105 protein-coding genes and 1 pseudogene (1 of these 106 running past the window's edge) are annotated in these 115,343 nt (G+C 58.5%); 63 read left to right on the top strand and 43 right to left on the bottom strand.

Features of this window, described 5'->3' with window-relative positions:
- Together tag and ABLV76_RS11360 are read left to right on the top strand one after the other, a co-directional pair.
- Positions 1-209, top strand: the 3' portion of a protein-coding gene (gene tag, locus ABLV76_RS11365; RefSeq protein ID WP_135715993.1) for a DNA-3-methyladenine glycosylase I. Its footprint begins 373 nt before the window's first position; 209 of the gene's 582 nt are visible here — the last part of the coding sequence; its start codon lies off the left edge, out of view; its stop codon occupies positions 207-209.
- Positions 187-627 carry an N-acetyltransferase gene (locus ABLV76_RS11360; protein WP_135715992.1) on the top strand — a complete coding sequence of 147 codons (441 nt, stop codon included), beginning with the start codon at positions 187-189 and terminating at the stop codon, positions 625-627. Before tag ends, ABLV76_RS11360 begins: the two co-directional genes overlap by 23 nt.
- On the opposite strand, the gene ABLV76_RS11355 is transcribed toward ABLV76_RS11360, so the two are convergent.
- On the bottom strand, positions 596-2,926 hold the full coding sequence (locus ABLV76_RS11355; protein ID WP_348878317.1) for a molybdopterin guanine dinucleotide-containing S/N-oxide reductase: 2,331 nt from the start codon (positions 2,924-2,926) through the stop codon (positions 596-598). The genes ABLV76_RS11360 and ABLV76_RS11355 overlap by 32 nt on opposite strands.
- Before the next feature lie 166 nt (positions 2,927-3,092).
- On the opposite strand from ABLV76_RS11355, the gene ABLV76_RS11350 reads away from it, so the two are divergent.
- The 6 genes from ABLV76_RS11350 to ghrB all read left to right on the top strand — a co-directional run bounded on the left by ABLV76_RS11350 (position 3,093) and on the right by ghrB (position 9,056).
- Complete coding sequence (locus ABLV76_RS11350; protein ID WP_002921917.1) at positions 3,093-3,755, top strand: OmpA family lipoprotein; 663 nt, start codon at positions 3,093-3,095, stop codon at positions 3,753-3,755.
- 103 nt (positions 3,756-3,858) lie between these two features.
- Positions 3,859-4,875, top strand: coding sequence for a LacI family DNA-binding transcriptional regulator (locus tag ABLV76_RS11345; protein ID WP_004205002.1), 1,017 nt, complete (start codon positions 3,859-3,861; stop codon positions 4,873-4,875).
- A gap of 111 nt (positions 4,876-4,986) precedes the next feature.
- Positions 4,987-5,736: a hypothetical protein gene (locus ABLV76_RS11340; protein ID WP_017900019.1), complete on the top strand. Its 750-nt coding sequence runs from the start codon at positions 4,987-4,989 to the stop codon at positions 5,734-5,736.
- A 3-nt stretch (positions 5,737-5,739) separates the two neighbouring features.
- Positions 5,740-6,675 carry a sugar kinase gene (locus tag ABLV76_RS11335; RefSeq protein ID WP_049004413.1) on the top strand — a complete coding sequence of 312 codons (936 nt, stop codon included), beginning with the start codon at positions 5,740-5,742 and terminating at the stop codon, positions 6,673-6,675.
- Between the two features lie 104 nt (positions 6,676-6,779).
- Positions 6,780-8,060: an MFS transporter gene (locus tag ABLV76_RS11330; protein WP_004205006.1), complete on the top strand. Its 1,281-nt coding sequence runs from the start codon at positions 6,780-6,782 to the stop codon at positions 8,058-8,060.
- Positions 8,061-8,084: 24 nt separating this feature from the next.
- On the top strand, positions 8,085-9,056 hold the full coding sequence (gene ghrB / locus ABLV76_RS11325; RefSeq protein ID WP_130939570.1) for a glyoxylate/hydroxypyruvate reductase GhrB: 972 nt from the start codon (positions 8,085-8,087) through the stop codon (positions 9,054-9,056).
- A 109-nt stretch (positions 9,057-9,165) separates the two neighbouring features.
- Here ghrB and ABLV76_RS11320 read toward each other — a convergent pair whose 3' ends face one another.
- On the bottom strand, positions 9,166-9,876 hold the full coding sequence (locus ABLV76_RS11320; protein ID WP_002921929.1) for a DUF3053 domain-containing protein: 711 nt from the start codon (positions 9,874-9,876) through the stop codon (positions 9,166-9,168).
- A gap of 440 nt (positions 9,877-10,316) precedes the next feature.
- Here ABLV76_RS11320 and ABLV76_RS11315 point away from each other — a divergent pair, with 440 nt between their 5' ends.
- From ABLV76_RS11315 to cspA, 3 genes are all read left to right on the top strand, one after another.
- Positions 10,317-11,672, top strand: a complete 1,356-nt coding sequence (locus ABLV76_RS11315) for an MFS transporter (RefSeq protein ID WP_017900021.1) — start codon at positions 10,317-10,319, stop codon at positions 11,670-11,672.
- Positions 11,673-11,916: 244 nt separating this feature from the next.
- Positions 11,917-12,207: an HTH-type transcriptional regulator gene (locus tag ABLV76_RS11310; protein ID WP_004205010.1), complete on the top strand. Its 291-nt coding sequence runs from the start codon at positions 11,917-11,919 to the stop codon at positions 12,205-12,207.
- Between the two features lie 251 nt (positions 12,208-12,458).
- A complete protein-coding gene (gene cspA / locus ABLV76_RS11305; RefSeq protein ID WP_000014594.1) occupies positions 12,459-12,671 on the top strand; it encodes an RNA chaperone/antiterminator CspA in 213 nt (70 codons plus the stop codon).
- Positions 12,672-12,768: 97 nt separating this feature from the next.
- Here the strand turns inward: cspA and ABLV76_RS11300 are convergent, their stop codons facing one another.
- The 5 genes from ABLV76_RS11300 to ABLV76_RS11280 all read right to left on the bottom strand — a co-directional run bounded on the left by ABLV76_RS11300 (position 12,769) and on the right by ABLV76_RS11280 (position 18,585).
- On the bottom strand, positions 12,769-14,388 hold the full coding sequence (locus ABLV76_RS11300; RefSeq protein WP_130939568.1) for an ATP-binding cassette domain-containing protein: 1,620 nt from the start codon (positions 14,386-14,388) through the stop codon (positions 12,769-12,771).
- Between the two features lie 301 nt (positions 14,389-14,689).
- Positions 14,690-14,842 (bottom strand): type I toxin-antitoxin system toxin HokA, encoded by a 153-nt coding sequence (gene hokA / locus ABLV76_RS11295; protein ID WP_004205012.1) that lies wholly within the window; start codon positions 14,840-14,842, stop codon positions 14,690-14,692.
- Between the two features lie 325 nt (positions 14,843-15,167).
- Positions 15,168-17,237, bottom strand: a complete 2,070-nt coding sequence (gene glyS / locus ABLV76_RS11290) for a glycine--tRNA ligase subunit beta (protein WP_004205013.1) — start codon at positions 17,235-17,237, stop codon at positions 15,168-15,170.
- Positions 17,238-17,246: 9 nt separating this feature from the next.
- Positions 17,247-18,158, bottom strand: coding sequence for a glycine--tRNA ligase subunit alpha (gene glyQ, locus ABLV76_RS11285; RefSeq protein WP_004205014.1), 912 nt, complete (start codon positions 18,156-18,158; stop codon positions 17,247-17,249).
- Between the two features lie 127 nt (positions 18,159-18,285).
- Positions 18,286-18,585, bottom strand: coding sequence for a YsaB family lipoprotein (locus tag ABLV76_RS11280; protein WP_025999219.1), 300 nt, complete (start codon positions 18,583-18,585; stop codon positions 18,286-18,288).
- A 179-nt stretch (positions 18,586-18,764) separates the two neighbouring features.
- On the opposite strand from ABLV76_RS11280, the gene ABLV76_RS11275 reads away from it, so the two are divergent.
- Positions 18,765-19,760, top strand: coding sequence for an acyltransferase (locus ABLV76_RS11275; protein WP_004205016.1), 996 nt, complete (start codon positions 18,765-18,767; stop codon positions 19,758-19,760).
- 28 nt (positions 19,761-19,788) lie between these two features.
- Here the strand turns inward: ABLV76_RS11275 and yiaB are convergent, their stop codons facing one another.
- The 3 genes from yiaB to xylA all read right to left on the bottom strand — a co-directional run bounded on the left by yiaB (position 19,789) and on the right by xylA (position 23,196).
- Positions 19,789-20,160: an inner membrane protein YiaB gene (gene yiaB, locus ABLV76_RS11270; RefSeq protein ID WP_017900025.1), complete on the bottom strand. Its 372-nt coding sequence runs from the start codon at positions 20,158-20,160 to the stop codon at positions 19,789-19,791.
- A gap of 166 nt (positions 20,161-20,326) precedes the next feature.
- Positions 20,327-21,781 carry a xylulokinase gene (gene xylB / locus ABLV76_RS11265; protein WP_004205018.1) on the bottom strand — a complete coding sequence of 485 codons (1,455 nt, stop codon included), beginning with the start codon at positions 21,779-21,781 and terminating at the stop codon, positions 20,327-20,329.
- 92 nt (positions 21,782-21,873) lie between these two features.
- Positions 21,874-23,196, bottom strand: coding sequence for a xylose isomerase (xylA, locus tag ABLV76_RS11260; RefSeq protein ID WP_004205019.1), 1,323 nt, complete (start codon positions 23,194-23,196; stop codon positions 21,874-21,876).
- A 495-nt stretch (positions 23,197-23,691) separates the two neighbouring features.
- Here xylA and xylF point away from each other — a divergent pair, with 495 nt between their 5' ends.
- From xylF to xylR, 4 genes are all read left to right on the top strand, one after another.
- Complete coding sequence (gene xylF / locus ABLV76_RS11255; RefSeq protein WP_017900027.1) at positions 23,692-24,687, top strand: D-xylose ABC transporter substrate-binding protein; 996 nt, start codon at positions 23,692-23,694, stop codon at positions 24,685-24,687.
- 63 nt (positions 24,688-24,750) lie between these two features.
- Complete coding sequence (locus ABLV76_RS11250) at positions 24,751-26,292, top strand: xylose ABC transporter ATP-binding protein (protein ID WP_017900028.1); 1,542 nt, start codon at positions 24,751-24,753, stop codon at positions 26,290-26,292.
- The gene (gene xylH / locus ABLV76_RS11245) at positions 26,270-27,451 is read left to right on the top strand and encodes a xylose ABC transporter permease XylH (RefSeq protein WP_053809875.1); all 1,182 of its coding nucleotides are present in this window, start codon (positions 26,270-26,272) and stop codon (positions 27,449-27,451) included. The genes ABLV76_RS11250 and xylH overlap by 23 nt, the downstream gene beginning before the upstream one ends.
- A 233-nt stretch (positions 27,452-27,684) precedes the next feature.
- The gene (xylR, locus tag ABLV76_RS11240; protein WP_049004410.1) at positions 27,685-28,863 is read left to right on the top strand and encodes a D-xylose utilization transcriptional activator XylR; all 1,179 of its coding nucleotides are present in this window, start codon (positions 27,685-27,687) and stop codon (positions 28,861-28,863) included.
- 61 nt (positions 28,864-28,924) lie between these two features.
- Here xylR and ABLV76_RS11235 read toward each other — a convergent pair whose 3' ends face one another.
- Positions 28,925-29,743 carry a protein bax gene (locus ABLV76_RS11235; protein WP_017900030.1) on the bottom strand — a complete coding sequence of 273 codons (819 nt, stop codon included), beginning with the start codon at positions 29,741-29,743 and terminating at the stop codon, positions 28,925-28,927.
- A 313-nt stretch (positions 29,744-30,056) separates the two neighbouring features.
- Between ABLV76_RS11235 and ABLV76_RS11230 the strand changes: the two genes are divergently transcribed.
- Together ABLV76_RS11230 and avtA are read left to right on the top strand one after the other, a co-directional pair.
- Positions 30,057-32,090, top strand: a complete 2,034-nt coding sequence (locus tag ABLV76_RS11230) for an alpha-amylase (RefSeq protein ID WP_017900031.1) — start codon at positions 30,057-30,059, stop codon at positions 32,088-32,090.
- Positions 32,091-32,257: 167 nt separating this feature from the next.
- Positions 32,258-33,514, top strand: a complete 1,257-nt coding sequence (avtA, locus tag ABLV76_RS11225; RefSeq protein WP_064187396.1) for a valine--pyruvate transaminase — start codon at positions 32,258-32,260, stop codon at positions 33,512-33,514.
- A 42-nt stretch (positions 33,515-33,556) separates the two neighbouring features.
- Here the strand turns inward: avtA and ABLV76_RS11220 are convergent, their stop codons facing one another.
- Positions 33,557-34,042: a 4Fe-4S dicluster domain-containing protein gene (locus tag ABLV76_RS11220; protein WP_004205027.1), complete on the bottom strand. Its 486-nt coding sequence runs from the start codon at positions 34,040-34,042 to the stop codon at positions 33,557-33,559.
- A gap of 110 nt (positions 34,043-34,152) precedes the next feature.
- Entirely contained in the window at positions 34,153-34,968 is an 816-nt protein-coding gene (locus ABLV76_RS11215) for a helix-turn-helix domain-containing protein (protein WP_004205028.1), read from the bottom strand.
- 251 nt (positions 34,969-35,219) lie between these two features.
- On the opposite strand from ABLV76_RS11215, the gene ABLV76_RS11210 reads away from it, so the two are divergent.
- Positions 35,220-36,620, top strand: a complete 1,401-nt coding sequence (locus ABLV76_RS11210) for an MFS transporter (RefSeq protein WP_348878316.1) — start codon at positions 35,220-35,222, stop codon at positions 36,618-36,620.
- Positions 36,621-36,629: 9 nt separating this feature from the next.
- On the top strand, positions 36,630-38,579 hold the full coding sequence (locus ABLV76_RS11205; protein WP_049115155.1) for a glycoside hydrolase family 127 protein: 1,950 nt from the start codon (positions 36,630-36,632) through the stop codon (positions 38,577-38,579).
- A 74-nt stretch (positions 38,580-38,653) separates the two neighbouring features.
- On the opposite strand, the gene selB is transcribed toward ABLV76_RS11205, so the two are convergent.
- From selB to ABLV76_RS11180, 5 genes are all read right to left on the bottom strand, one after another.
- The gene (selB, locus tag ABLV76_RS11200) at positions 38,654-40,495 is read right to left on the bottom strand and encodes a selenocysteine-specific translation elongation factor (RefSeq protein ID WP_064150999.1); all 1,842 of its coding nucleotides are present in this window, start codon (positions 40,493-40,495) and stop codon (positions 38,654-38,656) included.
- Positions 40,492-41,880, bottom strand: coding sequence for an L-seryl-tRNA(Sec) selenium transferase (selA, locus tag ABLV76_RS11195; RefSeq protein ID WP_043522703.1), 1,389 nt, complete (start codon positions 41,878-41,880; stop codon positions 40,492-40,494). Before selA ends, selB begins: the two co-directional genes overlap by 4 nt.
- 105 nt (positions 41,881-41,985) lie before the next feature.
- A complete protein-coding gene (locus ABLV76_RS11190; protein ID WP_348878315.1) occupies positions 41,986-42,594 on the bottom strand; it encodes a glutathione S-transferase in 609 nt (202 codons plus the stop codon).
- 92 nt (positions 42,595-42,686) lie between these two features.
- On the bottom strand, positions 42,687-43,823 hold the full coding sequence (locus tag ABLV76_RS11185; protein ID WP_004205034.1) for an HlyD family secretion protein: 1,137 nt from the start codon (positions 43,821-43,823) through the stop codon (positions 42,687-42,689).
- A gap of 3 nt (positions 43,824-43,826) precedes the next feature.
- Positions 43,827-44,195, bottom strand: a complete 369-nt coding sequence (locus ABLV76_RS11180) for a DUF3302 domain-containing protein (RefSeq protein ID WP_004205035.1) — start codon at positions 44,193-44,195, stop codon at positions 43,827-43,829.
- Between the two features lie 538 nt (positions 44,196-44,733).
- Between ABLV76_RS11180 and mtlA the strand changes: the two genes are divergently transcribed.
- The 3 genes from mtlA to mtlR all read left to right on the top strand — a co-directional run bounded on the left by mtlA (position 44,734) and on the right by mtlR (position 48,488).
- Positions 44,734-46,641, top strand: a complete 1,908-nt coding sequence (gene mtlA, locus ABLV76_RS11175; protein WP_348878314.1) for a PTS mannitol transporter subunit IICBA — start codon at positions 44,734-44,736, stop codon at positions 46,639-46,641.
- Positions 46,642-46,743: 102 nt separating this feature from the next.
- On the top strand, positions 46,744-47,892 hold the full coding sequence (gene mtlD / locus ABLV76_RS11170; RefSeq protein ID WP_004205038.1) for a mannitol-1-phosphate 5-dehydrogenase: 1,149 nt from the start codon (positions 46,744-46,746) through the stop codon (positions 47,890-47,892).
- On the top strand, positions 47,892-48,488 hold the full coding sequence (gene mtlR / locus ABLV76_RS11165; protein ID WP_025999221.1) for a mannitol operon repressor MtlR: 597 nt from the start codon (positions 47,892-47,894) through the stop codon (positions 48,486-48,488). Before mtlD ends, mtlR begins: the two co-directional genes overlap by 1 nt.
- Here mtlR and ABLV76_RS11160 read toward each other — a convergent pair.
- On the bottom strand, positions 48,477-48,701 hold the full coding sequence (locus ABLV76_RS11160; protein WP_002922402.1) for a hypothetical protein: 225 nt from the start codon (positions 48,699-48,701) through the stop codon (positions 48,477-48,479). The genes mtlR and ABLV76_RS11160 overlap by 12 nt on opposite strands.
- A 272-nt stretch (positions 48,702-48,973) precedes the next feature.
- Here ABLV76_RS11160 and ABLV76_RS11155 point away from each other — a divergent pair, with 272 nt between their 5' ends.
- The 5 genes from ABLV76_RS11155 (at position 48,974) to trmL (ending at position 53,951) form a co-directional block, all read left to right on the top strand.
- Positions 48,974-49,336 carry a YibL family ribosome-associated protein gene (locus ABLV76_RS11155; RefSeq protein ID WP_002922410.1) on the top strand — a complete coding sequence of 121 codons (363 nt, stop codon included), beginning with the start codon at positions 48,974-48,976 and terminating at the stop codon, positions 49,334-49,336.
- A 283-nt stretch (positions 49,337-49,619) separates the two neighbouring features.
- Positions 49,620-51,275: an L-lactate permease gene (gene lldP, locus ABLV76_RS11150; RefSeq protein ID WP_004205040.1), complete on the top strand. Its 1,656-nt coding sequence runs from the start codon at positions 49,620-49,622 to the stop codon at positions 51,273-51,275.
- Positions 51,272-52,045, top strand: a complete 774-nt coding sequence (gene lldR / locus ABLV76_RS11145; RefSeq protein WP_004205041.1) for a transcriptional regulator LldR — start codon at positions 51,272-51,274, stop codon at positions 52,043-52,045. Before lldP ends, lldR begins: the two co-directional genes overlap by 4 nt.
- The gene (gene lldD, locus ABLV76_RS11140) at positions 52,045-53,229 is read left to right on the top strand and encodes an FMN-dependent L-lactate dehydrogenase LldD (RefSeq protein WP_004205042.1); all 1,185 of its coding nucleotides are present in this window, start codon (positions 52,045-52,047) and stop codon (positions 53,227-53,229) included. The genes lldR and lldD overlap by 1 nt, the downstream gene beginning before the upstream one ends.
- 248 nt (positions 53,230-53,477) lie before the next feature.
- Positions 53,478-53,951 carry a tRNA (uridine(34)/cytosine(34)/5-carboxymethylaminomethyluridine(34)-2'-O)-methyltransferase TrmL gene (trmL, locus tag ABLV76_RS11135; protein WP_004205043.1) on the top strand — a complete coding sequence of 158 codons (474 nt, stop codon included), beginning with the start codon at positions 53,478-53,480 and terminating at the stop codon, positions 53,949-53,951.
- Between the two features lie 102 nt (positions 53,952-54,053).
- On the opposite strand, the gene cysE is transcribed toward trmL, so the two are convergent.
- From cysE to ABLV76_RS11110, 5 genes are all read right to left on the bottom strand, one after another.
- Positions 54,054-54,875, bottom strand: a complete 822-nt coding sequence (gene cysE, locus ABLV76_RS11130) for a serine O-acetyltransferase (protein WP_002922426.1) — start codon at positions 54,873-54,875, stop codon at positions 54,054-54,056.
- Positions 54,876-54,948: 73 nt separating this feature from the next.
- Positions 54,949-55,968, bottom strand: a complete 1,020-nt coding sequence (gene gpsA, locus ABLV76_RS11125) for an NAD(P)H-dependent glycerol-3-phosphate dehydrogenase (protein ID WP_004205045.1) — start codon at positions 55,966-55,968, stop codon at positions 54,949-54,951.
- Complete coding sequence (gene secB / locus ABLV76_RS11120) at positions 55,968-56,435, bottom strand: protein-export chaperone SecB (RefSeq protein WP_002922428.1); 468 nt, start codon at positions 56,433-56,435, stop codon at positions 55,968-55,970. The genes gpsA and secB overlap by 1 nt, the downstream gene beginning before the upstream one ends.
- A 60-nt stretch (positions 56,436-56,495) precedes the next feature.
- Entirely contained in the window at positions 56,496-56,747 is a 252-nt protein-coding gene (gene grxC, locus ABLV76_RS11115) for a glutaredoxin 3 (protein WP_002922429.1), read from the bottom strand.
- 104 nt (positions 56,748-56,851) lie between these two features.
- Complete coding sequence (locus tag ABLV76_RS11110; RefSeq protein ID WP_004205046.1) at positions 56,852-57,283, bottom strand: rhodanese-like domain-containing protein; 432 nt, start codon at positions 57,281-57,283, stop codon at positions 56,852-56,854.
- Between the two features lie 245 nt (positions 57,284-57,528).
- Between ABLV76_RS11110 and gpmM the strand changes: the two genes are divergently transcribed.
- Genes gpmM through ABLV76_RS11095 form a run of 3 tightly spaced genes read left to right on the top strand, consistent with a single transcriptional unit; the run spans position 57,529 to position 61,314 of the window.
- Positions 57,529-59,073, top strand: coding sequence for a 2,3-bisphosphoglycerate-independent phosphoglycerate mutase (gpmM, locus tag ABLV76_RS11105; protein ID WP_004205047.1), 1,545 nt, complete (start codon positions 57,529-57,531; stop codon positions 59,071-59,073).
- 9 nt (positions 59,074-59,082) lie between these two features.
- Positions 59,083-60,354 carry a murein hydrolase activator EnvC gene (gene envC, locus ABLV76_RS11100; RefSeq protein ID WP_004205048.1) on the top strand — a complete coding sequence of 424 codons (1,272 nt, stop codon included), beginning with the start codon at positions 59,083-59,085 and terminating at the stop codon, positions 60,352-60,354.
- Positions 60,355-60,357: 3 nt separating this feature from the next.
- Positions 60,358-61,314 (top strand): divergent polysaccharide deacetylase family protein, encoded by a 957-nt coding sequence (locus ABLV76_RS11095; RefSeq protein WP_048293893.1) that lies wholly within the window; start codon positions 60,358-60,360, stop codon positions 61,312-61,314.
- A 5-nt stretch (positions 61,315-61,319) separates the two neighbouring features.
- Here the strand turns inward: ABLV76_RS11095 and ABLV76_RS11090 are convergent, their stop codons facing one another.
- The 3 genes from ABLV76_RS11090 to kbl form a co-directional block, all read right to left on the bottom strand.
- Complete coding sequence (locus ABLV76_RS11090; protein ID WP_017900043.1) at positions 61,320-62,108, bottom strand: glycosyltransferase family 2 protein; 789 nt, start codon at positions 62,106-62,108, stop codon at positions 61,320-61,322.
- Positions 62,109-62,277: 169 nt separating this feature from the next.
- Complete coding sequence (tdh, locus tag ABLV76_RS11085) at positions 62,278-63,303, bottom strand: L-threonine 3-dehydrogenase (protein ID WP_004205051.1); 1,026 nt, start codon at positions 63,301-63,303, stop codon at positions 62,278-62,280.
- 12 nt (positions 63,304-63,315) lie between these two features.
- Complete coding sequence (kbl, locus tag ABLV76_RS11080; RefSeq protein ID WP_017900044.1) at positions 63,316-64,509, bottom strand: glycine C-acetyltransferase; 1,194 nt, start codon at positions 64,507-64,509, stop codon at positions 63,316-63,318.
- 213 nt (positions 64,510-64,722) lie between these two features.
- Here kbl and rfaD point away from each other — a divergent pair, with 213 nt between their 5' ends.
- From rfaD to ABLV76_RS11055, 5 genes are read left to right on the top strand one after another with little or no spacing between them, the layout of a single operon-like run.
- On the top strand, positions 64,723-65,655 hold the full coding sequence (gene rfaD, locus ABLV76_RS11075) for an ADP-glyceromanno-heptose 6-epimerase (RefSeq protein ID WP_004205054.1): 933 nt from the start codon (positions 64,723-64,725) through the stop codon (positions 65,653-65,655).
- A gap of 8 nt (positions 65,656-65,663) precedes the next feature.
- A complete protein-coding gene (gene rfaF / locus ABLV76_RS11070; protein ID WP_348878313.1) occupies positions 65,664-66,722 on the top strand; it encodes an ADP-heptose--LPS heptosyltransferase RfaF in 1,059 nt (352 codons plus the stop codon).
- 3 nt (positions 66,723-66,725) lie between these two features.
- Positions 66,726-67,697 carry a lipopolysaccharide heptosyltransferase RfaC gene (rfaC, locus tag ABLV76_RS11065; RefSeq protein ID WP_004205056.1) on the top strand — a complete coding sequence of 324 codons (972 nt, stop codon included), beginning with the start codon at positions 66,726-66,728 and terminating at the stop codon, positions 67,695-67,697.
- On the top strand, positions 67,697-68,605 hold the full coding sequence (locus ABLV76_RS11060; protein WP_017900045.1) for a sugar glycosyltransferase: 909 nt from the start codon (positions 67,697-67,699) through the stop codon (positions 68,603-68,605). Before rfaC ends, ABLV76_RS11060 begins: the two co-directional genes overlap by 1 nt.
- The gene (locus ABLV76_RS11055) at positions 68,583-69,752 is read left to right on the top strand and encodes an O-antigen ligase family protein (RefSeq protein WP_017900046.1); all 1,170 of its coding nucleotides are present in this window, start codon (positions 68,583-68,585) and stop codon (positions 69,750-69,752) included. Before ABLV76_RS11060 ends, ABLV76_RS11055 begins: the two co-directional genes overlap by 23 nt.
- Before the next feature lie 44 nt (positions 69,753-69,796).
- On the opposite strand, the gene ABLV76_RS11050 is transcribed toward ABLV76_RS11055, so the two are convergent.
- Entirely contained in the window at positions 69,797-70,876 is a 1,080-nt protein-coding gene (locus ABLV76_RS11050) for a glycosyltransferase family 9 protein (RefSeq protein ID WP_049092429.1), read from the bottom strand.
- 18 nt (positions 70,877-70,894) lie between these two features.
- Positions 70,895-71,857: a polysaccharide deacetylase family protein gene (locus ABLV76_RS11045; RefSeq protein WP_012540311.1), complete on the bottom strand. Its 963-nt coding sequence runs from the start codon at positions 71,855-71,857 to the stop codon at positions 70,895-70,897.
- A 111-nt stretch (positions 71,858-71,968) separates the two neighbouring features.
- Here ABLV76_RS11045 and rfaQ point away from each other — a divergent pair, with 111 nt between their 5' ends.
- From rfaQ to coaD, 7 genes are all read left to right on the top strand, one after another.
- Positions 71,969-73,045, top strand: coding sequence for a putative lipopolysaccharide heptosyltransferase III (gene rfaQ / locus ABLV76_RS11040; protein WP_017900048.1), 1,077 nt, complete (start codon positions 71,969-71,971; stop codon positions 73,043-73,045).
- The gene (locus ABLV76_RS11035) at positions 73,042-74,169 is read left to right on the top strand and encodes a glycosyltransferase family 4 protein (RefSeq protein WP_017900049.1); all 1,128 of its coding nucleotides are present in this window, start codon (positions 73,042-73,044) and stop codon (positions 74,167-74,169) included. Before rfaQ ends, ABLV76_RS11035 begins: the two co-directional genes overlap by 4 nt.
- Positions 74,170-74,171: 2 nt before the next feature.
- The gene (locus tag ABLV76_RS11030; protein ID WP_017900050.1) at positions 74,172-75,266 is read left to right on the top strand and encodes a glycosyltransferase; all 1,095 of its coding nucleotides are present in this window, start codon (positions 74,172-74,174) and stop codon (positions 75,264-75,266) included.
- A 29-nt stretch (positions 75,267-75,295) separates the two neighbouring features.
- Positions 75,296-76,285: a glycosyltransferase gene (locus tag ABLV76_RS11025; RefSeq protein ID WP_004205064.1), complete on the top strand. Its 990-nt coding sequence runs from the start codon at positions 75,296-75,298 to the stop codon at positions 76,283-76,285.
- A gap of 91 nt (positions 76,286-76,376) precedes the next feature.
- On the top strand, positions 76,377-77,651 hold the full coding sequence (gene waaA, locus ABLV76_RS11020) for a lipid IV(A) 3-deoxy-D-manno-octulosonic acid transferase (RefSeq protein WP_004205065.1): 1,275 nt from the start codon (positions 76,377-76,379) through the stop codon (positions 77,649-77,651).
- Positions 77,651-78,427: a glycosyltransferase family 2 protein gene (locus tag ABLV76_RS11015; protein ID WP_023319330.1), complete on the top strand. Its 777-nt coding sequence runs from the start codon at positions 77,651-77,653 to the stop codon at positions 78,425-78,427. Before waaA ends, ABLV76_RS11015 begins: the two co-directional genes overlap by 1 nt.
- Positions 78,424-78,903 (top strand): pantetheine-phosphate adenylyltransferase, encoded by a 480-nt coding sequence (gene coaD / locus ABLV76_RS11010; RefSeq protein WP_004205067.1) that lies wholly within the window; start codon positions 78,424-78,426, stop codon positions 78,901-78,903. Before ABLV76_RS11015 ends, coaD begins: the two co-directional genes overlap by 4 nt.
- 150 nt (positions 78,904-79,053) lie before the next feature.
- Here the strand turns inward: coaD and mutM are convergent, their stop codons facing one another.
- The 4 genes from mutM to radC form a co-directional block, all read right to left on the bottom strand.
- Complete coding sequence (gene mutM, locus ABLV76_RS11005) at positions 79,054-79,863, bottom strand: bifunctional DNA-formamidopyrimidine glycosylase/DNA-(apurinic or apyrimidinic site) lyase (RefSeq protein ID WP_032456731.1); 810 nt, start codon at positions 79,861-79,863, stop codon at positions 79,054-79,056.
- A gap of 135 nt (positions 79,864-79,998) precedes the next feature.
- Complete coding sequence (gene rpmG, locus ABLV76_RS11000; RefSeq protein WP_002922510.1) at positions 79,999-80,166, bottom strand: 50S ribosomal protein L33; 168 nt, start codon at positions 80,164-80,166, stop codon at positions 79,999-80,001.
- A 20-nt stretch (positions 80,167-80,186) separates the two neighbouring features.
- Entirely contained in the window at positions 80,187-80,423 is a 237-nt protein-coding gene (gene rpmB / locus ABLV76_RS10995) for a 50S ribosomal protein L28 (protein ID WP_000091955.1), read from the bottom strand.
- Positions 80,424-80,639: 216 nt separating this feature from the next.
- A complete protein-coding gene (radC, locus tag ABLV76_RS10990) occupies positions 80,640-81,305 on the bottom strand; it encodes a DNA repair protein RadC (protein WP_017900054.1) in 666 nt (221 codons plus the stop codon).
- A 172-nt stretch (positions 81,306-81,477) separates the two neighbouring features.
- Between radC and coaBC the strand changes: the two genes are divergently transcribed.
- The 3 genes from coaBC to slmA all read left to right on the top strand — a co-directional run bounded on the left by coaBC (position 81,478) and on the right by slmA (position 83,849).
- A complete protein-coding gene (coaBC, locus tag ABLV76_RS10985) occupies positions 81,478-82,692 on the top strand; it encodes a bifunctional phosphopantothenoylcysteine decarboxylase/phosphopantothenate--cysteine ligase CoaBC (protein WP_004205070.1) in 1,215 nt (404 codons plus the stop codon).
- The gene (gene dut / locus ABLV76_RS10980) at positions 82,670-83,128 is read left to right on the top strand and encodes a dUTP diphosphatase (protein WP_017900056.1); all 459 of its coding nucleotides are present in this window, start codon (positions 82,670-82,672) and stop codon (positions 83,126-83,128) included. The genes coaBC and dut overlap by 23 nt, the downstream gene beginning before the upstream one ends.
- Positions 83,129-83,252: 124 nt before the next feature.
- Positions 83,253-83,849 (top strand): nucleoid occlusion factor SlmA, encoded by a 597-nt coding sequence (gene slmA / locus ABLV76_RS10975; protein WP_004205072.1) that lies wholly within the window; start codon positions 83,253-83,255, stop codon positions 83,847-83,849.
- A 46-nt stretch (positions 83,850-83,895) separates the two neighbouring features.
- Here slmA and pyrE read toward each other — a convergent pair whose 3' ends face one another.
- Together pyrE and rph are read right to left on the bottom strand one after the other, a co-directional pair.
- Entirely contained in the window at positions 83,896-84,537 is a 642-nt protein-coding gene (gene pyrE / locus ABLV76_RS10970; protein ID WP_004205073.1) for an orotate phosphoribosyltransferase, read from the bottom strand.
- 65 nt (positions 84,538-84,602) lie between these two features.
- Positions 84,603-85,319: a ribonuclease PH gene (gene rph / locus ABLV76_RS10965; RefSeq protein ID WP_023319338.1), complete on the bottom strand. Its 717-nt coding sequence runs from the start codon at positions 85,317-85,319 to the stop codon at positions 84,603-84,605.
- A gap of 126 nt (positions 85,320-85,445) precedes the next feature.
- On the opposite strand from rph, the gene ABLV76_RS10960 reads away from it, so the two are divergent.
- The gene (locus tag ABLV76_RS10960) at positions 85,446-86,309 is read left to right on the top strand and encodes a YicC/YloC family endoribonuclease (RefSeq protein ID WP_002922636.1); all 864 of its coding nucleotides are present in this window, start codon (positions 85,446-85,448) and stop codon (positions 86,307-86,309) included.
- Positions 86,310-86,358: 49 nt separating this feature from the next.
- Here ABLV76_RS10960 and ABLV76_RS10955 read toward each other — a convergent pair whose 3' ends face one another.
- Positions 86,359-87,618: a chloride channel protein gene (locus tag ABLV76_RS10955; protein WP_049003202.1), complete on the bottom strand. Its 1,260-nt coding sequence runs from the start codon at positions 87,616-87,618 to the stop codon at positions 86,359-86,361.
- A gap of 275 nt (positions 87,619-87,893) precedes the next feature.
- Between ABLV76_RS10955 and ABLV76_RS10950 the strand changes: the two genes are divergently transcribed.
- A complete protein-coding gene (locus ABLV76_RS10950; RefSeq protein ID WP_002922654.1) occupies positions 87,894-88,511 on the top strand; it encodes a trimeric intracellular cation channel family protein in 618 nt (205 codons plus the stop codon).
- Between the two features lie 5 nt (positions 88,512-88,516).
- Here ABLV76_RS10950 and ligB read toward each other — a convergent pair whose 3' ends face one another.
- Positions 88,517-90,193 (bottom strand): NAD-dependent DNA ligase LigB, encoded by a 1,677-nt coding sequence (gene ligB, locus ABLV76_RS10945; protein ID WP_348878312.1) that lies wholly within the window; start codon positions 90,191-90,193, stop codon positions 88,517-88,519.
- Between the two features lie 258 nt (positions 90,194-90,451).
- On the opposite strand from ligB, the gene gmk reads away from it, so the two are divergent.
- From gmk to fpr, 7 genes are all read left to right on the top strand, one after another.
- Positions 90,452-91,075, top strand: coding sequence for a guanylate kinase (gmk, locus tag ABLV76_RS10940; RefSeq protein WP_002922664.1), 624 nt, complete (start codon positions 90,452-90,454; stop codon positions 91,073-91,075).
- A 54-nt stretch (positions 91,076-91,129) separates the two neighbouring features.
- Positions 91,130-91,405: a DNA-directed RNA polymerase subunit omega gene (gene rpoZ / locus ABLV76_RS10935; protein ID WP_000135058.1), complete on the top strand. Its 276-nt coding sequence runs from the start codon at positions 91,130-91,132 to the stop codon at positions 91,403-91,405.
- 18 nt (positions 91,406-91,423) lie between these two features.
- Positions 91,424-93,544, top strand: a complete 2,121-nt coding sequence (gene spoT, locus ABLV76_RS10930) for a bifunctional GTP diphosphokinase/guanosine-3',5'-bis pyrophosphate 3'-pyrophosphohydrolase (RefSeq protein ID WP_348878311.1) — start codon at positions 91,424-91,426, stop codon at positions 93,542-93,544.
- Positions 93,545-93,705: 161 nt separating this feature from the next.
- Positions 93,706-94,395, top strand: coding sequence for a tRNA (guanosine(18)-2'-O)-methyltransferase TrmH (trmH, locus tag ABLV76_RS10925; protein WP_004205081.1), 690 nt, complete (start codon positions 93,706-93,708; stop codon positions 94,393-94,395).
- A 5-nt stretch (positions 94,396-94,400) separates the two neighbouring features.
- Positions 94,401-96,482 carry an ATP-dependent DNA helicase RecG gene (gene recG / locus ABLV76_RS10920; RefSeq protein ID WP_023319342.1) on the top strand — a complete coding sequence of 694 codons (2,082 nt, stop codon included), beginning with the start codon at positions 94,401-94,403 and terminating at the stop codon, positions 96,480-96,482.
- 48 nt (positions 96,483-96,530) lie between these two features.
- Positions 96,531-97,541: a class II fructose-bisphosphatase gene (glpX, locus tag ABLV76_RS10915; RefSeq protein WP_004205085.1), complete on the top strand. Its 1,011-nt coding sequence runs from the start codon at positions 96,531-96,533 to the stop codon at positions 97,539-97,541.
- A gap of 150 nt (positions 97,542-97,691) precedes the next feature.
- Positions 97,692-98,438, top strand: coding sequence for a ferredoxin--NADP(+) reductase (fpr, locus tag ABLV76_RS10910; protein WP_048293911.1), 747 nt, complete (start codon positions 97,692-97,694; stop codon positions 98,436-98,438).
- Here fpr and ABLV76_RS10905 read toward each other — a convergent pair whose 3' ends face one another.
- Entirely contained in the window at positions 98,439-98,867 is a 429-nt protein-coding gene (locus ABLV76_RS10905; protein ID WP_004173894.1) for a DUF805 domain-containing protein, read from the bottom strand.
- Between the two features lie 112 nt (positions 98,868-98,979).
- Between ABLV76_RS10905 and ABLV76_RS10900 the strand changes: the two genes are divergently transcribed.
- Entirely contained in the window at positions 98,980-99,579 is a 600-nt protein-coding gene (locus tag ABLV76_RS10900) for a YiiQ family protein (protein ID WP_017900062.1), read from the top strand.
- A gap of 109 nt (positions 99,580-99,688) precedes the next feature.
- Positions 99,689-100,456, top strand: coding sequence for a triose-phosphate isomerase (gene tpiA, locus ABLV76_RS10895; RefSeq protein ID WP_002922909.1), 768 nt, complete (start codon positions 99,689-99,691; stop codon positions 100,454-100,456).
- Between the two features lie 92 nt (positions 100,457-100,548).
- Here the strand turns inward: tpiA and ABLV76_RS10890 are convergent, their stop codons facing one another.
- The 4 genes from ABLV76_RS10890 to zapB form a co-directional block, all read right to left on the bottom strand.
- Positions 100,549-101,853, bottom strand: a complete 1,305-nt coding sequence (locus ABLV76_RS10890) for an SLC13 family permease (protein ID WP_043522754.1) — start codon at positions 101,851-101,853, stop codon at positions 100,549-100,551.
- A 64-nt stretch (positions 101,854-101,917) separates the two neighbouring features.
- On the bottom strand, positions 101,918-102,688 hold the full coding sequence (locus tag ABLV76_RS10885; protein WP_074195322.1) for a CDP-diacylglycerol diphosphatase: 771 nt from the start codon (positions 102,686-102,688) through the stop codon (positions 101,918-101,920).
- Between the two features lie 242 nt (positions 102,689-102,930).
- On the bottom strand, positions 102,931-103,920 hold the full coding sequence (locus ABLV76_RS10880) for a sulfate ABC transporter substrate-binding protein (protein WP_004205090.1): 990 nt from the start codon (positions 103,918-103,920) through the stop codon (positions 102,931-102,933).
- 152 nt (positions 103,921-104,072) lie between these two features.
- Positions 104,073-104,318: a septal ring assembly protein ZapB gene (zapB, locus tag ABLV76_RS10875; RefSeq protein WP_004150222.1), complete on the bottom strand. Its 246-nt coding sequence runs from the start codon at positions 104,316-104,318 to the stop codon at positions 104,073-104,075.
- 442 nt (positions 104,319-104,760) lie between these two features.
- On the opposite strand from zapB, the gene ABLV76_RS10870 reads away from it, so the two are divergent.
- Both ABLV76_RS10870 and glpK read left to right on the top strand, forming a co-directional pair.
- Positions 104,761-105,612: an MIP/aquaporin family protein gene (locus ABLV76_RS10870; protein ID WP_004205091.1), complete on the top strand. Its 852-nt coding sequence runs from the start codon at positions 104,761-104,763 to the stop codon at positions 105,610-105,612.
- Between the two features lie 21 nt (positions 105,613-105,633).
- Complete coding sequence (gene glpK / locus ABLV76_RS10865; protein WP_004873089.1) at positions 105,634-107,145, top strand: glycerol kinase GlpK; 1,512 nt, start codon at positions 105,634-105,636, stop codon at positions 107,143-107,145.
- A gap of 114 nt (positions 107,146-107,259) precedes the next feature.
- Here the strand turns inward: glpK and gltS are convergent.
- Positions 107,260-108,461, bottom strand: a pseudogene (gltS, locus tag ABLV76_RS10860) (sodium/glutamate symporter).
- Between the two features lie 284 nt (positions 108,462-108,745).
- Here gltS and ABLV76_RS10855 point away from each other — a divergent pair.
- The 4 genes from ABLV76_RS10855 to ABLV76_RS10840 all read left to right on the top strand — a co-directional run bounded on the left by ABLV76_RS10855 (position 108,746) and on the right by ABLV76_RS10840 (position 115,206).
- Positions 108,746-110,137, top strand: coding sequence for a uracil-xanthine permease family protein (locus ABLV76_RS10855; RefSeq protein WP_004150226.1), 1,392 nt, complete (start codon positions 108,746-108,748; stop codon positions 110,135-110,137).
- Positions 110,138-110,287: 150 nt separating this feature from the next.
- Positions 110,288-112,003 carry an AsmA family protein gene (locus tag ABLV76_RS10850; protein WP_348878310.1) on the top strand — a complete coding sequence of 572 codons (1,716 nt, stop codon included), beginning with the start codon at positions 110,288-110,290 and terminating at the stop codon, positions 112,001-112,003.
- Positions 112,004-112,254: 251 nt separating this feature from the next.
- Positions 112,255-113,814 (top strand): PTS transporter subunit EIIC, encoded by a 1,560-nt coding sequence (locus ABLV76_RS10845; RefSeq protein WP_032456737.1) that lies wholly within the window; start codon positions 112,255-112,257, stop codon positions 113,812-113,814.
- Positions 113,815-113,826: 12 nt separating this feature from the next.
- On the top strand, positions 113,827-115,206 hold the full coding sequence (locus ABLV76_RS10840) for a maltose-6'-phosphate glucosidase (RefSeq protein ID WP_004205096.1): 1,380 nt from the start codon (positions 113,827-113,829) through the stop codon (positions 115,204-115,206).
- The last annotated feature ends 137 nt before the right edge of the window (positions 115,207-115,343 follow it).

Raw genomic sequence — 115,343 nt, 5'->3', positions numbered from 1 at the left:
AGGTCACCCGCGCGGCGACGCTGGCGGAGATCCCGACCACGACGCCGGCCTCAGATGCGCTGTCTAAAGCGTTGAAAAAACGTGGTTTTAAGTTTGTCGGTTCGACAATCTGTTACTCTTTTATGCAGGCCTGCGGGCTGGTCAACGACCATGTCACCGGCTGCTTCTGTCACCCTGGAGGTCAGGATGATCCGCAAGTGGGACACTGAAGATACCGCGCCGCTGCTGGACCTGTGGCTGGAAAGTACGATTCATGCCCATCCCTTTATCAGCGAAAGCTACTGGCGCGACAGCGTCGCGGTGGTACGGGATGTCTATCTTCCCGCCGCCAGCACCTGGGTCTGGGAGCAGGATGGCGAGTTAAAAGGCTTTGTCAGCGTGCTGGAGTCCCGTTTCGTCGGCGCGCTGTTCGTCGCGCCGGACGCTATTCGCCAGGGCATTGGCCGGGCGCTACTGGATGAAGTCAAGCAGCACTACGCCTGGCTTAGCCTTGAGGTTTATCAGAAAAACGAATCAGCGGTCAGTTTCTACCATGCGCAAGGCTTCCGCATTGAAGATTGCGCATGGCAGGACGATACTCAGCACCCCACCTGGATTATGCGCTGGCCGGCGGATCAAATGCCGTAAGCGGCAGCGCCGGGCCGGTATATTTCTCCAGCCACGCCAGGGCGGTGTTACCGGCACAGCCGTTGCCCAGGCGGGATGTTGGGATATCTTTAGTTAAGACGTTCACCGCCCCGTTTTTGCAGATGCCCGCCACCGGATCCAGGTCGGGCCACGCCCCTTCATGCAGGCATATCACCCCCGGGCGGATCCCCTCCGTCACCACCGCGCCGGCCAGCACCTGACCGCGGGCGTTCCACACCCGCACCAGATCGCCATCGGCAATCCCCCGCGCCCGGGCATCCTGCGGATGAATAGTCAACGGTTCGCGTCCGGCAACGGCATAGCGTTCGCGCAGCGCGGAGTAGTTCAGTTGACTGTGCAGCCGGTGGGCCGGATGCGCCGACAGCAGCTGCAGCTGCCCCGCCTCGGCGTTGCCATGCCACTCGTCGGGCTCCAGCCACATTGGGTGCGGCGGGCAGTCGGTGTAGCCAAAGGCGGCGATGGTCGGCGAGTGGATCTCAATTTTACCGCTCGCCGTTTTCAGCGGGTTGGCCTGGGGATCGTCGCGGAAGGCGGCAAAGCGGATGAAACGGGCATTCTCCGGCTCCTCCGGCATCTCAATCAGCTGGTTAGCCTGCCAGAATTCGGCAAACGGCGGCAGCGTCACCTGCTGCTGGGCGCCGCGCCGGGCGGCCATCTGATAGAAGGTCTCCAGCCACTGCAGATCGCTCTTCCCTTCGGTAAAGCGCTCGCGGCCGCCCGCCTCCCAGCGTTCGCTAAGGTCGGCAAAGACCGCGAAATCATCCCGCGCTTCACCCTGCGGAGCGACCACCTGCTTCATCGGCACCAGATGCTGATTGCTGTAGTCCCCGGTCATCGTCAGATCGTTGCGCTCAAACGAGGTGGTCGCCGGCAGGACGATATCGGCATGACGCGCGGCGGCGGTCCAGAAGCATTCGGAGATGACGATAAGCTCTGGTTTCTGCCAGGCCTGAATCAGGCGGTTGGTATCCTGATGATGGGTAAAGTTGGCGCCGCCGGCCCACCAGATAAAGCGAATATCGGGGAAGCGCCGCGCCATGCCGTTGTGCTGATACTCCGCCCCCGGGTTCTCCAGCGCCTCGACAATCCGCGCGACCGGGAACTTCTCCACGGCGTCCACGCCTCCGGCCACGCTCCCCTGCATCGAGCCCAGCACCGCCGCGCGGCGGGTCGGATTGCCGCCGTTGGCGAAATGGTAGGAAAGACCAAACCCGCCCCCCGGGGTGCCAATCTGCCCCAGCATCGCAGCCAGGGTGACCAGCATCCAGTGTTTCTGCTCGCCATACTGCTGGCGCTGCATGCCCCAGCCAGACATCAGCATAGTGGTGTTTTCGTGGAAAAGTTTCGCCAGTTCGCGGATCTTATCCGCTGCGACGCCGCAGATAGCCGCCGCCCAGTCGGCGGTTTTCGCCACGCCGTCGCTTTCGCCGGTCAGATAGCGGGCAAAAATCTCGTAGCCGCTGGCGCAGCGGGCAAGAAACTCGTCGTCCTGCCAGCCATTCTCCACCAGCGTATGGGCGATACCCAGCATCAGCGCGACATCGGTGCCCATATGCGGCGCGATCCACTCCATCGAATCGCCAAAGAAATCGACAGTTTCCGATCGCATCGGATCGATGCAGATCAGGCGTTTTCCGCTCTGGCGCAGCCGGTCGAACCACGGGATACCCTGCTCGTCGGAGGCGTTCCAGGCAATTTTCAACGTATTAAGCGGATTGGCGCTCCACAGCACCACTACCTCGCTGTATTCCAGCACCAGCGGCCAGCTGGTCTGCTGCTGATACACCTCATTGCCGCCCACGACGTAAGGCATGATCGCCTGCGCCGCGCCGGTGGAGTAATCCCCGAGATGGCCGGTGTAGCCGCCCGCCAGGCTCATATAGCGCTGCAGCAGGGTGGCCGCCTTATGCAGGACGCCGTTAGAACGCCAGCCGTAGGAGCCGGCAAAAATAGAGGCCGGTCCGTAGCTTTCGCGGATCCGACGATGCTGGGCATCGATCAGATCCAGCGCCTGCTCCCAGCTCACCCGCACAAATTCATCCTGACCTCGGACCCCCTGGGGCTTGTCCGGAGAGGCAAGGAAACCTTTGCGCACCATCGGGTAGCGCACGCGGGTTTTACTGTGCACCTGGTCGCGCACCGCCGTTTGCAGCGAGTTGGCAAACGGTGTCGCCAGCGCGCCGCGGGAGGAGAGGACGTTTTCCCCGTCCGTTTCCACCAGCATCGGTCCCCAATGGGCGGCGGTTAAAATGGTTTTGGTTGCAGATGAGGTTGGCAAGGGCAGCTCCTGGTCAGCGAAAGCAGGTGTGGTGACGGTGCGATCGGCGCCGTTCAATGTTATTTACAAAATGAGATGGTGTTTGGGGAATTTTCTACGTATTCGCGCGTCATAATCAACCGTCACGTTCGCTGTGACAAAGAATAAAAAGGATTAAGGACATTAAATGAAAAAACGCGTACTTATGATTGCGGCGCTGGTCAGCGGCACCCTGGCGATTTCTGGCTGCACCACCAACCCCTATACCGGTGAGCGTGAAGCAGGTAAATCCGGTATTGGCGCAGGTATTGGCTCATTAGTGGGCGCTGGCGTCGGCGCGCTCTCCTCTTCCAAACATGACCGCGGCAAAGGCGCGCTGATTGGCGCAGCGGCAGGCGCGGCGCTGGGCGGCGGCATAGGCTACTACATGGACGTGCAGGAAGCGAAGCTGCGCGACAAAATGCAGGGAACCGGGGTCAGCGTGACGCGAAATGGTGACAATATCGTGCTGAACATGCCGAATAACGTCACTTTCGACAGCAACAGCGCCAACCTGAAACCGGCCGGCGCCAACACCCTGACCGGCGTGGCCATGGTGCTGAAAGAGTATGAGAAAACCGCTGTTAACGTCGTCGGCTACACCGACAGCACCGGCAGCAAGGATCTGAATATGCGTCTGTCGCAACAGCGTGCGGACAGCGTCGCCAGCGCACTGATCACCCAGGGCGTTGCGGCCAACCGCATTCGCACCACCGGCATGGGGCCGGCGAACCCGATCGCCAGCAACAGCACGGCGGAAGGTAAGGCGCAGAACCGTCGCGTGGAAATCACCCTCAGCCCGCTGCAATAAGCGCATCCTCATGTTGCCCGGCCGCGCCTCTGCCGGGCAAAATGCTTGATATCGCTATTTTTCGCGCTAAGGTGTTGGCAGATTTTCAGCAAAGGAAGCCATCATGGCGAAAGCGGCGCGTGCAACCATTAGCGATGTGGCGAAAGCCGCAAAGACCGGCAAAACCAGCATTTCACGGTATCTTAACGGCGAGAAGCACCTGCTTTCCGACGATCTGTTATCACGTATTGAAAAAGCCATTGCCGAACTCGACTACCGCCCCAGCCTGATGGCCCGCGGCCTCAAGCACGGCCGCACCCGCCTCATCGGCCTGATCATCGCCGATATCACCAACCCCTATTCGGTCAATGTCATGAGCGGCATTGAAGCGGCCTGCCGGGAAAAGGGCTTTACCCTGCTGGTGTGTAACACCAATAACGAGCTTGACCAGGAGCTGCACTATCTCGACCTGCTGCGCAGCTATCAGGTGGAAGGCATCGTCGTCAACGCGGTCGGCATGCGGGAGGATGGCCTGAACCGCCTGCAGCAGTCGGCCCTGCCGATGGTGCTGATTGACCGTAAAATCCCCGATTTCGCCTGCGATGTGGTCGGGCTTGATAACGCTCAGGCCGCCACCACCGCCACCGAACACCTGGTGGAGAAAGGCTTTGAGGCCATCCTGTTTCTCAGCGAACCGCTGGGCTCGGTCAATACCCGCCGCGAGCGCCTGAGCGCCTTTCGCGCCACGCTCGCCCGCCACCACGGCGTGGTGGCCGAAAACGCCGAAGTACAGCTCAACGACGGCGCGATGATGGACAACGTCCTGCGCCAGTTCCACGCCCGCCACCGCGGGATGCGCAAAGCGGTGATCTCCGCCAACGGCGCGCTGACGCTGCAGGTGGCCCGCGCCCTGAAGCGCGTCGGCCTGATCTGGGGCAGCGATATCGGCCTGCTGGGCTTCGACGAACTGGAGTGGGCGGAGCTGGCCGGCGTCGGCATCACCACCCTCAAACAACCGACGTGGCAGATCGGCTACGCGGCGGTGGAACAGGTGATTCGACGCATTGCCGGCACTAACGACCCCATCTGCGAGCGGGTCTTTTCCGGCGAGCTTATCGTCCGCGGATCAACCTCCCGTTAACGATCCTTCGTGATGCCGATCATAAATTAAACATCTCGCCCTTTCTTATGGAACCGATACCATCTAGCGTAATAAGGAGATTAAGCAACAAACGCCGGGAGTAAGAGCGCGATGGCCAGAAAAATTATTGTCGTTACCGCTGCCTATGGTAATGACCATGTTAAATCCTTAGGCGGCCAGGCCGCCGTCCTGCCGTTTATCGCCGACGCCGGCGCGGACGGCGTCGAAATCCGCCGCGAGCTGTTCAGCGCCGAAGAGCTCAACGCCCTGCCGGCGCTGGCAGCCGCCATCGAGCGCCACGGCCTGCTGGCTTGCTACTCCGCGCCCCAGGCGCTGTTCGCCGACAACGGCGAGCTTAACCCGCATCTCCCGACGCTGCTCGCGGAAGCGCAGACCCTTAACGCCCTGTGGCTGAAGCTCTCCCTTGGCCATTTCCGCCACAACCAGCAGCTCGACGAGCTGCGCCATATCCTCAGCGACAGCGGCATGGCGCTGGTGGTGGAGAATGATCAGACCGACTGCGGCCAGCTGGCGCCGATGCAGCGCTTCAAAGCCGCCTGCCGGGTCCATCAGCTGCCGATCACCTTAACGTTTGATATGGGCAACTGGCTGTGGGTCGGCGATTCGCCGGAAGAGGCAGCCCGCCATCTTGCGCCGGCGGTCAGCTATATTCATGTGAAAGCGGCGGAGCCACATCAGGAGAAATTCCGCGCTGTGCCGCCGGATCAGGCCGCCGACCGCTGGCTGGCCCTGCTCGATAATCTTCCCGCCGACGCGCCGCGTGGAATCGAGTTTCCGCTGACTGGCCATGACCTGACGGCCGTGACCCGCCGCTACGTCAACCTGTTACGCGAGGAATAAGCCGTGGAAAATTTAGATGTCATCACCATCGGCGAAGCTATGGCCATGTTTGTCGCCACCGAAACCGGCGATCTGGCTGAGGTGGAGCATTTTATGAAACGTGTCGCCGGCGCCGAGCTGAACGTCGCCACCGGTCTGGCGCGCCTGGGTCTGAAGGTCGGCTGGGTCAGCCGCGTCGGTAACGATAGCTTTGGCCGCTTCGTACTGCAATCGCTGGCGAAAGAGGGGATCGATAGTCATGCTGTCGCCATTGATAACCGCTTCGCTACCGGTTTCCAGATGAAATCGAAAGTCGAAAATGGAACCGATCCCATTGTGGAGTATTTCCGCAAAGGTTCTGCCGCCAGCCATCTGTCGCCTGACGATTTTCGCGCCGACTACTTCACCAGCGCCCGTCATTTGCACCTGAGCGGCGTGGCCGCCGCGCTCTCTGAAAGCTCATATGCGCTGCTGGAGCATGCGGCGAAGGTCATGAAAGCCGAGGGCAAAACCCTCTCTTTCGATCCCAATCTGCGTCCGGTGCTGTGGAAAAGCGAAGCCGAGATGGTGGAGAAACTCAACCGTCTCGCCTTCCAGGCTGACTGGGTTTTGCCAGGCTTAAAAGAGGGCGTCATCCTCACCGGCCAGCAGACTCCGGAGGGGATCGCCGATTTCTATCTCTCGCGCGGCGTCAAGGCGGTGGTCATTAAAACTGGCTGCGACGGCGCCTGGTTCAAGAGCGCCAACGGCGAACAGGGAACGGTTGATGCCATTAAAGTCGAAAACGTCGTCGATACCGTCGGCGCCGGCGACGGCTTTGCCGTCGGGGTGATTAGCGCCCTGCTGGAAGGCAAAACCCTGCGTCAGGCGGTGAACCGCGGCAATAAAATCGGTTCGCTGGCGATTCAGGTCCAGGGCGACAGCGAGGGGCTGCCCACCCGCGAAGCGCTGGGCGAATAACATTTATACGCAACAATAACAGCCGCCCTGTACCCTACCTGCAGCGCGGCACAGCAGCGCCCGTTTCGACGGACGTATGTCACCTCATTGACAGAGGCAAGCCTATGAATAGCTCAACAAATGCAACGAAACGCTGGTGGTACATCATGCCTATCGTGTTTATCACGTATAGCCTGGCGTACCTCGACCGCGCCAACTTCAGCTTCGCCTCCGCGGCAGGCATTACCGAAGACCTGGGCATCACCAAAGGGATCTCTTCCCTGCTGGGGGCGCTGTTCTTCCTTGGCTACTTCTTCTTTCAGATCCCCGGCGCTATTTATGCAGAGCGCCGCAGCGTTCGCAAACTGATCTTTATCTGCCTGATCCTGTGGGGCGGCTGCGCCTCCCTGACCGGGATTGTGCATAATATCCCGGCGCTGGCGGCCATTCGCTTTATTCTCGGCGTCGTCGAAGCGGCGGTGATGCCGGCGATGCTGATCTATATCAGCAACTGGTTCACCAAATCCGAGCGCTCGCGGGCCAATACCTTCCTGATCCTCGGCAACCCGGTGACGGTCCTGTGGATGTCGGTGGTCTCCGGCTACCTGATTCAGGCCTTCGGCTGGCGGGAAATGTTTATCATCGAAGGGGTGCCGGCGGTGATCTGGGCCTTCTGTTGGTGGGTGCTGGTGAAAGATAAACCATCGCAGGTATCCTGGCTGGCGGAGAGTGAAAAAGCCGCGCTGCAGGAACAATTGGATCGTGAGCAGCAGGGCATCAAAGCGGTGCGTAACTATGGCGAGGCCTTCCGCTCCCGCAACGTGATCCTGCTCTGCGCCCAGTACTTTGCCTGGAGCATCGGCGTGTACGGCTTTGTACTGTGGCTGCCGTCGATTATCCGCAGCGGCGGCGAAAATATGGGGATGGTGGAAGTGGGCTGGCTCTCCTCGGTCCCATACCTGGCGGCGACTATCGCCATGATCGTGGTCTCCTGGGCCTCCGATAAAATGCAGAACCGTAAGCTGTTCGTCTGGCCGCTGCTGCTGATTGGCGGACTGGCCTTCATCGGCTCCTGGGCGGTCGGCGCCAACCACTTCTGGGTCTCTTACACCTTGCTGGTAGTGGCTGGTGCGGCAATGTATGCGCCTTACGGCCCCTTCTTCGCCATTATTCCGGAAATGCTGCCACGCAATGTCGCCGGTGGCGCCATGGCGCTGATCAACAGCATGGGCGCCCTGGGCTCCTTCTGCGGCTCGTGGTTTGTCGGCTACCTGAACGGTGCCACAGGCAGCCCAGCAGCTTCCTATATTTTTATGGGGGTGGCGCTTTTCGCCTCAGTATGGCTGACTTTGATTGTTAAGCCTGCTAATAATCAAAACCTTCCACTTGGCGCTCATCACGCCTGAACGACTCACACTACGGAGATTCGCATGAAGCCGTCTGTCATTCTCTATAAAACGCTTCCCGACGACCTGCAACAGCGTCTGGAGGAGCACTTTTCCGTCACTCAGGTGAAAAACCTGCGGCCGGAGACCGTTTCGCAGCACGCTGAGGCCTTTGCCCAGGCTGAAGGCCTGCTGGGCTCCAGCGAAAAGGTTGACGCCGCGCTGCTGGAGAAGATGCCGAAGCTGCGTGCGACCTCCACCGTGTCCGTTGGTTATGACAACTTCGACGTCGAGGCGCTGAACGCCCGCCGGGTGCTGCTGATGCATACCCCGACCGTGCTGACCGAAACCGTCGCCGACACGATCATGGCGCTGGTGCTGAGCACCGCCCGCCGGGTGGTGGAAGTGGCGGAGCGCGTTAAAGCGGGCGAATGGACGAAGAGCATTGGGCCAGACTGGTTCGGTACCGACGTACACCATAAAACCTTAGGTATCGTCGGCATGGGCCGCATCGGCATGGCGCTGGCGCAGCGCGCCCACTTCGGGTTCGGCATGCCGATCCTGTATAACGCGCGCCGCCAGCATCCGCAGGCGGAGGAACGTTTCAACGCACGCTATTGCGATCTTGATACCCTGCTGCAGGAAGCCGATTTTGTCTGCCTGATCCTGCCCCTGAGCGAAGAGACCCATCATCTGTTCGGCCAGGCGCAGTTCGCCAAAATGAAATCTTCCGCCATCTTTATTAACGCCGGGCGCGGCCCGGTGGTCGATGAACAGGCGCTGATCGCCGCCCTGCAGGCGGGTGACATTCACGCTGCCGGCCTTGATGTCTTCGAGCACGAGCCGCTGGCTAAAGATTCGCCGCTGCTGAGCCTGCCGAACGTCGTCGCGCTGCCGCATATTGGCTCCGCCACCCATGAGACGCGCTACAACATGGCGGCCTGCGCGGTGGATAACCTGATCGACGCCCTGAACGGCAAGGTCGAAAAAAACTGCGTCAATCCGCAGGTAAAATAAGCCATAAAAAAACCCGGGTAGCGGCGGCAATCGCCCTCCCCGGGTTCTTTTTTGCATTCTGTCCGTTATCCAGCCCGTTCGCCGCAGCTCACGTCAGCCAGACAGGGCATTAGCGGGTCGCGTTCACCGCCGCCGTCCATGCCTGATTAAACGCCTGATGCTGCGCCGCCAGCGGCCCAATCAGCGCATTGTACTGACTAGCCTGCTGGGAAGTCGGGAATTGAATGCCGTTGGCCACAAAGCTCACCTGGGTTCCCTGCTGGGCGACAAAATCCCCCACCTGAACCAGCTGCTGGGTAAAGATCTGCGCGGCCGGGATCAGCGGCTGCAGCGCGTCAGCTGGCGCCGTCACCACCTTGGCGTAAACCTGATCGAAGACCGGCTTGAGATCGTCCGCCTGCTTCAGCGCGCCATGCGCGGCATCGGCCTGCATTTTGGCATTCTGCAGCTGCTGGCTGAGCACGCCCAGCGCGCCGTTCGCCTGACGCAGCGGCTCGCGCTGGGTCATATAGTCCTGCGGAACGCGGATCGCATTGACGCTGTCCACTACCGGGCGCAGACCAGCGTCCATCGCCTGGCTCACCTGCTGCGAGTAGCCGTAGATCACCGCGTAGTCAGAGACAAACGGCCCAAACTGTTTTTTCTGATCGGCGGTCAGCGTCGGCAGTCGTTCACCGCTACGCATCGCCGTATTCTGCAGGAAGTCGATAAACGCTTTGCGCTGATCGCCTTCTTTATCAAAACACCCACTCAGGCTAACCACCATTAATAAGGCCGCCATAGCCGCAAACCAGCGAGAGCAGGACTTTCCTGTCGCCATTTTTTTACTCCTTTCAGCCAAAAAAAGCGCACAAAGACACACACGTGCCAGACGCTGACAAGGATAGTCCAGCTCGGCCTCGCAGGATACCCTTTACTGCTAATCTTACGCAGGAAAAACGCCATTCCGCACGCCGCTGCCGTCGCCTGGCGCGTCTGTTATGCGCATCACAAATATGCGCTTCAAATTAGACCGATGAATATCAATTAACTGATTGATATTTTTGCAATTTATAATCCACTGCCCAACACCGCGCCCTGAAGCGGACGATAATCGCACGCTTTGGCGCCCACGCGGATTGCCTGGTCAGCGCTTCAATGATTTGATGAATGAGCGATTAACGGCGATGCGTTCGATTATCGCACAAATCAATCTCAACGACGCGAAGGCGACGATAATAACAAACCTCTGTCCCTCGCTCAGTCTGCCAGGAAAGCCGTATGACTAAGACAACCATCGACATTCAGGCCTTTATCAACGAGCACCCCTTCACCCGCTACCAGTGGATGATCCTCGCGCTCTGCTTCATCACCGTCGCGATGGACGGGTTCGACACCGCGATCATCGGATTCATTGCCTCCGACCTGGTCCAGGAATGGGGCGTGGAAAAATCAGCCCTCGGCCCGGTGATGAGCGCCGCGCTGGTTGGCCTGGCGGTCGGCGCGTTAACCGCGGGACCACTGGCTGACCGTATCGGCCGCAAGAAAGTGCTGATTATGTCGATCGTGGTGTTCGGAGGATTCAGCCTGCTCACCGCCTTTGCCACCAGCCTTAACCAGCTGACGCTGCTGCGCTTCCTGACCGGCCTGGGCCTCGGCGCGGCGATGCCCAATGCCGCGACGCTAATGAGCGAATATGCGCCGGAGCGCCGTCGGGCGCTGCTGGTGAACCTGATGTTTGTCGGCTTTCCGATGGGCTCGTCGCTGGGCGGCTTTTTATCCGCCTGGATGATCCCGCACTATGGCTGGCAGAGCGTGCTGGTATTGGGCGGCGTGATGCCTCTCCTGCTGGCGGTAGCATTAATTTTCCTGCTGCCGGAGTCCGCCCGCTATCTGGTGGTGAAGCGTCAGCCGGCGCAGCGCATTGCCGCCATCCTGCGGCGTATCGCGCCGCTGCCGGAGACGGTGGAGTTTGAGCTGCACGAAGCAGGCCAGGTGAAAGAGAAGTCGGCCATAGGCGTCATTTTCTCCCCACGCTACGCGGTGGGCACCGTGATGCTGTGCCTGACCTACTTTATGGGCCTGCTGATTTTCTATCTCCTGACCAGCTGGCTGCCGCTGCTAATCCGCGAGACCGGCGCATCGATGAGTCAGGCCTCTATTATCACCGCCTTGTTCCCGCTCGGCGGTGGAATTGGCGTGCTGATCCTCGGCGCTCTGATGGACAAGATCAATCCCAATAAGGTGGTGGCCGTCGGCTGGCTGCTGACCGGCGTTTTCGTCTGTCTGGTGGGCTTCTCTACCAGCAGCCTGGCGCTGATGGGGGTGATGGTGTTTATCGCCGGCAGTATTATGAACGGCGCGCAGTCGTCGATGCCGGCGCTGGCGGCAGGCTTCTACCCGACACAAGGGCGCGCCACCGGCGTGGCCTGGATGCTGGGCATTGGCCGCTTCGGCGGGATCCTTGGCGCGTTCAGCGGCGCCTTCCTGATGCAAGCCCAGCTCTCGTTTGAGACCATTTTCACCCTGCTGGCTATCCCGGCATTCCTGTCAGCCATCGCGCTGCTGATTAAATATCGGGTCAGTAAATCAGCGCCGGCGGCGACAGAGGACGCGAGAGGTCTGCAGAAAGCCTGATCGACAAGCCGGCGTCCCGCGCCGGCTTTGCCGCTTTTTTCTTATCCGTTTACAAAAATTTTCGAAGCCACTCCATCGTATTAGTAATCATGCTCTTAGGCACCGCTGCCGTTCGGCTATTGGGGCTGATTCGATAACCTGCTGGCAAATAATCACGGGCGTTACCATCCTTGATGCTTTTTTCTGACTATTCTTAAAGAGCTTTAGAAAAATCTCTTCCGCTGTGTGATAAAAGGAGTTCTCAATGGAATATAAAGATCCCGTGTTTGAACTGCTGAGCAGCCTGGAACACATCGTTTTTAAGGACGATAATCAGACACTTACCTCAAACCGTAAGTCCACTGTGTTTAGTGAATTTGAACAGCTGCGTAAAGGCACTGGACTTAAGATTGACGACTTCGCCAACGCCATGGGCGTGAGCGTCGCTATGGTAAGAGAGTGGGAATCGAGACGGGTAAGACCGTCCCCCACTGAGCTAAAATTAATGCGCCTGATTCAGGCCAACCCGCAGCTTTCAAGGCAGTTACTCGATTAATCCCGAGCGCAGCGGTAAGGGCCAGCAAGGGAGCTTTTACCGCTGCACCGTAAAAAAAGTTTGCTATCAGGTGCTGAACGTGCGTTAATGCTCGCAGGTTTGATGTACAGACCACAGAGCAGTCGAATAGAGCAGTCCTTCTAAGGTTATCCAAAGATACCCCCGTAGTGAACTTTCCCTTTATCGCTTTAAATCTGTAGTCCAGACCGCTACGCCGCAAGGCTCACTTATTTTTTTAAAGGTAATTCACTATGTCCGGTAAAATGACTGGTATCGTAAAATGGTTCAACGCTGACAAAGGCTTCGGCTTCATCACTCCTGACGATGGCTCTAAAGACGTGTTCGTACACTTCTCTGCTATCCAGAACGATGGCTACAAATCCCTGGATGAAGGTCAGAAAGTCTCCTTCACCATCGAAAGCGGCGCTAAAGGCCCGGCAGCTGGCAACGTAACTTCTCTGTAAGTTCAAGCCGCTAAGAATCAAGAATCCCTGCCTGATGGCGGGGATTTTTTTATCTGTCGCCAACAGCCGCCAGCTTACGATGGCGGCTGTTGGGCATTCAGAGCCGGGTATAGCGCCAGCCCGTTTCCTCCCATGCCAGACTATGGGTCAGCCTCAGACCTTGTAAAAACGCCTCATCATGCGACACCACCAGCATCGCGCCGGGAAACGCCGCCAGCGCGCTTTCAATAGCCTGCGTCGATGCTAAATCGAGATGGTTGGTCGGCTCATCCAACAACAGCAGCTGGGCCGGATCGCGTCGCCAGAGTACGCAGGCCAGGGCCGCTTTCAGGCGTTCGCCGCCGCTGAGCGCCGACAGCGGCAGAGTGACCTTATCCGCGCCCAGCTGCAGCTGCGCCAGGCGGGTGCGCAGGAGGCCCTCATCCAGCGGGGTATCTTCCAGGCTCAGGTGCGCCATGACCGATAACGACAGATCCAGCTGCGTCAGATGTTGATCGAGGTAAGCGGCGCTCACCGACAGCCGGACATCGCCTGAGGCGGCCTGCTCCAGCCCCAGCAGCGTTTTCAGCAAAGTGGTTTTGCCACAGCCGTTCGGCCCCTTTAGCGCGATGCGCATCGGACCATCCACGCGCCAGTCCAGCGGCGCAGCCGGTGCATGGTCGAGCTGCAATGCTTCCACCACCAGCACCTGCTTGCCGGCGGCCACTTCGCTGCCTGGCAGGGTGAACATCACCGGCGTATCCTCTTCCACCCGCTCTCGCGCCTGCTGCACGGCGCCATTCAGACTGCTGTTCTGTTCACGATGCTGACGGCGCAGCGTTCCCGGACGCTCTTTTGCCGCGCCTTTGTACTTCACACGTTCAAAAGAGGCGATATTCAGGGTATCAATAGTACGCAATGTCTGCGCCGAGCGCCGCTGGGCGGCGTCATGCTCCTTTTGCATTCGCGCGCGGGTGCGTCGCCGCTCGGTCGTCGCATGGTCCAGCGCCGCGCGTGCGGCCTGCTGCTCCGCCTCACGCTGCCGCTGATATTCAGCATAGTTGCCGCCGTAGCTGCGCAGCGCCGTCGGCGTCAGCTCAATAATCCTCGGCATCCGCGTCAGCAGCTCGCGGTCGTGGCTGGCGATCAGAGCCCCGCCCTGCCAGCTTTCCAGCTGGTGATAGAGCCACTCCCGCCCCTGGCGGTCCAGATGGTTGGTAGGCTCATCCAGCAGCAGATAATCGGCGCCGGAGACAAAGGCGCCGCACAGCAGAGCCTTCATCCGCTCGCCGCCGCTGAGTGAAAAAGCGGGGCGATCGGCAGAGAACGGCGGGAGATCGGCTTCACGGAAAGCTAAACTCAGGCGATCGGTGAGATCCCAGTGGCCATCCAATAGCTCGAAATCGTCGGCCAGTCCATTACCCTGTTCCAGGCGGAACAAGGCGTCAAATACTGGCACATAGCCGAGAAGCGCGGCGAGGGTGGTCTCCGGCGTGAGCGTCGGCTGCTGCGCCACCCAGGCCACGGCGGCGGCGCGCTCGATATGGCCGCCGGCAGGAGAATCAAGGCCCGCCAGCAGGCGCAGCAGGCGCGTCTTACCGACGCCGTTCCGGCCGACCAGACCGCAAAGGGTCGGTTCCAGCGATAAATTTAGCGGACCAAACAGGGTCTGTCCCGTCGCAAACTGACAGGTGACCTGATGTAAAACAAAAGCGGGGATGTGGGCGCAATGAGCCATAAGCACTCCTGAATGAAATCAATACTCCCCTACCCGCAACATCTGCGAGGTAAGGCGTGAAATTCATCAGTCGTGTTTGTTCATTTGTGGGGCGCGCTCCAGTGAGACGAGGGATTCGTCGGGGCATAGGATAGCCACACTCCGCTATGAATTTCAAGCCCGTTTAATTCAACGGCCGTGTAAAAATAAAAAGGCCTCCTGATATCAGGAGGCAAAGGATTTATTTGGTGAACAATGAAAGGGTGCATTGAGAATACCTGACACCGCAAGCATGGTGGGGATAGATCCCCACCAGATGCTCTTACTGTTTAATATCACAGGCTAAGAATGCCACCAGCTCAATATTTCCCTGCCTGATCTGTAATTCACATAGCGAATCACGAACCATCCAGGTCAATAATAAAATAGTGAAGCAAATCACTACTAAGCCAAACAACAGATACTTTTGCGGCATTCCTCGCCTCCCGTGTTGATTTTCAACAAGTAAGAGGCTACTCTTATGGTGTTCATGCATAGGGGAGCCTCACTTTGATTACTATCAGGTGGGGCTTTTCTCTGTCTGCCTCCCGCTGAATACCTGAGACACACAGTCTCAAGCACCCGCCGCCATTCTAGCGTAAATACCTCGCGGAATTATGTTTATATATTCCTAAACATTTCTTATCGATGAATTAAAATAATGAAGATATCAATGACAGAATTATTAGCGGTTCACCTATTTATATTTCACGTATAAAAAAACCTGCCCTGAGGCAGGTCTTTTATTATTTCCGATACGCTTACTGCAGCAGAGAAATATCCGCTACCTGCAGGAACAGCTCGCGCAGTTTGGACAGCAGCGTCAGACGGTTGATGCGAACATCTTTGTCTTCAGCGTTAACCATCACGTTCTCGAAGAACTCATCCACCGGCTCGCGCAGGGCGGCCAGCTCAATCAGCGCATCCTGATAGCGGCCTGCGGCGAAGTACGGCTGCAGCTTGTCGCGCAGCACCACCAGATTGCCCGCCAGCTTAATTTCCGCCGCTTCTTTCAGCACCGAAGCGTGAACGATGTCGTTCAGCGTTTCGTCGGATTTCGCCAGGATGTTGGAGACACGCTTGTTCGCCGCCGCCAGCGCGGAGGACTCTTCCAGAGTACGGAAGTGCGATACCGCCTTCATACGCGCATCGAAATCCGCCGGGCGGGTTGGACGACGCGCCAGTACCGCCTGGATAGTGTCGACACCGTAGCCTTCGTCCTGATACCAGGCGCGGAAACGGCCCAGCATAAAGTCGATCACGTCATCGACCACGTTGGCGTTGGTCAGCTTCTCACCGTACAGACGCACCGCCTCTTCAGTCAGCGTTTGCAGATCGAGATTCAGGTTCTTCTCGACGATAATACGCAGGACGCCCAGCGCGGCGCGGCGCAGCGCAAACGGGTCTTTATCGCCTTTCGGGTGCTGGCCGATACCGAAGATACCCGCCAGGGTATCCATCTTATCGGCAATCGCCACCGCGCAGGCCACCGGGTTAGACGGCAGCGCGTCGCCGGCAAAGCGCGGCTGATACTGTTCGTTCAGCGCCACGGCCACATCTTCCGCTTCGCCATCATGGCGCGCGTAGTGCATCCCCATCACGCCCTGGGTGTCGGTGAACTCGAAGACCATGTTGGTCATCAGGTCGCACTTGGACAGCAGGCCCGCGCGGGTCGCGTGGTTCACGTCAGCGCCAATCTGCTCGGCAATCCAGCCCGCCAGCGCCTGAATGCGATCGGTCTTGTCGCGCAACGTCCCCAGCTGCTGCTGGAACAGCACGGTTTCCAGACGCGGCAGGTTGTCTTCCAGACGTTTTTTACGGTCGGTGTTGAAGAAGAACTCGGCATCGGCCAGACGCGGACGGACTACCTTCTCGTTACCGGAGATGATCTGCTGCGGATCTTTCGACTCGATGTTAGCGACGAAGATAAAGTTCGGCAGCAGCTTACCGGCGTTGTCGTAGACCGGGAAGTACTTCTGGTCGCCCTTCATGGTGTAAACCAGCGCTTCAGACGGCACCGCGAGGAATTTTTCTTCGAACTTCGCCGTCAGTACCACCGGCCATTCCACCAGCGAGGTGACTTCTTCCAACAGGCTTTCGCTCAGATCGGCTTTACCGCCAATCTTACGCGCCGCCTCTTCCGCATCGGCTTTGATTTTGGCTTTACGCTGTTCGTAATCGGCGATGACTTTACCGCGCTCCAGCAGGATCTGCGGATACTGGTCGGCATGGTCGATGGTGAATTCCGGCTCGCCCATAAAGCGATGGCCGCGGATCACGCGATCGGACGGAATACCGAGGATAGTAGCCGGGATCACTTTGTCACCCAGCAGCAGCGTGACGGTGTGAACCGGGCGCACGAAGTGGACGTCAGACGCGCCCCAGCGCATCAGTTTCGGGATCGGCAGCTTCGCCAGCGAGCTGGCAATCATGTTCGGCAGCAGGGCTTCAGTGCTTTCGCCCTTCACATGGGCGCGATACAGCAGCCACTCGCCTTTGTCCGTGGTCAGACGTTCGGCCTGATCGACGGTGATACCGCAGCCGCGCGCCCAGCCTTCGGCCGCTTTGCTTGGCTTGCCTTCGGCATCGAACGCCTGGGCAACGGCCGGGCCGCGTTTTTCCACTTCGCGATCGGCTTGCGCCGCCGCCAGGTTGGCCACCTTCAGCGCCAGACGACGCGGGGCGGCAAACCATTCCACTTTACCGTGCGCGAGGCCGGCGTTATCCAGCTCCGCGGTCACGTTCGCAGCAAAAGATTCCGCCAGGCTGCGCAGCGCTTTTGGTGGCAGCTCTTCAGTGCCGATTTCCACCAGAAAAGTATTCTCAGACATGGCCGCCTCTTATTTATTCTTGTTGCACATCGGGAAGCCGAGCGCTTCACGGGAAGCGTAGTACGCTTCCGCCACTGCTTTCGTCAGGGTGCGAATGCGCAGGATATAGCGCTGACGCTCGGTGACGGAGATGGCTTTACGCGCATCCAGCAGGTTGAAGCTGTGAGCCGCTTTCAGAATACGCTCGTAGGCCGGCAGCGGCAGCGGGGTCTCCAGCGCCAGCAGCTGCTGGGCCTCTTTCTCATACTGCTCGAAGCAGGAGAAGAGGAAATCGACGTCGGCGTATTCGAAGTTATAGGTGGACTGCTCCACTTCGTTCTGGTGGAACACGTCGCCGTAAGTGGTTTTCCCCAGCGGGCCGTCGCTCCAGACCAGGTCGTAGACGCTGTCGACGCCCTGGATGTACATCGCCAGACGCTCCAGACCGTAGGTGATCTCGCCGGTCACCGGCTTACACTCCAGGCCGCCCACCTGCTGGAAGTAGGTGAACTGCGTCACTTCCATGCCGTTGAGCCACACTTCCCAACCAAGACCCCAGGCTCCCAGCGTCGGGTTTTCCCAGTTGTCTTCGACGAAGCGAATGTCGTGAATGGTCGGGTCCATACCCAGCTCTTTCAGCGACCCGAGGTACAGCTCCTGGATGTTGTCCGGAGAAGGCTTAATCACCACCTGGAACTGATAGTAATGCTGTAAACGGTTCGGGTTTTCGCCATAGCGGCCATCGGTTGGACGACGGGAAGGCTGTACGTAGGCGGTCGCCATCGGCTCCGGCCCTAACGCGCGCAGGCAGGTCATCGGGTGAGAGGTGCCGGCGCCGACTTCCATGTCCAGTGGTTGAACAATGGTGCAGCCCTGACGAGCCCAGTAATCCTGTAAGGTCAGGATCAGGCCCTGGAAGGTCCTGGTATCAAACTTTTGCATATGATTTCGTGCTGGATACGTGTGGATTTAAAGGAAGGAGTCAGTATACCCGCTGGCTGCGAGATATACAGTACGAAACGGCGTAGTTTCAGGAAAACGGACGAAATTTACGCCAGGTGGGGTCGATTCAGCGCATCGAAAGATGCATAAACTGGCCGTCCGGGTCAAAGGAACAGATGAAACGTTCATTCTTGCCGGTACGGCCCGACAGCTCATAGCTTGCCTGGAATTGTTCAAAATGGTTCACGTCAACTAACTGCGTTTGCGTGTTATAGCGGATAGCGGCCTGGTCCTTGCAAAGCTGCGCCATATTGAGCGTGGTTTGCGGGGTAATACGCGCGCGCTGCGCTTTTTGCGCCGGCGGGGAAACGGTCTCGCTGCAGCCCGCAAGGAGCAGCACCAGCATTATGGAAACGACACCTTTCACCACGTTCTCCTCCACCGCCTTGTTAGCAAGTTGTTATCGTAAATATTCAGTATTACAGGTATTTTGCGAATATCATGAAACATCGACAAGCCTGTGACCAAAAACTCAGACTAATCTCGTGCGACACCGGGGCATAAGGCGGGTCAGACCTTATTTCGCCAGTAGACTTTGAGGGACGGATGCAAGAAAAGATTCACTGGATCACCAACCTGCGCGGCATTGCCTGCATGATGGTGGTGATGATCCACAGTACCAGCTGGTATATCACTCATCCGCATGCGATTACACTGCTGCAATGGGATATCGCCAATCTGCTCAATTCCGCCTCCCGCGTCAGCGTGCCGCTGTTTTTTATGATCTCGGGCTACCTCTTTTTTGGGGAACGCAGCGCCCAGCCGCGCCACTTCTGGCGGATTGGCCTGTGCATTGCGTTCTATAGCGCGCTTTCTCTGCTGTATATCGCGCTGTTTACCCATATCAACGTCGAGCTGTCGTTAAAGAATGTGCTGCAGAAGCCTGTCTTCTACCACCTGTGGTTTTTCTTTGCTATCACCGTTATCTATCTGCTCTCGCCGCTTATTCAGGTTAAGTCCGTCAGCGGCAAAATGCTGCTGACGCTGATGGCGATCCTCGGCATTCTGGCCAACCCCAATATGGTCGGCGTCAAAGCCGCCGGGATTGAGTGGTTGCCGGTCAACCTCTATATCAATGGCGACACCTTTTATTACGTGCTCTACGGCGTGCTGGGCAGGGCCATTGGCACCCTGAACACGGATAAAAAATGGCTGACCCCGCTCTGCGCCGCGCTGTTCCTCGCCGCCGTGTGGGTCATCTCCCGCGGCACGCTGCATGAGCTACGCTGGCGCGGGGACTTCGGCGACACCTGGTATCTCTACTGCGGACCGGCGGTGTTCGTTTGCGCGGTCACCCTGCTGACGCTCGCCAAAAACTGGCTTAACGCGCGTCCCCTGCCCGGTATCGAATGTATTGCGCGTCATTCTCTGGGGATTTACGGCTTCCATGCCCTGATTGTGCATGCGCTGCGCGCCAGCCATCTGGAACTGAGCCGCTGGCCGCTGCTGGATATTGTGTGGATTTTCAGCGCCGCCCTGCTCGGCAGTCTGCTGCTGTCCGGCCTGGTGCAGCGGGTTGATCGCCGCCGGCTGGTCAGCTAACGGCCCGGCGTACCGGACAACCGGGCGCCTATTCCGTTTTTTGCACCGCGCGGGCGACGCGGGCCCGTTCGGGGGTCGCAGATGCGCCGTATAAGCAGACAAACCACGCCGCGATATAGACGGCTTTTTCATGCCAGTCTGCCGGCACATGCCAGGCGCCTACCAGCAGCAGGCCCGCCGACAGCAGCAACACCAGCCGGCATAACGCGATAAATCCGTCGTCTTGCCCCTGCCACCGTCTGGCGCGCTGATGGGCGAGGACGGCAAACATCCCCATCACCAGCACGCCAAGAAAATAACCTTTACCGCTAAACAGCGGGCAGGTCCGCCAGATACCCAGCAGATAAACCAGCGACCCTGCTGCCATCATCCCTCTGGCAATACTGCGTTTTATATTCATCGCTCCTCCCTGTCGACACGCGCTGATTATGACCGAACCGCCCGGCGATGGCGCAGGCCAGGTGCAGCAAAGCTGACATTTCGGAATTAATAAATACGTGTTTTGGATGAATGCAGACTGGACATTCAGGGGAGTAATCCGCCCGGCGCTGCCGGACGGACTGAGGCTATGACATCAGCGGTTTCAGCTGCTGATAAATCTGGCGGAAGGTTTCCCGCTGCGGCGCATAGTGGGCCACTCGGCGATCGTCCGGGCGATGCGCTTGCTCAAGCGGCAGCGGCGTCAACAGCCCGGCGCGGTCGGCTTCGCCGTGCACCGCCAGCTGCGCCAGCCTGGCCGCCCCCAGCGCCGGGCCGACGTCGCCCCCGGTACGGTAATCGAGCTGCTGGCCGCTGATATCCGCCAGCATTTGTCGCCAGTAAGCGCTACGCGCCCCGCCGCCGATAAGGGTGATGCTCTGCGGCTTGATGCCGCAGGCGTGTACCACGTCCATACCGTCCGCCAGCGCATAGCCCACCCCCTCCAGTACTGCCCGCGCCAGCTCTGCCGGCCCATGCTGATGCGTCAGGCCGAAGAAGACGCCCTTGGCCTGCGGGTTGTTGTGCGGCGTGCGTTCGCCCGACAGATAGGGCAGGAACCACACCGGACCGGCGCTCTCGTCGGCTGACTGTGCCGCCGCAATCAGCGCCGGCACGCTGGCGAGACCGGTTAATTTCGCCGCCCAGTCCAGACAGGAGGCCGCGCTGAGCATCACCGACATCAAATGCCAGCGGCCCGGTAGCGCATGACAAAAGCTATGCACCGCGCTTTCAGGCTTGCTGAGGAATCCTTCGCTGACCGCGAAATACACACCTGAAGTGCCCAGCGACAGCATCGCCTGACCGGCATCGGCCATGCCAACCCCGACCGCGCCGGCGGCGTTGTCGCCGCCGCCCCCCACCACCAGCGCCTGTGGCATATTCCACGCCTGCGCCACCTCCGGGCGCAGCTGCCCGGTGACGTCGCTGCCTTCAAACAGGGCCGGCATCGCGTCCCGGCTGAGATCGCAGGCGGCGAGCATCTCATCGCTCCAGTCGCGTCGGGCGACGTCCATCCACAGGGTACCGGCGGCGTCAGACATATCGCTGGCAAGCTCGCCGGTCATCCGCAGACGCAGATAATCCTTCGGCAGCAGCACTTTATCGACCTGGCTGAACACCGCCGCCTCGTGGCGCTGCACCCACAAGAGCTTCGGCGCCGTAAAGCCCGGCATCATCAGGTTGCCGGTGATCTGCCGGGAAGCGCTGACTTTTTCCTCCAGCAGCTGGCACTCTTCGCCGCAGCGGCCGTCATTCCATAAAATGGCAGGACGCAGCACCTGTAACGATTTATCCAGCAGGGTGGCGCCGTGCATCTGCCCGGCGATCCCCAGCGCCTTCACGTCGCGCAGACTATGCTGCGCGCCCAGGGCTTTCATCGCCGTGTCCGTCGCCTGCCACCACTGCTCGGGATCTTGTTCCGACCACAGCGGATGCGGACGCGAGACGGTAAGCTTTTCGGTATGCGATGCCACCACATCACCCTGCTCATTGAGCAGAATGGCTTTGACGCCCGATGTCCCCAGATCGATGCCGATATACATACTCCCTCTCCTTAAACGCGCGCCACGGCTGAGCGTGGCGCGAACAGAGCATCCTGGTGGCGACCCCGGTCACGCCGGGCGCCGCCGCATGATTACTTGTCAAACAGATAATGGTTGACCAGGTTTTCCAGTTGTTCCTGCTGGCCGCTGCGATGCTGCGGCGCCAGCTGATGCTGAACGGCATACTGGGCAATGTCGCTGAGGGTCATCTGCCCGTTCAGGATCTGCTGCCCCAGCTCGCCGTTCCAGCCGGCGTAGCGTTTGGCCACGCGTTTATCCAGTTCACCGTCCTCGATCATCCGCGCCGCGACCTTCAGCGACAGCGCCATGGTATCCATCGCGCCGATATGGCCATAGAACAGATCGTATTTGTCGGTGCTCTGACGGCGCACTTTCGCATCAAAATTGAGGCCGCCGGTGGTGAAGCCGCCCGCTTTGAGAATTTCATACATCACCAGCGCGTTCTCTTCGACGCTGTTCGGGAACTGGTCGGTATCCCAGCCCAGCTGCGGATCGCCGCGGTTGGCGTCGACGGAACCGAACAGCCCCAGCGCGATGGCCGTCGCGATCTCATGATGGAACGAGTGGCCGGCGAGGGTCGCATGGTTGGCTTCAATGTTCAGTTTAATCTCTTTTTCCAGGCCAAACTGCTTGAGGAAGCCGTAAACGGTAGAGGCATCATAATCATACTGATGCTTGGTAGGCTCCTGCGGTTTGGGCTCGATCAGCAGCGTGCCTTTAAAGCCGATTTTGTGCTTATGCTCCACCACCAGCTGCATAAAGCGGCCAATCTGTTCACGCTCCTGGCGCAGGTCGGTATTCAGCAGGGTTTCATAGCCCTCGCGACCGCCCCACAGAACATAGTTTTCGCCGCCCAGCTGATGGGTGGCATTCATGGCGGTGACCACCTGGGTGGCCGCCCAGCTGAACACTTCCGGGTCCGGGTTGGTGGCCGCGCCAGCGCCGTAGCGCGGGTTGGTGAAGCAGTTTGCGGTCCCCCACAGAAGCTTGACGCCGCTCTGCTGCTGCTTCTCCGCCAGTACCTCGACCATCCGGGCGAAGTTATTGCTGTACTCCTTGAGCGAACTCCCTTCCGGCGAGACGTCAACGTCGTGGAAGCAGTAGTAAGGCACGTTGAGTTTATGGAAAAATTCGAACGCCACATCGGCTTTGCGTTTGGCCATCTCCAGGGCGTCGCCAGGCTGCTGCCATGGGCGATCGAAGGAGCCCACGCCAAACATATCGGCGCCATTCCAGCAGAAAGTGTGCCAGTAACAGGCCGCAAAACGCAGATGATCTTCCATCCGTTTGCCCAGCACCAGTTCATCCGGGTTGTAATGACGGAAAGCCAGCGGGTTAGTGGATTTCGGGCCTTCGTAACGAACGCGATCGAGTTGATCGAAATAGGTCTGCATAGAGAACTCCATATTCAGAGATGCGGCGAATAACCAATCAGGTACCCTAAATAATTCGAGTTGCAGGAAGGCGGCAGGAGCGCGAGTCCCCGATAACCAAGGGGCGAAGCAACGAATGTCACCAACACACCTACAACTTGAAGTATGACGGGTTTAAGCCAATATAGAATTTCGCTTTCATTTTCCTCAATTACGTTATTTCACACCGCCATTGAGAGAATCCACAAACGTGCGCTAGCTCGCAAAAAATAATATCTGCTCGTTCTTCTGCCGTCCTGTCAGAGAAGTCCAGTGCAATAATAAGAGTGTGCATGAATAAAATACGATCGCCGTCATAATTTACGCATTAAACGAAATTTCATAACCGCAAAATAAAAACCGGTAATTGCCAGCCCTGCTTTCCGCGTTAAGAATCTGTAACGTATCCGCAACCTCATGTATCAAACATTATTTTCCGTTCGTCTTACCTACCCTTACAAAAAAGGTATCGTTATTATGAAGATAAAGAACCTTTGCCTTACGCTTTGCGCCAGCTCCCTCCTGCTCGCCAGCATGGCGGGGATGGCGAAAGAAGTGAAGATTGGCATGGCCATCGACGATCTGCGTCTGGAGCGCTGGCAGAAAGACCGCGATATTTTCGTCAATAAAGCGGAATCCTTAGGCGCCAAAGTTTTTGTTCAGTCCGCCAATGGCAATGAAGAAACGCAAATGTCGCAAATTGAAAACATGATCAACCGCGGCGTCGATGTCTTAGTCATTATTCCTTATAACGGTCAGGTGCTCAGCAACGTTATTAAAGAGGCCAAACAGGAAGGTATTAAAGTCCTGGCCTATGATCGCATGATTAATAATGCTGATATTGATTTTTATATTTCTTTCGACAATGAAAAAGTCGGCGAAATGCAGGCGCAAAGCCTGGTCGACAAAGTGCCGCAGGGTAATTATTTCCTGATGGGCGGTTCGCCGGTGGATAATAATGCCAAACTGTTCCGCGCCGGGCAGATGAAGGTCCTCAAGCCGTATGTCGATGAGGGCAAAATTAAGATTGTCGGCGATCAGTGGGTTGACGGCTGGCTGCCGGAAAACGCGCTGAAAATAATGGAAAACGCGTTGACGGCGAATAATAACAAAATCGACGCCGTGGTTGCCTCCAATGACGCCACCGCCGGCGGCGCCATCCAGGCCTTAACCGCCCAGGGGCTGGCCGGCAAAGTGGCGATCTCCGGTCAGGATGCTGACCTGGCGGGCGTGAAGCGCATTATTTCCGGTACCCAGACGATGACCGTCTATAAACCGATTACCACCCTGGCCACCAACGCCGCCGAAATCGCCGTTGAGCTGGGCAACGATAAGCAGCCGAAGTCTGACACTACGCTGAATAACGGTTTAAAAGATGTCCCTTCGCGCCTGTTAACGCCAATTGAAGTGAATAAAGAGAATATCGACGCCACGGTGATTAAAGACGGTTTCCATAAAAAGAGTGAACTGTAATGGCTGACGCCCCGCTGCGGGGCGTCATTTTCATCCCGCCGGATATCACTTTTCGGAGTCTTTATGGCCTGGCTACTCGAAATGAAGAACATCACCAAAACCTTCGGCGCCGTTAAGGCCGTGGATAATGTCAGCCTGCGCCTGAACGCTGGCGAGGTGGTCTCGTTATGCGGTGAAAATGGTTCGGGAAAATCGACGCTGATGAAAGTGCTGTGCGGTATCTATCCGCACGGAAGCTATGAGGGGGAGATTATTTTTGCCGGCGAAACGCTGCAGGCAAACCATATTCGCGATACCGAACGCAAAGGCATCGCCATTATTCATCAGGAGCTGGCGCTGGTGAAACATCTCACCGTGCTGGAGAACATTTTCCTCGGCGCCGAGATCTCCCGCCACGGTCTGCTGGATTATGAAACCATGACGCTGCGCTGCCAGAAGCTGCTGGCGCAGGTCAATCTGCCCATTTCGCCCGACACCCGCGTCGGCGACCTCGGCCTCGGTCAGCAGCAGCTGGTGGAGATCGCCAAGGCGCTGAATAAACAGGTTCGCCTGCTGATCCTCGACGAACCGACCGCCTCCTTAACCGAACAAGAGACCGCGACGCTGCTGGCGATCGTTCGCGATCTGCAAAACCACGATATCGCCTGCATCTATATTTCGCACAAGCTCAATGAGGTCAAAGCGATCTCCGATACAATCTGCGTGATCCGCGATGGCCAGCACATCGGCACTCGCGACGCCAGCGGCATGAGCGAAGACGACATCATCACCATGATGGTTGGCCGGGAGCTCACCGCGCTCTATCCCAGCGAACCGCACGCCCACGGCGAGGAGATCCTGCGGGTCGAACACTTGACCGCCTGGCACCCGGTAAACCGTCATATTAAACGGGTCAACGACGTCTCGTTTTCCCTGCGTCGCGGGGAAATCCTTGGCATCGCCGGGCTGGTCGGCGCCGGACGGACCGAGGCGGTGCAGTGCCTGTTCGGCGTCTGGCCGGGGCGCTGGCAGGGGGAGATTTTTATTGATGGCCAGCCGGTCAGCATCACTAACTGTCAGCAGGCCATTGGCCACGGCATCGCCATGGTGCCGGAAGACCGCAAAAAAGACGGTATCGTGCCGGTAATGGCGGTAGGTAAGAACATTACCCTGGCAGCGCTCAGCCAGTTCACCGGCGCGATGAGCAGCCTGGACGACGCCGCCGAGCAGCACTGTATTGAGCAGTCCATTCAGCGATTGAAAATTAAAACCTCCTCGCCGGAGCTGGCGATTGGCCGCCTGAGCGGTGGCAACCAGCAAAAGGCGATTCTGGCCCGCTGTCTGCTGCTTAATCCGCGCATTCTGATCCTCGACGAACCCACCCGCGGCATCGATATCGGGGCGAAGTATGAAATTTATAAACTGATTAACCAGCTGGTGCAGCAGGGCATCGCGGTCATTGTCATTTCATCCGAACTGCCCGAGGTGCTTGGTCTTAGCGATCGGGTGCTGGTCATGCACGAAGGCAGGCTAAAAGCCAATTTGGTTAATCAACATCTGACCCAGGAACAGGTGATGGAAGCCGCGCTGAGGAGCGAACGCCATGTCGAAGAACACGTCGTCTGAAATCAAACTTACTCCAACCGCCCCTACCGCCCTGCCGGCGCTGAAGGGGCTTAACCTCCAGGTCTTCGTGATGATCGCCGCGATCGTCGTCATTATGCTGTTTTTCACCTGGGTTACCGATGGCGCCTACCTGAGCGCGCGCAATATCTCCAACCTGCTGCGCCAGACGGCCATCACCGGCATCCTCGCCGTCGGCATGGTGTTTGTGATTATTTCGGCAGAAATCGACCTGTCCGTCGGCTCGATGATGGGGCTTCTCGGCGGCGCGGCGGCGATCTTTGACGTCTGGCTCGGCTGGCCGCTGCCGCTCACCATTCTGGTGACGCTGGTGATGGGCCTGCTGCTCGGCGCGTGGAACGGATGGTGGGTGGCCTATCGTAAGGTTCCCTCGTTTATCGTCACCCTCGCCGGGATGCTGGCGTTTCGCGGCATTCTGATCGGCATCACCAACGGGACCACCGTCTCGCCCACCAGCCCGGCGATGGCGCAGATCGGCCAAAGTTACCTGCCAGATGGCATTGGCTTTGGCATCGGTGTTGTCGGCATGGCAGTGTTCATTATCTGGCAGTGGCGCGGACGGATGCGCCGGCAGGCGTTAGGTCTGGCGACCGCGTCCTCCACCGCCGCCGTTGGCCGCCAGGCCATTACCGCGGTGATTGTGCTGGGCGCAATCTGGCTGCTCAATGACTATCGCGGTGTGCCGACGCCGGTACTGATCCTCGCCGCCCTGCTGCTGGCAGGGCTGTTCATGGCCACTCGTACCGCCTTTGGCCGCCGCATCTACGCCATCGGCGGCAACCTGGAGGCGGCACGCCTGTCCGGGATTAACGTCGAGCGTACCAAGCTGGCGGTGTTTGCCATTAACGGCCTGATGGTCGCCATTGCCGGTCTGATCCTCAGCTCACGCCTCGGCGCGGGGTCGCCCTCGGCGGGCAACATCGCCGAACTGGATGCCATCGCCGCCTGCGTTATCGGCGGCACCAGCCTGGCGGGCGGGATCGGTAGCGTCGCCGGGGCGGTAATGGGGGCGTTTATTATGTCGGCCCTGGATAACGGCATGAGCATGATGGACGTCGCCACCTTCTGGCAATATATCGTCAAAGGCGCCATTTTGCTGCTGGCGGTGTGGATGGACTCCGCCACCAAGCGGCGCGCGTAAGGAAGCGCTCTCTGAAGAATGTCTGAATTCTTTGCGCTACCGCCAAACTTCGCCATAAGGCGCTTGAAATATCTCGGGCATTAGCCGGTAGTGTATACCCAACAGCATTCGGGTTGCAGACGGCGCATCCCGGCCGCGTATCGCGTACGTGGCCGTGGTGAATGAGAAAGCCAGGCCATCGGCAACATCATGAATGAAGGGGTATGACCGGGGTTAGAGCAGGAACATCATCTATGTTTGAAAAGCGTCACCGTATTACGCTGTTATTCAACGCCAACAAAGCTTATGACCGCCAGGTGGTTGAGGGTGTCGGCGAGTATCTGCAGGCCTCCCAACTGGAGTGGGATATCTTTATTGAAGAGGATTTTCGGGCACGAATCGAAAACATCAAAGAGTGGTTAGGCGATGGCGTTATCGCCGACTATGACGATCCCGAAATCGAAAAGCTACTGGCCGATGTCAACGTCCCCATCGTCGGCGTCGGCGGCTCTTATCATCAGCCAGAGCAGTACCCGCCGGTCCACTATATCGCCACGGACAACGCCGCGCTGGTGGAAAGCGCCTTTCTTCATCTGAAGGAAAAAGGGGTACACCGCTTCGCGTTTTACGGACTCCCCAACTCCAGCGGTAAACGCTGGGCAGTAGAGCGCGAGTATGCCTTCTGCCAGTTGGTGGCGAAGGAGAAGTATCGCGGCGTGGTCTACCAGGGGCTGGAGACGGCGCCGGAAAACTGGCAGCACGCGCAAAACCGGCTCGCCGACTGGCTGCAAACGCTGCCGCCGCAAACCGGCATCATCGCCGTCACCGACGCCCGCGCCCGCCACGTCCTGCAGGCCTGCGAGCTGCTGCATATCCCGGTGCCAGAGAAACTGTGCGTTATTGGCATCGATAACGAAGAGCTGACCCGCTATCTCTCTCGCGTCGCCCTCTCCTCCGTCGCCCAGGGCACCCGCCAGATGGGTTATCAGGCGGCAAAATTACTCCACCGGCTGCTGAATAACGAGGCGCTCCCGCTGCAGCGCCAGCTGATCCCGCCGATGCGCGTCGTTGAGCGACGCTCCACCGACTACCGGTCTTTAAACGACCCCTCCGTGATTCAGGCGATGCATTACATTCGCAACAACGCCTGCAAAGGCATCAAGGTGGAGCAGGTGCTCGACGCCGTCGGCATTTCACGCTCCAACCTGGAGAAACGCTTTAAAGAGGAAGTGGGGGAGACCATCCACACGGTGATCCACAGCGAGAAACTGGAAAAGGCGCGCAGCCTGCTGGTGTCCACCAGCCTGTCGATCAATGAGATTTCGCAGATGTGCGGCTACCCGTCGCTGCAATATTTCTATTCGGTGTTTAAGAAGGAGTACGACGTGACGCCGAAGGAGTACCGTGACCGGCACAGTGAAGTCATGATGTAGAGAGCAAAGAAAAATGCCCGGGCTTGCGCGCCGGGCATTAATAATGACGTAGATAAGCACATTACATGTGCGCGGCAATTAACCGCTGGTTATCCTGATACATCGCGAAGAGATAGTTGTTGTAGCTCGACCCTTTGGTCGAATACCCCTTCAGCTTATGAATCATGGTGCTGGCCGTTACTTCCTGATCCGCCTTACGCAGCTGCAGGCGCGATTTGCGGAAAGAGGAATAGGCCGGGTGGGTGTTCAGGTTGGTGACGTAAGCCTGTACCGACTGCTCCACCGACTCAAACTGCGAGTAGCCTTTCATCGCGCCGCGGCAGCGACCAGCGCCGCACTTCATGCCGAACAGATTGTTGTTCTCACGCGCCAGCTTAGAGGTACCCCAGCCACTTTCCGCCGCCGCCATGGTCGCAACCATGCTGTTCGGAATAATGTCGACACGCTCAAGCAGCGCGTTCCATGGCACATGACGCGTATTGCCTGACCACTTCACCTTGTAACGCGTCGCGATATCTTTCAGGCGCGCCTTTTCGCTCGGCGACCAGCGAGCATCGTACTGCTTGGAAACAAGCCAGTTACGATCCGCAGTAATCGCCTGATTCTGCTTGGTAATATAAGGCATGACCGTCCGGAGAAACGCTTTTTTCCTTGGTGTTCCGGAAGGGTATTTTCGCAAGTCAGGAAGTGAACTGCTCTTTACACTATTGCGAGAATACTCTTGTTTACTGCTTACCTTAGTACTACTGATCTTCTTAACCGTTGGGGCTTTATGACTCTTTGTTGCTGTGTGCGTTGTTGCCAACACACTACCTGAAAAGACGCAGGTTAGTAACATAAGTATGGCGGCCCCATATCGTCGTATGGGATTCGATATCATCAGGTCTCCTGGTCGGATATATGCATTCCAACACCTTGTTTTTCACAAAAAAACGATAGCTGAATCGCTAATAGTATCAAAAATACGCACTGAGGGCATCAACAGAAATAGTCCAATTCCGAATTGCTGTCATCTGAAATCGGTTTCTGCGCCGCATCGCCAGCGCGAAAATGCTAGCTTCGTCTCATTTTTAGCCTATTTTTTGAGCGGTGTCACTCACCCCTTTTCATCCTCCTGGCAAAACGTCCGCCGGGAGGAGTTCACCCTTGCGGCAACAAGGCACACTAGATAAAAACCGCTCAAGGATCCCGCAATGAAACTCGCTGCGCTTGCCACGTTATTCGTGCCTGGGATGGCCTTTGCCGCCTGGACCACCGCCGACTTCCCTGCTTTCACCGAAGAAGGGACGGGCCGCTTCATCAGCCAGAAAGTGGTTGAGAAGGGTACACGTCCCCTGCAGCTAAATTTTGACCAACAGTGCTGGCAGCCTTCCGGCGGCATTAAGCTCAACCAGATGCTCTCCATGGAACCCTGTCGCGGCACGCCGCCGCAATGGCGCATCTTCCGCCAGGGCCTGTATACCCTGGAGGTGGATACCCGCTCCGGCACGCCGACGATGATGATTTCGCTGGAGGAAAAAGAGGCCAGCGCCGCGGCGCCGCAGATCCGCCAGTGTCCGAAGTGGGATGGAAAACCTCTGACCATCGACGTTAGCAAAACCTTCGCCGAGGGCAGTAAGGTTCGCGATTTTTACAGCGGCAATGTCGCGACCGTCAGCGGCGGCAAAATCACTCTGCAGCCCGCCTTCGGCAGCAATGGCCTGCTGCTGCTTGAACGCGCCGAGACGGCCGCGCCGGCGCCGTTCGACTGGCACAACGCCACCGTCTACTTCGTCCTGACCGACCGCTTCGTGAACGGTAACCCGGCCAACGACAATAGCTATGGCCGACATAAAGACGGCATGCAGGAGATAGGTACCTTCCACGGCGGCGACCTGCAGGGATTAACCAGCAAGCTGGATTATCTGCAGCAGATGGGGGTCAATGCCCTGTGGATCAGCTCCCCGCTCGAGCAGATCCACGGCTGGGTAGGCGGCGGGACGAAAGGCGATTTCCCGCACTACGCCTACCACGGCTATTACACTCAGGACTGGTCGAAACTGGACGCCAACATGGGGACCGAAGCGGATCTCCGCCGGCTGGTGGATGAAGCGCATAAGCGCGGAATACGTATTCTGTTCGACGTGGTGATGAACCATACCGGCTACGCCACCCTGGCCGACATGCAGGAGTTCCAGTTCGGCTCCCTGTATCTGCAAGGGGATGAGCTGAAAAAAACCCTCGGCGAGCGCTGGACGGACTGGAAGCCCGGCGCGGGCCAGACCTGGCACAGCTTTAACGACTATATCAACTTCAGCGACAAGGCCGGTTGGGAGAAATGGTGGGGTAAGAAGTGGATCCGCACCGATATCGGCGATTACGACAACCCGGGCTATGACGACCTCACCATGTCGCTGGCCTTCCTGCCGGACCTGAAAACCGAATCGAAGGAGGCGTCGGGCCTGCCGAACTTCTATAGCCATAAACCGGACACTGCGGCGAAGGCGATCCCGGGCTATACGCCGCGCGACTACCTGACGCACTGGCTGAGCCAGTGGGTGCGCGACTACGGCATCGACGGCTTCCGCGTCGATACCGCTAAACATGTGGAGATGGATGCCTGGCAGCAGTTAAAAACCCAAGCCACCGCCGCGCTGGCGGAGTGGAAAAAAGCCAATCCGGATAAAGCGCTGGATGCGGCGCCGTTCTGGATGACCGGGGAAGCCTGGGGACACGGGGTGATGGAGAGCGATTACTATCGCCACGGTTTTGATGCGATGATCAATTTCGACTATCAGGACCAGGCGGCGAAAGCGGCGACCTGCATGGCCAACATTGACCTCACCTGGCAGCAAATGGCGGACAAGCTGCAGAGCTTCAACGTGCTGAGCTACCTCTCCTCTCACGATACGCGCCTGTTCCGCGAAGGTGGCACCACGGCGGCAGAGCTGCTGCTGCTGGCCCCTGGCGCCGTGCAGATCTTCTATGGTGACGAGTCGTCGCGCCCGCTCGGCCCCACCGGCTCGGACCCGCTGCAGGGCACCCGTTCAGAGATGAACTGGCAGGATGTTAACGGTAAAGCGGCCCGCAGCGTTACCCACTGGCAGAAGATTGGCCAGTTCCGCGCGCGCCATCCGGCGATCGGCATGGGCAAACAGACAACGCTGTCGATGCCGCGGGGTTACGGATTCGTGCGCGAGAGCGGTGAAGACAAAGTGATGGTCATCTGGGCCGGACAACAGCAGTAATACAGGAGTGGCTCCCTGCCCGGCGGGGAGCCATTCAGAACAATATGCTGATAAAATATCGATTCACAGGATAAAAACAAAAATACCCCTCTTCCCTTCGATTTGCACCACGCTGGCGCTGGCGTTATGGTTAGCCACTTTCCAGAACCACCGACAGACGATTCGCGATGACATTTTCCCTTTTCGGCGACAAATTCACCCGTCATTCAGGCATTACCCGCCTGATGGAAGACCTTAATGACGGTCTGCGCACGCCGGGCGCTATTATGCTGGGCGGCGGCAACCCCGCTCAGATCCCGGAGATGAATGACTACTTCCAGCAGCTGCTCTCCGACATGCTGGATAATGGCAAAGCCCTTGATGCGCTTTGTAATTATGATGGTCCGCAGGGCAAGAGCGAGCTGCTGAGCCTGCTGGCGAAGATGCTGCGCGACGAACTGGGCTGGGAGATAGAACCACAGAATATTGCGCTAACAAATGGCAGTCAGAGCGCATTTTTCTACTTATTTAATCTGTTCGCAGGGCGTCGGTCAGATGGCACCACCCGCAAGGTGCTGTTCCCGCTGACGCCGGAATATATCGGCTATGCCGATGCCGGCCTGGAAGAGGATCTGTTCGTTGCCACCCGGCCGAATATCGAACTGCTGCCGGAAGGCCAGTTCAAGTACCACGTTGATTTTGAGCATCTGCAGGTGACAGAGGAGACCGGGATGATCTGCGTCTCGCGTCCCACCAACCCGACCGGCAACGTCATCACTGATGAAGAGCTGATCAAACTGGATGCGCTGGCGAATCAGCACGGGGTCCCGCTGGTGATTGATAACGCCTACGGCGTGCCGTTCCCGGGCATAATCTTCAGCAACGCCCGACCGCTGTGGAACCCGAACATCGTGCTGTGTATGAGCCTGTCCAAGCTGGGCCTGCCGGGCAGCCGCTGCGGGATTATCATCGCCAACGAGAAAATCATTACCGCCATCAGCAACATGAACGGCATTATCAGCCTCGCGCCCGGCGGTATCGGGCCGGCAATGATGTGTGAAATGATTAAACGTCAGGATCTGCTGCGCCTGTCAGAGACAGTGATCAAACCCTTCTATTACCAGCGGGTGCAGGAGACCATCGCCATTATTCGCCGCTATCTGCCGGAGGAGCGCTGCCTTATTCACAAACCGGAGGGGGCGATCTTCCTCTGGCTGTGGTTTAAGGATCTGCCGATCTCCACCGAGCTGCTGTATCAGCGGCTGAAAAAGCGCGGCGTGCTGATGGTGCCGGGGGATTACTTCTTCCCGGGACTCGATAAACCGTGGCCGCATACCCACCAGTGCATGCGCATGAACTATGTGCCGGACCCGCAAAAAATCGAGGCCGGGGTGAAAATTCTCGCCGAAGAGGTTGAATTCGCCTGGCGCGAACAGGAAGCGTAATTCCTGACGCTGCTGACGGGTAACGTCCGTCGGCGGACCCGCTCACGCCAGCGCCAGCCGCTGGCGTTTTTGCGCGCATAGCGCCTCCAGCTCCGCGGGAGCCATCACCCGCAGCGCCTGCGTCGGGCAGGCGGCTACGCAGGCCGGCCCCTCGGCGCGGTGGTGGCATAAATCGCATTTCAGCGCCTGCGCCTGCTGGTTCACCACCGTGACGGTCATCGCGCCGTACGGGCAGGCCACCATGCAGCTTTTACAGCCGATGCAGCGGCGCTGATCGACCCACCAGACGTCCTCCTCCAGACGAATCGCCCCCTGCGGGCAGACGCTGGCGCAGGGCGCATCCTCGCACTGCCGACAGGCCGTCGCCGTTGATATCTCGCCGCTTTTCACCACCCGGATCCGCGGCGCGAAATGGCTTGTCGACAGCATGGACACATCCTGCGCCTGCTGGTGCGCCACCGCGCAGGCCACTTCACAGGTACGACAGCCAATACACTGTTGGGCATTAGCAATAAGAAACCGGTTCATCCTCTGCTCCCTGGGGATAAAACCGCAGGGTGCCAGAATAGTCCCTGCCCGCGCTTTGATCCTGAATGGAATCAGCGCTGTTTTTAGTCACTAGCACAACTGATTTTTCATTACGCTGAATTAATGTGCTCCTTACAGTAGCGGCGCTTCCAGGCGGCAGGCGTGAGGCTGGTGTGCTTACGAAAGATCTTGCGAAAATAACCGACGTCATTAAAGCCACACTGACCCGCGACTTCGGTCAACGACAGTGAATCGCTGATCAACAGCTTTTCCGCCGCTCTGACCCGCTGACGATGGATCGCTTCGGTCAACGTCACGCGGAAAACGTGACGATACACGCGTCCTAAATAGTCCGCATTACAGTGCAGCTCTTTCGCCAGCGTCGAGGCTGAAACAGGCAAGTGGTAACGGGTATGGATGATCTGCTGCGCTTTCCAGGCCAGCGCAGCGCCGGGACTGTCGTCCGGTTTTTCGCTTGCCGCCGCAGCAATCTGCTGCAGTATCAGCAATAACAGGAGCTCCAGCGCCAGGCTGCGGTGAATGTTCTCCTGTTCACGAAGAAACTGGCGAAACAGCGAAATAATGTATTGTGGATCGCTGACGCGGGTATGTTGCGGAACGTTAAGCAGCGCTGGCGGCAGAGACCGGACACTCTCCGTCAGTACTTCAAAATGCAGCCAATAAAATTTCAGGTCGGCGGGAAATTCCCCCACCCCAACATGAGAACGTTCTGGCCACAGCAATAAACTTTCCCCTGCATTAACGTTAAATATTTCATCCTCTTCGCAAATCGTTAACGTTCCCTTTTCGACAAAAATAATTTCCCAGGATTGCAGTTTACGCGCCGGATGGCTGCCGACGCCACGGGAAATAAATAAGCCGCCATTTTGTACGCGAATCGGAAGAGACATGGATAATTCAAGCATATATATTTAATTTTCCGCTAACGAAACGATAAAACATCTCTTTCCAACTGATTATTAATCATAAATTAACGCCTTTCCGGATCGGAATCACATTTTTATGACAAAGTCGGAATCGTTCTCTTTTTATACTTTTCCCTTCCCTTGTTGCCTCGTTTATTCGGTGCAAAATAATTAATGTATTTGCAAAAGACAAAAAATGTCCGCCGGCCAGACAGCGGAATAATTCTGAACATTCTCTTCGGGAGTTATTTATGACTACGGCTCCGATTACGACAAGCGACCTCACGAAGCACATGCAGGACGACAAATTATCTCTCCGTGAAAAAATAGGCTATGGTCTGGGCGACGCCGGTGGAACGGTCATCACCTGCCTGATCATGAACTTTCTCACTTTTTTCTATACTGACGTCTTTGGGCTCACCCCGGCGCTGGTCGGTACTCTGTTCCTTGCGCTGCGCGTGTTTGATGCTATTTCCGATCCGATCATGGGCGTCCTCGCCGATCGGACCCAAAGCCGATGGGGACGTTTTCGCCCCTGGCAGCTATGGATTGCGGTTCCGATTGCAGCGATCGGCGTGCTGACCTTTACCGTGCCGGATGCCGGCATGGGGGTAAAAATCGCCTGGGCCTTCGGCACTTACCTGCTGCTTTCAGTCAGCTATACCGCGATTAACGTCCCTTACTGCGCGCTCATTAATACGATGACCACTCGCCATAGCGAGGTGATCTCCTGCCAGGCATGGCGCTTTATACTATGCGGTATGGCAGGATTCCTGGTCTCCGTGGGCCTGCCGTGGTTGGTAAAAGCGCTCGGTCAGGGGAATACCGCCCAGGGTTATCAGTATGGTGTCGGCGTACTGTGCGCCATCGCGGCGGTGATGTTTCTGTGCTGCTTTTTCTGGGTACGAGAGCGTGTTTCCCTGGAGATGCTCGGCAAATTCACCCTGCGCGAACATATCGCCGGTCTGCGTAAAAACGATCAGCTGTTACTCATGCTGGCGATGTCATTCCTGTTGATCAACGTGTTTAACATTCGCGGTGGCGGCTACATGTACTTCATTACCTATGTACTCGGCGGCTCTACTGGCTATACATCGCTGTTTTTCACCATGGTCACCTTTTCCTCGATTCTGGGCGCCGCGATCGTCAATTGGCTGTCGCGCCACGTTGATACCGTCAAGCTCTATTACTACACCAATGTGGTACTGGCCTTACTGGCGGTCGGAATGTGGTTCCTGCCCACCGGTCCGTCCTGGCAAACGCTGTGGCTGGCGGTCATTCTCGGCAATGGCATCATCCTGGGCTTTACCCTACCGCTGCATTTTTCGTTGATGGCCTTCTCTGATGATTATGGCGAATGGAAGACGGGTGTCCGTTCGTCGGGGATGAACTTTGCTTTCAACCTGTTCTTTATCAAGCTGGCATGGGCCTCCAGTGCGGGCATTATCAGCCTGGTATTTATCTACGTCGCTTATCAACCCGGCGCCAGCAACCAGACTCCATCCTCACTATCGGGGATCACGGCGATGGAAACCCTGCTGCCCGCGCTGTTCCATCTGTTGCTGGCCTTCGCTATCCGCGCCTGCAAGCTCAACAATCCCATGATGTCGCGTATTGCAGCCGATCTGCGCGCACGTCACGTTCAGTCTTAAGGAGAAATCATGGAAGTCGATCTGCACAAACTGAAAGTTAACGATCCGTTTCTGGGTCAGTATCAGCAACTGGTGCGTGATGTCGTCATTCCCTACCAGTGGGAGGCCCTCAATGACCGGATCGCCGAGGCTGAGCCCAGCCATGCGATAGAAAACTTCCGTATCGCCGCAGGTCAGCAGGCAGGAGAATTCTACGGAATGGTGTTCCAGGATAGCGATGTGGCGAAATGGCTCGAGGCCGTCGCCTGGTCATTGTGCCAGAAGCCAGATGCGGAACTGGAAAAAACCGCCGACGAGGTGATTGAGCTGATTGCCGCCGCGCAATGTGAAGATGGTTATCTGAACACCTATTTTACGGTGAAAGCGCCCGGGGAACGCTGGACCAATCTCGCCGAATGCCATGAATTGTACTGTGCCGGTCACCTGATTGAAGCTGGGGTGGCATTCTTCCAGGCGACCAGTAAACGCCGCCTGCTGGAGGTGGCATGTCGCCTCGCCGATCATATCGACAGCGTGTTTGGTCCCGACGACAATCAGCTGCACGGCTACCCGGGACACCCTGAAATAGAGCTGGCGTTAATGCGTTTGTACGATGTGACTCAGGAACCACGCTATATGGCGCTGGCTAATTACTTCGTTGAACAGCGTGGGACACAGCCGCATTTCTATGACATCGAGTATGAAAAACGCGGCAAAACTTCCTTCTGGAATACCTATGGGCCGGCGTGGATGGTGATGGATAAACCCTACAGCCAGGCGCATTTGCCGCTTGCCGAACAGACCACCGCTGTGGGTCACGCGGTTCGCTTTGTTTATTTAATGGCCGGCGTAGCGCACCTTGCGCGCCTGAGCAAGAACGAAGGCAAACGCCAGGATTGCCTGCGGTTATGGAAAAACATGGTCCAGCGTCAGCTGTATATTACGGGCGGCATTGGCTCACAGAGCAGCGGGGAAGCCTTCAGCAGCGATTACGACCTGCCGAATGATACCGTTTATGCGGAAAGCTGCGCCTCTATCGGGCTGATGATGTTCGCGCGCCGCATGCTGGAACTGGAAGCCGACAGCCAATATGCTGATGTAATGGAGCGCGCGCTGTACAATACCGTTCTGGGCGGTATGGCGCTGGACGGTAAACATTTCTTTTACGTCAACCCCTTGGAAGTGCAGCCTAAGTCTTTAAAATTCAATCATATTTATGACCATGTTAAGCCTGTTCGTCAGCGTTGGTTCGGCTGTGCCTGCTGCCCACCGAATATCGCTCGTCTTCTGACCTCACTGGGGCATTATATCTACACGCCACGCGAGGAGGCGTTGTATATCAATCTCTATGTCGGCAATCAGGTCGAGATCCCGGTTGGGGAAAAGACGTTACGCCTGCGTATCAGCGGTGACTATCCCTGGCGGGAACAGGTCAAAATTGTCATCGAATCACCGTCAACAGTGAACCATACGCTGGCGCTGCGTCTACCTGACTGGTGCGAGGGTCCGCACATCACCCTGAACGGCGCGCCGGTCACGCAGGATATTCGCCAGGGCTATCTGCATATCCATCATCTCTGGCAGGAAGGTGACACCCTGATGCTTACCTTGCCGATGCCGGTTCGCCGGGTATATGGCAATCCGCTTGTTCGTCACCAGGCAGGCCAGGTCGCGCTGCAGCGCGGTCCACTGGTCTATTGTCTCGAACAAGCTGATAACGGCGAAGCGCTGCATAACCTGCTGCTGCCACGCGATGCCAGGTTCACGGTGTTTGAAGGAAAGGGGCTGTTTGCTCGCAACATGTTGATTCAGGCTCCAGGCTACAGAAAACATGCAGAAAACGCCGACGCGCAGAATCTCTGGAGCTACGATCACCCGCTGGCCACCCCCCATTCACAGACGCTGACCTTTATTCCCTGGTTTAGCTGGGCAAACCGCGGAGAAGGCGAAATGCGTATCTGGGTACGGGAAGCCGAATAAGGCCCGGCACAGCGCGACCTCCTCTTCCCCGGCAACACAGCGTTCGCTGTCCGCCGGGGAGCAGGCGTTAATGATTACAGAAACAACGCCTTATCGCGCAGGATATGATCGTTGCCGCGACGGCGGGTGAAGCCAATCCGATCGAAATACTCCAGGATCTGGATCGCCAGCTTCCGCCCTACGTTTAAGGTATCGCGAAAATCCGCCGCGCAGGTTGACCCGCGCAGTTGATCCAGCTCGCGCACCCGCTGGGCGAACTGCACAATGCGATCGTTGCGGTAGTAACGATCCTTGACGATCGCGGTAATTATCCCCTGCTGCGCCGCCTGGCGCAGCACCGCGCGCATCAGGGACTCTTCCACATGGACTTCGCGCGCGAGATCGCGCACCCACCAGGGATCATCGCCGAACAGGGTCTCCACCTTCTGCCAGACCGCCTGCTGCTCGTCGGTAAACCCGGCTTTATGCTCGGGCAGATGCAGCCAGCCGTGATGGCTGCGGACTAAGCCGCTCTCGCGCATCTGCTCAATCAGCAGCAGCACCAGCGCTTCATCTTCCATCGGCAGCGCGATGCGGCGCAGACGCTCCCGGCCAGGGCCGGGCTCGTCGCGATGCTGTTCATGGTAGCGCGCCAGGGCATCCAACAATTTTCGCTGCCAGCGGGCGGCAAGCGGCGCGCTAAGCAAGCGCTGTCCGGCCTGCAGATAGTCAGGCCGCTGGATCAAGGCCGCCATTCCGGTTTCACTCAGCTGCCGAGCCCAGGCGAAGCGCTCAAGCCGGACGGCGTCCCGCTGCAGATGCAGCTCCAGGGCCTGCGCATCGTCAGCGCCAACCGCCGCCAGGGCGTGCAACCACTGCAAATACTCCGGTTTACGCTTGCCGCGGCGCGGGGGATCCAGCGTCACCACTCGTGCGCCGGCCAACGTCAAGCGAGCGGAGATATCGCGGAGCACCAGCCGGTCGTTATCCGCCAGCCACAGCGGGGTATCCAGCACCAGCTCCGCCAGGTCGCCCTCAAGGAGCGACACCCGGCCGGTGATGTGGCTGGCAGCGTGGTGAATATGCAGCGGCTGCCACTGGCTGAGCGGCGTATGGCACTGCAGTTCGACAATCACCCGCTCTGCAGGCTCCGGCGGCGGGGAAGAGAGCAGCCAGTCGCCGCGGTGCAATGCCTCTTTCTGCGCATCGCCGACAATGTTCAGCGCAATACGCTGCCCGGCTTGCGCCTGCTCAACCGCTTGATTCTGGGCATGCAGACCGCGGACGCGCATCGGCGTGTTGACGCCGGTAAGCCACAGGGTATCCCCGACCCGTACTTCGCCGGAGAGCGCCGTCCCGGTGACCACCAGCCCCGCCCCTTTGACGGTGAAAGCGCGATCCAGCGCCAGGCGAAAACGCCGCTGCTGCGGATGGGGGCGCTCCGCAAGCTGCAGCAGATGGCTGCGCAGTTCGGCAATACCGAGGTTTTCCACCGCCGCAGTGGGGAAGAAAGCGGCGGCGTCAAAGCCAAGTTCGCGCAGGGCCTGCTCGACCTCCGCCTGAACCTCCGCCACCCGGGCGGCCGTCACGCGGTCCGTCTTGGTGAGCGCCACGGTCAGCGTCGGCTTTCCGGTCAGCTGCAGGATCGCCAGGTGTTCGCGGGTTTGCGCCATCACCCCGTCATCGCAGGCCACCACCAGCAGCGCATGGTCGATCCCACCCACCCCCGCCAGCATGTTGGACAAAAACTTTTCGTGCCCGGGCACGTCAATAAACCCCAGCACCCGCCCGTCCGGCTGCGGCCAGTAGGCATAGCCGAGATCGATCGTCATTCCCCGCGCTTTCTCTTCCGGCAGACGATCGGCATTCACGCCGGTTATCGCCTGCAGCAGCGTCGTTTTGCCGTGGTCAACATGTCCAGCGGTGGCAATAATCATCGTAACAACATCTCCATAAACCGGGTTTCATCTTCCAGACAGCGCAGATCCAGCCAGAGCCGGCCGTCATAAATGCGGCCAATCACCGGGCATGGCAGCCTGCGCCAGCGGGCCGCCAAAGCCTCCAGCCGGCTGCCGCGGCCGTCATGGGGGGTAAAGGTCAACGCCGCGCCAGGCAGACGGTCGACGGGTAACGAGCCGCTGCCAATCTGCGACTGGCAGGCTGCCACGTTGACGGCAAAATCAGCATAGTGTGCCGCCAGGGCAGGCTGCAGGCGTTCAGCCTGCCGGCGGATCTCGTCCGCCGGGCGGGTGAGCAGGCGCAGCGTCGGTAAGGTTTCCCGCAGCGCTTCCGGATGCTGATAGAGGCGCAGCGTGGCTTCCAGCGCCGCGAGAGTCATTTTATCCGCGCGCAGGGCCCGCTTCAGCGGATGGCTCTGCAGGCGGGCAATCAGCGCGCGTTTGCCAACGATAATTCCGGCCTGCGGGCCGCCGAGCAGCTTGTCGCCAGAGAAACTGACCAGGCTCACCCCGGCGGCGATCATCTCTTGCGGCATCGGCTCCTTCGGCAGGCCATACTGACTGAGATCCACCAGCGACCCGCTGCCCAGGTCGGCCACTACCGGGACGTCCAGCTCGCGGCCGATGACCGCCAGCTCCGCTTCGTCGACGGCTTTGGTAAAGCCTTCAATGCTGTAGTTGCTGGTGTGGACCTTCATCAGCAGGGCGGTATTGTCATTCACCGCCTGGCGATAGTCTTTGGCGTGGGTGCGGTTGGTGGTGCCTACTTCGTGCAGCTGACAACCTGCCTGACGCATCACGTCGGGAATGCGGAACGCCCCGCCGATCTCCACCAGCTCGCCGCGGGAGACCACCACCTCCCTGCCGCTGGCGGTGGCCGCCAGCATCAGCAGCACGGCCGCCGCGTTGTTGTTCACGATACAGGCATCTTCCGCGCCGGTGATCTGGCACAGCAGATCGGCAATAGCGCGATCGCGATGGCCGCGCCCGGCGTCGTCGAGATCATATTCGAGCGTCACCGGCGCGCGCATCGCGCTGACGACCGCCTCCACCGCCGCCTCAGCCTGGATGGCGCGCCCGAGATTGGTGTGCAGCACCGTACCGGTGAGATTAAACACCGGACGCAGGGCACTCTGCCGGCTGGCGGTCAGCCGTTGCGCGCAAGCACTCAGCCAGTCATGGCTCCAGTCAGGCAGTGTCTGACACTGGCGGATCTGTTCCCGCGCCTCGTCCAGCATCTGGCGCAGCTGCGTCACCACCTGCGAATGGCCGTGCTGCACCAGCAGGGAGGAAAAAGCGGGGTCGCGGAGTAAGCGGTCAATGGCCGGAAGCCGGGTATAAAGCGCATGAATTTCGGTAGTCATGAATGGGCCTGGCGGTAAGTTATTTTCCCCCCTCCCGACGGGAGAGGGAGTCAACAATCAGCGGCGATTGTAACGCCTCCTTGCGCAAACTGTTACCTGCCTGGGTCAAGTCCGCGGCGGTTCGGTGCGCGCAAAGCTGGCGCGCTGGAACAGCGCATCCACCAACTTCACCAACTGCGGCCGGGTGGCGCACCAGCCCGGCGCCACCCGGCGAAAGTTCAGGTAGGCAATGGCGCAGGCCGTAGAGATGGTCGCCAGATTGACCTCGTCGCCGCGTAGCGTTCCGTCCGCCGCGCAGGCTTCCAGCCTGTCGAGGCCGCGCGCCACTTTCTCCCGCTGGCGGAGCAGCTCTTGCTCTGACTGTTGGGCCGCAGGGCGAGCTTTTTCGCGCACCAGCGCCTGGGCGGCCTCCATCACCCCATCTGCCAGCGCTTCAAGCTGGCGCATCCTGAGAGCGGCTCTGGGATCGGCGGGGATCATCGGCGGCGCCACGCCCAGCAGCTCGAGATACTGCGCGATAACCGGAGAGTCAAACCAGCATTCGCCGTCATCTGTCACCAGCACCGGCACTTTGCCCAGCGGGTTATAGCGCGCCACGCCGTTGCTTTCGCTGTAGGGGGATTCGTTGACAAATTCAAAAGGGATGCGCTTTTCCAGCAGGATCACCGATATTTTGCGCACAAAGGGACTGGTGTAGCTGCCGATCAGTTTCATAGCCTGCTCCTTATCGCCAACAAAGATATGAGTATGGCTCAGGGCGAGGTAAAAGGCAGGTGAGCATCCCGCTCAACCTGCCGCCGATCGCATTAATGGTCGAGATAGAGGTAGTGCATCCAACTGGTCATGCGCAGCAGCACTTTACGCATCACCGAAACGTGGGCGAAATGGTCGGAGTAGACCGCCACCTGCGCATAGATGCCATCGGGTAGTGCATCGATTTCGGCATTCGGATCGAGCTCAATGGTCGCCAGCACGCCATCGCTGCCCGGCGTCACGGTCAGCGACTGCAACGCCCCCTGCGCCTGATAGGTTCCCCCCGGCACCACCGGTAAAATGCTCACCAGTTTGCCGTGGAATACCTGTCCGGGCAGGGCATTAAACACCGCTTCCGCGTCGTCGCCCTTCTCCAGCCTTAACAGCGAATTTTGCCTGAACTGGGCGACGATCAGCCTTTTTTGCTCAGGGATAAACACCATCACCGGCCGCAGCGGCAGCGAGGCAGCGTAGGTCCCCGGACGGATCAACACTTGAGTGATATACCCATCGCTGGGCGCCCGCACGGTAGTCTGGTCGAGATTGTACTTCGCCTCCGCCAGCTGGGCGCGCAGGCTAACCACCTGCGACTGCTCGCCGTTGATCATGCTATCCAGCTGGCTCTGGATCTGCGCCTGTTCCGCTACCGACGCCTTGACCAGCGCGTCCTGAGCCAGGTAATTCTGCCGGGCGTTATCGATGTCGCTTTCTGAGAAGGGATTCACCCGGGCCTGGCTCCCTTTCAGGTAACGTTGATAGTCTTTATATAAGCGATCGCGTTCCGCCGATACGCGGGTGGTGTTGGCCTGGGCTTCAGAGAGCTGCGCCTTGAGGGTGTTAATACTGTGCAGCGCTGTCACCAGGTCGGCCTGCAGACGGTCGACCCGCGCCTGATAGCGCGCCGGGTCAATAGTAAAAAGCACCTCGCCCTTTTTGACGCGCTGATTCGCTTTGTCGGTGACGCTGTCAACTACTCCGGTAACCTGCGGCGTGATAGGAATAGATATCACCGCCTTTTGCGCCAGAAAGGTGTAAGGGTGGTTATAGTTCATTAATAAAATAAGCGCGCTAACAATAAATACGCCCCCCAGCGCCGCGGTGGGAACTGTCCATTTATTTACCGGTATTTTGAAAATTTTAAATATCGACCAGGCGATGGCCACGTAGGTCAAAATGATCAACAGATCCATAGTTTATTTCTCCGCCGCAGAGGTGGACTGTGGCCGCTGGATGGCCGCCACCTGATGTTCAAGGTCGCTCAGTCGTTGGCGAAGTTGTTGTATATCGCTTTCTTTTTCAGGTTCGTCGGGGTCCGTATTCGCCTTATGCTGCATGCCCCAGCCGCGCTCAGGTTGGTACAGCGTGGCCCATATCCATAAAAACGGCCAGATGACATGGAGAGTAAAAAGACTGACCCATCCGGCGACATGAATAGCATCGGAATGGGGGTGGTTGCGTTTTTTGGCAATCAAATAAGGAATATCGTGAATAACGATAATCCCATAAAAAATGACCAGAAAAACGAAGATCAGAACACCCAGCGCAAAATAATTGAGAAACATAATTCCCTCGGCTTTACGCTAATAATTTATATAAATTTTATTCACGCCCCACTGACATCCGGGCCGCTGATTTGAGCATAATTCACCCCTTTCATTTTTGCCATCCGGTGGAAAAAAGTTATTTAACCAAGATGGTTGCTTAGTTACACAGCCACCTCGCCCTGGCCGCAAAACCGGGCCGAGATCACAGCGGCGAAAATCCACCGCGAAATTCTTTGTGATCAAAATCACAAACAAACAACAAAAACACGAAACAAAATTGTGACAAATATCACACAAAATCGCAGATTAGCGGCAAAAACGACGGTCTGTTGTTTTTTTACACAGCAATTATGTGATCACAATCACTACAAAACCCACTGCGCACCCTATATTCATGTGATCTACATCACATAAAAAGGCGTTGGCTGGACAGCTAAACGATTCAGTGCCAGATTTCGCACTATCAATCAGGGCCCGGCTACCTCTGCCGCCACATTAACAACAAACCTCGGGCTTTTAGCCTGCGCGATACGCAAAACAGAAGAAGGGGTGTTTTATGTCATCCGATATCAAGATCAAAGTGCAAAGCTTTGGTCGTTTTCTCAGCAATATGGTGATGCCGAATATCGGCGCGTTTATCGCGTGGGGTATCATCACCGCGCTTTTCATTCCGACAGGGTGGTTGCCAAACGAAACGCTGGCGAAGCTGGTCGGTCCGATGATCACCTACCTGCTGCCGCTGCTGATCGGTTACACCGGCGGTAAATTAGTCGGCGGCGAACGTGGCGGCGTGGTCGGGGCGATCACCACCATGGGCGTTATCGTCGGCGCGGATATGCCGATGTTCCTCGGCTCCATGATTGCCGGCCCGCTGGGCGGCTACTGCATCAAGAAGTTCGATAACTGGGTCGACGGTAAGATCAAATCCGGTTTTGAAATGCTGGTGAATAACTTCTCCGCCGGCATCATCGGGATGATCCTCGCTATTCTTGCCTTCCTCGGCATCGGCCCGGCGGTAGAAGTTCTGTCGAAAATTCTGGCGGCTGGCGTTAACTTCATGGTGGCGCACGACATGCTGCCGCTGGCGTCTATCTTCGTGGAACCGGCGAAAATCCTGTTCCTTAACAACGCCATCAACCACGGTATCTTCTCGCCGCTGGGTATTCAGCAGTCCCACGAGCTGGGTAAATCCATCTTCTTCCTGATTGAAGCGAACCCGGGTCCGGGGATGGGCGTTCTGCTGGCGTACATGTTCTTTGGCCGCGGCAGCGCTAAACAGTCTGCAGGCGGGGCGGCTATCATCCACTTCCTGGGTGGTATCCATGAAATCTATTTCCCGTACGTGCTGATGAACCCGCGTCTGATCCTGGCCGTTATCCTCGGCGGGATGACCGGTGTCTTCACCCTGACCATCCTCAACGGCGGTCTGGTCTCTCCGGCTTCCCCGGGCTCTATCCTGGCGGTGCTGGCGATGACGCCGAAAGGAGCCTACTTCGCGAACATCGCAGCCATTATCGCCGCGATGGCGGTCTCCTTCGTGGTCTCTGCGGTTCTGCTGAAGACCAGCAAAGTCAAAGAAGAAGACGATATCGAAGCGGCAACCCGTCGTATGCATGACATGAAGGCGCAATCAAAAGGCGCCAACCCGCTGGCGGCAGGCAATGTCACCAACGACCTGAGCCATGTGCGGAAAATCATCGTCGCTTGCGACGCCGGGATGGGTTCCAGCGCCATGGGCGCCGGGGTACTACGCAAGAAAGTGCAGGATGCCGGCCTGAGCAACATCTCGGTCACCAACAGCGCGATCAATAATCTGCCGCCGGATGTTGACCTGGTGATCACCCACCGCGACCTGACCGAGCGCGCCATGCGCCAGGTACCGCAGGCGCAGCATATTTCGCTGACCAACTTCCTCGACAGCGGTCTCTACACCAGCCTGACCGAGCGTCTGGTGGCGGCCCAGCGCCACATCGACAACGAAGTCAAAGTCACTGATAGCCTGAAAGACAGCTTTGATGATACTGACAAAAACCTGTTCAAGCTGGGTGCGGATAACATCTTCCTCGGTCGCAAAGCGGCCACAAAAGTAGAAGCCATCCGCTTCGCCGGCGAGCAACTGGTGAAAGGCGGCTACGTTGAGCCGGAATATGTGCAGGCGATGCTGGACCGCGAAAAACTGACCTCGACCTATCTTGGCGAGTCCATCGCGGTGCCGCACGGCACCATCGAAGCGAAAGACCGCGTGCTGAAAACCGGCGTCGTCTTCTGCCAGTACCCGGAAGGGGTGCGCTTTGGGGAAGATGAAGACGATGTTGCCCGCCTGGTGATCGGCATCGCCGCCCGCAACAACGAGCACATTCAGGTGATTACCAGCCTGACCAACGCGCTGGATGACGAAACGGTGATTGAGCGACTGGCGAACACCACCAGCGTCGACGACGTACTGGCGCTGCTGAATAAATAAACAGACCGGTCCATTCCCTCTCCTTTTTGGAGAGGGTTTGGGTGAGGGGAAAAGCCTCACCCCAGCCCTCTCAGGTAAAAACATTAATTGAAGGTTACTACTATGAAAGCATTACATTTTGGCGCAGGTAATATCGGACGTGGCTTTATCGGTAAACTGCTGGCCGACGCGGGCATCGAACTGACGTTTGCCGATGTTAATCAGACCGTACTTGATGCCCTGAATGCCCGTCATAGCTACCAGGTTCACGTCGTTGGCGAAAATGAGCAGGTGGATACCGTCTCCGGCGTGAATGCCGTCAGCAGCATTGGCGACGAGGTCGTGGATCTGATCGCCAGCGTCGACCTGGTGACCACTGCCGTCGGTCCCGTGGTCCTTGAGCGCATCGCCCCGGCCATCGCCAAAGGGCTGGCGAAGCGCAAAGCGCAGGGCACCGAACGCCCGCTGAACATTATCGCCTGCGAAAATATGGTGCGCGGCACCACGCAGTTAAAAGGCCACGTATTTAACGCCCTGGCGGAGGAAGATAAGGCTTGGGTGGAAACCCATATCGGCTTCGTCGACTCCGCCGTTGACCGTATCGTGCCGCCATCGGCGTCCGCTACCCATGACCCGCTGGAAGTCACCGTGGAAACCTTCAGCGAATGGATCGTCGATAAAACCCAGTTCAAGGGCGAACTGCCGACCATCCCGGGAATGGAATTAACTGATAACCTGATGGCATTTGTCGAGCGCAAGCTCTTCACCTTGAACACCGGGCATGCTATAACCGCCTACCTCGGAAAACTGGCGGGCCACCAGACGATTCGCGATGCGATCCTCGACGAGAAAATTCGGGCCGTCGTGCAGGGCGCGATGGAGGAGAGCGGCGCGGTGCTGATCAAACGCTACGCCTTTGACCCGCAGAAGCACGCGGCTTATATCCAGAAAATTCTTGGCCGTTTCGAGAACCCGTACCTGAAAGACGATGTTGAGCGCGTTGGCCGTCAGCCGCTGCGCAAACTGAGCGCCGGCGACCGTTTAATTAAGCCGCTGCTGGGTACACTGGAATACGGCCTGCCGCACCGCAACCTGGTGAAAGGGATCGCGGCGGCGATGCATTTCCGTAGCGAAGACGATCCGCAGGCTCAGGAGCTGGCGGCGCTGATCGCCGACAAGGGGCCGCAGGCCGCGCTGGCCCAGATTTCCGGCCTTGACGCGGCAAGCGATGTCGTCGCGGAGGCCGTTAACGACTACAACGCGGTAAAATGATGCACAACCTGGCGCGACAGACGTCGCGCCCATTACGACTCCTGTCAGATATGCAGGCAATGATGGAAGAAACACAAGCATTTGAAAACCGTGTGCTTGAGCGTCTGAATGCTGGCAAAACCGTGCGAAGCTTCCTGATCGCCACCGTCGAGCTGTTAACGGAAGCGGTCAATATTCTGGTGCTTCAGGTGTTCCGTAAAGACGACTACGCGGTGAAATACGCCGTTGAGCCCTTGCTGGAGGGCAGCGGGCCGCTCGGCGATCTCTCTGTACGCCTGAAGCTGATTTATGGCCTTGGGGTGATAAGTCGTGCCGAATATGAAGACGCCGAGCTGCTGATGGCCCTGCGCGAGGAGCTTAATCACGACGGCAATGAGTACAGCTTTACCGACGACGAAATTATCGGTCCGTTCGGCGAACTGCACTGCGTCGCCGCCCTGCCGCCAACGCCGCAGTTTGATGACAGCGACGCCGAACTGCTGGCAATGCAGAAACTGCGTTACCAGCAGATGGTGCGTTCAACGATGGTGTTGTCCCTGACTGAGCTGATTTCACGAATCAGCTTAAAAAAAGCCTTCCAGAAATCAACGCTCTGATTCCGGCTCCGTCTGGTCGCAGGTCGGCCGGTAAAGCTGACGATAATATTCCAGACGCTGCAGAAACAACGCTTCCTTATCCTGCGGGATATCTCGCGGTACATGCTGCAGCCGCGGAGACTTTTTCAAATACTCCATAAACGCCTGACTGGAAGCCATAAAATCAACCGCTTTGTCGATTAAACGTGGTACGCCGTCGCCGATCTTTGCCATCACGTCCTCCTTTTGGGAATAATCTGATTAAGCATTAGCCAATTCACCGGCGTGGGTTAAGGAAAACGTGCTTATCTGCCGACCGGCTTCACAGAAATGAAATTAGAGCGGGTATCAGAAAGAATATTAATAAAATTCAAATTATTAGCAGGTTCAGGTATCGTATTCTGACGGCGATTAACGGCGAATTTTTGATAAATAGCTATCAACAATAGCGGTCACGGCACATACTATAGGCGAATGAAGCCCCTTTATTAACAGATCAAATCACCATGAAAGAAGTCGAAAAGAATGAAATCAAACGTCTGAGCGATCGTCTCGACGCCATCCGCCACCAGCAGGCCGAGCTGTCGCTGGTGGAAGCCGCCGATAAATACGCTGAGCTGGAAAAAGAAAAAGCCACTCTGGAAACGGAGATTGAACGTCTGCGTTCCGTCCAGAGCCAGAAGCTGAGCAAAGAGGCGCAAAAGCTGATGAGCCTGCCGTTCCGTCGCGCGATTACCAAAAAAGAGCAGGCCGATATGGGCAAGCTGAAGAAAAGCGTCCGCGGCCTGGTGGTCGTCCATCCGATGACCGCCCTGGGCCGGGAAATGGGTTTGAAAGAGATGACCGGTTTCGCCCGCAGCGAATTCTAATCCCCAGCCCTCTCCGTCCGGAGAGGGTTATTCTGTCCTACCGCCACCCTTTTTCGTCCCCTGCTGGCAGATTGGTCCAACCAATAAATTCATCTACCCCCCAGCAGTTCACAAATCCATCAAAATGCATCACAAACCCGTTGCCTAAGAGTAACATCTGGTTAACCATTCGTTGTCATCAACCCTGCTATCCCTAATTGGCCGGGCCAATTTTACCTAAGACGGATTCGGCAATGAGCGCAGACTCAGCCCACACGTCCTGGCGGCCCGATGGAGACCCTGCATGAATCTCTGGCAACAAAACTACGATCCCGCCGGTAATATCTGGTTATCCAGTCTTATCGCATCGCTACCGATTCTGTTTTTCTTTTTTGCGCTGATTAAGCTCAAACTGAAAGGCTATCTCGCCGCTACCTGGACCGTTGCGATCGCCCTGGCCGTCGCATTGCTGTTCTATAAAATGCCGGTGGACCGCGCCCTGGCCTCGGTAGTGTATGGCTTCTTCTACGGACTGTGGCCCATCGCGTGGATTATTATCGCCGCGGTCTTTGTCTATAAAATCTCGGTGAAGACCGGACAGTTCGACATTATCCGCTCGTCGATCCTGTCGATTACGCCTGACCAACGCCTGCAGATGCTGATCGTCGGATTCTCGTTCGGCGCCTTTCTCGAAGGGGCAGCGGGGTTTGGCGCGCCGGTGGCGATTACCGCGGCGCTGCTGGTCGGACTCGGGTTTAACCCGCTGTATGCGGCTGGTCTGTGCCTGATCGTCAACACCGCGCCGGTGGCCTTCGGCGCGATGGGCATCCCAATCCTGGTGGCCGGCCAGGTAACCGGTATCGACAGCTTCGCCATCGGCCAGATGGTGGGCCGTCAGCTGCCGTTCCTGACCATTATCGTGCTGTTCTGGATCATGGCCATCATGGATGGCTGGCGGGGCATCAAAGAGACCTGGCCGGCGGTGATGGTCGCAGGCGGCTCGTTCGCTATCGCCCAGTACCTCAGCTCTAACTTCCTTGGCCCGGAGCTGCCGGACATCATCTCATCGCTGGTCTCCCTGGTCTGCCTGACCCTGTTCCTCAAACGCTGGCAGCCGGTGCGCATCTTCCGCTTTGGCGACATCGGCGCCTCGCAGGTGGATATGACGCTGGCCCGCACGCGCTACACCGCAGGACAAGTGATCCGCGCCTGGTCGCCGTTCCTGTTCCTGACCGCCACCGTAACCCTGTGGAGCGTGCCGCCGTTCAAAGCGCTGTTCGCACCGGGCGGCGCGATGTATGACTTCGTCATCAATTTTTCGGTGCCGTTCCTCGACAAAATGGTCGCCCGCATGCCGCCGGTGGTCAGCGCCGCGACGCCTTACGCCGCCATCTATAAGTTTGACTGGCTGTCGGCAACCGGCACCGCCATTCTGTTCGCCGCCCTGCTGTCCATCGTCTGGCTGCGTATGAAGCCGAAAGACGCGCTGACCACCTTCGCCGGGACGCTGAAGGACCTGGCGCTGCCGATCTACTCTATCGGCATGGTGCTGGCGTTCGCCTTTATCTCCAACTACTCCGGGCTGTCGTCAACCCTGGCCCTGGCGCTGGCCCATACCGGCCACGCGTTTACCTTCTTCTCGCCGTTCCTGGGCTGGCTGGGGGTATTCCTGACCGGTTCGGACACCTCGTCTAACGCCCTGTTCGCCGCGCTGCAGGCAACGGCGGCGCAGCAGATTGGCGTCTCCGATATCCTGCTGGTCGCGGCCAATACCACCGGCGGCGTCACCGGCAAGATGATTTCCCCGCAGTCGATCGCCATCGCCTGCGCCGCGGTTGGCCTGGTGGGTAAAGAGTCGGATCTGTTCCGCTTTACCGTCAAACACAGCCTGATCTTCACCTGTATGGTGGGCCTGATCACCACGCTGCAGGCCTACGTTTTAACCTGGATGATCCCGTGATAGTGATGCCTAAACGCCTGGCCGACGATGTAGCCCGTCGCGTCCGGGCGCTGATTGAAGAACAACAGCTGGAGGCGGGCATGCGACTGCCCGCCGAGCGTCAGCTCGCCGCTCAGCTCGGCGTCTCGCGCAATTCCCTGCGCGAAGCGCTGGCGATGCTGGTCAATGAAGGGGTACTGCTGAGCCGTCGAGGCGGCGGCACTTTCGTCCGCTTTCAGCATGAACCGTGGTCGGAGCAAAACATCGTCCAGCCGCTGAAGACGCTACTAGCCGATGACCCTGACTACAGCTTCGACATCCTCGAGGCCCGCCACGCCATCGAAGCCAGCACCGCGTGGCACGCGGCGATGCGGGCCACCGACGCCGATAAAGAAAAAATTCGCCTGTGCTTTGAAGCGACCCAAAGCGAAGACCCGGATATCGCCTCGCAGGCGGACGTCCGCTTCCATCTGGCCATCGCCGAAGCCTCGCATAACGTGGTGCTCCTGCAAACCATGCGCGGCTTTTTCGACCTGCTGCACTCCTCCGTCAAGCAGAGCCGTCAGCGTATGTATCTGGTGCCGCCGGTATTTGCCCGCCTGACCGAACAGCACCAGGCCGTCATGGAGGCGATTGTCGCCGGCGACGCCGAGGCGGCGCGCCAGGCGATGATGGCCCACTTAGGCTTTGTCCACGCCACCATTAAACGTTTTGATGAAGACCAGGCCCGCCAGGCGCGAATTACCCGCCTGCCCGGCGATGCTATTGATAATTCCAGGGAGAATTCGTGATGATTATTTCCGCCGCCAGCGACTATCGCGCCGCCGCCCAGCGTATCCTGCCGCCTTTCCTGTTCCACTATATCGACGGCGGGGCTTACGCCGAACATACCCTGCGCCGCAACGTGGAAGATCTCTCCGACGTGGCGTTACGCCAGCGTATTCTGCGCAATATGTCGGACCTGAGCCTCGAGACCACCCTCTTCAACGAGAAGCTGGCGATGCCGACGGCGCTGGCGCCGGTGGGGCTGTGCGGGATGTACGCCCGCCGCGGCGAAGTGCAGGCCGCTGGCGCAGCGGATGACAAAGGTATTCCGTTTACCCTCTCCACCGTTTCCGTCTGCCCAATCGAAGAGGTCGCCCCGACCATCAAGCGGCCGATGTGGTTCCAGCTGTACGTTCTGCGCGACCGCGGCTTTATGCGCAATGCGCTGGAGCGCGCTAAGGCGGCGGGTTGTTCAACGCTGGTCTTTACCGTCGATATGCCGACCCCCGGTGCCCGTTACCGCGACGCCCATTCCGGCATGAGCGGCCCGAACGCCGCCCTGCGCCGCTACTGGCAGGCGGTCACCCATCCGCAGTGGGCATGGGACGTTGGCCTCAACGGCCGTCCGCACGATCTGGGGAATATCTCCGCCTATCTCGGCCAGCCGACCGGCCTGGAGGATTACATCGGCTGGCTGGCGAATAACTTCGATCCATCGATTTCATGGAAAGACCTCGAGTGGATCCGTGATTTCTGGGACGGTCCGATGGTGATCAAAGGGATCCTCGACCCGGAGGACGCCCGCGACGCGGTGCGCTTTGGCGCCGACGGTATTGTGGTCTCCAACCACGGCGGCCGCCAGCTTGACGGCGTGCTCTCCTCCGCTCGCGCCCTGCCGGCAATTGCCGACGCCGTGAAAGGCGACATTACCATTCTCGCCGACAGCGGCATCCGCAACGGTCTCGACGTCGTGCGGATGATCGCCCTGGGCGCCGACAGCGTACTGCTGGGCCGCGCTTACCTGTACGCCCTGGCGACCCATGGCAAGCAGGGGGTGGCGAATCTGCTGAATCTAATCGAGAAAGAGATGAAGGTGGCGATGACCCTGACCGGCGCGAAAACCATCGCGGACATTAGCCGTGATTCGCTGGTGCAGAACGCGGAGGCGCTGCAGACCTTCGATGCGCTGAAGCAGCATAACGCGGCATAAGCTGCGCCGTTGTGCTCTCTCTCCTCACCCTCTCCGTCAGGGAGAGGGAACCGTCCGGCAGCCAAGCTAGCGGTAGCGTTCGCCTTAACCTCCGTCCAGGTAAAGTACCGAAGGTTGGGTGAGTCCTTTTACCCGCGTCCTCCGGCCCACCGGCCGGCGCCGGTTTTCCCCCTCTCCCTCAGGGAGAGGGCCGGGGTGAGGGTTGACCAAATATCTGCTATTCTGCCCCCCGCAATTAAGGGGGCAGTATGCTGAACATCGTGTTATTCGAACCAGAGATCCCGCCGAACACCGGGAATATTATCCGCCTGTGCGCCAACACGGGCTTCAGTCTGCATATCATTGAGCCCATGGGCTTCACCTGGGACGATAAGCGCCTGAGACGCGCCGGACTGGACTATCACGAGTTCACCGCCGTGCAGCGCCACGCCGATTACGCGGCGTTTCTCGCCAGCGCGCAGCCGCAGCGTCTGTTCGCCCTTACCACCAAAGGTACGCCGGCGCACAGCGCGGTGAGCTATCAGGATGGCGATTTCTTGATGTTTGGTCCGGAAACCCGCGGTCTGCCGGCGAGCATTCTGGATGCCCTGCCGCCGGAGCAGAAAATTCGGATTCCAATGATGCCGGACAGCCGCAGCATGAACCTGTCGAATGCGGTGTCGGTGGTGGTGTATGAGGCCTGGCGGCAGCTGGGGTATCCCGGCGCGGTGCTGCGCAGCTAACCTGAGCGATTCCCGGATTGCAGCGCACGGCGCCTTATCCGGGCGACAGGCTGGCGGGATGAGATCGTAGGCCCGGTAAGCGCAGCGCCACCGGGCAAGACGTTAAATCCCGTCGCCGTACTCGAAAGTGTGGTGAATACCGTTGAAATGCTGATCCATATCCATCGCCGGCTTATCGCTCTCCGGCTTGCCGACGATGCGCGCAGGAACACCTGCGGCGGTGGTATGCGGCGGCACCGGCTGCAGCACCACTGAGCCTGCGCCGATTTTTGCCCCACGCCCGACTTCGATATTGCCGAGGATCTTCGCTCCGGCGCCAATCATCACGCCTTCGCGAATTTTCGGGTGACGGTCGCCGCTGGTTTTACCGGTACCGCCGAGGGTGACCGACTGCAGAATAGAGACGTCATCCTCAATCACCGCCGTTTCGCCAACCACAATACCGGTGGCGTGGTCGAGCATGATCCCGCGGCCGATTTTCGCCGCCGGGTGGATATCCACCTGGAAAGAGACGGAGACCTGGTTTTGCAGGAAAATCGCCAGCGCACGCCGGCCCTGCGTCCACAGCCAGTGGCCGATACGATAGGCCTGCAGGGCATGGAAACCCTTCAGATAGAGCAGCGGCGTGGAGTATTTATCCACCGCCGGGTCACGCGTGCGCACCGCCTGAATATCGCAGGCGGCGGAGGCGATCATTTCCGGGTCGGCGGCGTAGGCTTCTTCCACCACTTCGCGAATGGCGATCGCCGGCATAATCGGGGAAGCCAGCTTGTTGGCCAACATATAGCTCAGTGCGCTGCCCAGATTTTCATGCTTGAGTAACGTTGCGTGGTAAAAACTGGCGAGCATTGGCTCACAGTCAGCCAGAGCCCGGGCTTCGGCTTTAATATTATTCCAGACGATATCCAGTTCTTCACACGGCATTGCATACTCCAGGCGATATGGTAATGACCTGCCAGTTCTGCGCTGGCAGGGTCATTCAGGTGACAAAGGAAAGCTAATTGCTGCTGCGCTCGTCCTTGCGGGCGCGACCCAATAAGGTCAATGCTGCCTCGCGCGCAATTTTTCCGCAATACAATACCTGATAAATTTCCTCGGTTATTGGCATTTCGACACCTAAACGCTGTGCCAGAACGCGAACTTCCTTGGTATTGCGGTAGCCTTCAACCACCTGGCCAATCTTTTCCTGGGCGCTTTGCACGTCCATCCCCTGGCCGAGCATCATGCCGAAGCGACGGTTACGGGACTGGTTGTCGGTACAGGTGAGCACCAGGTCACCGAGGCCGGCCATCCCCATAAAGGTTTCCGGGTCGGCGCCCAGCGCCGCGCCAAGGCGAGACATTTCCACCAGGCCACGGGTAATCAGCGCCGTCCGAGCATTGGCGCCGAAGCCGATGCCGTCCGACATCCCCGCCCCGATGGCGATGACGTTTTTCACTGCGCCGCCGAGTTGTACGCCGATAAAGTCCGGGTTGATGTAGACGCGGAAGCTCTTGCCGCAGTGCAGCAGGTGCTGCAGATCCTCGGCAAACTGCGGATCCGTCGCCGCCAACGAAATCGCCGTCGGCAGGCCGGCGGCCAGCTCTTTGGCGAAGGTTGGCCCGGAGATCACCGCCAGCGGGATATCATCGCCCAGCGCTTCACGCGCTACGTCCTGCAGCAGACGACCGGTTTCGGCCTCAAGTCCTTTGGTCGCCCACACCAGACGCGCGTCAGGACGCATCAGCGGTTTAATCTGGCGTAACACCTGACCAAACACATGGCTTGGCACCACCACCAGAATATCGCGGCTGGCGGCCAGCGCGGTGGCCAGGTCGCTTTCAAGATGCAGCGTATCCGGGAAAGGCACATCGGGAAGGAACGCGGCGTTGCAGCGATCGTGTTGCAGCGTCGCGATATGTTTCGGGTCATGGCCCCAGAGCACAACGTGGTGGCCATTTCTTGCCAGGGTGATGGCAAGAGCGGTGCCGTAAGAGCCGGCACCGATCACAGTCATTGCAGCATTAAGTGCGTTCATCAGGCATCCTGATGTTGTTCAGCACCTTCGCCAGCCTGCTGCTGCAGATAGTTCATAAACAGCGCGTCGAAGTTCACTGGCGCAAGGTTAAGTTGCGGGAAGGTACCGCGGGAAACCAGGCTGGTGATGCACTCGCGCGCGTAAGGGAACAGAATGTTCGGGCAGTATGCGCCAAGGCAGTGCGCCATCTGGGTGCCTTCGATGCCGTCGATGGAGAAAATACCGCCCTGCTGTACTTCGCAGAGGAACGCGGTCTCTTCGCCCAGCGCGGCGGTCACGGTTACACGCAGCACCACTTCATAAACGCCTTCAGCCAGCTGGGTGGAGGCGGTATCCAGATCAAGTTTAACTTCCGGCTGCCAGTCTTTCTGGAAAACTTGCGGCGCGTTCGGCGCTTCAAAAGAGATATCTTTGGTATAGATACGCTGGATCTGGAAGGTCATTTCGGTGCTGTTTTGTTCTGACATAGTAAAACCCTTTCGTGTTGTCCTTAAATACGCGCTTCCGGCAGGGAAAGCGCGCAAAAATTAGCGCAAGAGGGGATCAAGTCCACCACGTGAATCAAGCGCATACAAGTCGTCACAGCCGCCAATGTGCTGCGCATCAATAAAAATCTGCGGAACCGTCGTCCGTCCGCTGCGCTGGATCATCTCCTCACGCTTCGCGGCATCGCCATCGATCGGCAACTCATGGAACGTTACGCCTTTGCTGTTCAGCAGCGCTTTCGCGCGGATGCAGAACGGGCAGGTCGCTTTGGTGTAGATCTCAATATTGGCCATGACTTCACTCCTGTTATTACCCTGAGGGTTTTACGCCGCAGCCTGTGTTCCCCTCACGTCAGGCGCGACGGGGAAAACGCGGCGGCATCACCACGCGGGGTAAGTTATTTGCCGCGTACCAGAGGGAGGTTTTCGCCGCTCCAGCCAGCAATGCCCTCTTTCAGTACAAAGACTTTTTCAAACCCGGCTTTGTTCAGCGCGTTGGCTGGCTCTTGCGCCTGCATGCCGGAACCGTCTACCACAATAATGGGTTGCGATTTGTGTTTTTCCAACTCGCCGACGTTATTCGCTTTGATATCGCTGGGCAGCAGGTTGATGGCGCCGGCAATATGGCCTTTACGGAAATCGTCACGCTGACGCAGGTCGACCACTACCGCGTCTTCTTTATTGATAAGACGCGTCGCTTCACCACGGGTGATGACTTTAACTTTCGACATCAGGCCCTTGAAGGTGGTGAACAGCACCGCCCCCAGCAGCGCGATCCACGCGATGCTCAGAACAGGGTGACGGCCGATGAATTGCATAATTTCTTGCATGGGGGGTTACAACTCCCGACTAAGTGAGAAAAAAACCAGGAAAGGAGTATACCTGTGCCTTGCGGCAATTACAGCCAGTGAGCGCGATGTAATGTATTTTCTGCGGGCGGCGGCGAAAAAAAGCCGTTCTCGCTGACGCGCCGCGGACTGGCCGCTCCCTTTCTTTGATCTTTCACGGGGATTTAAACGATTCAGCTGTAGTAAAATTACGCAAAATTTCTGTCTTTGAGCATGAGGTTGTCGCAATGTCGGTTACTAAAAAACCTATGGTACTGGTGATTCTGGATGGCTACGGCTATCGCGAAGACCAACAGGATAACGCCATTTACAGCGCTAAAACGCCGGTAATGGACGCCCTGTGGGCCAAATGTCCGCATACCCTGATCGATGCATCCGGCCTGGAAGTTGGCCTGCCGGACCGTCAGATGGGGAACTCCGAAGTGGGTCACGTCAACCTGGGCGCCGGTCGTATCGTCTATCAGGACCTGACCCGTCTCGATGTGGAAATTAAAGAACGCACCTTCTTCGCCAACCCGGTACTGACCGCCGCGGTCGATAAAGCGGTTGCCGCCGGCAAAGCGGTACATATCATGGGTCTGATGTCGCCAGGCGGCGTCCACAGCCACGAAGATCACATCATGGCGATGGTGGAGCTAGCGGCAGAGCGCGGCGCTGAGAAGATCTACCTGCACGCCTTCCTCGACGGCCGTGATACGCCGCCGCGCAGCGCGGAAAAAACGCTGGCGACATTCGAAGCCAAATTTGCCGCGCTGGGCAAAGGCCGCATCGCGTCGCTCATCGGCCGCTACTACGCCATGGACCGCGACAACCGCTGGGATCGCGTTGAGCAGGCCTATGACCTGATGACCCTGGCGAAAGGCGAATTCCAGGCCGATACCGCCGTCGCCGGTCTGCAGGCTGCCTACGCCCGTGACGAAAACGACGAGTTCGTGAAAGCGACCGTGATCCGCGCCGCCGGCCAGGCCGATGCGGCGATGGAAGATGGCGATGCGCTGATCTTCATGAACTTCCGTGCTGACCGCGCGCGCGAAATCACCCGCGCCTTCGTCAACGCCGACTTCGACGGCTTTGCGCGTAAGAAAGTGGTTAACCTCGACTTCGTGATGCTCACCGAATATGCCGCCGACATCAAAGTCGCCTGCGCCTACCCGCCCGCCTCGCTGGCCAATACCTTCGGCGAGTGGATGGCCAAGCACGATAAAACCCAGCTGCGCATCTCCGAAACTGAAAAATACGCCCACGTCACCTTCTTCTTCAACGGCGGCGTAGAAGAGCCGTTCAAAGGCGAAGAGCGGATTCTGATTAATTCGCCGAAAGTAGCGACCTACGATCTGCAGCCGGAAATGAGCTCCGCCGAGCTGACCGAGAAACTGGTCGCGGCCATCAAAGGCGGCCAGTACGACACTATCATCTGTAACTACCCGAACGGCGATATGGTTGGCCATACCGGGGTGATGGAAGCCGCCGTAAAAGCCGTTGAAGCGCTGGATCACTGCATCGATCAGGTGGCGCAGGCGGTGGAATCCGTTGGCGGTCAGCTGCTGATCACCGCCGACCACGGTAACGCCGAGCAGATGCGCGACCCGGCCACCGGTCAGGCGCATACCGCCCACACCAACCTGCCGGTTCCGCTGATCTACGTCGGTAACAAAGCGGTTAAAGCGGTCAATGGCGGCAAACTTTCCGACATCGCCCCAACCATGCTGTCGCTGATGGGAATGGAAATCCCGCAAGAGATGACTGGCAAGCCGCTGTTCATCGTGGAATAATCCTTCCCCATGAGGGGAAAGGCGACGTATTCAACTACATGGATCGCAACGGCAGTTCGATCCGTCCTTTACGCCAGCGCGCTCAGCGCTGGCGTATTACTGTGCGCGTCATCTGCGCACGCCGACGATCGCGATCAGCTTAAGTCCATCCAGGCCGACATCGCCGCCAGGCAGCGGGCGATTAAGCAACAGCAGCAGCAGCGCGCAAGCCTGCTCGCCCAGCTCAAAGCGCAGGAAGAAGCGATCGCCGCCGCGGCCCGCAAACTGCGCGAAACCCAGGACAACCTGAACCAGCTCAATAAGCAGATTGACGAAATGAACGCCTCTCTCGCCAAGCTGGAGCGCCAGCGCGCGTCTCAGGAGCGTAACCTCGCCGCGCAGCTTGACGCCGCGTTCCGCCAGGGGCCGCATACCGGCATCCAGATGGTGCTGAGCGGTGAAGAGGGCCAGCGCAATCAGCGGATGCAGGTCTACTTCAGCTATTTCAACCAGGCCCGTCAGGAAACCATCGCGGAACTGAAGAAAACGCGCGAAGAGATGGCGGTGCAAAAGTCGATGCTCGAAGAGAAGCAGAGCCAGCAGCAGACGCTGGTCTACGAGCAAAAAGCTCAGCAGGCGAAGCTGGAGCAGGCGCGTAACGAACGGAAAAAGACCCTTTCCGGACTGGAATCCTCCATTCAGCAAGGTCAGCAACAGTTAAGTGAATTGCGGGCTAACGAATCGCGCCTACGCGGTCGTATCGCCCAGGCGGAGGCTGCCGCCAAAGCCCGAGCCGATCGGGAAGCACGCGATGCGCAGGCGGTGCGCGACCGCCAGCAGGAAGCATCGCGCAAAGGCACCACCTATAAACCAACGGAAAGCGAGCGTTCGCTGATGTCACGCACCGGCGGGCTGGGCTCGCCGCGCGGTCAGGCGTTCTGGCCGGTTCGCGGTCCGCTCCTTCATCGATATGGCGAACAGCTGCAAGGTGAACTACGTTGGAAAGGGATGGTTATCGCCGCGTCTGAAGGCACCGAAGTCAGAGCCATTGCCGATGGTCGGGTCATTCTGGCCGACTGGCTGCAGGGCTATGGTCTGGTGGTGGTGGTCGAGCATGGCAAAGGCGACATGAGCCTGTATGGCTATAACCAAAGCGCGCTGGTCAGCGTCGGTACGCAGGTGCGTGCCGGTCAGCCTATCGCGCTCGTAGGCAGCAGCGGCGGTCAGGGCCGTCCGTCGCTCTATTTCGAAATTCGCCGCCAGGGTCAGGCGGTCAATCCACAGCCGTGGTTGGGAAGATAAGTTTTGCTTCAATTTCGCGCAATTGCTCTTGCCGTAGCCGGTTCGCTGGCTCTGGCGGCGCCAGCGTTCGCTGGCAAACTCTCCATCGTTATTGACGATTTTGGCTACCGCCCGCAGACCGAAAATCAGGTGCTGGCGCTGCCTTCCACTATCTCCGTCGCCGTGCTGCCGAACGCGCCGCACGCCCGGGAAATGGCCACGAAAGCGCATAATCTGGGCCATGAAGTGCTCATCCACCTGCCGATGGCGCCGCTCAGCAAACAGCCGCTGGAAAAAGACACCCTGCGTCCCGAAATGAGCAGCGAGGAGATCGAGCGCATCATTCGCGAAGCTTACGGCAAAGTCCCCTACGCCGTCGGGCTGAATAACCATATGGGCAGCGCGATGACCTCCAACCTGTTTGGCATGCAGAAGGTGATGCAGGCCCTGGAGCGCTACAATCTCTATTTTCTCGACAGCGTGACCATCGGCAATACCCAGGCCATGCGCGCCGCGCAGGGCACCGGGGTGAAGGTGATTAAGCGCAAGGTGTTTCTTGACGATACGCAGAATGAAGCCGATATCCGCACCCAGTTCAACCGCGCCGTCGCCCTGGCGCGGCGTAACGGTTCGGCGATAGCCATTGGCCATCCGCATCCGACGACGGTGCGGGTGCTGCAGCAGATGGTCTATAATCTGCCGCCGGATATCACGCTGGTGCGCCCGAGCAGCCTGCTCAACGAGCCGCAGGTCGACAATTCGACGCCAAACTACGCTCAGCCGCCCGCGCAACAAACGGCGCCGCAGCAGCAGAAGCCGCGTAATCCGTTCCACGGCGTGAAGTATTGCAAGCCGAAGCGCCCGCTGGAGCCCGTGAACGCCAGCCGCTTCTTCACTATCCTCAGCGACAGCATCAGCCAGAGCGCGCTGGTCCAGTACTATCGCCTCAAATGGCAGGGCTGGGACAATCCCGGCAACTAGACCACTCAGGGGTCCGTTCGCTTTTGCGCGACGGGCGCCTGGTTATCTTCGTGGGCGTACCACGCCTTAAAATATTTGAGAAAGCTATAAAACGTGGCGTACAGGCCGGTGACCACGCCGACTTTGCCATAGCGCCACGCCCCGCTGAACAGATACCATTTAAAGAAAGCGCCAATCGCGCTGACGATCCCCCGCGCCAGCGAAGGTTTGATCTGCTGGTGCTTCACCAGCCGGGTGGTATAGCTGTTCAGCTTATTAAACACTTCATGCAGCGAATAAAAGGTGTCATGGCGTACAAAGCCCGGCAGCCTGACGGATCGCGCGTGTCCAACCACCTGGTCATCCACCGGCCGGTCGTTAAATCGCGCCTGCTGGCGGTTAAAGAGGCGCACCGGGTAATCCGGCGAGGAAATGGGGTAGATCGTCCGCACCTGCTTGCCGAGGACAAACCAGTAGCGCGGCAAACGCCAGGCGCATGCCGGGTCAGGCTCCTCCCCCGCTTTTAACGCCTGAATGGCCGACACGACGTCGTTATCAAGAATTTCATCGCTGTCCATGCACAGCACCCAGTCATGGCTGGCCAGCCCAATGGCATAGTTCATCTGCGCGCCGTGGGCTTTATAGGCGTGGTGATGGACGGTGAGACCAAACTGCTGACAAATAGAGACCGTTTCGTCGGTGCTACCGGAGTCGACGACAATACACTCATCGGCCACCCTCAGCAGCGGGGGCAGCACCTCCATGAGCAGACGTGCAGAGTTACAGGTCAGTAAGCATACGGAGAGTTTAAGCATGATAGTTACAAAGTTAAACCGCGACTAAACACACTGTATAAGCGAATAACCGTAAAATCGATGTAGAAATTGTGCGCTTGATATTAAGCAGGCTAAAAATGTTATCCAAATCTAAATTAAGGCGCCCGCAGGCGCCTTTTTTGCTGGTTTTTACAACAGACCGGAGGCGTTATTCCCAGCTCAGAACCACTTTACCGGACTGGCCGGAGCGCATGGCGTCAAAACCCTTCTGGAAGTCGTCAATGCCGAAGCGGTGGGTGATGATCGGTGAAAGATCCAGACCAGACTGGATCAGCGCCGCCATCTTATACCAGGTTTCGAACATCTCGCGGCCGTAGATCCCTTTGATAAACAGCCCCTTAAAGATGACCTTGGTCCAGTCGATGGACATATCTGACGGTGGAATACCCAGCATCGCGATACGACCGCCGTGGTTCATGGTATCCAGCATGCTGCGGAACGCCGGCGGCGCGCCGGACATCTCCAGGCCCACGTCGAAACCTTCGGTCATCCCCAGCTCGGCCATCACGTCATTGAGGTTCTCTTTCGCCACGTTCACCGCGCGAGTGACGCCCATTTTGCGCGCCAGCTCAAGACGGTACTCGTTAACGTCAGTGATCACCACATTACGCGCGCCGACGTGTTTCGCCACCGCCGCCGCCATCACGCCGATCGGGCCGGCGCCGGAGACCAGCACGTCTTCCCCCACCAGATCGAAGGAGAGCGCAGTGTGCACAGCGTTGCCGAACGGGTCGAAGATAGACGCCAGGTCATCAGAGATATTGTCGGGGATTTTAAAGGCGTTAAAGGCCGGGATCACCAGATACTCGGCAAAGCAGCCCGGGCGGTTGACGCCCACGCCGATGGTGTTGCGGCACAGGTGGGTACGGCCCGCGCGGCAGTTACGGCAGTGGCCGCAGGTGATATGCCCTTCGCCGGAGACGCGGTCGCCAATCTTAAAGCCGCGCACTTCCTGGCCAATCCCCACCACTTCGCCGACATATTCGTGCCCGACCACCATCGGTACCGGAATAGTCTTCTGCGACCACTCATCCCAGTTGTAGATGTGCACGTCGGTCCCGCAAATGGCGGTCTTGCGGATTTTAATCAGCAGATCGTTATGGCCGACTTCCGGTTCCGGTACGTCGGTCATCCAGATGCCTTCTTCCGCTTTCAGTTTGGATAACGCTTTCATCTCACACCCTTATTAGGCGATGACGCCCAGTTGTTTACCGATGCGGGTAAAGGCTTCCACCGCACGCTCAATTTGTTCAGGGGTATGCGCCGCCGACATCTGGGTGCGAATACGCGCCTGGCCTTTCGGTACCACCGGATAGAAGAAGCCGGTGACATAGATCCCTTCTTTCTGCAGCTCGCGGGCAAAGTTCTGCGCCACCACCGCTTCGCCCAGCATCACCGGAATGATGGCGTGGTCGGCGCCCGCCAGAGTGAAGCCTGCCGCGGTCATTTTTTCACGGAACAGACGCGCGTTGGCCCACAGGCGATCGCGCAGGTCTGCACCCTCTTCGACCATCTCCAGCACTTTGATGGAGGCGGCCACGATGGCCGGCGCCAGAGAGTTGGAGAACAGATACGGACGGGAACGCTGGCGCAGCCACTCGACCACCTCTTTGCGTGCGGCGGTGTAGCCGCCGGAGGCGCCGCCCAGCGCTTTACCCAGCGTGCCGGTGATAATGTCGACGCGACCCATCACGTCGCAGTATTCGTGGGAGCCGCGGCCGTTTTCGCCGACGAAGCCGACGGCGTGGGAGTCATCGACCATCACCAGCGCATCGTATTTATCCGCCAGATCGCATACGCCTTTCAGGTTGGCGATCACGCCGTCCATCGAGAAGACGCCGTCGGTGGCGATTAACACGTGACGCGCCCCGGCGTCGCGGGCTTCTTTCAGGCGCGCTTCCAGCTCCTGCATGTCGTTGTTGGCATAGCGGAAGCGTTTCGCTTTACACAGGCGTACGCCGTCGATGATAGAGGCATGGTTCAGGGCGTCGGAGATAATGGCGTCTTCCGGGCCGAGCAGCGTTTCAAACAGGCCGCCGTTGGCGTCGAAGCAAGAGGAGTAGAGGATCGCGTCTTCCATACCTAGGAAATCCGCCAGCTTCTTCTCCAGCTGCTTGTGCGTATCCTGGGTGCCGCAGATGAAGCGTACCGAGGCCATCCCGAAGCCGTGGCTGTCCATACCGGATTTCGCCGCGTCGATCAGCGCCGGGTGGTTGGCCAGACCCAGATAGTTATTGGCGCAGAAGTTAATCACGTGGCTGTCGCCGACGGTAATGTCCGCCTGCTGCGCCGAGGTGATGATGCGCTCTTCTTTAAACAAGCCTTCGGCCCGAGCGGTCTCCAGATTGCTAGTTAACTGTTTGTAGAAATCACCACGCATTGCAACTCTCCAGATTCGGCAAAATTTGGCACATATTACCCAAAGCTATACGCTGATACGAGATGATGCATGCCTGAATGAATTATTTGCAGCATAAATCACGTCAGCCCAGCACCTTATTCTGCGAATGGCTGTAGGCTTGCTCATGTGGTGATATGATATGAGCATTCATGTCCGGATTGTCTCCGGGCTCTCAACTTCAAAGGTACAGTTATGATCATCGTAACCGGCGGCGCAGGCTTTATCGGCAGCAACATCGTTAAAGCGCTGAATGACAAAGGCATCACCGACATTCTGGTTGTCGACAATCTGAAAGACGGCACCAAGTTTGTGAACCTGGTTGACCTGAACATCGCTGACTACATGGATAAAGAAGACTTTCTGATCCAGATTATGGCAGGCGAAGAGTTCGGCGACATTGACGCTATCTTCCACGAAGGCGCGTGCTCTTCCACCACGGAGTGGGACGGCAAGTACATGATGGACAACAACTATCAGTACTCCAAAGAGCTTCTGCACTACTGCCTGGAGCGCGAAATTCCGTTCCTGTACGCCTCTTCGGCAGCCACCTACGGTGGACGCACCAGCGATTTCATCGAGTCCCGCGAGTATGAGCAGCCGCTGAACGTCTACGGCTACTCCAAATTCCTGTTCGATGAATACGTCCGTCAGATCCTGCCTGAAGCCAATTCGCAGATCGTCGGCTTCCGCTACTTCAACGTCTACGGGCCGCGCGAAGGCCACAAAGGCAGCATGGCGAGCGTCGCTTTCCACCTCAACACCCAGCTGAATAATGGCGAAAGTCCGAAACTGTTCGAAGGCAGCGACGGCTTCAAGCGCGACTTCGTCTACGTCGGCGACGTGGCTGACGTCAACCTGTGGTTCTGGGAAAACGGCGTTTCCGGCATCTTCAACCTCGGCACCGGCCGCGCGGAATCCTTCCAGGCCGTCGCCGATGCGACCCTGGCGTACCACAAAAAAGGCAGCATCGAGTACATCCCGTTCCCGGACAAACTGAAAGGCCGCTACCAGGCGTTCACCCAGGCGGATCTGACTAACCTGCGTAAAGCGGGCTATGACAAACCGTTCAAAACCGTTGCCGAAGGCGTAACGGAGTATATGGCCTGGCTGAATCGGGGCGCGTAAGAGATAACATGAAAATTCTGGTGGTAGGCCCGTCTTGGGTGGGCGACATGATGATGTCGCAAAGTCTTTATCGTACGCTCAGGGCGCGCTATCCCCAGGCGATTATCGACGTGATGGCGCCTGCCTGGTGCCGTCCGTTGTTATCGCGCATGCCGGAAGTGAACGAAGCGATCCCGATGCCGCTGGGCCACGGCGCGCTGGCTATCTGCGAACGCCGCAAGCTCGGGCACAGCCTGCGCGAGCGTCGCTACGATCGCGCTTACGTGCTGCCGAACTCGTTTAAATCGGCATTAGTCCCCTTCTTTGCCAACATCCCGCTGCGCACCGGCTGGCGCGGCGAGATGCGCTACGGCCTGCTCAACGACGCCCGGGTGCTGGACAAAGACGCCTGGCCGCTGATGGTGGAACGCTACGTGGCGCTGGCCTACGACAACGGCGTGATGCGCTGCGCCAAAGATCTGCCGCAGCCGCTGCTGTGGCCGCAGCTGCAGGTCAACGAAGGGGAAAAGTCGCAGGCCTGCAGCGCCTTTAACCTGTCCAACGATCGGCCGATCATCGGCTTCTGCCCCGGCGCGGAGTTCGGCCCGGCAAAACGCTGGCCGCACTATCACTATGCTGCGCTGGCGAAAAAGCTCATCGACGATGGTTATCAGATTGCGCTATTTGGCTCGGCAAAAGATAACGAGGCCGGCAAAGAGATCATCGCCGCCCTCAGCAGCGAGCAGCAGGCCTGGTGCCGGAATCTGGCGGGTGAAACCCAGCTGGAGCAGGCGGTGATCCTGATTGCCGCCTGTAAAGCGGTGGTGACTAACGATTCGGGGCTGATGCACGTCGCCGCGGCGCTGGACCGCCCGCTGGTGGCGCTGTATGGCCCGAGCAGTCCGGACTTTACCCCGCCGCTGTCGCATAAAGCGCGCGTGATCCGCCTGATTAGCGGCTACCACAAAGTGCGCAAAGGCGATGCCGCCGAAGGCTATCATCAGAGCCTGATCGACATTACGCCAGAGCGCGTCCTGCAAGAGCTGAATGAATTGTTGACGGATAAAACCGGGCACGAGGAAGCGTAGCGGATGCGGGTATTGATTGTAAAAACCTCATCGATGGGCGACGTGCTGCACACGCTGCCCGCGCTGACCGACGCCGCGCAGGCTATCCCCGGCATCCGCTTCGACTGGGTAGTGGAAGAAGGCTTCGCGCAGATCCCCTCCTGGCATGAAAGCGTCGAGCGGGTGATCCCGGTGGCGATCCGCCGCTGGCGTAAAGCCTGGTTCTCCGCGCCGATCAAAGCGGAGCGTAAAGCCTTTCGCGAGGCCGTCCAGGCGGTAAAGTATGACGCCATCATCGACGCCCAGGGGCTGGTGAAAAGCGCTGCGCTAGTCACCCGCCTGGCGCACGGCGTCAAGCATGGTATGGACTGGCAAACGGCCCGCGAGCCGCTGGCCAGCCTGTTTTACAACCGCCGCCACCACATTGCGAAACAGCAGCACGCCGTGGAGCGTACCCGCGAGCTGTTCGCCAAAAGTCTCGGCTACGCGAAACCCCAAACCCAGGGGGATTACGCCATTGCGCGCCATTTCCTGCAGCACGAGGCTAGCGCTGCCGCCCCCTATCTGGTGTTCCTGCATGCCACCACCCGCGACGATAAGCACTGGCCGGAAAACCGCTGGCAGGAGCTGCTCGATCTGCTGGCCGACAGTGGCGTCCGCATTAAGCTGCCGTGGGGCGCCCCGCACGAAGAGGCGCGGGCGAAGCGGCTGGCGGAAGGCCGGGAGTATGTTGAAGTGCTGCCGCGCATGAGCCTTGAGCAGGTAGCGCAGGTTCTGGCCAGCGCCCGGGCCGTCGTCTCGGTCGATACCGGCCTCAGTCATCTGACCGCCGCGCTGGATAAACCGAACTTCACGCTTTACGGCCCGACCGATCCGGGGCTGATTGGCGGATACGGTAAAAACCAGCACATCGTGCGGCCGGAAAACAGCGCCAGCACCGGCGATATTACCGCCAGCCGGGTTCATCTTCTTCTGCACAATCAGGGGCTGCTCTGATGGGATCTCTGTTTAAGCAGATCTATCGCTACACCCGCCCTCGCGCTTATCGTCACAATGAAAATCTGTGGCCTTTTACCCGCATCACCCGCGCGCCGAGCGGCGAAATAAGCGCGTTGCGCTATAAAGGGAAAACGGTGCCGCTGGTCAGCCTGAGCGCGCTGAAAAACAGCATGCAGGGTGAAGTCCTGCTGACCGCCACCGGCCCTTCGACCCGCAATATCGATTTTTCCCTGTTGTCGAAAACGATCCCAGTGATGGGCGTCAATGGCGCCTGGCATCTTGCCGACCGCCTGCACTTTTCGCTCTATACCATCGTCGACATGGAGTTTTTCGATAAGAAGCCGGACATTATCCGCGCTATCGTCAGCCAACCGGACATTCTGCTGTTCACCACCATGCATGGGATCGCCAAAATCGTCGATCGCTATCCGGACGCGCTGCGCTGCCGTTTGGCGTTGATTGAGGACGGTTGCTATAAGATTTACCAGCCGAAAGTCGCCAGCGAAGCGATAAAGCGCACTTACCAGCAGAATCCGGCGATGTGCTTTCATCCCCAGCGCCCGGATATCTGTTTTAGCACCGATATTCGCCAGGGCGTCTTTGATGCCGGTACGGTGGTCTACTGGGCGCTGCAAGTTCTCGCCTGGCTGGGCTTCAATACTATCCTGGTGAGCGGCCTGGATATGACCAATTTTAACCAGCCGCGATTCTACGAAACACAACAAGAAAAATTGCCTTCTTACCTGGCAACAAAAGTGGATACCCTCGTCATGCCCTCCTTTGCGCATGCCGCGCAGGTACTGCAGCAACGCCAGATCCGGGTGATTAATTTTTCCCCAGAAAGCGCTGTACCGGATACTATTTTCGAAAAGGTTGCGTTTAATGAGTACTTTAAAAGTGAGTAACTTCGCCCGACAGGGTTACTCGATTGTCTTTCCTTTGTTTTTATTTTTTAGCGCGATTTTTTGTATGTCCACCCGGACCAATAATCTGCTGCATTTATCGATCCTGCTGCTGTTGCTGTCGCTGGTACGCCAGGAAAACCGCCAGGCGCTGGCCGACGTGTTACGCGAGCAGTGGCAGACCTGGACGCTGCTGGCGGCCTTCTTTACCTATTACGCCCTCAGTAACCTGTGGGGCCATACGCCGCAGCATATTGATTCGCCGATCACCCACGGTGTGTATCTGACGGGCTATCTGTTGCTGATGGCGATGCTGCTTAGCGACGAACGAACCCGCCGCCTGGCCATGCTGGCGGTGGTTGGCGGGATCACCGTGCTCTCGCTGTGGACGCTGATGTTCGACCACACGCTGGTCCTCACCGAACGAGCGGTCTCCCCCGAGAACCCCGGGCCAACAAACGTTATCGACCTTGCCGGATACTGCGGCATCGGCATCTTAATCTGCGGCATGCTACTGAAAGAAAAAGCCAGCCACTGGCTCTATCTGCCGGTGGCCATCATGCTGGTGATGATGCTGCTGACCCAAAGCCGCGGGCCGATCATCGCCCTGGTGCTGGCGGTCGGCTGTACGCTGCACCTGCACGTCTTCACCCGCCGCAACCTGCTGATCGCCGCGGCGCTGGCCGTGCTGGTGGCTCTGCTTTTGGTCATGACGCCGGTGGGCGACATGCTGCTCGCCCGTTTCGAAGAGCTGGGCACCCAAAGCGGGCTGCGTCTGAGTATCTGGCACCATACGCTGTCGGAGATGGCCAGCCAGCCCTGGCTGGGACGCGGTTTCAGCTATGAACTGGATTTCATCAACTACAGCGGCGAACACATCACCACCACCCACAGCGTGTATATGGGCGCCCTGCTGAAAGGCGGCATCGTAGGTTTACTACTGCTGCTTGCGGTCATTGCCTGCGGACTCTGGCAGGCGTGGCGCAAGCGCCGCTCCGACAGCCGCTACAGTCTGGCGATCCTGTTTTACGCCCTGGTGTTTATGGCCTCGCAGGGGATGTTTATCATCAGCAACCCCCGGGAGACCTGGGTGCTGTTCTGGCTGCCGCTGGGCATAGCGCTCAGCAAAGGGCTAGCGGAAAAGCGTTAACAAAAAAGGGCCGCTGACGGCCCTTTTTTATAGTCACTTTTATATTAACTGCGGGCGGCGACCAGCCGGTCGGCCTGCTCTTTAATCACCGGCCACACCGACTCAATCGCCACATCGGCGACATTCGCTTCTTCACAGACGATCTGCCTCGCTTTGTCATAGCCCGGCGCCCAAATATGATAGCCGGGCAGCCCGGTATCCTTGAGTTTACGTTTGTTATAGACCGCCACCATCGGTTTATCGAAGGCGCGGGCGATATGCACGATCGAGGTGTCCGGCGTAATGACTAAATCACAGCTGCGGATCACCTCCACGGCGGAGTTGATGGTGCTGTCGGCGATGTACAGCGCCATATCCAGCCCCAGCTGCTGAATCTTCTCACTGCGCCCCACCATCACGATACAGACCCGGTAAGGCAGAGCATGTAGCCGCTCGACCAGGGTCGCCACCTGATGACGACAGAAGTCTTTATCTTCGGAGGCGGTAAAAGGGTTAATGGCGATGCGCAGTGCGACCTCTCCGGCCTGGGAAAGCAAGCGCGCCACCTTCTCCCGCTCATGGCGACAGCCAGGGAGATGATAGTCGTATGGCTGGTCGTCAACGACGCCAAAAAGCTTCACCACCTGTTTATAGCGCTGGGAAATATGGCTGTTGCTGTCAAAAAAAGCGATCGAATGATCGTAAAGTTTATAGGGCTCTTTATTAAAGCCAATCACGCTGGTCGCCCGTAAATCGGCGAGTAATTTAAAACGTTCATAGCTGGTCACGTCATCAAAATCGATAACCGCATCAAAACCCGCCGCCCGTAACGTATTTAAGGACATGCGTGGTCGATATAAATATACTTGCTCGATGAATTCTGAGCCGGCTAATATTTCGCAGCATATTGGTCCGGTTAACACCGAAACCTGATATCCCCGTTCGGCCAGTATTCTGGCGCAGCCGGTGGTCACCACCATATCGCCGACTTTATCGTCCAGGCGCAATAGCAGCACGCGGCGCACAGGGGCCGGGTCGAAGGGTTTGCGCGCCGGCTTATTTCTGTATCGATAGTTAATTAAATTAAATTTAATGCCGCGGAAAAAAGCGTTCTTTTTCCGCGTCAGTTGTTTAAGGATACGCATACGGTACCTTGAGCTGTGTTAGCGCTGTGTGATTTTCCGCTGGTAATATTCTGCCAACGTCATGCCCTTCACCTGCGGCGCCAGCCAGCTAAAAAAGGCTTCAAGGTCAGCGTATAAACGCTCAATATCCCGTTCATTCTGGAACGTAGGGCTGCCGCCGGGCATATACTCTGAAGAGTGGAGCATATATTCCACGTAGTCATTGCCCTGCGTCAACGTTTGTTCGACGACTTTTTTCATCGTCTCCACATTGCCGCCCATCGGTCGCAGCCAGTGTACGGAGGGGGAACGCACTTTGCCGCGCAGGCGGTCGTAGCCCTGCTTCACGCTGTTCATCCACGCGGAGTGCTTGTACTGAATGCTCATCGGCACTTCCAGCAGCGGCGAGTGGCCTTCGCGGCTGATGTCATTTTCATCGAGGAAATAGGCATGCTGCGGGAAGCGGCGATAATCGGTCCCGCCATCGCCCTGCGGCGCCCCCTTGGCGGTCTTCCAGTTCACCCGCGGGGTCACCGAGCAATCCACCTGATAACCGTGCTCCACCAGCAGACGCGCGTAGCGCTCGTCAAAGGCCCAGCGCCCGGCGCGATGGCTAACCATTTTGGTCTGGAAGGTGTCCTCCAGCAAATGCGTCATATAGTCGACCTTTTCACGCATCATGGCATCGCTGTATTCAATGAGATAAGGCTTATGCCGCCAGTCGTCGGCGGTCAGCGGCTCGGTCGGCGGGCTGTTCCAGGCATGCAAATGCATACCGACTTCCGCGGTGCCGCGGGCAATCACGTCTCTGGCGAATTCGATATAAAAGGGGTCGATGGCCATTTCATAGTTGGTCAAATAGACCGGTTTAAAGCCATACTTTTCGCAAAGCTGCTGAAAACGCGGGAGATAACGCGCATTCTCGGTGGTGATGCTGTCATGTTTTTGCCAGAGGTTATCGCCCTCTGTATCAATCGTGATGAGAAATGCGGGATTGTGCACGAAAACGTCCTCAGGCCATACGTATCGGGTCATGGTAGAGCAATACAACGCTTCTCTCAATCTGTCTGATCCCCTAGAATCGGAACCCTTATCCTGGATGAAGAACAGAGTATGACGCCTGAAACCCTCTCCCGCAGCCCCTTGAACCCGGCGCGGATCCTGGTCATTAAGCTGCGCCATCATGGCGACATGCTGCTGATCACCCCGCTTATTCACGCGCTGAAACAGCAGTACCCCGCCGCCTGCGTGGATGTCCTGCTGTATGAAGAGACCCGGGATATGCTCGCCGCCAACCCCGATATTCACCAAATTTATGGTCTCGACCGCCGCTGGAAAAAGCAGGGGAAAAAGCATCAGTTGAAGATGCAATGGCAGCTCATTCAGACGCTGCGCCAGCAGCGATACGATATGGTGCTTAACCTTGCCGACCAGTGGCCGAGCGCGATTATCAGCAAACTGACCGGCGCCGCGACGCGGATCGGCTTTGATTTTCCGAAGCGTCGCCACCCGTTCTGGCGCTATTGCCACACCGCGCTGGCCGCCACCCAACAGCATAATCAGCTGCATACGGTACAGCAGAATCTCTCTATCCTCGCTCCGCTCGGTATCCAGTTGAACGACGCGCCGGCGCGGATGGGCTACAGCGAAGCAGACTGGGCCACCAGCCGCGCCCTGCTGCCGGAGGACTTCCGGGATAACTACATCGTCATCCAGCCAACGTCGCGTTGGTTCTTTAAATGCTGGCGCGAAGATCGGATGAGCGCGCTGATCAACGCGCTGTCCGCCGAAGGGTACGCGGTGGTGCTCACCTCCGGCCCCGACGACAGAGAGAAGCAGATGGTGGAGACCATCATCGCCGGCTGCCCGCAGGCGCGGCTGCACTCTTTAGCCGGTCAGTTAACGCTGCGCCAGCTGGCGGCGGTGATCGATCACGCCCGGCTGTTTATCGGCGTCGACTCGGTGCCGATGCATATGGCAGCGGCTCTCGGCACCCCGCTGGTCGCCCTGTTCGGCCCCTCGAAGCTGACCTTCTGGCGTCCGTGGCAGGCGAAAGGCGAGGTGATCTGGGCCGGCGACTTCGGACCGCTGCCCGACCCGGACGCCATCAACACCAACACCGACGAACGTTATCTCGATTTAATTCCTACCGACGCCGTGATCGCGGCGGCGAAAAAGGTACTGGCATGAGTAAATTCAGGCTGGCTCTGGTGCGGCAGAAGTACCGCCCGGACGGCGGCGCAGAACGGTTTGTCTCCCGCGCGCTGGAAGCCCTCGACAGCAGTCATCTGCAGCTGAACGTCATCACCCGCGAATGGCAGGGGCCGGTCAAGCCCGACTGGCAGATCCATATCTGTAACCCACGCAAATGGGGGCGCATCAGCCGCGAGCGTGGGTTTGCCAACGCCGCGCGAGCGCTCTGGCAGCGCGAGTCCTTCGACCTGGTGCAGAGCCATGAGCGTATTCCCGGCTGCGATCTCTACCGCGCCGGCGATGGCGTTCATCGCCGCTGGCTGCAACAGCGCTCGCGCATCTTACCGGCCTGGAAAAGCCGCCTGCTGTTCGCCGACCGCTACCACCGTTATGTGATGAAAGCGGAACGGGAGATGTACGAAGACCCGCATCTGCGCGGGGTGATCTGCAACGCCGAGATGATCAAGCGCGAGATCATTGAAGACTTTGGCCTGCCGGCGGACAAGATCCACGTTATCTATAACGCCATTGATAACCAGCGCTTCCTGCCGCCGGGCGAAGACACCTTTGCCGCCTTACGCGCCAAATGGCAGTTGCCGCTGCAGGCAACCTGCCTGATTTACGTCGGCTCCGGCTTTGAGCGTAAAGGGCTGGCGGCGGCGATCCGCGCCATCGCCCCGACCGATCGCTATCTGCTGGTGGTTGGCAAAGATAAGGATCAGCCGCGCTACCAGGCGCTGGCGAAAAGCCTGAACTGCGAAGCGCGGGTGCGCTTCTTCGGCATGCAGTCGGAGACGCTGCCGTTCTATCAGATGGCCGATGGCCTGCTGCTGCCCACTCTCTACGATCCGTTCCCCAACGTCATCCTCGAGGCAATGGCCTGCGGTCTGCCGGTGATCACCACCACCGGCTGCGGCGGGGCGGAGTTTATCGTCAACGGCCACAACGGTTACGTCTGCGACGCCCTGGATATCCCGGCGCTGCAGCAGGCGGTGATGGCCCTCCCCGCCCGCGCGCTGGGCTCCGTGGAAGGCGACCGCGCCCGCGAGCGCATCATGGCCTGCACCAGCGAGCGCCTCTCCACCCAGCTGCTTTCCCTTTATCAGGATCTGGTGAAATAACGATGCGCATCTTATTTGTGATTGATGGATTGCCCGGCGGCGGCGCGGAAAAAGTGGTCCTGACCCTGGCGGCACAGTTCCTGCGCGACGGCGATCGGGTATCACTCATTTCGCTACGCGACGTCTGCGAGTACCCCTTGCCCGAGGGGCTCGACTACCAGGTGGTGGCCGATCGCTGCCGCAAACCCTGGCGCAAGCTGACCGAGCTGTCCCGCCGCGCCCGCCAGCTGGACGCCGCGGTCATCCGGGCCGAGCAGCAGGGACAATTTGACCTTGTGCTCTCCAACCTGCATAAAACCGACCGCATCGTCGCCCGCAGCCGGGCGCTGCGCGAGCGCAACGTCTGGTTCTGCCTGCACGGCGTCTTCTCGGCCTCTTATCTCGGTCACCGTACCGGCTTTGACCGCTGGATGAAGCAGCAGAAAATTAAGCAGATTTACCAGGGACGCAACGTGGTGGCGGTTTCCGACGCCGTGGGGCGCGATCTGGTGGAAGCCTTCGCCCTGCGCCCGGCGCAGCTGAAAACCATCTATAACCCCTTCGATATCGCCGCCCTGCGCGCAGAAGCGGAAGCCGACAGCGAGCGCCCGGACGGCGACTACCTGATTCACGTCGGCCGCTTCCATCCCGGTAAACGTCACGACCGCCTGCTCGAAGCCTACGCGCAAAGCGGCATTGACGCGCCGCTGGTGCTGTTAGGACAGGGGAAACCGGAGCAAGAGCAACGCCTGCGCCAGCTGGCCAAAACGCTTGAGATTGAAGACCGGGTGTGGTTCAAGGGTTTTCAGAAAAACCCCTTACCGTGGATCAAAGGCGCGCGGATGCTGGTTTTGAGCTCGGATAGCGAAGGATTCGGCAATGTGGTAGTGGAGGCGCTGCTGTTACATACCCCGGTCGCCAGCACCCGCTGTCCCGGCGGCGTCACCGAGATCCTGACCGGCGAACTTGCCCGGGGTCTGGCGGATCTCACCAGTCCGGCGCTGGCTCAGACGATGCAAAGCATTTACCATAACCCGCCGGCCATCGACGATGCCGCGCTGGAAAAATTCAGCGTCGTGTCCATTTGTCAGCAGTACCGTCAGCTGCAGCGCACCTGACGCCGTTAGTTAACCAGGATCGAAGATTTATGAGTCAAACGCCTTTACTGAGCATCGTGGCTGCCGTCTACAACGGTGAGAAATTTCTTGCGCAATTCTTTGAGTGCATTGAACAGCAGCAGCTGGACAGCTATGAACTGATCCTGGTGAACGATGGGTCGACGGACAACAGCCTGGCGGTGATCGCCGAATGGCGGGATCGGCTGCAGAACGTCCAGGTGCTGGAGCAGGAAAACCAGGGCGTCTCGGTCGCGCGTAATACCGGCCTCGCCGCCGCCAGCGGCAAGTACCTCGCGTTTCCGGACATCGACGATAAACTCTATCCGGGCATGTATCGCACGCTGCTGGAAATGGCCGAGAAAGCACATCTCGATGTCGCCACCTGCAACGGCACCTACGTGTACGAAAAGCGCCGCGAGAGCCACCCGATCTTCCCGCTGGATCGCTTGCCCTCGACCGGCGTGTTGCCGGGCCATGTCTGGCTCAAGCAGGCCCTGGACTCGCGGAAATTTCTGCACGTCACCTGGCTCAATATCTATCGCCACGATTTTATCCGCCAGCATCACTTCCATTTCGAGCCCGGCCTGCGCCATCAGGATATCCCGTGGACCACCGAGGCGCTGCTGGCCGCGGAGCGCGTGCAGTACACCAGTCAGCAATTCTATGATTACTACATCCATTCTGAGTCGGTATCGCATAAGCCGGACAACGACGACACGCTGATGCGTTCGGCGCGCCATTACATGAAAATTCTGGAGATGCTGGAGGCGATCAACCAGCGTTACCCGGATAAAGTGCGCCATATCGCCGCCTGTCGCTGGCAGATCGCCAAAGAAGGCCTGGGGATCATCCACACCTTCGACAGCATGAAAGATGAGTCGAAAAAGCATGTTATTATTAAAGAATTCTTCGACCGCGGTATCTGGCGGTTAATCTGGAAAAACGCCTGTACTTTCCGTTTACGCTGGCGCCTGGGACGCCGTTATCTGCGTATTAAGCGTTATCGCCACGCGGGATAGACCAAAAACCCGCTGTTTCCGCCAAAGAGATAGCTTTACGCGGGCTAAATGCTTAGAATTTGCCCGCCAAAACAGAGAACGGATAAATAGTTTGGAATTGCTTTATACCACCCTACTTTACCTTATTCAGCCGCTGGTGTGGCTGCGGCTGCTGCTGCGCAGTCGTAAGGCTCCTGCCTACCGTAAACGCTGGGCGGAACGCTATGGCTTCTGTCAGAACAAGGTAGAGCCGGATGGCATTCTGCTGCACTCCGTTTCCGTCGGCGAGACCTTAGCCGCCATTCCGCTGGTTCGCGCCCTGCGCCACCGCTACCCTTCTCTGCCGATTACCGTCACCACCATGACGCCGACCGGCTCCGAGCGCGCCATGTCGGCCTTCGGCAAAGATGTCCATCACGTCTATCTGCCCTACGATCTGCCCGGCGCTATGAACCGCTTCCTGGACACCGTTCAGCCGAAGCTGGTGATCGTCATGGAGACCGAGCTGTGGCCGAACATGGTGGCCGCGCTGCATAAGCGTAAGATCCCGCTGGTGATTGCCAACGCCCGCCTGTCCGAACGTTCAGCCAAAGGCTATGCCAAACTGGGCGGCTTTATGCGCCGCCTGTTGAGCCGTATTACGCTTATCGCCGCGCAGAATGAAGAAGATGGCAACCGCTTCCTCGCGCTGGGACTGAAGCGCAATCAGCTGGCGGTCACCGGCAGCCTGAAATTCGATATCTCCGTTACGCCAGAGCTGGCGGCGCGCGCGGTGACGCTGCGTCGGCAATGGGCGCCGCACCGCAAAGTCTGGATTGCCACCAGCACCCACGATGGCGAAGAGCAAATTATCCTCCAGGCGCATAAAAAGCTGCTGGAGACCTTTCCGAACCTGCTGCTGATCCTTGTTCCCCGCCATCCGGAGCGCTTCCCTGACGCCCGCGACATGGTGCAAAAAGCCGGAATGAGCTTCACTCTACGCAGCACCGGCGAGATCCCCTCCTCCAGTACCCAGGTGGTTATTGGCGATACCATGGGCGAACTGATGCTGCTCTACGGCATTGCCGACCTCGCTTTCGTCGGCGGCAGCCTGGTGGAGCGCGGCGGCCATAATCCGCTCGAGCCGGCGGCGCACGCCATTCCGGTGCTGATGGGGCCGCATACCTTCAATTTCAAAGATATCTGCGCCAAGCTGCAGCAGGACGATGGCCTGATCACCGTCACCGACGCGAACTCGCTGGTCAAAGAGGTTTCCACGCTCCTGACCGATGAAGACTACCGCCTGTGGTATGGCCGTCACGCGGTGGAAGTGCTGCACCAGAACCAGGGCGCGCTGTCGCGTCTGCTACAGTTACTGCAACCTTACCTGCCGCAGCGGAGTCATTAATGTCTAACCGGCTTTCCGTGGTGATGATCGCCAAAAACGCAGCGGACCTGCTGCCGGATTGTCTGGACTCCGTTAGCTGGGCGGATGAAATTATCGTCCTCGACTCCGGCAGTACTGACAGCACCGTCGAGCTGGCTCGCCGCCTCGGGGCGCAGGTCTATACCCATACCGACTGGCGAGGCTATGGCATTCAGCGCCAGCGCGCGCAGGACTACGCCACCGGCGACTGGGTGTTGATGATCGATACCGATGAGCGCGTCACGCCAGAACTCAGGCAGGCTATTCTTAAGGTACTGGAAGCCCCGCAGCGCGGCGCCATCTACAGCATCGCCCGGCGTAACTATTTTCTCGGACGCTTTATGCGCCACAGCGGTTGGTACCCCGATCGCGTCCTGCGCCTGTACGAACGCGCCCGTTACCGCTATAACGATAATCTGGTCCATGAATCGCTGGATAGCCTGGGCGCCGAGGTCATTCCGTTGACCGGCGATCTCCTGCATCTGACGTGCCGCGACTTCGCTGGCTTCCAGCAAAAACAGCTGGCGTATGCCGCCGCGTGGGCGCTGGAACGCCATCAGAAGGGCAAGAAGACCTCGATGGCGGGGATATTCAGCCATACGCTGGGGGCGTTCCTGAAAACGCTGCTGCTGCGCGGTGGGGTGCTGGACGGTAAGCAGGGCTGGTTACTGGCGATGGTCAACGCGCAGTATACGTTTACAAAATATACCGAGCTGTGGGCGCTGAGCCACGGCTACTCGGAGAAAGAGTCATCATGAGCACAAAAGCGATCTATCCGGGTACCTTCGATCCCATCACCAATGGCCATATCGATATTGTCACCCGCGCGGCGAGCATGTTCGATAAAGTGGTGCTGGCTATCGCCGCCAGCCCAAGCAAAAAGCCGATGTTCAGCCTTGATGAACGCATTGCGCTGGCGGAGCAGGCGACGGCCCACCTGGTGAACGTGCAGGTGGTCGGCTTCAGCGACCTGATGGCCAGCTTCGCGCGCGCGCAGCAGGCCAACATCCTGATCCGCGGCCTGCGGGCGGTGGCGGATTTCGAGTATGAGATGCAGCTGGCCCATATGAATCGCCATCTGATGCCCACCCTTGAGAGCGTGTTCCTGATGCCGTGCAAAGAGTGGTCGTTTATCTCCTCTTCGCTGGTGAAGGAAGTCGCGCGCCACCAGGGCGATGTCTCTCATTTCCTGCCAGCCAACGTCCACCAGGCGCTGTTGAATAAGCTGAAGTAACGCATCTGCTGGGGCGTGAGCCACGCGGGCTCTGTCTCTGTCTTGATGCCAGGTGGCGCTGCGCTTACCTGGCCTACAAACGCCCCCGGTCCGCCAGATGCGCACCCGCAGTTTCGCTGACCTGGCCGACAATCATTCCTGTTCCGGTGACTATTTCTGACACTGGCGGCAATAAAAGGTCGCCCGCTGGGCATGTTTGGTCCCGACGACCGGCGTGCCGCAGATCCGGCAGGGTTCGCCCTTGCGGCCATAGACCTGTAGCTCCTGGGCAAAATAACCGGGCTTGCCATCGCTTTGCAGGAAGTCCTTCAGCGTGGTGCCGCCCTGCTCTATCGAGCGCAGCAGGACCAGCTTAATCACCTTCACCAACTGCTCGCACTCGTCCCGCGACAGCGAGGACGCCAGCCTGTCAGGGTGGATCCCGGCGGAGAACAGCGATTCACTGGCGTAGATATTGCCGACGCCCACCACCAGCTTGTTATCCATCAGCCAGGGTTTGATCGCGGTTTTCTTCTTCGCGCATTTCTGCTGGAGATAGTCGGCGTTGAAGGCATCGCTTAGCGGTTCCGGCCCCAGATGCGCCAGCACCGGGTGGCCTTCCAGCTCTTTGGTCCATAGCCAGGCGCCAAAGCGGCGCGGATCGGTATAGCGCAGGACTTTACCGTTACTCATAACCAGATCAACGTGATCGTGTTTTTCCGCAGGCAGCTCTTCGCTCAGGATGCGCAGGCTCCCCGACATCCCAAGATGGACGATGATCCAGCCGTCCGGGAGTTCCAGAAGCAAATATTTGGCGCGACGTCGCACGCTGAGCACCGGAACGTCGCTCAGGCGATAAATCTCTTCGGAAACCGGCCAGCGCAACCGTCCGTTGCGCACGACGGCGTGCAGAATGGTGGCGCCAACCAGGTGCGGCTCAATGCCGCGACGGCTGGTTTCAACCTCTGGTAATTCAGGCATGATTTTCCTCCATTAACCCGGCGTATTGTGCTTCACGGACAGGTGGCTGAAAAGGGAGTGTGTGAAAGCAATATGGGGGAGTTTTAAAAACAAAAAACCCCGCCGGAGCGGGGTTTTTATACAAGGAGGCTAAAATTATTTGATTTTAGCTTCTTTGTAGATAACGTGCTGACGTACAACCGGATCGTACTTTTTCAGTTCCATTTTTTCCGGTTTGGTACGTTTGTTCTTCGTGGTGGTGTAGAAGTGACCAGTACCAGCGGAAGAAACCAGCTTGATTTTCTCACGAATACCTTTAGCCATGATTTATTTCCTCTAAGTACTTAGTACTTTTCGCCACGGGCACGCAGTTCAGCCAGAACTGTATCGATGCCTTTCTTATCGATTACACGCATACCTTTAGCAGATACGCGCAGGGTGACAAAACGCTTCTCGCTCTCAACCCAGAAACGGTGAGAGTGCAGGTTCGGCAGGAAACGGCGTTTAGTCGCGTTCAGTGCGTGGGAACGGTTGTTACCGGTCACCGGACGCTTGCCAGTAACTTGGCAGACTCGGGACATGTCTATTCTCCAAAAATCAAATTAGCTCGAGCTTCGTATGGGGTATTGGCGCCTCGTCAGGCTTTACAGCCTGGTCATCGCAGTTCAATGTGAACTCTCGACTGCCAGGCCCAAATGCCAAACCCGAGATTCTCAAAGGTGGCGTAGTATACGCTGACTCGGCGATGTGCTCAAGTCCCGAACAGACAAAGATCCCGAAGGATCGCCAGTTCGGGGCTAAATCCAGCCACGTTCGGCAAAAGATACATACGCACCGCGGCCGATAACCAGATGGTCAAGCACACGTATCTCCATGAATCGACAACACTTTACCACCCTTTCGGTAATCAGCCTGTCAGCCTGACTCGGCTCCGGACTACCGGAGGGATGATTATGCGCAAGGATCACGGCGGCGGCGTTCACTTTGATGGCTTCGCGTACAATTTCTCGCGGATGCACCTCAACGTGGCTAAGAGTACCAGAAAAAAGGCGGCTATGTTTCAACACGCGGTTCTGATTATCTAAAAAGATCACCATAAAGATCTCGCGCTCCTCTTCCGTCAGCTGGCTTTGCAAAAATTCCCGCGTCATCGAGGGGGTGACCAGCGCGGCCTCCTCAACCAGCTGCGAGCTAAAATAGCGCCGCGCCAGCTCGGCAATCCCCTTCAGTTGCGCATATTTCGCCAGCCCCAGCCCGTCAACGGCAACCAGTTGCGCTTTATCAGCGGAAAGCAGAGCGTAGAGCGAACCAAAACGCTGCAATAACGCCTGGGCGTAGCTCAGCACATCCTGACGGCGTGTGCCAATGCGCAGAAACAGCGCCAGTAGCTCAACATCCGTCAGCGCCTCGATGCCGAATTGCAGCATCTTCTCCCGTGGCATCAGATTTTCCGTTCCGTCCATGCGCCCTCCTGCGTGAATCAGCCTATCCTGGCACAACCTGACGACGCTGCCGACCCGCCGCTTTTCACCCTGCGTAGCCGCTCGCAAAGTGAATGCCCGTCAGAGGCACGACGGCGGCAGGATTGTGATAAGATGCGCGGATTCTGGTCTACGGCAACAGGAATACATCATGATGACTCTGGCGGGTAAAAAAATCGTCCTGGGCGTCAGCGGCGGTATCGCGGCGTATAAAACCCCGGAACTGGTACGGCGACTACGTGAACGCGGCGCGGAAGTGCGTGTCGCAATGACGGAGGCGGCAAAAGCGTTCATCACCCCACTCAGCCTGCAGGCGGTATCCGGCTATCCGGTTTCCGACAGCCTGCTCGATCCGGCGGCGGAAGCGGCCATGGGCCATATTGAGCTCGGAAAATGGGCCGACCTGGTGATCCTCGCCCCGGCGACCGCCGATTTGATCGCCCGCGTGGCGGCAGGCATGGCCAATGATTTGGTGTCGACGATCTGTCTCGCCACCCCTTCCCCGGTTGCCGTCTTGCCCGCCATGAACCAGCAGATGTATCGCGCGCAGGCCACCCAGCATAATCTGCAGACGCTCGCTTCCCGCGGCCTGCTGCTGTGGGGACCGGACAGCGGTAGCCAGGCCTGCGGCGACGTCGGCCCGGGGCGAATGCTCGATCCGTTAACCATCGTGGAGATGGTTGCACAGCATTTCGCCTCCCCTGTCAAAGATTTGCAACATCTCAACCTCATGATTACCGCGGGCCCGACCCGTGAGCCGTTGGATCCGGTGCGTTACATCTCAAACCACAGCTCCGGTAAGATGGGCTTCGCGATTGCCGCCGCCGCCGCACAGCGCGGCGCGAACGTGACCCTGGTCAGCGGACCGGTATCGCTACCGACACCGCCCTTTGTGCAGCGCATTGATGTAACTACCGCGCTGGAAATGGAAGCGGCCGTCCAGGCCAGCGCTCAGCAGCAGCACATTTTTATTGGCTGCGCCGCGGTGGCGGATTACCGCGCCGCCGCCATCGCCGAAGATAAAATAAAAAAACAAGGTGATGAATTAACAATAAAAATGGTTAAAAACCCGGATATCGTCGCCGGGGTTGCAGCGCTAAAATCGCATCGCCCCTACGTCGTTGGGTTTGCCGCCGAAACGAATAATGTGGAAGAATATGCGCGGCAAAAACGTGCCCGCAAAAACCTCGACCTGATTTGCGCCAACGATGTTTCCCAGCCTAATCAGGGATTTAACAGCGATAGCAACGCATTACACCTTTTCTGGCAGGATGGGGAAAAGCGCTTACCACTTGAGCGCAAGGAACTCCTGGGCCAATTATTACTCGACGAGATCGTGACCCGTTATGATGAAAAAAATCGACGTTAAGATTCTGGACCCGCGTGTCGGCCAGCAATTTCCGCTGCCGACCTATGCCACCTCCGGCTCCGCCGGACTTGACCTGCGAGCCTGTCTCGACGACGCCGTAGAGCTGGCGCCGGGCGCAACCACGCTGTTGCCGACCGGCCTTGCGATTCATATCGCCGATCCCTCTCTGGCGGCGGTGATCCTGCCGCGCTCGGGCCTGGGTCATAAGCACGGCGTGGTGCTGGGCAACCTGGTGGGCCTTATCGACTCCGATTACCAGGGGCAGCTGATGGTGTCCGTCTGGAACCGCGGTCAGCAGAGCTTTGTTATCGAGCCGGGCGAACGTATCGCGCAGATGGTCTTTGTGCCGGTCGTGCAGGCGGAATTTAACCTGGTGGAATCTTTCGATGCCACCGACCGCGGCGAAGGCGGCTTCGGTCACTCAGGGCGCAAATAGGCCCAGCAACACGGAATCTGCATCCCAACGCGCATAATGCAATAACACCACCGCAAACTCTGGTTTGCGGTCGCGTTGTGGATGTCTGCCTGACAAGTGCTTATTTTCAGGGGTATTTTAAAACATGGCAGAAAAGCAAACTGCGAAACGGAATCGTCGCGAAGAAATACTTCAATCTCTGGCGCTAATGCTGGAATCCAGCGATGGTAGTCAACGTATTACCACCGCGAAACTGGCAGCTTCCGTCGGCGTCTCTGAGGCCGCGCTGTATCGCCATTTTCCCAGTAAAACCCGCATGTTTGACAGCCTGATCGAGTTCATTGAAGACAGTCTGATTACGCGCATCAATTTGATTCTGAAAGATGAGAAGGACACGTCCGCGCGCCTGCGCCTGATTGTTCTGTTGATTCTTGGGTTTGGCGAGCGTAATCCTGGGCTGACGCGCATCCTCACCGGACACGCGCTGATGTTCGAACAGGACCGGCTGCAGGGCCGTATCAACCAGCTTTTTGAACGCATCGAAGTGCAGCTGCGTCAGGTGATGCGCGAGAAAAAAATGCGCGAAGGCGAAGGCTACACGCTCGACGAAACGCTGCTGGCCAGCCAGCTGCTCGCCTTCTGCGAGGGCATGCTGTCGCGCTTTGTGCGCAGCGAGTTCAAATACCGTCCGACGGATGATTTCGACGCCCGCTGGCCGCTGGTCGCCGCACAGCTGCAGTAGTTTTCTTTGCATTGCCCGGTAGCGCTCTGCTTACCGGGCTTTTTCGTTACACGCCGTAGGCTTCGCGATAAGCGCGAACGGCGGCCAGGTGTTCCGCCATCTCCGGTTTCTCTTCCAGATAAGCGATCAGCTCTTTCAGGGTTACGATCGAGATAACCTGGCAGCCGTAATCCCGCTCCACTTCCTGAATGGCGGAGATTTCACCGCGGCCGCGCTCCTGACGATCCAGGGAGATCAGCACGCCCGCCAGCTGCGCGCCGTTGGCCTGGATGATCTCCATGGATTCGCGAATCGCCGTACCGGCGGTGATCACGTCATCCACCAGCATGACCCGCCCTTGCAGTGGACTACCGACCAGATTGCCGCCTTCGCCGTGAGTCTTTGCCTCTTTACGGTTAAAGCAGTAAGGCAGGTCGCGGTCATGGTGTTCGGCTAACGCCACCGCGGTGGTGGTGGCGATCGGGATCCCTTTGTAGGCCGGGCCAAACAGCAGGTCGAACTCAATCCCGGAATCCACCAGCGCCTCGGCATAAAAACGGCCCAGCAGAGCCAGATCGCGCCCGGTGTTAAACAGGCCGGCGTTAAAGAAATAGGGGCTCTTACGCCCGGATTTCAGCGTAAACTCGCCAAACTTAAGAACCTGCTTGCTAAGCGCAAACTCAATAAACTGGCGCTGATACGGCTTCATGGATTCGCTCCTCATCTTACTTTTTTACGGTCAAAAAAAAGGCGACTTCTCAGTCGCCTTAAAAACTAATCTGCTAACGCCGCCTTCTGCGTCGTAATAATGGATTCGATCCCCCCTCGGGCTAACGCCAGGAGAGTGAGGAGCTCTTCATGGGTGAACGGCTCGCCTTCTGCCGTACCCTGCACCTCAATGATGCGACCATCTTCGGTCATCACCACGTTCATGTCGGTTTCCGCGGCAGAGTCTTCGATGTACTCCAGATCGCAGATGGCTTCGCCATTAACGATCCCAACAGAGACCGCCGCCACCATCCCTTTCATCGGGTTAGTTTTCAGCTTGCCGGCCGCCACCAGCTTATTCAGCGCATCAGCCAGCGCCACGCAGGCACCGGTAATAGACGCGGTGCGGGTGCCGCCGTCGGCCTGCAGCACATCGCAGTCGAGGGTGATAGTAAATTCGCCCAGCGCTTTCAGATCAACCGCCGCGCGCAGCGCACGGGCGATCAGGCGCTGAATTTCCATCGTCCGGCCGCCCTGCTTGCCTTTTGCCGCTTCACGCGCGTTACGCGTGTGCGTTGAACGCGGCAGCATGCCATATTCAGCGGTGATCCACCCCTGTCCCTGTCCTTTCAGGAAACGCGGAACGCCTTCGTCAATGGAGGCGGTGCACAGCACTTTGGTATCACCGAATTCAACCAGCACAGAGCCTTCAGCGTGTTTTGTGTAATTACGGGTCAGGGTGACGGGGCGCACCTGGTTGGCGCTACGACCTGCTGGACGCATGATAGAAATCTCCGGCTTGAAACGAATGTGGCTGCGCATTATACGGATTAAAGGCGCTTATTCCTATCCTGATAAGGCCTCGAAAGCTATAATCCTCCCCACTCTCCTTTAAAAACAGGAACGACTATGATCCGCAGTATGACCGCCTATGCCCGCCGTGAAATCAAGGGTGACTGGGGTAGCGCCGCATGGGAGCTGCGCTCGGTAAACCAGCGCTATCTGGAAACGTACTTCCGCCTGCCGGAGCAGTTCCGTAGCCTGGAGCCCGTGGTACGCGAACGCATTCGCGCCCGCCTGACTCGCGGTAAAGTCGAATGCACCCTGCGTTTTGAACAAGACCCCAGCGCTCAGGGCGAACTCATTCTCAACGAAAAACTGGCTAAACAGCTGGTTAACGCTGCCAACTGGGTGAAAATGCAGAGCGATGAAGGGGAAATCAATCCGGTTGATATCCTGCGCTGGCCGGGCGTGATGGCCGCCAAAGAGCAGGATCTTGACGCCATCGCCGCCGACATTCTGGCAGCCCTTGACGGCGCGCTGGATGACTTCATCGTCGCTCGCGAAACGGAAGGCCAGGCGCTGAAAGCGCTTATCGAGCAGCGTCTTGAAGGCGTGAGCGGCGAAGTGGCGAAAGTTCGCGCTCATATGCCGGAAATTCTCCAGTGGCAGCGCGAGCGTCTGGTCGCCAAGCTGGAGGATGCGGAAGTGCAGCTGGAGAATAACCGTCTCGAGCAAGAGCTGGTGCTGATGGCGCAGCGTATCGACGTTGCCGAAGAGCTGGACCGCCTCGAAGCCCACGTGAAAGAGACCTACAACATTCTGAAAAAGAAAGAGGCCGTGGGTCGCCGTCTCGACTTTATGATGCAGGAGTTCAACCGTGAGTCGAACACCCTGGCGTCAAAATCGATCAATGCCGAGGTCACCAACTCCGCGATTGAGCTGAAAGTGCTGATCGAGCAAATGCGCGAGCAGATCCAGAATATCGAGTAATCTCAGATACCTTTCTGAAGGCCGGTTTACCGGCCTTTTTTCATCCATTTCAAAAGCAATATTTCTTATCCAGTACCCGGCAGGTCAAAAACGCCCCTGCCGCGCACAGCAGCGTCGGGGCCAGATAGCTGTGATCCATGTGGGTGAATTCCATCACCAGCACCACCGCCGTCAGCGGCATCTGCATGGAGGCGGCGAGAAAAGCGGCTGCTCCCACCAGGGCGAAACTACTTTCATCTCCGCCGGGGAACCCTGATTGCCAGAGCGCGCAGAGCAGCAGGCTGGCCAGCCCGCCCACCGCCAGCCCCGGGGTTAGCAACCCGCCCTCCGCGCCGCCGCGCAGCACCGCCAGGATCACCACCATCTTCAGCCCTAACAGGATCGCGACCATGGAGAGAGGCAGCCCGTCGCTGAGCGCCAGCTGCATCGGCCCCTTGCCATTGCCCGGTAGCGCAGGGAACCAGAGGCTCAGGACGGCAAGAAGTGAAAACGCCAGCAGACAGAACACTGGCATCTGCCAGTTACTTCGCACGCGTGAACGCGCTGCGTTGGTCGCTTTGCGAAAGAGCCAGGCGCCGGCGCCCAGAATCGGGCCCACCAGAATCGCCCACCAGAGAAAGGTGTGCGGAAGCGCGCTGGAAACAAAATGGTATTGCGATTCATCCCCTAACCCGAGGGTGGCCGTCCAGGCGGCAATCGCCGAGGTCATTATCGCCGCCAGCGTTTTTTCCCAGCTAAACGACAGCAGCATGACCTCGAGGGTGAACAACGCCCCTGCCAGCGGGACGTTATACACCGCCGCCAGGCCCGCGCCCGCCCCACAGGCAATCAGCGTGCGGGTGTCATCCTCCAGCAGGCTCAGCTTACGCGCCACCATCCCCCCTCCCAGCGCGCCCATTTCCCGCGGCGCCACTTCGCGGCCAAGCGGGGAACCCAGCGCTACGGTGACGATCTGCAACAGGGCGTGGATCGTCGTGGTGCCCGCGGGCATGGGGACGGAAGGGTTAGCCGCCGCCGCGGCAATGGAAACCCGCTTCTGCCCATAGCGACCAAGCAGCCACCAGCCAAATCCGGCGACGATGCCGCCGGCCACGATTGCCGCGATGCGACGTGGCCAGGGCGACGCCGTGACGCCCTGTAAAAATGACACCGAACCGACGATCTGCCCGGAACTGTAGCCAAAAGCCAGGTGCTGAATGGCGTGTAAAATCAGTGCCAAAACCATGCCGGACAGACCGGCCAAAATCCCGGTTAATACCACGGCCAACAGGCGAGTCAGAGAATGTTTGCTCCCGGCGGCGACACGCATTTTCTCATCTCCTCGAGAAAGAAAATAAAAGGATAAAGGTCGGGACTTAAACATTAGGTATTCGTAGCGTTTTCAATATAGAAAATCGATCGGGAACAAGTCATTACTTTTTCTAATCTTTAAAAATTCAAAAAATAGAAATCAACCGCCAATTAAAGCCAATTTAATCTATATTGGCATTAGTTTTTCCTAGCCTAACGATTTCACTTTAGAAAATCTCAATCGTGATCCTGCGCACAAATCGTTAACCTGCCGGCCACTGTCTGGGGGGATCTATGCTGCTTCATGTTCTGTATTTAATCGGTATCACCGCGGAAGCCATGACCGGAGCGCTGGCTGCCGGGCGTCGGCGGATGGATACGTTCGGCGTCATTATTATCGCCACCGCGACCGCGCTGGGCGGGGGTTCCGTTCGCGATATCCTGCTGGGACACTATCCTCTCGGCTGGGTGAAGCATCCGGAATACGTCATTATTGTCGCCGTCGCCGCCGTCCTTACCACAATTGCCGCCCCGGTAATGCCGCACCTGCGCCGGCTTTTCCTGGTGCTGGATGCGCTGGGGCTGATCGTATTTTCCATCATCGGTGCGCAAATCGCCCTGGATATGGGAGAAGGGCCGGTTATCGCCTCTATTGCTGCGGTCATCACCGGCGTTTTTGGCGGTGTACTGCGCGATATGTTCTGCAAACGCATTCCGCTGGTCTTCCAGAAAGAGCTGTACGCCGGGATCTCGTTTGCCGCAGCGGTACTCTATATAGCGCTGCAACATTACGTTAGCAGCCACGATGTGGTGGTCCTGGCCACGCTGCTGTTCGGCTTTACCGCCCGCATGCTGGCGCTGCGCTGGAAGCTCGGGCTACCGGTCTTCCACTACACCCACGACGCCCACTAACCGCCTCAAAACCCGGGGATGCGTTGCCCGCTAAGCCATTGCGCCAGCGCCGCCACGTCAGGGTGATGCAGGAAAGCCACCAGCTGTCGGGCTCTGATCGCCCCCACGCCCGGCAGCGTGCGCCATTGCGCTTCACTCTTTGCCGTGAGGAGGCGCCAGTTTTCATTTCCAGGCTGCGCCAGCGCCTCCTGGGGCACCGGGATCCCCATCGCCAGCACCCAGCGTATAAAAGGCCGTTTACGAATAAGATCAAACTGATGCCAGAGGTGCTGCCCACGGGCGGCCGAGATCCCAGGCATCGCCTGCAGCTGCTCCGACGTGAGCGCCAGCCAGGAAAAAAGATGCTCCATCGGGTGCTGCCGCTGAATGACGCGCCATACGTTTTCCCCTACGCCATCGATATCCAGCACCGACTTTGATGACAACCAGACCAGCCGGGAAAGAAACTGTTCGCTGCACTCAGGGGTGGCGAAATAGCAGGTTAGCGCATTGAATTTGGCCGCCGGCGGCGTCGGTTTAAGGCGCTCGGCCATCCGCCAGACGACCGCGTCGATCCGTGGAATACCCTGACCTGCCAGACTGATCTGCAGCTGATCGCCAACCCCAATATCCAGCGCCTGCCAGCGGGCCACAGAGCCAACGTTAACCCGCTGCACGCGTTTGTCATCCAGTCGCTGGGGCTCAAGCTCAGCCACTACGTTGACTCTACCGCTGCGGCCGGTACTGAAATGGATCGCCCGCACCTCCATCACCCGCGATGCCGGAGGATATTTCCAGGCTGCCAGCCATTCGCCCTTTCCCGGTGACCAGACGCGCCCCGCCGGTTCGCGCCCTTCACGCACAATCACGCCATCGCTGACGAAGGGCAGCGGCGAGCGATACCACCGCTGGCGCCACTCCGCCACCTGCTCAACACGCGTCACCGGATGGGTGTATTGTCCGCTGTAGATAAACCCCGCCTGCGCCAGCAGCTTCTGACGACGGCGCATATCCAACGGACCGTCTGGCCAGGCCCAGATAAAAACGTCCAGCTGGCTGAGGGGCGCCGCCGCGTCAGCCCGCATCATCAACCCGGCGACTTTCGCCCGCGCGTTCATTCCGCCAGCCTGCTGCTGAACATGCCCCTCCCGACGCAGAAACAGCTCCCCCTGCAGCACGCTGTTGGCCAGTTCGCCGGTCGTCAGCTTCGCCAGCGCCGGGATCTGCCGCGCTCGGGCGGTCCACAACTCACCGCGCAGGCCATCCCCGCGGCTGATAGCCTGAACCAGATGCCCCTGGCGATAGACCAGGGTTACCGCCACGCCGTCCACCTTAGGCTGTATCCACAGGTCGGTTTTATTTTTCATCCAGCGGGCCACGCTGGTTTCATCCGCCAGCTTGCGTACGCCGGTATGGGCGACCGGATGATGCGTATCGCCGGTCGGTGGAGGCAGACCGTCCTCCTCAGGCGTCGCGCCCGGAAAGCATTGCCGCCACTGCGTCAGGCGCTGGGTGAGCTGGTCGTAAACGTCATCACTCACCTCGCTGGCGCCCTGTCGCCAGTAAGCCTCGTTCCAGGCGTCAATCTGTTGATGAAGACGTGCCATCTCCTGTCTGCCTTTAGCCGGCGGCCAGTCCGGGCACGTCGCCAGCGCGCTGGCAGAGAACATCCCTATCGCCAGCCACCCCCCTCCTTTACGCATTCCAGTTCCCTCCTTCAGCACCTGACGGAGAGTCTGCGGCAGAATACCGGAAACCGCGACGGGGGCTTTTTCACCCTGCGAAGCGCCTTCCAGGATTTGCACCTCGTTGCAGCAACAGCTGGCGAATTCAGGAAAACGGCAGGCAAAATGAAAGAAACAGCGGCAAAAAGTGTGACAAGGACTGCGTCACGCCGCGGCGACGTGTATAATAGGCTCGTATGTAGGACCTCTTTCGATAACCACATACAAAAGACACTCATGGCTCAAGGCACGCTTTATATTGTTTCCGCCCCTAGCGGCGCGGGTAAATCCAGCCTGATTCAGGCTTTATTAAAAACCCAACCGTTGTATGACACCCAGGTATCGGTTTCCCATACCACGCGGGCGCCGCGTCCGGGTGAAGTGCACGGCGAACACTATTTCTTCGTGAATCACGACGAATTCCGCTCGATGATTGGCGAAAACGCGTTTCTGGAACATGCAGAGGTCTTTGGCAACTATTACGGCACGTCGCGTAAAGCGATCGAGCAGGTGCTGGCGACCGGTGTTGATGTCTTCCTCGATATCGACTGGCAGGGCGCGCAGCAGATCCGTAAAAGCATGCCGGGCGCACGCAGCATTTTTATTCTGCCGCCGTCAAAAGATGAACTGGACCGTCGCCTGCGCGGCCGCGGCCAGGACAGCGAAGAGGTGATCGCGAAACGAATGGCCCAGGCCGTTGCGGAAATGAGCCATTACGCCGAGTATGATTACCTGATTGTGAATGATGATTTTGACACCGCCCTGAGCGACCTGAAAAATATCATCCGCGCTGAACGTCTGCGCATGAGCCGCCAAAAGCAGCGACATGGCGCTTTAATCACCAAACTATTGGCAGACTGAACCCACATTCAGTATCATGCCCAGTCATTTCTTCACCTGTGGAGCATTTTAAGTATGGCACGCGTAACTGTTCAGGACGCTGTAGAGAAAATTGGTAACCGTTTTGACCTGGTACTGGTCGCCGCGCGTCGCGCTCGTCAGATGCAGGTAGGCGGAAAGGATCCGCTGGTACCGGAAGAAAACGATAAAACCACCGTAATCGCACTGCGCGAAATCGAAGAAGGTCTGATCAACAACCAGATCCTCGACGTACGTGAGCGCCAGGAACAGCAAGAGCAGGAAGCCGCTGAATTACAAGCCGTTACCGCGATTGCTGAAGGTCGTCGTTAATCACACAGCGGGTCGCCCTTGTATCTGTTTGAAAGCCTGAATCAGCTGATTCAAAACTACCTGCCGGAAGACCAGATCAAACGTCTGCGGCAGGCGTATCTCGTTGCACGTGACGCTCACGAGGGTCAGACACGTTCAAGCGGTGAACCTTATATTACGCACCCGGTCGCGGTAGCCTGTATTCTGGCCGAGATGAAGCTCGACTACGAAACGCTGATGGCCGCGCTGCTGCATGATGTGATTGAAGATACTCCCGCCACCTACCAGGACATGGAACAGCTTTTTGGTAAAAGCGTCGCCGAACTGGTAGAGGGGGTATCGAAACTTGATAAGCTCAAGTTCCGCGATAAGAAAGAGGCGCAGGCCGAAAACTTTCGTAAAATGATCATGGCGATGGTGCAGGACATCCGCGTCATCCTCATCAAGCTTGCCGACCGCACCCACAACATGCGTACCCTGGGCTCGCTACGCCCGGATAAACGCCGCCGCATCGCCCGCGAAACGCTGGAAATCTACAGCCCGCTGGCGCACCGTTTAGGTATCCATCACATCAAAACTGAGCTCGAAGAGCTGGGCTTTGAGGCGCTGTACCCGAACCGCTACCGCGTCATTAAAGAGGTGGTCAAAGCGGCGCGCGGCAACCGTAAAGAGATGATCCAAAAGATCCTCTCGGAAATCGAAGGGCGTTTGCAGGAAGCGGGGATCCCCTGCCGCGTCAGCGGTCGCGAAAAGCATCTGTACTCGATCTACTGCAAAATGGTGCTCAAAGAGCAGCGTTTTCACTCGATCATGGATATCTACGCCTTCCGCGTTATCGTCCACGATGCCGATGTCTGCTACCGCGTGCTTGGCCAGATGCACAGCCTCTATAAACCGCGTCCAGGTCGTTTCAAAGATTACATCGCCATTCCGAAAGCGAACGGCTATCAGTCTTTGCACACCTCGATGATCGGCCCCCACGGCGTCCCGGTCGAGGTACAAATTCGTACCGAAGACATGGATCAGATGGCGGAGATGGGGGTCGCAGCGCACTGGGCTTATAAAGAGCACGGCGGCGAAAGCAGCACCACCGCGCAAATCCGCGCCCAGCGCTGGATGCAAAGCCTGCTGGAGCTGCAGCAGAGCGCCGGCAGCTCGTTTGAATTTATTGAGAGCGTTAAATCCGATCTGTTCCCCGATGAGATTTACGTTTTCACCCCGGAAGGGCGCATTGTCGAACTGCCCGCTGGCGCCACGCCGGTGGACTTCGCCTATGCGGTGCATACCGATATCGGCCATGCCTGCGTCGGCGCGCGCGTCGACCGCCAGCCCTATCCACTGTCGCAGCCGCTCTCCAGCGGTCAGACTGTCGAAATTATTACCGCGCCGGGCGCACGTCCGAATGCCGCCTGGTTGAACTTTGTCGTCAGCTCGAAGGCGCGCGCCAAGATCCGTCAGCTGCTGAAAAACCTCAAGCGCGATGACTCGGTCAGCCTTGGCCGTCGTCTGCTCAACCACGCGCTGGGCGGTAGCCGCAAACTCGCCGAGATCCCGCTGGAGAATATCCAGCGCGAGCTCGACCGGATGAAGCTGGCCTCGCTTGACGATCTGCTGGCGGAGATCGGTCTGGGCAACGCCATGAGCGTGGTGGTGGCGAAAAACCTGCAGCAGGGCGAAGCCGCTGCGGCTCCGGTGCCGGCCAATGCCTCAAACCACGGCCATCTACCGATCAAAGGCGCCGATGGCGTGCTGATCACTTTTGCCAAATGCTGTCGTCCGATCCCCGGTGACCCGATTATCGCCCACGTCAGTCCCGGCAAAGGGCTGGTTATCCATCATGAATCCTGTCGTAACATCCGCGGCTACCAGAAAGAGCCGGAGAAATTTATGGCGGTTGAGTGGGATAAAGAGACCGCTCAGGAGTTCATTACGGAGATCAAGGTGGATATGTTTAACCACCAGGGCGCACTGGCTAACCTGACGGCGGCGATCAACACCGCCTCTTCCAATATCCAGAGTCTGAATACGGAAGAGAAAGATGGCCGCGTATACAGCGCCTTTATCCGCCTGACCGCCCGCGACCGCGTGCATCTGGCGAATATCATGCGCAAAATCCGCGTCATGCCGGACGTGATTAAAGTCACCCGTAACCGAAATTAGCTTTTAGACAAAACATTCGAATTGCATCAAGGCAGCAAGCGAATGACAAATCTGCCGGGAGCAGATTTGAACGCTGCTTGCAGGCCCCGTCAGGGGCGAGGTCCAGGGATGGGCCGCGTGATCCGCAGCGACTAAAGAGGTAATTCGAAGGATGAAGTGTAATGAATTCACAGCGTTATGCGCGTATCTGCGAGATGCTCGCCAGGCGTCAGCCTGACCTGACGGTCTGCATGGAGCAGGTCCATAAGCCCCATAACGTCTCTGCGGTCATCCGGACCGCAGACGCCGTTGGCGTACACGAGGTGCACGCGGTCTGGCCGAGCAGCCGGATGCGCACCATGGCCTCCGCCGCCGCGGGCAGCAACAGCTGGGTGCAGGTGAAAACCCACCGTACCATCGCAGATGCCGTCGGCCACCTCAAAGGCCAGGGTATGCAAATCCTCGCCACCCATCTTTCCAGCAAAGCCATCGATTTCCGTGAAATCGACTATACGCGCCCAACCTGCATCCTGATGGGTCAGGAGAAAACCGGCATCACTCAGGAAGCGCTGGCCCTGGCCGATCAGGACATTATTATCCCGATGATCGGCATGGTGCAGTCGCTGAACGTCTCCGTCGCCTCGGCGCTGATCCTGTATGAAGCCCAGCGGCAGCGACAAAACGCCGGGATGTACCAACGCGCCAACAGCATGCTGCCGCCGGAAGAGCAGCAGCGCCTGCTGTTTGAAGGCGGCTATCCGGTGCTGGCCCGCGTCGCGAGACAGAAAGGGCTGCCTTACCCCCACGTTAACGAGCAGGGCGAAGTGGAAGCCGATGCCGCGTGGTGGGCCACCATGCAGGCTGCGAGGTAAACCCCATGTCAGGCCGCCTGTTAGATGCCGTTCCGCTCAGTTCACTCACCGGCGTTGGGGCTGCGCAGAGCAGCAAGCTGGCGAAGATCGGCCTGCATACGGTACAGGATCTGCTGCTGCACCTGCCTTTGCGCTACGAAGATCGCACCCATCTTTACCCGATAGCCGATCTGCTGCCCGGGGTTTATGCCACCGTGGAAGGCGAAGTGCTCAACAGCAATATCACCTTCGGCGGCCGCCGAATGATGACCTGCCAGATCAGCGATGGCACCGGCATCCTCACCATGCGCTTTTTCAACTTCAACGCGGCGATGAAAAACAGCCTCGCGACCGGTCGACGAGTGCTGGCCTACGGTGAAGCCAAACGCGGGAAGTACGGCGCCGAGATGATCCACCCGGAATACCGCGTCCAGGGCGATATGAGCACCCCGGAGCTGCAGGAGACCCTGACGCCGGTCTACCCGACTACCGAAGGCATTAAGCAGGCGACCCTGCGCAAGCTCACCGATCAGGCGCTCGAGCTGCTCGAGACCTGCGCAATTAGCGAACTCCTGCCGCCGGAGCTGGCGCAGGGGATGATGAGCCTGCCGGAGGCGCTGCGTACGCTGCACCGTCCGCCTCCCTCATTGCAACTTAGCGAGCTGGAAAGCGGCAAGCACCCGGCGCAGCAGCGCCTGATTCTGGAAGAGCTGCTGGCGCACAACCTCAGCATGCTGGCGCTACGGGCAGGCGCCCAGCGCTATCACGCCCTGCCGCTCGGCGCCAACGATACCCTGAAAAATCAGCTGCTGGCCTCCCTGCCCTTTAAGCCCACCGGCGCGCAGGCGCGGGTCACCGCCGAGATCGAGCGCGATATGGCGCTGGACGTGCCGATGATGCGCCTGGTGCAGGGCGACGTCGGCTCCGGTAAAACGCTGGTCGCCGCCCTGGCCGCTCTGCGCGCTATCGCCCACGGCAAACAGGTGGCGCTGATGGCGCCCACCGAACTGCTCGCCGAGCAGCACGCCAACAACTTCCGCAGCTGGTTTGCACCGCTGGGCATTGAGGTCGGCTGGCTGGCGGGCAAACAGAAAGGCAAAGCACGCCAGGCGCAGCAGGACGCTATCGCCAGCGGCGAGGTGCAGATGATTGTCGGCACCCACGCCATCTTCCAGGAACAGGTGCAGTTTAACGGCCTGGCGCTGGTGATCATCGACGAACAGCACCGCTTCGGCGTACACCAGCGGCTGGCGCTGTGGGAGAAAGGTCAGCAGCAAGGTTTCCACCCGCATCAGCTGATCATGACCGCCACGCCGATCCCGCGCACCCTGGCGATGACCGCCTACGCCGACCTCGATACCTCGGTTATCGACGAGCTGCCGCCGGGCCGAACCCCGGTGACTACCGTCGCTATCCCGGACACCCGGCGCAGCGATATTATTGACCGCGTGCGCAACGCCTGCACCCACGAAGGCCGCCAGGCCTATTGGGTCTGTACGCTGATTGAGGAGTCCGATCTGCTGGAGGCCCAGGCGGCGGAAGCGACCTGGGAGGAGCTCAAGCTGGCGCTGCCGGAGCTGAATATCGGTCTGGTGCACGGGCGGATGAAACCGGCGGAGAAGCAGGCGGTGATGCAGGCTTTCAAGCAGGGCGAAATGCATCTGCTGGTGGCCACGACGGTCATTGAAGTCGGTGTCGACGTACCGAACTCGAGCCTGATGATTATCGAAAACCCGGAACGTCTGGGTCTGGCGCAGCTGCACCAGCTCAGAGGGCGCGTCGGGCGCGGCGCGGTCGCTTCCCACTGCGTGCTACTCTATAAATCGCCGCTCTCTAAAACGGCGCAGAAACGCCTGCAGGTGCTGCGTGACAGTAACGACGGTTTCGTCATCGCCCAGAAAGACCTTGAAATTCGCGGTCCCGGTGAGCTGCTCGGCACCCGCCAGACCGGCAACGCTGAGTTTAAAGTGGCGGATTTGCTGCGCGATCAGGCGATGATCCCCGACGTTCAGCGCATTGCGCGTCACATTCATGAACGCTATCCGCTGCAGGCCCAGGCGCTGATCGAGCGCTGGATGCCGGAAACCGAACGCTATTCCAACGCGTAGCGCGCTTTTGCCGCGCTGCGGGCAATCTTTCTACACAATGAGTGGATTATGAAACGAGAACTGGCCATCGAATTTTCGCGTGTCACCGAAGCCGCCGCGCTGGCGGGCTATAAATGGCTGGGCCGCGGCGATAAAAACTCCGCCGACGGCGCAGCGGTTAACGCCATGCGCATTATGCTTAACCTCGTCAATATCGACGGCACCATCGTCATCGGCGAGGGCGAAATCGATGAAGCGCCGATGCTCTATATCGGCGAAAAAGTGGGCACCGGCCAGGGCGATGCGGTGGATATCGCCGTCGATCCCATCGAAGGTACCCGGATGACGGCGATGGGCCAGGCTAATGCCCTGGCAGTGATGGCGGTCGGCGATAAAGGCTGCTTCCTCAACGCGCCGGATATGTATATGGAAAAGCTGATTGTCGGCCCAGGCGCTAAAGGTGCTATCGATCTCAATCTGCCGCTGGAAGAGAACCTGCGCAATATCGCCCGCGCGCTGAACAAGCCGCTGGGCGAGCTGACCGTCACCGTGCTGGCGAAACCGCGCCACGATGCGGCGATTGCTCAGCTGCAGCAGCTGGGCGTGCGCGTGTTCGCCATTCCCGATGGCGACGTCGCGGCCTCCATTCTCACCTGCATGCCGGATAGCGAAGTGGACGTGCTGTACGGCATCGGCGGCGCGCCGGAAGGGGTGGTTTCCGCCGCGGTGATCCGCGCGCTCGACGGCGATATGCAGGGCCGCCTGCTGGCTCGTCACCACGTGAAGGGCGACAGCGAAGAGAATCGCCGCATCGGTGAAAACGAGCTGGCGCGCTGCAAAACCATGGGCATCGAAGCGGGTAAAGTGCTGCGCCTTGATGAAATGGCGCGCAGCGATAACGTCGTCTTCTCCGCTACCGGCATCACCAAAGGCGATCTGCTGGACGGCATCACCCGTAAGGGCAATATGGCCACCACCGAGACGCTGCTGATCCGCGGCAAGTCGCGCACCATCCGTCGGATCCAGTCGATTCATTACCTCGACCGTAAAGATCCGGACGTCCAGCAGCACATCCTGTAATACCGCTTTCTCTCCTCCAGGCAACCGTCCGCGGGCGGTTGTCCTGTTCTTCGTTTATATTTGATCAATAGAGCTTTCTTGCGCCTGCGGGGTGGAAATCTTGCCCGTCAGGGCCGAAGATAAGGCATCGCTTGGCAACAGGAGAAGACGATGGCGGACTGGGTTAGCGGCAAAGTGACAAAAGTGGAGTACTGGACGGACGCCTTGTTCAGTTTATACGTGCGGGCGCCTGTCCATCCGTTTACCGCCGGGCAATTTACCAAGCTCGGGCTGGAAATCGACGGCGAACGCGTGCAGCGCGCCTACTCCTACGTCAACGCCCCCGGCAATCCCGATCTCGAGTTCTATCTGGTCACCGTCCCGGAAGGCAAGCTGAGCCCGCGTCTGGCGGCGCTGAAACCGGGCGATGAGGTCCAGGTGGTGAGCGAAGCGGCTGGCTTCTTCGTCCTCGAGGAAGTACCGGATTGCGATACTCTGTGGATGCTGGCGACCGGCACCGCCCTCGGGCCTTATCTGTCGATTCTCCAGGAAGGCAAAGATCTTGAGCGATTTACTCATCTGGTGCTGGTCCACGCCGTGCGCTACGCCGCGGACCTGAGCTATCTGCCGCTGATGCGCGAACTCGAGCAGCGCTACGCCGGCAAATTACGCATCCAGACGGTGGTCAGCCGCGAAACCGTGGCAGGCTCGCTGACCGGCCGGGTGCCGTTCCTGATTGAAACCGGGGCGCTGGAGGAGGCGGTCGGCCTGCCGATGACCCGCGACACCAGCCATGTGATGCTGTGCGGCAACCCGCAGATGGTGCGCGATACCCAACAGCTGTTAAAAGAGACCCGGCAGATGACCAAACATCTGCGTCGCCGGCCGGGCCACATGACGGCGGAGCACTACTGGTAATCAGGCGTCCGCTTTCCAGCGCACGTCCTGGGTCTCCTTGCCGAACTTATTCTCGCCCTGGGTGCCGACAAACGCCCCCAGGTCGATCAGCATCATGACGATAATCAGCGTCGGCACAAAGCGCCCAACGCCCCACTGCCAGACCTGCGGCAGCATCGCCCAGTTCCCCGCCAGCAGCATCCACGCCAGAATCATCAGCAGCGCCCACAGTCCGGATTTGCCGCGATCGTGCAGCCGCTTCACCACCACCGCCGCCGTCGGCCACAGCAGGCAGACAATAATAAACGCCGCCGTCTGCAGATTAAGCAGATTGCTGCCTGCCAGGGTGAACAGCGCGCTCATGGTCACCAGCCAAATGGCAATCCAGATCCAGAAATCGCGGCGGCCAATGCGCCCTTTAATTGAGAATAACCACTGCTGTAGGGTCATGCGTTTTTCCTTATCATCATCGTCTGCGTAGTTTACCCTGGCGTCGTGACTTTTTGACAAGCGCCGCGCTTCCCGATTTAATCGTCAGCAGGCAAAAAAAGGAACGACGGGCATGAAGAAGTGGACAATCTTGTGTTTCAGTGGGCTGATGGGCCTTGCCGTCGGCCCGCATGCGTTGTCCGCAGAAAGCGAATCGACGACCGCTGCCCCCTACCTGCTCGCCGGCGCGCCGAGTTTTGACCTGTCGATCAGCCAGTTCCGGGAAAAATTTAACGCCGATAACCCGAAGCTGCCTCTGAATGAATTCCGTTCCATATCAACCAGCCGCGATCGGGCTAACCTGACCCGCGCCGCCAGCAAGATTAACGAAAATCTCTACGCCTCCACCGCGCTGGAGCGCGGCACGCTGAAGATCAAATCCATGCAGATCACCTGGCTGCCGATCCAGGGGCCGGAGCAAAAGGCGGCGAAGGCCAAAGCGCTGGAGTATATGAGCGCCATGATCCGCGCCTTCGTGCCCACCCTTAGCCCGGCGCAGAGCCAGCAAAAACTGCAGAAACTGCTGACTGCCGGCAAAGGCAAACGCTACTTCTCCGACACCGAGGGCGCCGTGCGCTATGTGGTGGCAGATCATGGTGAAAAGGGTCTGACCTTCGCTGTTGAACCGATTAAGCTGGCGCTATCTGAAACGCTGGAAGGTAACAATAAATGACAAAAAGCAAAGCCTTTCCAGTGACGAGTCTCTATACTGTTTCACAGACCATGCTGCCCTCTGGGGCGGCTATATTCCTTAATTCGCTTAAGTAGCGTGGAGAATTAAAATGCGACATCCTTTAGTGATGGGTAACTGGAAACTGAACGGCAGCCGCCACATGGTAAACGAACTGGTTGCGAACCTGCGTACCGAGCTGGCTGGCGTAAGCGGCTGCGCAGTTGCCATCGCCCCGCCGGAAATGTATCTGGACCTGGCTAAGCGTGCGGCAGAAGGCAGCCACATCCACCTGGGCGCGCAGAACGTTGACGTAAACCTGTCCGGCGCTTTCACCGGTGAAACCTCCGCCGAAATGCTGAAAGATATCGGCGCACAGTACATCATCATCGGCCACTCCGAGCGTCGTACCTACCACAAAGAATCCGACGAGCTGATTGCGAAGAAATTCGCCGTGCTGAAAGAGCAGGGTCTGACTCCGGTACTGTGCATCGGTGAAACCGAAGCCGAAAACGAAGCGGGCAAAACGGAAGAAGTTTGCGCACGTCAGATCGACGCGGTACTGAAAACGCAGGGCGCTGCCGCTTTCGAAGGCGTGGTTATCGCTTACGAACCGGTATGGGCTATCGGTACCGGCAAATCCGCGACCCCGGCTCAGGCTCAGGCGGTGCACAAATTCATCCGTGACCACATTGCTAAAGCTGACGCGAAAATCGCTGAGCAAGTGATCATCCAGTACGGCGGTTCCGTTAACGCTGGCAACGCAGCAGAGCTGTTCACCCAGCCGGACATCGACGGCGCGCTGGTTGGCGGCGCCTCCCTGAAAGCTGACGCTTTCGCGGTGATCGTGAAAGCTGCGGAAGCGGCGAAAAAAGCGTAATCCGCTTTTCCCGGTGGCGACACGCGACCGGGTTGACTGACAAAACGTGGGAGCCCGGCTTAGCACAGCGCAAGCCGGGCTTTCTTTTGCCGTTACAGTTTCCCCAACAGCTGATACCACGCGTAGTCCAGCGGCAGTAAAATCAAATAGCTCACCGCCGCCAGCGCCAGACAAAGCAACATTCCCGCCCTCGCCGGGACTTTGCCTAACCCCATCGCGACCACGATTGGCGACGCCTGATACGGCAGCAGCGGCGTGGAATAGCCCAGCACCTGAATCATAATCACGCTCAGCAGCGGGAAGCCAGTGGCGTCGGCAAAGCTCTGGGCAAAGGTGGTATACAGCGCCGGCACGCCGTTGGCGGTCATAATAAAGTTCAGCGCGCTGGTAATTCCGGTCAGCGCCAGGAAGCTGGTGAAAGGATTGTCTTTATCCAGGGGCATCACCTGCAGCAGCGCATTGCCCACCACGCCGCCAATCCCGGTTTGGGTGACGGTGATCGCTAGCCCCAAAATCCCGGCAACATAAATACAGGTGCGCATATTCACCCCGCTGGCAAACTCTTCGCCACTGATAAAGCCCACCCGCGGCAACAGCGTGACCACCGCCGCCGCCAGGCCGGTCCACGCCGGGCCGATGCCATGCCAGCTCTCGGTCACCCACAGCGTGAGGACCACCGCCAGCAGCCACGCCAGACGCTTCTCGTCGCGGCTCATCGCCGGCAGCGGCGCCAGGTCGCGCGGCGGATGCGGCTTACCGGGAAACAGCCAGCAGATCAGCGCCACCAGCGCCGCCCCTTTCAGCCAGCCAAGCACCGGCGTATGCAGCAGTAAATAGGGAACATAATTCAGATGGATACCGTACGAGCCCTCCGCCGCGCCGCTCATCACCAGATTCGGCACGTTGGCGGGCAAAATCGTCGCCGAAAGCTGAAAGGTGCCGAACCCCACCGCCAGCGCCAGGCCGAACCAGCCGCGGCTGCCGTCGGCAATGCCCGCCCGGCGGGCCATCGCCGCCACGATCGGCATCAGCAGCGCGATGCGCCCCATGTTGGAAGGCATCACGAACGCCAGGGCATAGCTCAGGAGTACCACGCTGGCGACCATCCGCGGCCAGGAGTCGGTTAGCCGCGCCGACAGCGCCTGCGCCGCCCGGTCCGCCAGCCCGGTTTTACGGATCGCGATGCCGAGCACAAAGCCGCTGAACACCAGCCAGAAGGCCGAGGAGGCAAAGCCGCCAAAGATCACCTCCGGCGGGGCGATTTTCGCCATCATCGCCGCAGCGAAAAACAGCAGCGCGGTGATAAATTCCGGCAGCAGCGACGTCGCCCAGAGCACAATGGTAACGCCGACAATCAGTGAAGGGAGGAACAGCGGGTGGGTAAGCCAGAGCGACATGCCTGTCTCCTGTCGTTTTTTTCAGCAAGAATACGACGACAGGTAAGACAGGTAAACGCCAGAACTAGTGGTTTGCGTTAAGGATGGCGCAGCGATGATCCTGGATCTCTTCCGCCGAGGCCCGGTTCAGGGACAGCAGGTTACGCTCCGTCGCCAGCAGCACCAGAGAGCCGTCGCTCTGCTGCGCCATCGCCAGCGCGTAGCGTCCCATATGCTGACGCGCCTCCGGCACCTCTTCCGCCAGCATCAGGAACGGGCTGCGCTGGGCGAGCTCCGCCTCCGTCACCCGGCGCGCCAGATATTCATGGCCCTGAAGCCCACCCGGCAACGGCAGCCAGCGGCTGCTGATCGCCGCCGCATCCTTGTCTAACTGCGCGCGCACATCGGGGCGCAGGCAGGAGATATGAATATGGAAATGGTTTTGCGTGCGTCCGCTGCGCGAGTTGATCGCCAGCGATACCGCGTTATCGGGAACCGGCGCGCCGTGGTGCTGGCTCATGATCTCACGCCCCTGCCAGGCCTGCCAGAAGAAGTTCGGCGTCAGTGGATCCAACAGCAGCGGGCTTTCGGTGCCGTTAATGCGGTAGGTCGGCATCAGCAAATACTGCAGCGGGCCGTTACGATCTTTAAACAGCACATAGCCGCCCTTGAGGTTCACTTCGGCGCACGGCGACGGGTTTTGCTGCTGTTGCTGATGGGGGACGCACTGCTGCAGAACAATCTTGCGCAACGCGTCCGGGTTGCCAGAGTGCAGCCAGTAGTAGCCGCCCGCCAGCGCCGCGAGGATCGCCACCAGCAGCGCCAGCAAAAAGTATCTTACTCTTCTCATTTTCATTCCCTGTTAAGCCTGAAGCGGAAGAGTAACGTAATTTGATGACTAAATGAAAACAGATGACGGGCGGAGCGTTTTCCGGGTCGCGGCTGGCGCCTTACCCGGGCTACGCACAGCGCAGAACTGTAGCCCTGCTAAGCCTAGTGCAAGCAGGGATTCCCGGGTGGCGTCTGGCGCCTTACCCGGGTTACGCACAGCGCAGAACTGTAGCCCTGCTAAGCGTAGCGCAAGCAGGGACAAGAGAATTAACGCTGGCTAATCTGGTCGAAGGTGCCGCCGTTGGAGAAGTGCTCTTTCTGCGCTTTCGTCCAGCCGCCGAACTCCTGATCGATAGTGAACAGTTTCAGTTTCGGGAATTCATTAGCATATTTCTTCGCCACGTTCGGATCGCGCGGACGGTAGAAGTTCTTCGCCGCAATCTCCTGGCCTTCCGGCGAGTAGAGATACTTCAGGTACGCTTCCGCCACCTGGCGGGTGCCTTTCTTATCCACGACTTTATCGACCACCGAAACGGTCGGCTCAGCCAGAATCGACTCACTCGGGGTCACGATTTCAAACTTGTCTTTGCCCAGTTCGTTGGTCGCCAGCAGCGCTTCGTTTTCCCAGGCGATCAGCACATCGCCGATCCCGCGTTCTACGAAGGTATTGGTCGAACCGCGCGCGCCGGAGTCCAGCACTTCCACGTTTTTATACAGCGCCTTGACGAAATCCTGGGCTTTCGCCTGGTCGCCATGGTTCTGATGTAGGGCATAGCCCCAGGCCGCCAGGTAGTTCCAGCGAGCGCCGCCGGAGCTTTTCGGGTTCGGGGTGATGACCGACACGCCCGGTTTGATCAGGTCGTTCCAGTCATGGATCTGTTTCGGGTTGCCCTTACGGACAAGGAACACGATGGTGGAAGTATAAGGCGCGGAGTTATCCGGCAGGCGCTTCAGCCAGTTTTTATCGATACGGCCGCGCTCGGCGATCGCGTCGACGTCGTAGGCCAGCGCCAGCGTAACCACATCCGCTTCAATACCGTTAATCACCGAGGTCGCCTGCTTGCCGGAGCCGCCGTGCGACTGGCGGATCACCACGTTGTCGCCGGTCTCCTGCTTCCAGTGCGCGCTGAACGCTTTGTTGTACTGTTCGTACAGCTCGCGCGTTGGATCATAAGATACGTTTAATAGCTGAAAATCTTTTGCCAGAACGCTGGCGGATGCCAGCAACAGAGTTAACCCTACGCCCCACTTATTCATCGCACCGCTCTCTTTATGTCGTGTTGTGATGGGCTAAGCGTGCCAGAAAGCGATTCAATGATTAAAGAATAAAAAAAGATTGGCTATAACTTGTGAGTATAAAGGAAGGGATAAGGATCACCCCCTCCCTGCCGGGAGAGGGCGTGAAGCGATTAGACTTCTTCCATGCGGCCCAGCAGCGCCTGCAGACGCTCCTGCCAGCCCTGCTGCTGCTCTTTCAGCTGGCTGTTTTCGCGCTCCAGCTCTTCACGACCATGCTGCGCGCTCTGAACTTCCTGCACCAGGGTGTTGTTCTTTTCTTTCAGCTCTTCGATTTCCATCTGCAACAGAGTGATGGTATCAATCGCCTGCTGAACCTTAGATTCTAATTTCTCAAACACTTCTAATGACATCGTCATACCTCTCCTGAACTTGCAAGGCGTTGATAGAAACTGGTGTTTCGTATACGCGGTCCCGCCTTAACGAAAATTAGCGCACATAGCGGTGTTATCGTCGATTGTATGAATCCCCGCCGCCCCTGTCCAGCGGCAAGCCGCGCAGATTGCGGTTTGCAACACTTTTCAGTCTTTACCTGGTACTTTCAGCGCAGTTCGCTCGTACTTCATGAGCCATTGTTAATATTATGGTTAACAAAATGCGAGGTGAAACGCTCCGGCAGCGCGCTTAATGCGCACGAATGGCGCGAAAACGCTCATTTTCTTGACGTGCTACACACATTTGAAGTTCGATATTTCTCGTTTTTGCTCGTTAACGATAAATTAACACTATGCCTACATGGCAATATGGTCGTCTGTGACCACCCTACATACAATAATCATCACCACGCTTCAGGATTCGATTATGAGCCAAACATCAACCTTAAAAGGCCAGTGCATCGCAGAGTTCCTCGGTACCGGGTTGTTGATCTTTTTCGGCGTTGGGTGCGTGGCTGCGCTCAAGGTCGCGGGAGCCAGCTTCGGACAATGGGAAATCAGCATCATCTGGGGTCTGGGCGTCGCCATGGCGATCTACCTGACCGCAGGGGTATCCGGTGCGCACCTTAACCCTGCGGTGACTATCGCGCTCTGGCTGTTCGCCTGCTTCGATGGCCGCAAAGTGGTTCCTTTTATTATTTCGCAATTCGCTGGCGCCTTTTGCGCTGCGGCATTAGTTTACGGGCTTTATTACAATCTTTTCCTCGATTATGAAACCACCCACCATATGGTACGCGGCAGCGTGGAAAGCCTTGATCTGGCTGGCATCTTCTCCACTTACCCGAACCCGCATATCAATTTTGTGCAGGCCTTCGCGGTAGAGATGGTGATTACCGCTATCCTGATGGGCGTCATCCTGGCGCTGACCGACGATGGCAACGGTGTGCCGCGCGGCCCGCTGGCGCCGCTGCTGATCGGCCTGCTGATCGCGGTGATTGGCGCCTCCATGGGACCGCTGACCGGCTTCGCCATGAACCCGGCGCGTGATATCGGCCCGAAAGCCTTCGCCTGGCTGGCCGGCTGGGGCGACGTCGCCTTCACCGGCGGTAAAGATATTCCTTATTTCCTGGTGCCGCTGTGCGCACCGGTGGTCGGCGCGGCGCTGGGCGCGTTCAGCTATCGTAAGCTGATTGGCCGCCACCTGCCTTGCGACACCTGCGTGGACGAAGAGCAAGAGAGCCCCTCCTCTTCCTCCACTCAACATAAAGCTTCGCTGTAATCTGACTACGGGACACCGACTATGACCGACAAAAAATATATCGTTGCGCTTGACCAGGGCACTACCAGCTCCCGGGCCGTTGTGATGGATCATGATGCCAATATCGTCAGCGTCTCCCAGCGAGAATTCGAACAAATTTATCCTAAGCCAGGCTGGGTTGAACACGACCCGATGGAAATCTGGGCGTCCCAAAGCTCGACGCTGGTCGAAGCGCTGGCCAAAGCGGATATCAACTCCGATCAGATCGCGGCCATCGGTATCACCAACCAGCGTGAGACCGTGGTGGTGTGGGAGCGCGAGACCGGCAAACCGATCTATAACGCCATCGTCTGGCAGTGCCGCCGCACCGCCGAGATCTGCGAGCAGCTCAAGCGTGACGGGATGGAGGAGTATATCCGCAAGGCCACTGGCCTGGTGGTGGACCCCTACTTCTCCGGCACCAAGGTGAAATGGATCCTCGACCATGTCGAAGGTTCCCGTGAGCGTGCGAAGCGCGGTGAGCTGCTGTTCGGCACCGTGGACACCTGGCTTATCTGGAAGATGACCCAGGGTCGCGTGCACGTCACCGACTACACCAACGCCTCGCGTACCATGCTGTTCAACATCCACGACCTGGACTGGGACGACAAGATGCTCGACGCGCTGGATATTCCGCGCGCCATGCTGCCGGAAGTGCGCAAGTCGTCCGAAGTGTACGGCCAGACCAACATCGGTGGTAAAGGCGGGACCCGCATTCCTATCGCCGGGATCGCCGGTGACCAGCAGGCGGCCCTGTTCGGCCAGCTGTGCGTCAAGGAAGGGATGGCGAAAAACACCTACGGCACCGGCTGCTTTATGCTGATGAACACCGGCGAAAAAGCGGTGACCTCCACTCACGGTCTGCTGACCACCATCGCCTGCGGTCCGCGCGGCGAGGTGAACTACGCACTGGAAGGGGCGGTGTTTATGGCTGGCGCCTCCATTCAGTGGCTGCGCGACGAGATGAAGCTCATCAGCGATGCGTTCGATTCCGAGTACTTCGCCACCAAAGTGAAGGACACCAACGGCGTGTACGTCGTGCCTGCGTTCACCGGTCTTGGCGCGCCGTACTGGGACCCCTATGCCCGCGGCGCGATTTTCGGCCTCACCCGTGGCGTGAACTCGAACCACATTATCCGTGCGACGCTGGAGTCCATCGCCTATCAGACCCGCGACGTGCTGGAAGCGATGCAGGCTGACTCCGGTATCCGTCTGCATGCGCTGCGCGTGGATGGCGGCGCGGTGGCCAACAACTTCCTCATGCAGTTCCAGTCCGATATCCTCGGCACCCGCGTGGAGCGTCCGGAAGTGCGCGAAGTTACAGCCCTGGGTGCCGCCTATCTGGCCGGTCTGGCGGTCGGCTTCTGGCAGAACCTCGATGAGCTGCAGGAAAAAGCGGTGATTGAGCGTGAATTCCGCCCGGGGATTGAAACCACTGAGCGTAACTATCGTTACAGCGGCTGGAAGAAAGCGGTGAAACGCGCGTTAGCGTGGGAAGAGCACGACGAAGCGTAAGATTGTGGAGGTATTCCCGGCTTGCGGCGTAAACGCCTTAGCCGGGCTACAAAACCCCAAACAGCACGATCTTGTAGCCCGGACAGGTGCGCAGCACCGCCTCCGGGTTTTTTATCAACCAAATATCGGCAGCAACAGGTACAGCTTAATCACCAGCGCGTTGACGATATCGATAAAGAACGCCCCCACCATCGGCACCACCAGGAAGGCCATATGTGACGGGCCGAAACGGTCGGTAATTGCCTGCATATTGGCGATCGCCGTCGGCGTTGCCCCCAGACCAAACCCGCAATGCCCGGCTGCCAGCACCGCGGCATCGTAGTTTTTACCCATCATCCGATAGGTGACGAACACCGCATACAGCGCCATCGCTACCGCCTGCACCGCCAGGATAATAATCATCGGCAGCGCCAGAGAAGCCAGTTCCCAGAGCTTGAGGCTCATCAGCGCCATGGCGAGGAACAGCGACAGGCTGACGTTGCCCAGCACCGACACCGCGCGATCGAACACCCGATACAGCCCCGCCAGCGCCAGGCTGTTGCTGAGGATCACGCCGATAAACAGCACGCAGACAAAGGTCGGCAATTCAAAGACACTGCCCGCCAGCAGTTGCGCAACCACCTTGCCCACCGTCAGACAGATGGCGATCAGGGCGATACTCTCGATCAGCACCAGCGAGGTGATCACCCGCCCCACGTCCGGCTTTTCGAAGGCGGTCGGCGCCACCTGATCGTCCGGCGTCCCGTCCGGCGAGGAAGAGTGTTTCACCAGGTAACGCGCCACCGGGCCGCCGATCAGGCCGCCGAGCACCAGGCCGAAAGTCGCGCAGGCCATCGCCACCTCGGTGGCGTTGGCAAAACCATAGCGCTCAACGAACAGCTTGCTCCATGCCGCCCCGGTGCCGTGGCCGCCGGAAAGGGTAATAGAACCGGCCAGCAGACCCATCAGCGGATCCAGGCCCAACAGCTTCGCCATGCCGATACCGAGGGCGTTCTGCAGCAGCAACAGACCAACCACCACAATCAGAAAGGTACCCAGTACCTTGCCGCCAGCCCGCAGGCTGGCCAGGTTGGCGTTCAGACCGATGGTGGCGAAGAACGCCAGCATCAGCGGATCTTTGAGGCTCATATCGAAATCAATATCGATATCCATACTTTTTTTCAGCACCAGCAGCGCCAGCGCCACCAGCAGACCGCCGGCAACAGGTTCAGGAATGGTGTATTTCTTGAGGAGGGGTACGGTTTGGACGAGTTTTCTGCCGAGTAATAGCACAAGCGTTGCGGCAACGAGCGTCGATAGGTATCGAGATGAAACATAAAAAGCTCCTTATGGGCGCATGATCCATTCACACGCGACGATATTCCTGGTGTCTTTAGCTTCTCTTCATGAGGAGGCAGAGGGGGATTTTACGCAGAACGGCGGAAAAAATGACAGAAAAAGATATTTTGTATCCTGAATGATGCGATTTAGCATACAAAATGTTAATAATCTCGTTGCGCATATTCACAGCATAAATTTTTATGGGCAAACGCTGGCAAACGTTTGCTTTTGGTCTACAGTCCGATAAAATTCCCGCTTTGCCACCTTGGGATTGCTTGTGATGTCCGTTAACACCGCAGAGTCAGAAAATGCGCAACCGGTTGCGCATAAACCAGCCAGCGAATTAATTTACCGCCTCGAAGATCGCCCGCCCCTACCGCAAACCCTGTTCGCCGCCTTCCAGCACCTGCTGGCGATGTTTGTCGCGGTGATCACCCCGGCGCTATTAATCTGCCAGGCTCTCGGTCTCCCGGCGCAAGATACCCAACATATCATCAGCATGTCGCTGTTCGCCTCCGGCGTGGCCTCCATTATTCAGATCAAAGCCTGGGGCCCGGTCGGTTCCGGACTGCTCTCCATCCAGGGCACCAGCTTCAACTTTGTCGCCCCGCTGATCATGGGCGGCACCGCGCTGAAAACCGGCGGCGCCGACGTCCCGACGATGATGGCCGCCCTGTTCGGCACCCTGATGCTGGCCAGCTGCACGGAAATGGTCCTCTCCCGCGTCCTGCACCTCGCGCGCCGCATCATTACCCCGCTGGTCTCCGGCGTGGTGGTGATGATCATCGGCCTGTCGCTGATTCAGGTTGGGTTGACCTCCATCGGCGGCGGCTACGCGGCGATGGCCGACCATACCTTCGGCGCGCCGAAGAACCTGCTGCTGGCGGGCATCGTGCTGGCGCTGATCATCATTCTCAACCGCCAGCGTAATCCCTATTTGCGCATCGCTTCGCTGGTGATTGCCATGGCGGCGGGCTATCTGGCGGCGTGGTTCCTCGATATGCTGCCGGCCAACACCGCCCCGACCAACAGCAGCCTCATCACCGTCCCGACGCCGCTCTACTATGGCCTCGGCATTGACTGGAGCCTGCTGCTGCCGCTGATGCTGGTGTTTATGATCACCTCCCTGGAAACCATCGGCGATATCACCGCCACCTCCGACGTCTCCGAACAGCCGGTCTCGGGTCCGCTGTATATGAAGCGCCTGAAAGGCGGCGTGCTGGCTAACGGCCTCAACTCCTTTGTGTCCGCGGTCTTCAACACCTTCCCGAACTCCTGCTTCGGCCAGAACAACGGCGTGATCCAGCTGACCGGCGTCGCCAGCCGCTACGTCGGCTTTGTGGTGGCGCTGATGCTGATCGTCCTCGGGCTGTTCCCGGCGGTGAGCGGCTTCGTACAGCATATCCCTGAGCCAGTGCTCGGCGGCGCCACGCTGGTGATGTTCGGCACCATCGCCGCGTCCGGCGTGCGCATCGTCTCCCGCGAGCCGCTGAATCGCCGGGCGATCCTGATTATCGCCCTGTCGCTGGCGGTGGGCCTCGGCGTGTCGCAGCAGCCGTTGATCCTGCAGTTCGCGCCGGACTGGCTGAAGAATCTGCTCTCCTCCGGTATCGCCGCCGGCGGTATCACGGCGATTGTTCTGAATTTAATTTTCCCGCCAGAAAAAGCCTGATTTAACGCGTCCCGGTCGTGCCATCGGCCGGGGCACCCTGGCGCTGCCCTCCACCGCCTGCCCCGTCACGGAAATAAACCACGCCTGCCTTGAGAAGTGCGCATAAATCGGGCATAACACGGTTATGTGCATCTCACAGAATGGAAGACCATGAAATTTCTTGGAAAGCTGATTCTCTGGCTGCTAGTCGCTCTGCTGCTCGTCATCGTTGGCGCGTGGTTCCTGCTGCAAACCTACTGGGGCGCCCGCCAGGCCAGCGCCTGGCTCAGCAATGGCACCGGCTGGCAGGTCTCCTTCGATGCGATGGACCACGATTTCTCCTCCCCTCTTCATGTGCAGTTGCAAAACGTCACCTTTGGCCGGAAAGGCAAGCCGGCAACCCTGGTGGCGAAAACGGTCGATATTGGCTTCAGCACCCGCCAGTTTAGCGACCCGCTGCATGCGGATGAGATTGTCCTTAACGACGGCACCCTGAATCTGTCACCCCACTCTGCCGACCTGCCGTTCGCTGCAGACCGGCTAATGTTGCGCAATATGGCCTTCAATAGTCCGGAAACCGGCTGGGCGCTCAGCGCGCAGCGCGTCACTGGCGGCGTCAGCCCATGGGCGCCGGAGGCAGGCAATGTGCTGGCGAAAACGGCGCAGATCCAGATGAGCGCGGGCTCGATGACGCTCAATGGCGTCGAAGCCAGCAATGTTCTGATTCAGGGCAAGATTGATCAGGGCGAGGTCACCCTCTCCACCCTCGGCGCCGATGTCGCCCGCGGCACCTTAACCGGCAATGCGAAACGCAGCGCCGACGGCAGCTGGCTGGTGGATAACCTGCAGCTCAATGAGATCCGACTGCAGAGCGCCGCCTCGCTGGCCGACTTTTTCGCGCCGTTAACCACGGTCCCCTCTCTGCAGATTGGCCGCCTGGATATCACCGACGCCCGCCTGCAGGGGCCGGACTGGGCGGTAACCGACCTTGACCTGAGCCTGCGCAACCTGACGCTCAGTCACGGCGGCTGGCAGAGCCAGGACGGCGCGCTGTCGATGAATGCCAGCGAATTTATCTACGGCTCGCTGCACTTTTTCGACCCGATCCTGAATGCCGAATTTTCACCCCAGGGTATTGCCCTGCGCCAGTTCTCCTCGCGCTGGGAGGGCGGCATGGTGCGAACCTCCGGCAACTGGCTGCGCGCCGGTAACGCGCTGGTGCTTGACGACACCGCCTTCGCCGGGCTGGAGTACACGCTGCCGGCGAACTGGAAGCCACTGTGGATGGCCCCGCTGCCGGCCTGGCTGCAAAGCCTGACGCTGAAAAAATTCAGCGCCAGCCGCAACCTGATCATCGATGTGGACCCAGCCTTCCCATGGCAAATTACCGCTCTCGATGGCTATGGCGGCGAGCTTCAGCTGGTGAAAAACGGCAGCTGGGGGGTGTGGAACGGTAGCGCGACGCTGAACGCCGCGGCGGCGACCTTTAACCGAATTGACGTGCGTCGCCCTTCACTCAAGCTGAGCGCCACGGCGTCGACGGTCAATATCACTGAGCTCAGCGCCTTCACCGAGCGCGGCATTCTGCAGGCCACCGCCGCCGTATCCCAGCTGCCGCAGCGCCAGGTCAATTTGAGCCTGAACGGCCGCGGCGTGCCGCTGAATATTCTGCAGGCCTGGGGCTGGCCTTCGCTCCCCATTAGCGGGGATGGCAATCTCCAGCTGACCGCCAGCGGCAGCGTGCAGGCCGATGCCCCGCTCAAGCCGACGGTCAACGCACAGCTTAGCGCCGTGAATATGGAGAAACAGCAGGTGGCGCAAACGATGCGCAACGGCGAGGTCAATACCGCCCCCGCCGCGCCAACGCCCACTCCCGTCACGCCCTAGCGATGCCCCATCACCCTCTCCCCCACGGGGAGAGGGAACGCTTCTCTGCAAACACTCCGCTCTGGCTACGCCCTTTCCCTTTCAGGGAGGGAGTCTGCAAGCATTCTGAAACCTGTGTGCAATAAGCGGCTATCTGTGCCTATTTACCGCTACTGGTTCCTTTCAAATATCAGAGTTGCTATAACCAAAATACTGGAAGTCGATAAAAACAAACCGCTCCCTGTACCTACAAAAATATAAAAGGATCAATCATGCCTGAAATACGTCAGCGTATTCTGGAGAATATGCAAAAATTCTCCCGGGCCATGATCGGCGCCGTATTGTTCTTGCCGGTCATTGGCTTAATTCTGGCCCTCAGTTCAGTATTAACTAATCCGACATTAATAGCTGAAACCAGTTTCCTGCACCAGCTTGGGCAGATGCTCGGCGACACCTTTTGGCCTCTATTTGGCAACCTCGGCTTATTATTTTGCGTCGGTATTAGCTATGGCCTGGCAAAAGATAAAAAAACCGAAGTCGCGCTGGTTGCGGTGATGTGCTTCATTATGTTTCTTGGCGCCAACCACTCCTGGCTGGAACACACCCACGGACTCGCCGAAAAAATTAACGGTGAATATTATGGCACCGGGCAAACCCAACTGCTGGGCTTTGTAGTGGTGGATATGGGCGTTTTCCTTGGCATTATTCTCGGCTGCACTATCGCGTGGGTGCACAATAAAGTCTCTACCATTGAGCTGCCCGGCGCGCTGTCGATGTACGGCGGCGCCAAGCTGACGCTGGTGGCGATGACGCCGGTGGTTATCTTCTACGCCATCGCCTTTACCTGGATTTGGCCGTTTATGACCCACGGCATCTCCGCCCTCACCGGCTTTATGAAAAATGCCGGGGTCGCCGGGGTCTTCGTCTATGGTTTCTTTGAAAAATTTCTTATCCCGACCGGCCTGCACCATTTTGTCTGGTCACCCTTCCAGCTCACCCAGATTGGCGGCACCCTGAACGTGGACGGTCAGGTGGTCTCCGGTACCCAGGCCATTTTTCTCGCCTATATGCGCCATCCGGATCTGACCCCGGTGATGAATGAGGCCCTACGCTTCTCACAGCAAGGGATGACCACCATCTTCGGCCTGGCCGGCGCCTCGCTGGCGTTCTACCACACCGCGAAGCCGGAGAAAAAAGTGATGGCCAAGGCGATTCTGCTGCCGGCAATTATCACCTCGATGCTGACTGGCATCACCGAGCCGATTGAGTTCACCTTCTTGTTTGTCTCGCCGCTGCTGTGGGTGATCCATGCGACGTTAACCGCCGCCTCGCAGGCCATTTGCGACCTCTTCACCGTACGCCCCTGGGGAGCCTCGGGCCTGATCGAATTTCTGATCTATAACCTGCCGCTACCGGTCTCCTTAACGCGCTGGCCGGGATATGTCCTTATCGGTATCGGCCAGTTCGCCGTCTACTACGTGATTTTCCGCACTCTGGTGGTGAAGCTGAATCTGAAAACGCCGGGCCGGGAAGATGACGAGAACGTGAAGCTCTACAGCAAAGCGGAGTATCGCCAGAAAGTCGTGCAGCCGCAGTCGGTCACCGATGACATTATCCGCGGTCTCGGGGGCAAGGAGAATATTCTCTCCGTCGATAATTGTTTTACCCGCCTGCGCGTGGCCGTGCGCGATATGGCGCGGGTTGATGACGCGCAATTAAAAAATACTGGCGCCAACGGCGTAGTGCGCAATCGCAATGAGGTTCAGGTTATTTATGGCGTAAAAGTGGGACAGGTACGTTCCCGGGTTGATAACTGGTTAGCAGAAAATTAATGAGGAGTTTGTATGAAATTAACCGTATTAGGCGGGGGCGGCGTTCGCTCTGCATTTTTAGCGAAATCTCTGGCATATAATGCTCACCGCATTGGTTTAACGGAGGTGGTTTTTCTCGATAACTCTGCAGATAATCTGGCGATATTCGGCGAAATTGCCCGCTATGTATTTACGACCATTCGCCCGGATATTCATTTCACGACCACCACCGACCCGGTCGCGGCGCTGCAAAACGCTAATTATATTATTACCACCCTGCGGGTCGGTGGTGATGAAAGCCGTATTCGCGACGAGCGCATTGCGCTGCAACATAACACCCTCGGCCAGGAGACCACCGGCGCCGGCGGCTTCGCGATGGCCATGCGTTCGATCCCGGCGATCCTCGACTATTGCCGGCTGATCGAAGCGCATGCCGCCGAAGACGCCATTCTGTTTAACTTTACCAACCCCTCAGGCCTGGTGACGGAAGCGATCGTTAAGTCCGGCTTTAAGCGTCGGGTCTACGGGATCTGCGATGCCCCCTCCGAGCTGATTCGTGAGCTGCCGGCGATCCTCGGCTGTGAGGAGCGCGACCTGAGCGTGGAATGCTATGGGCTGAACCATTTCTCCTGGTTTACCCACTTCACCGTGCGCGGGGAAGCGGTGACCGAGCGGCTGATCGCCAGCCCGGCGCTGTACCAGAAGACCGCGATGCAGTATTTCTCACCCGAACTGGTGCGGCTGTGCGATAACCAGTTACTCAACGAATATCTCTATTATTATTACTATCGCGACGAGGCGCTGAAGGCGATTCAGGGGGCAGGCGAAACGCGCGGGGAGCAGATCGCCCGTATCAATCAGGAGATGCGCCAGGCGCTGCGCACCGTGGATGCCAGAACGCAGCCGGAAGCCGCCTTCAATATCTGGATGCAACACTACCTTCGCCGGGAAAACAGCTATATGCAGAACGAATCCCGGCAGGAGAAATTTCATACCCGCGAGCCGCTGACGCTGCGGCAGTTTATCGAAGAGCCGGACACCGGCGGCTATGCCGGGGTGGCGCTGGATATTCTGGAAGCGGTGAACAGCACCACCACCAAGCGGATCGTGGTGTCGATCCAGAATAATGGCACGCTCGACTTTTTGCGCCCTGACGACGTGATTGAGATCAGCTGCGACCTGAGCCGGGAGGGTCTCAAGCCGGTAACGCCGGTGAAGGTGCCGACGGCGCAGAAAAATATGATTTCCTGCGTGAAAGAGTATGAGCGGCTGGCGGTTGCGGCGATCCTGCAGCAGGATAAGTCGCTGGCGGTGCGGGCGCTGATGGCGCACCCGCTGATCGGTTCCTGGTCGCTGGCGAAAACCCTGGTCGAGGCCTACCTCGACGATGAGCAGTTCGCCGCCTGGCGGTAACCTGCTGCCGATGGGATTCCCCCGCTTGCGCTACGCTTAGCGGGGCTACGAACGGAGCGGTTATTAGTATATGTAGGTCGGGTCAAGCGTAAGCCGCCACCCGACAAATAGCCGCATCACCCGGTAGCCCGGATAAG

The organism is Klebsiella sp. GB_Kp047 (genome assembly GCF_040065235.1).
Classification (GTDB): Bacteria; Pseudomonadota; Gammaproteobacteria; order Enterobacterales; family Enterobacteriaceae; genus Klebsiella; species Klebsiella quasipneumoniae.
The sequence above is the reverse complement of the archived record's forward strand: the minus strand, read 5'-3'. Positions and strand labels throughout refer to the sequence as shown.

Coding starts and splice junctions, on each gene's coding strand:
- ABLV76_RS11025 (WP_004205064.1), top strand. CDS start 75,296: ATGAGTCAAACGCCTTTACTGAGCATCGTGGCTGCCGTCTACAACGGT.
- pyrE (WP_004205073.1), bottom strand. CDS start 84,537: ATGAAGCCGTATCAGCGCCAGTTTATTGAGTTTGCGCTTAGCAAGCAG.
- slmA (WP_004205072.1), top strand. CDS start 83,253: ATGGCAGAAAAGCAAACTGCGAAACGGAATCGTCGCGAAGAAATACTT.
- mtlD (WP_004205038.1), top strand. CDS start 46,744: ATGAAAGCATTACATTTTGGCGCAGGTAATATCGGACGTGGCTTTATC.
- ABLV76_RS11030 (WP_017900050.1), top strand. CDS start 74,172: ATGCGCATCTTATTTGTGATTGATGGATTGCCCGGCGGCGGCGCGGAA.
- xylH (WP_053809875.1), top strand. CDS start 26,270: ATGTCGAAGAACACGTCGTCTGAAATCAAACTTACTCCAACCGCCCCT.
- ABLV76_RS10955 (WP_049003202.1), bottom strand. CDS start 87,618: ATGCGTGTCGCCGCCGGGAGCAAACATTCTCTGACTCGCCTGTTGGCC.
- rpoZ (WP_000135058.1), top strand. CDS start 91,130: ATGGCACGCGTAACTGTTCAGGACGCTGTAGAGAAAATTGGTAACCGT.
- xylR (WP_049004410.1), top strand. CDS start 27,685: ATGTTTGAAAAGCGTCACCGTATTACGCTGTTATTCAACGCCAACAAA.
- kbl (WP_017900044.1), bottom strand. CDS start 64,509: ATGCGTGGTGATTTCTACAAACAGTTAACTAGCAATCTGGAGACCGCT.
- zapB (WP_004150222.1), bottom strand. CDS start 104,318: ATGACGATGTCATTAGAAGTGTTTGAGAAATTAGAATCTAAGGTTCAG.
- coaD (WP_004205067.1), top strand. CDS start 78,424: ATGAGCACAAAAGCGATCTATCCGGGTACCTTCGATCCCATCACCAAT.
- ABLV76_RS11310 (WP_004205010.1), top strand. CDS start 11,917: ATGGAATATAAAGATCCCGTGTTTGAACTGCTGAGCAGCCTGGAACAC.
- mutM (WP_032456731.1), bottom strand. CDS start 79,863: ATGCCTGAATTACCAGAGGTTGAAACCAGCCGTCGCGGCATTGAGCCG.
- coaBC (WP_004205070.1), top strand. CDS start 81,478: ATGACTCTGGCGGGTAAAAAAATCGTCCTGGGCGTCAGCGGCGGTATC.
- ABLV76_RS11180 (WP_004205035.1), bottom strand. CDS start 44,195: ATGTTTCTCAATTATTTTGCGCTGGGTGTTCTGATCTTCGTTTTTCTG.
- ABLV76_RS10855 (WP_004150226.1), top strand. CDS start 108,746: ATGTCCGTTAACACCGCAGAGTCAGAAAATGCGCAACCGGTTGCGCAT.
- yiaB (WP_017900025.1), bottom strand. CDS start 20,160: ATGAATATAAAACGCAGTATTGCCAGAGGGATGATGGCAGCAGGGTCG.
- dut (WP_017900056.1), top strand. CDS start 82,670: ATGATGAAAAAAATCGACGTTAAGATTCTGGACCCGCGTGTCGGCCAG.
- ABLV76_RS11235 (WP_017900030.1), bottom strand. CDS start 29,743: ATGATATCGAATCCCATACGACGATATGGGGCCGCCATACTTATGTTA.
- ABLV76_RS10880 (WP_004205090.1), bottom strand. CDS start 103,920: ATGAATAAGTGGGGCGTAGGGTTAACTCTGTTGCTGGCATCCGCCAGC.
- ABLV76_RS11090 (WP_017900043.1), bottom strand. CDS start 62,108: ATGCTTAAACTCTCCGTATGCTTACTGACCTGTAACTCTGCACGTCTG.
- ABLV76_RS10870 (WP_004205091.1), top strand. CDS start 104,761: ATGAGCCAAACATCAACCTTAAAAGGCCAGTGCATCGCAGAGTTCCTC.
- ABLV76_RS11250 (WP_017900028.1), top strand. CDS start 24,751: ATGGCCTGGCTACTCGAAATGAAGAACATCACCAAAACCTTCGGCGCC.
- ABLV76_RS11060 (WP_017900045.1), top strand. CDS start 67,697: ATGGGATCTCTGTTTAAGCAGATCTATCGCTACACCCGCCCTCGCGCT.
- recG (WP_023319342.1), top strand. CDS start 94,401: ATGTCAGGCCGCCTGTTAGATGCCGTTCCGCTCAGTTCACTCACCGGC.
- ABLV76_RS11055 (WP_017900046.1), top strand. CDS start 68,583: ATGAGTACTTTAAAAGTGAGTAACTTCGCCCGACAGGGTTACTCGATT.
- ABLV76_RS11220 (WP_004205027.1), bottom strand. CDS start 34,042: ATGAACCGGTTTCTTATTGCTAATGCCCAACAGTGTATTGGCTGTCGT.
- grxC (WP_002922429.1), bottom strand. CDS start 56,747: ATGGCCAATATTGAGATCTACACCAAAGCGACCTGCCCGTTCTGCATC.
- envC (WP_004205048.1), top strand. CDS start 59,083: ATGAGGGGAAAGGCGACGTATTCAACTACATGGATCGCAACGGCAGTT.
- ABLV76_RS11340 (WP_017900019.1), top strand. CDS start 4,987: ATGGCCAGAAAAATTATTGTCGTTACCGCTGCCTATGGTAATGACCAT.
- ABLV76_RS11215 (WP_004205028.1), bottom strand. CDS start 34,968: ATGCTTGAATTATCCATGTCTCTTCCGATTCGCGTACAAAATGGCGGC.
- ABLV76_RS11315 (WP_017900021.1), top strand. CDS start 10,317: ATGACTAAGACAACCATCGACATTCAGGCCTTTATCAACGAGCACCCC.
- glpX (WP_004205085.1), top strand. CDS start 96,531: ATGAAACGAGAACTGGCCATCGAATTTTCGCGTGTCACCGAAGCCGCC.
- ABLV76_RS11015 (WP_023319330.1), top strand. CDS start 77,651: ATGTCTAACCGGCTTTCCGTGGTGATGATCGCCAAAAACGCAGCGGAC.
- gpsA (WP_004205045.1), bottom strand. CDS start 55,968: ATGAACGCACTTAATGCTGCAATGACTGTGATCGGTGCCGGCTCTTAC.
- mtlA (WP_348878314.1), top strand. CDS start 44,734: ATGTCATCCGATATCAAGATCAAAGTGCAAAGCTTTGGTCGTTTTCTC.
- rph (WP_023319338.1), bottom strand. CDS start 85,319: ATGCGTCCAGCAGGTCGTAGCGCCAACCAGGTGCGCCCCGTCACCCTG.
- ABLV76_RS11320 (WP_002921929.1), bottom strand. CDS start 9,876: ATGGCGACAGGAAAGTCCTGCTCTCGCTGGTTTGCGGCTATGGCGGCC.
- trmH (WP_004205081.1), top strand. CDS start 93,706: ATGAATTCACAGCGTTATGCGCGTATCTGCGAGATGCTCGCCAGGCGT.
- selB (WP_064150999.1), bottom strand. CDS start 40,495: ATGATTATTGCCACCGCTGGACATGTTGACCACGGCAAAACGACGCTG.
- radC (WP_017900054.1), bottom strand. CDS start 81,305: ATGGACGGAACGGAAAATCTGATGCCACGGGAGAAGATGCTGCAATTC.
- ABLV76_RS11210 (WP_348878316.1), top strand. CDS start 35,220: ATGACTACGGCTCCGATTACGACAAGCGACCTCACGAAGCACATGCAG.
- ABLV76_RS10845 (WP_032456737.1), top strand. CDS start 112,255: ATGCCTGAAATACGTCAGCGTATTCTGGAGAATATGCAAAAATTCTCC.
- xylA (WP_004205019.1), bottom strand. CDS start 23,196: ATGCAGACCTATTTCGATCAACTCGATCGCGTTCGTTACGAAGGCCCG.
- trmL (WP_004205043.1), top strand. CDS start 53,478: ATGCTGAACATCGTGTTATTCGAACCAGAGATCCCGCCGAACACCGGG.
- xylF (WP_017900027.1), top strand. CDS start 23,692: ATGAAGATAAAGAACCTTTGCCTTACGCTTTGCGCCAGCTCCCTCCTG.
- ABLV76_RS11330 (WP_004205006.1), top strand. CDS start 6,780: ATGAATAGCTCAACAAATGCAACGAAACGCTGGTGGTACATCATGCCT.
- glyQ (WP_004205014.1), bottom strand. CDS start 18,158: ATGCAAAAGTTTGATACCAGGACCTTCCAGGGCCTGATCCTGACCTTA.
- ABLV76_RS11205 (WP_049115155.1), top strand. CDS start 36,630: ATGGAAGTCGATCTGCACAAACTGAAAGTTAACGATCCGTTTCTGGGT.
- ABLV76_RS11230 (WP_017900031.1), top strand. CDS start 30,057: ATGAAACTCGCTGCGCTTGCCACGTTATTCGTGCCTGGGATGGCCTTT.
- ABLV76_RS11275 (WP_004205016.1), top strand. CDS start 18,765: ATGCAAGAAAAGATTCACTGGATCACCAACCTGCGCGGCATTGCCTGC.
- hokA (WP_004205012.1), bottom strand. CDS start 14,842: ATGCCGCAAAAGTATCTGTTGTTTGGCTTAGTAGTGATTTGCTTCACT.
- cspA (WP_000014594.1), top strand. CDS start 12,459: ATGTCCGGTAAAATGACTGGTATCGTAAAATGGTTCAACGCTGACAAA.
- ABLV76_RS11160 (WP_002922402.1), bottom strand. CDS start 48,701: ATGGCAAAGATCGGCGACGGCGTACCACGTTTAATCGACAAAGCGGTT.
- ABLV76_RS10890 (WP_043522754.1), bottom strand. CDS start 101,853: ATGTCGCTCTGGCTTACCCACCCGCTGTTCCTCCCTTCACTGATTGTC.
- rfaD (WP_004205054.1), top strand. CDS start 64,723: ATGATCATCGTAACCGGCGGCGCAGGCTTTATCGGCAGCAACATCGTT.
- gpmM (WP_004205047.1), top strand. CDS start 57,529: ATGTCGGTTACTAAAAAACCTATGGTACTGGTGATTCTGGATGGCTAC.
- ABLV76_RS10885 (WP_074195322.1), bottom strand. CDS start 102,688: ATGAAAATGAGAAGAGTAAGATACTTTTTGCTGGCGCTGCTGGTGGCG.
- rfaF (WP_348878313.1), top strand. CDS start 65,664: ATGAAAATTCTGGTGGTAGGCCCGTCTTGGGTGGGCGACATGATGATG.
- ABLV76_RS10905 (WP_004173894.1), bottom strand. CDS start 98,867: ATGACCCTACAGCAGTGGTTATTCTCAATTAAAGGGCGCATTGGCCGC.
- ABLV76_RS11345 (WP_004205002.1), top strand. CDS start 3,859: ATGGCGAAAGCGGCGCGTGCAACCATTAGCGATGTGGCGAAAGCCGCA.
- mtlR (WP_025999221.1), top strand. CDS start 47,892: ATGCACAACCTGGCGCGACAGACGTCGCGCCCATTACGACTCCTGTCA.
- ABLV76_RS11185 (WP_004205034.1), bottom strand. CDS start 43,823: ATGGATCTGTTGATCATTTTGACCTACGTGGCCATCGCCTGGTCGATA.
- lldP (WP_004205040.1), top strand. CDS start 49,620: ATGAATCTCTGGCAACAAAACTACGATCCCGCCGGTAATATCTGGTTA.
- ABLV76_RS11300 (WP_130939568.1), bottom strand. CDS start 14,388: ATGGCTCATTGCGCCCACATCCCCGCTTTTGTTTTACATCAGGTCACC.
- lldD (WP_004205042.1), top strand. CDS start 52,045: ATGATTATTTCCGCCGCCAGCGACTATCGCGCCGCCGCCCAGCGTATC.
- ABLV76_RS10840 (WP_004205096.1), top strand. CDS start 113,827: ATGAAATTAACCGTATTAGGCGGGGGCGGCGTTCGCTCTGCATTTTTA.
- glyS (WP_004205013.1), bottom strand. CDS start 17,237: ATGTCTGAGAATACTTTTCTGGTGGAAATCGGCACTGAAGAGCTGCCA.
- ABLV76_RS11155 (WP_002922410.1), top strand. CDS start 48,974: ATGAAAGAAGTCGAAAAGAATGAAATCAAACGTCTGAGCGATCGTCTC.
- rpmB (WP_000091955.1), bottom strand. CDS start 80,423: ATGTCCCGAGTCTGCCAAGTTACTGGCAAGCGTCCGGTGACCGGTAAC.
- ligB (WP_348878312.1), bottom strand. CDS start 90,193: ATGCGTAAAGGAGGGGGGTGGCTGGCGATAGGGATGTTCTCTGCCAGC.
- secB (WP_002922428.1), bottom strand. CDS start 56,435: ATGTCAGAACAAAACAGCACCGAAATGACCTTCCAGATCCAGCGTATC.
- rfaC (WP_004205056.1), top strand. CDS start 66,726: ATGCGGGTATTGATTGTAAAAACCTCATCGATGGGCGACGTGCTGCAC.
- ABLV76_RS11360 (WP_135715992.1), top strand. CDS start 187: ATGATCCGCAAGTGGGACACTGAAGATACCGCGCCGCTGCTGGACCTG.
- ABLV76_RS11110 (WP_004205046.1), bottom strand. CDS start 57,283: ATGCAAGAAATTATGCAATTCATCGGCCGTCACCCTGTTCTGAGCATC.
- rfaQ (WP_017900048.1), top strand. CDS start 71,969: ATGACGCCTGAAACCCTCTCCCGCAGCCCCTTGAACCCGGCGCGGATC.
- ABLV76_RS10900 (WP_017900062.1), top strand. CDS start 98,980: ATGAAGAAGTGGACAATCTTGTGTTTCAGTGGGCTGATGGGCCTTGCC.
- selA (WP_043522703.1), bottom strand. CDS start 41,880: ATGACTACCGAAATTCATGCGCTTTATACCCGGCTTCCGGCCATTGAC.
- xylB (WP_004205018.1), bottom strand. CDS start 21,781: ATGTATATCGGCATCGATCTGGGGACATCGGGCGTCAAAGCCATTCTG.
- glpK (WP_004873089.1), top strand. CDS start 105,634: ATGACCGACAAAAAATATATCGTTGCGCTTGACCAGGGCACTACCAGC.
- ghrB (WP_130939570.1), top strand. CDS start 8,085: ATGAAGCCGTCTGTCATTCTCTATAAAACGCTTCCCGACGACCTGCAA.
- ABLV76_RS10960 (WP_002922636.1), top strand. CDS start 85,446: ATGATCCGCAGTATGACCGCCTATGCCCGCCGTGAAATCAAGGGTGAC.
- avtA (WP_064187396.1), top strand. CDS start 32,258: ATGACATTTTCCCTTTTCGGCGACAAATTCACCCGTCATTCAGGCATT.
- ABLV76_RS10950 (WP_002922654.1), top strand. CDS start 87,894: ATGCTGCTTCATGTTCTGTATTTAATCGGTATCACCGCGGAAGCCATG.
- ABLV76_RS11035 (WP_017900049.1), top strand. CDS start 73,042: ATGAGTAAATTCAGGCTGGCTCTGGTGCGGCAGAAGTACCGCCCGGAC.
- ABLV76_RS10850 (WP_348878310.1), top strand. CDS start 110,288: ATGAAATTTCTTGGAAAGCTGATTCTCTGGCTGCTAGTCGCTCTGCTG.
- tdh (WP_004205051.1), bottom strand. CDS start 63,303: ATGAAAGCGTTATCCAAACTGAAAGCGGAAGAAGGCATCTGGATGACC.
- fpr (WP_048293911.1), top strand. CDS start 97,692: ATGGCGGACTGGGTTAGCGGCAAAGTGACAAAAGTGGAGTACTGGACG.
- ABLV76_RS11050 (WP_049092429.1), bottom strand. CDS start 70,876: ATGCGTATCCTTAAACAACTGACGCGGAAAAAGAACGCTTTTTTCCGC.
- gmk (WP_002922664.1), top strand. CDS start 90,452: ATGGCTCAAGGCACGCTTTATATTGTTTCCGCCCCTAGCGGCGCGGGT.
- rpmG (WP_002922510.1), bottom strand. CDS start 80,166: ATGGCTAAAGGTATTCGTGAGAAAATCAAGCTGGTTTCTTCCGCTGGT.
- ABLV76_RS11190 (WP_348878315.1), bottom strand. CDS start 42,594: ATGAAACTGATCGGCAGCTACACCAGTCCCTTTGTGCGCAAAATATCG.
- cysE (WP_002922426.1), bottom strand. CDS start 54,875: ATGCCGTGTGAAGAACTGGATATCGTCTGGAATAATATTAAAGCCGAA.
- tpiA (WP_002922909.1), top strand. CDS start 99,689: ATGCGACATCCTTTAGTGATGGGTAACTGGAAACTGAACGGCAGCCGC.
- ABLV76_RS11350 (WP_002921917.1), top strand. CDS start 3,093: ATGAAAAAACGCGTACTTATGATTGCGGCGCTGGTCAGCGGCACCCTG.